Annotated in this window: 78 protein-coding genes and 2 pseudogenes; 57 read left to right on the top strand and 23 right to left on the bottom strand. The window is 58.2% G+C overall.

Going from position 1 to position 83,340, the window contains the following annotated elements:
* Nucleotides 1–533 precede the first annotated feature (533 nt).
* Both RT614_RS05290 and RT614_RS05285 read right to left on the bottom strand, forming a co-directional pair.
* Nucleotides 534–1,142: a hypothetical protein gene (locus tag RT614_RS05290; protein WP_313620808.1), complete on the bottom strand. Its 609-nt coding sequence runs from the start codon at nucleotides 1,140–1,142 to the stop codon at nucleotides 534–536.
* Nucleotides 1,143–1,666: 524 nt separating this feature from the next.
* Nucleotides 1,667–2,551, bottom strand: coding sequence for a hypothetical protein (locus RT614_RS05285; RefSeq protein ID WP_054470941.1), 885 nt, complete (start codon nucleotides 2,549–2,551; stop codon nucleotides 1,667–1,669).
* A gap of 453 nt (nucleotides 2,552–3,004) precedes the next feature.
* Between RT614_RS05285 and RT614_RS05280 the strand changes: the two genes are divergently transcribed.
* Both RT614_RS05280 and RT614_RS05275 read left to right on the top strand, forming a co-directional pair.
* The gene (locus RT614_RS05280; protein WP_054470942.1) at nucleotides 3,005–3,520 is read left to right on the top strand and encodes a hypothetical protein; all 516 of its coding nucleotides are present in this window, start codon (nucleotides 3,005–3,007) and stop codon (nucleotides 3,518–3,520) included.
* Between the two features lie 1,540 nt (nucleotides 3,521–5,060).
* On the top strand, nucleotides 5,061–7,604 hold the full coding sequence (locus RT614_RS05275; protein WP_313620806.1) for a UvrD-helicase domain-containing protein: 2,544 nt from the start codon (nucleotides 5,061–5,063) through the stop codon (nucleotides 7,602–7,604).
* Here the strand turns inward: RT614_RS05275 and RT614_RS05270 are convergent.
* Nucleotides 7,576–7,719, bottom strand: coding sequence for a hypothetical protein (locus RT614_RS05270; protein WP_313620805.1), 144 nt, complete (start codon nucleotides 7,717–7,719; stop codon nucleotides 7,576–7,578). The genes RT614_RS05275 and RT614_RS05270 overlap by 29 nt on opposite strands.
* 265 nt (nucleotides 7,720–7,984) lie before the next feature.
* On the opposite strand from RT614_RS05270, the gene RT614_RS05265 reads away from it, so the two are divergent.
* From RT614_RS05265 to RT614_RS05225, 9 genes are all read left to right on the top strand, one after another.
* Nucleotides 7,985–8,308 (top strand): hypothetical protein, encoded by a 324-nt coding sequence (locus tag RT614_RS05265; protein ID WP_313620804.1) that lies wholly within the window; start codon nucleotides 7,985–7,987, stop codon nucleotides 8,306–8,308.
* A complete protein-coding gene (locus tag RT614_RS05260; RefSeq protein ID WP_313620802.1) occupies nucleotides 8,283–8,585 on the top strand; it encodes a hypothetical protein in 303 nt (100 codons plus the stop codon). The genes RT614_RS05265 and RT614_RS05260 overlap by 26 nt, the downstream gene beginning before the upstream one ends.
* 161 nt (nucleotides 8,586–8,746) lie before the next feature.
* Complete coding sequence (locus RT614_RS05255) at nucleotides 8,747–9,790, top strand: hypothetical protein (RefSeq protein ID WP_313620801.1); 1,044 nt, start codon at nucleotides 8,747–8,749, stop codon at nucleotides 9,788–9,790.
* Between the two features lie 317 nt (nucleotides 9,791–10,107).
* Complete coding sequence (locus RT614_RS05250; RefSeq protein ID WP_313620799.1) at nucleotides 10,108–10,524, top strand: hypothetical protein; 417 nt, start codon at nucleotides 10,108–10,110, stop codon at nucleotides 10,522–10,524.
* Entirely contained in the window at nucleotides 10,524–10,838 is a 315-nt protein-coding gene (locus RT614_RS05245) for a hypothetical protein (RefSeq protein WP_313620797.1), read from the top strand. Before RT614_RS05250 ends, RT614_RS05245 begins: the two co-directional genes overlap by 1 nt.
* 487 nt (nucleotides 10,839–11,325) lie before the next feature.
* The gene (locus tag RT614_RS05240; protein ID WP_313620796.1) at nucleotides 11,326–11,730 is read left to right on the top strand and encodes a hypothetical protein; all 405 of its coding nucleotides are present in this window, start codon (nucleotides 11,326–11,328) and stop codon (nucleotides 11,728–11,730) included.
* A 10-nt stretch (nucleotides 11,731–11,740) separates the two neighbouring features.
* Nucleotides 11,741–12,658, top strand: a complete 918-nt coding sequence (locus RT614_RS05235) for a DNA cytosine methyltransferase (protein WP_313620794.1) — start codon at nucleotides 11,741–11,743, stop codon at nucleotides 12,656–12,658.
* Between the two features lie 700 nt (nucleotides 12,659–13,358).
* Nucleotides 13,359–14,267 carry a recombination-associated protein RdgC gene (locus tag RT614_RS05230; protein WP_313620792.1) on the top strand — a complete coding sequence of 303 codons (909 nt, stop codon included), beginning with the start codon at nucleotides 13,359–13,361 and terminating at the stop codon, nucleotides 14,265–14,267.
* A gap of 59 nt (nucleotides 14,268–14,326) precedes the next feature.
* Complete coding sequence (locus RT614_RS05225; RefSeq protein ID WP_076515777.1) at nucleotides 14,327–14,575, top strand: helix-turn-helix transcriptional regulator; 249 nt, start codon at nucleotides 14,327–14,329, stop codon at nucleotides 14,573–14,575.
* 207 nt (nucleotides 14,576–14,782) lie between these two features.
* On the opposite strand, the gene RT614_RS05220 is transcribed toward RT614_RS05225, so the two are convergent.
* Both RT614_RS05220 and RT614_RS05215 read right to left on the bottom strand, forming a co-directional pair.
* On the bottom strand, nucleotides 14,783–15,232 hold the full coding sequence (locus RT614_RS05220; protein WP_313620790.1) for a hypothetical protein: 450 nt from the start codon (nucleotides 15,230–15,232) through the stop codon (nucleotides 14,783–14,785).
* Between the two features lie 285 nt (nucleotides 15,233–15,517).
* Nucleotides 15,518–15,847, bottom strand: coding sequence for a hypothetical protein (locus RT614_RS05215; protein WP_313620789.1), 330 nt, complete (start codon nucleotides 15,845–15,847; stop codon nucleotides 15,518–15,520).
* 192 nt (nucleotides 15,848–16,039) lie between these two features.
* Here RT614_RS05215 and RT614_RS05210 point away from each other — a divergent pair, with 192 nt between their 5' ends.
* The 3 genes from RT614_RS05210 (at nucleotide 16,040) to RT614_RS05200 (ending at nucleotide 17,102) form a co-directional block, all read left to right on the top strand.
* Nucleotides 16,040–16,540, top strand: a complete 501-nt coding sequence (locus RT614_RS05210; RefSeq protein ID WP_313620788.1) for an antirestriction protein — start codon at nucleotides 16,040–16,042, stop codon at nucleotides 16,538–16,540.
* Nucleotides 16,541–16,627: 87 nt separating this feature from the next.
* Nucleotides 16,628–16,972: a hypothetical protein gene (locus tag RT614_RS05205; protein WP_054470961.1), complete on the top strand. Its 345-nt coding sequence runs from the start codon at nucleotides 16,628–16,630 to the stop codon at nucleotides 16,970–16,972.
* A gap of 1 nt (nucleotide 16,973) precedes the next feature.
* On the top strand, nucleotides 16,974–17,102 hold the full coding sequence (locus RT614_RS05200) for a hypothetical protein (protein ID WP_255376753.1): 129 nt from the start codon (nucleotides 16,974–16,976) through the stop codon (nucleotides 17,100–17,102).
* Nucleotides 17,103–17,240: 138 nt separating this feature from the next.
* Here the strand turns inward: RT614_RS05200 and RT614_RS05195 are convergent, their stop codons facing one another.
* Together RT614_RS05195 and RT614_RS05190 are read right to left on the bottom strand one after the other, a co-directional pair.
* Nucleotides 17,241–17,867, bottom strand: coding sequence for a hypothetical protein (locus tag RT614_RS05195; protein ID WP_076515757.1), 627 nt, complete (start codon nucleotides 17,865–17,867; stop codon nucleotides 17,241–17,243).
* 72 nt (nucleotides 17,868–17,939) lie between these two features.
* A complete protein-coding gene (locus tag RT614_RS05190) occupies nucleotides 17,940–18,755 on the bottom strand; it encodes a SprT-like domain-containing protein (protein WP_313620784.1) in 816 nt (271 codons plus the stop codon).
* A gap of 377 nt (nucleotides 18,756–19,132) precedes the next feature.
* Here RT614_RS05190 and RT614_RS05185 point away from each other — a divergent pair, with 377 nt between their 5' ends.
* The gene (locus RT614_RS05185; protein WP_313620783.1) at nucleotides 19,133–20,155 is read left to right on the top strand and encodes a hypothetical protein; all 1,023 of its coding nucleotides are present in this window, start codon (nucleotides 19,133–19,135) and stop codon (nucleotides 20,153–20,155) included.
* Between the two features lie 76 nt (nucleotides 20,156–20,231).
* Here RT614_RS05185 and RT614_RS05180 read toward each other — a convergent pair whose 3' ends face one another.
* Nucleotides 20,232–20,873 carry a hypothetical protein gene (locus tag RT614_RS05180; protein WP_313620781.1) on the bottom strand — a complete coding sequence of 214 codons (642 nt, stop codon included), beginning with the start codon at nucleotides 20,871–20,873 and terminating at the stop codon, nucleotides 20,232–20,234.
* 193 nt (nucleotides 20,874–21,066) lie between these two features.
* Between RT614_RS05180 and RT614_RS05175 the strand changes: the two genes are divergently transcribed.
* From RT614_RS05175 to ssb, 3 genes are all read left to right on the top strand, one after another.
* Nucleotides 21,067–21,954, top strand: a complete 888-nt coding sequence (locus tag RT614_RS05175; protein ID WP_313620780.1) for a hypothetical protein — start codon at nucleotides 21,067–21,069, stop codon at nucleotides 21,952–21,954.
* On the top strand, nucleotides 21,951–23,231 hold the full coding sequence (locus tag RT614_RS05170) for a hypothetical protein (RefSeq protein WP_313620778.1): 1,281 nt from the start codon (nucleotides 21,951–21,953) through the stop codon (nucleotides 23,229–23,231). The genes RT614_RS05175 and RT614_RS05170 overlap by 4 nt, the downstream gene beginning before the upstream one ends.
* A 112-nt stretch (nucleotides 23,232–23,343) precedes the next feature.
* Nucleotides 23,344–23,811, top strand: a complete 468-nt coding sequence (gene ssb, locus RT614_RS05165; RefSeq protein ID WP_313620776.1) for a single-stranded DNA-binding protein — start codon at nucleotides 23,344–23,346, stop codon at nucleotides 23,809–23,811.
* A 110-nt stretch (nucleotides 23,812–23,921) separates the two neighbouring features.
* On the opposite strand, the gene RT614_RS05160 is transcribed toward ssb, so the two are convergent.
* A complete protein-coding gene (locus RT614_RS05160; RefSeq protein WP_313620775.1) occupies nucleotides 23,922–24,404 on the bottom strand; it encodes a hypothetical protein in 483 nt (160 codons plus the stop codon).
* Nucleotides 24,405–24,666: 262 nt separating this feature from the next.
* Between RT614_RS05160 and RT614_RS05155 the strand changes: the two genes are divergently transcribed.
* The 4 genes from RT614_RS05155 to RT614_RS05140 all read left to right on the top strand — a co-directional run bounded on the left by RT614_RS05155 (nucleotide 24,667) and on the right by RT614_RS05140 (nucleotide 29,114).
* Nucleotides 24,667–25,206: a hypothetical protein gene (locus RT614_RS05155; RefSeq protein WP_313620773.1), complete on the top strand. Its 540-nt coding sequence runs from the start codon at nucleotides 24,667–24,669 to the stop codon at nucleotides 25,204–25,206.
* Nucleotides 25,207–25,411: 205 nt separating this feature from the next.
* The gene (locus RT614_RS05150; protein WP_313620771.1) at nucleotides 25,412–26,005 is read left to right on the top strand and encodes a hypothetical protein; all 594 of its coding nucleotides are present in this window, start codon (nucleotides 25,412–25,414) and stop codon (nucleotides 26,003–26,005) included.
* Nucleotides 26,006–26,183: 178 nt separating this feature from the next.
* Nucleotides 26,184–28,325: a KAP family NTPase gene (locus RT614_RS05145; RefSeq protein ID WP_313620770.1), complete on the top strand. Its 2,142-nt coding sequence runs from the start codon at nucleotides 26,184–26,186 to the stop codon at nucleotides 28,323–28,325.
* A 36-nt stretch (nucleotides 28,326–28,361) separates the two neighbouring features.
* A complete protein-coding gene (locus tag RT614_RS05140; protein WP_313620769.1) occupies nucleotides 28,362–29,114 on the top strand; it encodes a hypothetical protein in 753 nt (250 codons plus the stop codon).
* Here RT614_RS05140 and RT614_RS05135 read toward each other — a convergent pair.
* The gene (locus RT614_RS05135) at nucleotides 29,111–30,103 is read right to left on the bottom strand and encodes a helix-turn-helix transcriptional regulator (protein ID WP_313620768.1); all 993 of its coding nucleotides are present in this window, start codon (nucleotides 30,101–30,103) and stop codon (nucleotides 29,111–29,113) included. The genes RT614_RS05140 and RT614_RS05135 overlap by 4 nt on opposite strands.
* A 163-nt stretch (nucleotides 30,104–30,266) precedes the next feature.
* Here RT614_RS05135 and RT614_RS05130 point away from each other — a divergent pair, with 163 nt between their 5' ends.
* Genes RT614_RS05130 through RT614_RS05115 form a run of 4 tightly spaced genes read left to right on the top strand, consistent with a single transcriptional unit; the run spans nucleotide 30,267 to nucleotide 35,530 of the window.
* On the top strand, nucleotides 30,267–31,160 hold the full coding sequence (locus RT614_RS05130) for a hypothetical protein (protein ID WP_313620766.1): 894 nt from the start codon (nucleotides 30,267–30,269) through the stop codon (nucleotides 31,158–31,160).
* Nucleotides 31,161–31,164: 4 nt separating this feature from the next.
* Nucleotides 31,165–33,078, top strand: coding sequence for a hypothetical protein (locus RT614_RS05125; protein ID WP_313620764.1), 1,914 nt, complete (start codon nucleotides 31,165–31,167; stop codon nucleotides 33,076–33,078).
* Complete coding sequence (locus tag RT614_RS05120) at nucleotides 33,075–35,045, top strand: DEAD/DEAH box helicase (RefSeq protein ID WP_092578925.1); 1,971 nt, start codon at nucleotides 33,075–33,077, stop codon at nucleotides 35,043–35,045. The genes RT614_RS05125 and RT614_RS05120 overlap by 4 nt, the downstream gene beginning before the upstream one ends.
* The gene (locus RT614_RS05115) at nucleotides 35,042–35,530 is read left to right on the top strand and encodes a hypothetical protein (RefSeq protein ID WP_279968384.1); all 489 of its coding nucleotides are present in this window, start codon (nucleotides 35,042–35,044) and stop codon (nucleotides 35,528–35,530) included. Before RT614_RS05120 ends, RT614_RS05115 begins: the two co-directional genes overlap by 4 nt.
* A gap of 597 nt (nucleotides 35,531–36,127) precedes the next feature.
* Here RT614_RS05115 and RT614_RS05110 read toward each other — a convergent pair.
* Nucleotides 36,128–37,261: a toprim domain-containing protein gene (locus tag RT614_RS05110; protein ID WP_076515734.1), complete on the bottom strand. Its 1,134-nt coding sequence runs from the start codon at nucleotides 37,259–37,261 to the stop codon at nucleotides 36,128–36,130.
* Between the two features lie 161 nt (nucleotides 37,262–37,422).
* Here RT614_RS05110 and RT614_RS05105 point away from each other — a divergent pair, with 161 nt between their 5' ends.
* The 6 genes from RT614_RS05105 (at nucleotide 37,423) to RT614_RS05090 (ending at nucleotide 41,401) form a co-directional block, all read left to right on the top strand.
* Complete coding sequence (locus RT614_RS05105) at nucleotides 37,423–38,172, top strand: DsbC family protein (RefSeq protein ID WP_076515731.1); 750 nt, start codon at nucleotides 37,423–37,425, stop codon at nucleotides 38,170–38,172.
* Nucleotides 38,173–38,247: 75 nt separating this feature from the next.
* Nucleotides 38,248–38,475 carry a hypothetical protein gene (locus RT614_RS05100; protein WP_279968386.1) on the top strand — a complete coding sequence of 76 codons (228 nt, stop codon included), beginning with the start codon at nucleotides 38,248–38,250 and terminating at the stop codon, nucleotides 38,473–38,475.
* Between the two features lie 1,238 nt (nucleotides 38,476–39,713).
* Nucleotides 39,714–40,145, top strand: a complete 432-nt coding sequence (locus RT614_RS05095) for a hypothetical protein (RefSeq protein ID WP_313620760.1) — start codon at nucleotides 39,714–39,716, stop codon at nucleotides 40,143–40,145.
* A complete protein-coding gene (locus RT614_RS29065) occupies nucleotides 40,109–40,396 on the top strand; it encodes a DUF3717 domain-containing protein (RefSeq protein ID WP_083714140.1) in 288 nt (95 codons plus the stop codon). The genes RT614_RS05095 and RT614_RS29065 overlap by 37 nt, the downstream gene beginning before the upstream one ends.
* Nucleotides 40,389–40,922: an NERD domain-containing protein gene (locus RT614_RS29060; protein WP_092579119.1), complete on the top strand. Its 534-nt coding sequence runs from the start codon at nucleotides 40,389–40,391 to the stop codon at nucleotides 40,920–40,922. Before RT614_RS29065 ends, RT614_RS29060 begins: the two co-directional genes overlap by 8 nt.
* Nucleotides 40,904–41,401 carry a phage antirepressor KilAC domain-containing protein gene (locus RT614_RS05090; RefSeq protein WP_241137963.1) on the top strand — a complete coding sequence of 166 codons (498 nt, stop codon included), beginning with the start codon at nucleotides 40,904–40,906 and terminating at the stop codon, nucleotides 41,399–41,401. The genes RT614_RS29060 and RT614_RS05090 overlap by 19 nt, the downstream gene beginning before the upstream one ends.
* A 1,251-nt stretch (nucleotides 41,402–42,652) precedes the next feature.
* Here RT614_RS05090 and RT614_RS05085 read toward each other — a convergent pair.
* Nucleotides 42,653–43,174 (bottom strand): hypothetical protein, encoded by a 522-nt coding sequence (locus RT614_RS05085; RefSeq protein ID WP_092578943.1) that lies wholly within the window; start codon nucleotides 43,172–43,174, stop codon nucleotides 42,653–42,655.
* A 174-nt stretch (nucleotides 43,175–43,348) separates the two neighbouring features.
* Between RT614_RS05085 and traW the strand changes: the two genes are divergently transcribed.
* The 6 genes from traW (at nucleotide 43,349) to RT614_RS05055 (ending at nucleotide 50,015) form a co-directional block, all read left to right on the top strand.
* Nucleotides 43,349–44,089 carry a type-F conjugative transfer system protein TraW gene (traW, locus tag RT614_RS05080; protein WP_313620755.1) on the top strand — a complete coding sequence of 247 codons (741 nt, stop codon included), beginning with the start codon at nucleotides 43,349–43,351 and terminating at the stop codon, nucleotides 44,087–44,089.
* 62 nt (nucleotides 44,090–44,151) lie between these two features.
* Complete coding sequence (locus RT614_RS05075) at nucleotides 44,152–45,138, top strand: TraU family protein (protein WP_313620753.1); 987 nt, start codon at nucleotides 44,152–44,154, stop codon at nucleotides 45,136–45,138.
* Between the two features lie 152 nt (nucleotides 45,139–45,290).
* On the top strand, nucleotides 45,291–46,043 hold the full coding sequence (gene trbC / locus RT614_RS05070; RefSeq protein WP_082370912.1) for a type-F conjugative transfer system pilin assembly protein TrbC: 753 nt from the start codon (nucleotides 45,291–45,293) through the stop codon (nucleotides 46,041–46,043).
* Nucleotides 46,044–46,461: 418 nt separating this feature from the next.
* Nucleotides 46,462–47,595: a hypothetical protein gene (locus RT614_RS05065; RefSeq protein ID WP_313620752.1), complete on the top strand. Its 1,134-nt coding sequence runs from the start codon at nucleotides 46,462–46,464 to the stop codon at nucleotides 47,593–47,595.
* 7 nt (nucleotides 47,596–47,602) lie between these two features.
* Entirely contained in the window at nucleotides 47,603–49,345 is a 1,743-nt protein-coding gene (gene traN, locus RT614_RS05060; protein WP_279968394.1) for a conjugal transfer protein TraN, read from the top strand.
* A gap of 85 nt (nucleotides 49,346–49,430) precedes the next feature.
* Complete coding sequence (locus tag RT614_RS05055; RefSeq protein ID WP_054470992.1) at nucleotides 49,431–50,015, top strand: hypothetical protein; 585 nt, start codon at nucleotides 49,431–49,433, stop codon at nucleotides 50,013–50,015.
* A gap of 87 nt (nucleotides 50,016–50,102) precedes the next feature.
* Here the strand turns inward: RT614_RS05055 and RT614_RS05050 are convergent, their stop codons facing one another.
* Complete coding sequence (locus RT614_RS05050; RefSeq protein ID WP_175154773.1) at nucleotides 50,103–50,888, bottom strand: DUF4942 domain-containing protein; 786 nt, start codon at nucleotides 50,886–50,888, stop codon at nucleotides 50,103–50,105.
* A gap of 286 nt (nucleotides 50,889–51,174) precedes the next feature.
* On the opposite strand from RT614_RS05050, the gene RT614_RS05045 reads away from it, so the two are divergent.
* The 4 genes from RT614_RS05045 to RT614_RS05030 all read left to right on the top strand — a co-directional run bounded on the left by RT614_RS05045 (nucleotide 51,175) and on the right by RT614_RS05030 (nucleotide 54,725).
* Nucleotides 51,175–52,191 (top strand): ParM/StbA family protein, encoded by a 1,017-nt coding sequence (locus RT614_RS05045; protein ID WP_279968398.1) that lies wholly within the window; start codon nucleotides 51,175–51,177, stop codon nucleotides 52,189–52,191.
* Between the two features lie 2 nt (nucleotides 52,192–52,193).
* Nucleotides 52,194–52,796, top strand: a complete 603-nt coding sequence (locus RT614_RS05040) for a hypothetical protein (RefSeq protein ID WP_279972515.1) — start codon at nucleotides 52,194–52,196, stop codon at nucleotides 52,794–52,796.
* 448 nt (nucleotides 52,797–53,244) lie between these two features.
* Complete coding sequence (locus RT614_RS05035) at nucleotides 53,245–53,535, top strand: hypothetical protein (RefSeq protein WP_313620746.1); 291 nt, start codon at nucleotides 53,245–53,247, stop codon at nucleotides 53,533–53,535.
* Complete coding sequence (locus tag RT614_RS05030; RefSeq protein ID WP_313620745.1) at nucleotides 53,532–54,725, top strand: tyrosine-type recombinase/integrase; 1,194 nt, start codon at nucleotides 53,532–53,534, stop codon at nucleotides 54,723–54,725. The genes RT614_RS05035 and RT614_RS05030 overlap by 4 nt, the downstream gene beginning before the upstream one ends.
* Nucleotides 54,726–54,761: 36 nt before the next feature.
* On the opposite strand, the gene RT614_RS05025 is transcribed toward RT614_RS05030, so the two are convergent.
* The gene (locus RT614_RS05025) at nucleotides 54,762–55,481 is read right to left on the bottom strand and encodes a class I SAM-dependent methyltransferase (RefSeq protein WP_279968405.1); all 720 of its coding nucleotides are present in this window, start codon (nucleotides 55,479–55,481) and stop codon (nucleotides 54,762–54,764) included.
* Nucleotides 55,482–55,590: 109 nt separating this feature from the next.
* Nucleotides 55,591–55,926, bottom strand: a complete 336-nt coding sequence (locus RT614_RS05020; protein WP_313620744.1) for a hypothetical protein — start codon at nucleotides 55,924–55,926, stop codon at nucleotides 55,591–55,593.
* 406 nt (nucleotides 55,927–56,332) lie between these two features.
* On the opposite strand from RT614_RS05020, the pseudogene RT614_RS05015 reads away from it, so the two are divergent.
* Nucleotides 56,333–56,980, top strand: a pseudogene (locus RT614_RS05015) (DDE-type integrase/transposase/recombinase); the annotation flags it as partial.
* 194 nt (nucleotides 56,981–57,174) lie between these two features.
* Here RT614_RS05015 and RT614_RS05010 read toward each other — a convergent pair.
* Nucleotides 57,175–59,127: a heavy metal translocating P-type ATPase gene (locus tag RT614_RS05010; protein WP_313620742.1), complete on the bottom strand. Its 1,953-nt coding sequence runs from the start codon at nucleotides 59,125–59,127 to the stop codon at nucleotides 57,175–57,177.
* A gap of 322 nt (nucleotides 59,128–59,449) precedes the next feature.
* Between RT614_RS05010 and RT614_RS05005 the strand changes: the two genes are divergently transcribed.
* Nucleotides 59,450–59,785, top strand: a complete 336-nt coding sequence (locus tag RT614_RS05005) for a DUF4148 domain-containing protein (protein ID WP_157672730.1) — start codon at nucleotides 59,450–59,452, stop codon at nucleotides 59,783–59,785.
* Between the two features lie 69 nt (nucleotides 59,786–59,854).
* A complete protein-coding gene (locus RT614_RS29055; protein ID WP_152553249.1) occupies nucleotides 59,855–60,169 on the top strand; it encodes a DUF4148 domain-containing protein in 315 nt (104 codons plus the stop codon).
* A 338-nt stretch (nucleotides 60,170–60,507) separates the two neighbouring features.
* On the opposite strand, the gene RT614_RS05000 is transcribed toward RT614_RS29055, so the two are convergent.
* Nucleotides 60,508–60,819, bottom strand: a complete 312-nt coding sequence (locus RT614_RS05000) for a DUF4148 domain-containing protein (protein WP_232481940.1) — start codon at nucleotides 60,817–60,819, stop codon at nucleotides 60,508–60,510.
* Between the two features lie 495 nt (nucleotides 60,820–61,314).
* On the opposite strand from RT614_RS05000, the gene RT614_RS04995 reads away from it, so the two are divergent.
* Nucleotides 61,315–62,472, top strand: coding sequence for a porin (locus RT614_RS04995; RefSeq protein ID WP_033470832.1), 1,158 nt, complete (start codon nucleotides 61,315–61,317; stop codon nucleotides 62,470–62,472).
* A gap of 118 nt (nucleotides 62,473–62,590) precedes the next feature.
* Here the strand turns inward: RT614_RS04995 and RT614_RS04990 are convergent, their stop codons facing one another.
* The 3 genes from RT614_RS04990 to RT614_RS04980 form a co-directional block, all read right to left on the bottom strand.
* Complete coding sequence (locus RT614_RS04990; protein ID WP_033470834.1) at nucleotides 62,591–63,283, bottom strand: heavy metal response regulator transcription factor; 693 nt, start codon at nucleotides 63,281–63,283, stop codon at nucleotides 62,591–62,593.
* Between the two features lie 372 nt (nucleotides 63,284–63,655).
* Entirely contained in the window at nucleotides 63,656–65,002 is a 1,347-nt protein-coding gene (locus RT614_RS04985; RefSeq protein WP_033470837.1) for a heavy metal sensor histidine kinase, read from the bottom strand.
* Entirely contained in the window at nucleotides 65,002–65,691 is a 690-nt protein-coding gene (locus RT614_RS04980) for a heavy metal response regulator transcription factor (RefSeq protein WP_033470924.1), read from the bottom strand. Before RT614_RS04980 ends, RT614_RS04985 begins: the two co-directional genes overlap by 1 nt.
* A gap of 360 nt (nucleotides 65,692–66,051) precedes the next feature.
* On the opposite strand from RT614_RS04980, the gene RT614_RS04975 reads away from it, so the two are divergent.
* From RT614_RS04975 to RT614_RS04950, 6 genes are all read left to right on the top strand, one after another.
* Nucleotides 66,052–67,311 carry a TolC family protein gene (locus tag RT614_RS04975; protein ID WP_080703442.1) on the top strand — a complete coding sequence of 420 codons (1,260 nt, stop codon included), beginning with the start codon at nucleotides 66,052–66,054 and terminating at the stop codon, nucleotides 67,309–67,311.
* A 12-nt stretch (nucleotides 67,312–67,323) separates the two neighbouring features.
* On the top strand, nucleotides 67,324–68,796 hold the full coding sequence (locus tag RT614_RS04970; RefSeq protein ID WP_313620737.1) for an efflux RND transporter periplasmic adaptor subunit: 1,473 nt from the start codon (nucleotides 67,324–67,326) through the stop codon (nucleotides 68,794–68,796).
* A 12-nt stretch (nucleotides 68,797–68,808) separates the two neighbouring features.
* A complete protein-coding gene (locus RT614_RS04965; RefSeq protein ID WP_033470842.1) occupies nucleotides 68,809–71,958 on the top strand; it encodes a CusA/CzcA family heavy metal efflux RND transporter in 3,150 nt (1,049 codons plus the stop codon).
* Between the two features lie 99 nt (nucleotides 71,959–72,057).
* Complete coding sequence (locus tag RT614_RS04960) at nucleotides 72,058–73,125, top strand: glycosyltransferase family 2 protein (RefSeq protein WP_232481942.1); 1,068 nt, start codon at nucleotides 72,058–72,060, stop codon at nucleotides 73,123–73,125.
* Nucleotides 73,109–74,554 (top strand): ArnT family glycosyltransferase, encoded by a 1,446-nt coding sequence (locus RT614_RS04955; protein WP_033470845.1) that lies wholly within the window; start codon nucleotides 73,109–73,111, stop codon nucleotides 74,552–74,554. Before RT614_RS04960 ends, RT614_RS04955 begins: the two co-directional genes overlap by 17 nt.
* Nucleotides 74,555–74,651: 97 nt before the next feature.
* Complete coding sequence (locus RT614_RS04950; protein WP_313620736.1) at nucleotides 74,652–75,749, top strand: glycosyltransferase family 4 protein; 1,098 nt, start codon at nucleotides 74,652–74,654, stop codon at nucleotides 75,747–75,749.
* Nucleotides 75,750–76,470: 721 nt separating this feature from the next.
* Here the strand turns inward: RT614_RS04950 and RT614_RS04945 are convergent.
* From RT614_RS04945 to RT614_RS04935, 3 genes are all read right to left on the bottom strand, one after another.
* Nucleotides 76,471–76,929: a DUF305 domain-containing protein gene (locus tag RT614_RS04945; RefSeq protein ID WP_312437060.1), complete on the bottom strand. Its 459-nt coding sequence runs from the start codon at nucleotides 76,927–76,929 to the stop codon at nucleotides 76,471–76,473.
* A gap of 557 nt (nucleotides 76,930–77,486) precedes the next feature.
* The gene (locus RT614_RS04940) at nucleotides 77,487–77,876 is read right to left on the bottom strand and encodes a DUF4148 domain-containing protein (protein ID WP_076515694.1); all 390 of its coding nucleotides are present in this window, start codon (nucleotides 77,874–77,876) and stop codon (nucleotides 77,487–77,489) included.
* A 200-nt stretch (nucleotides 77,877–78,076) separates the two neighbouring features.
* Complete coding sequence (locus tag RT614_RS04935; protein ID WP_076515692.1) at nucleotides 78,077–78,430, bottom strand: DUF4148 domain-containing protein; 354 nt, start codon at nucleotides 78,428–78,430, stop codon at nucleotides 78,077–78,079.
* Between the two features lie 120 nt (nucleotides 78,431–78,550).
* Between RT614_RS04935 and RT614_RS04930 the strand changes: the two genes are divergently transcribed.
* The 5 genes and pseudogenes from RT614_RS04930 to RT614_RS04910 form a co-directional block, all read left to right on the top strand.
* Nucleotides 78,551–79,225 carry a heavy metal response regulator transcription factor gene (locus RT614_RS04930; RefSeq protein ID WP_076515690.1) on the top strand — a complete coding sequence of 225 codons (675 nt, stop codon included), beginning with the start codon at nucleotides 78,551–78,553 and terminating at the stop codon, nucleotides 79,223–79,225.
* Nucleotides 79,222–80,604 carry a heavy metal sensor histidine kinase gene (locus RT614_RS04925; RefSeq protein ID WP_076515688.1) on the top strand — a complete coding sequence of 461 codons (1,383 nt, stop codon included), beginning with the start codon at nucleotides 79,222–79,224 and terminating at the stop codon, nucleotides 80,602–80,604. Before RT614_RS04930 ends, RT614_RS04925 begins: the two co-directional genes overlap by 4 nt.
* Nucleotides 80,605–80,683: 79 nt before the next feature.
* Complete coding sequence (locus tag RT614_RS04920) at nucleotides 80,684–81,175, top strand: plastocyanin/azurin family copper-binding protein (protein WP_076515686.1); 492 nt, start codon at nucleotides 80,684–80,686, stop codon at nucleotides 81,173–81,175.
* Between the two features lie 42 nt (nucleotides 81,176–81,217).
* Entirely contained in the window at nucleotides 81,218–83,080 is a 1,863-nt protein-coding gene (locus RT614_RS04915) for a copper resistance system multicopper oxidase (RefSeq protein ID WP_076515684.1), read from the top strand.
* 7 nt (nucleotides 83,081–83,087) lie between these two features.
* A pseudogene (locus RT614_RS04910) lies at nucleotides 83,088–83,340 on the top strand (copper resistance protein CopB); the annotation flags it as partial.

Raw genomic sequence — 83,340 nt, 5'->3', positions numbered from 1 at the left:
ATCGCGGGTGATCGTCAGAATGGTCCGTCCAGCGCCAGTCCCGTACAGACGCCGGTAGCGGCGCCGGTGTTCGATGGGCAGCTCCGTGGGGACGCTGCGCCTATCGCGGGTGATCGTCCGACTGCTCCAGCCAGCGCCACTCCCATTCAGACGACGACAATGGGACCATCGTCGGCCTCCGAAGGGGGGGGAAGCCAAGTGCCCATGGCACGTAATCTCACCGCCGGAACAGAAATCGGTGGTGGGCTGGGCGCTGGCGCGGCCGCTGCGGCGCCTCGATCGTTCGAAAGAAGCGAGGTTGTCTGGTCCTCTGATCCGCAGGATGCCGAAGGTAGCTCGCCCAGTAGACAGGATGCGCCTGGAGGCCGGCTGTTTGACGGTCAGCAAGGTCGTAATGTTCGGCCCAAACGCGACTGACTCACCGCGGCAAGCATGCCCCGCAAACTGCGGGGCTTTTTTTTGCCTCCGTTGCGTTCACTTCGAGAGCGTGGGTAAAAAAAAACCGACATCCAGGGGATGTCGGTATGTGCTGCTTATTGCTTCATGCGTTTAGCAAGATCCTCTTGAAATGCCTTTCGGCTGTCTTGCGCGTCGCTTCGAAACTGACCAGTCTTGGCTGCGATATCTTTGTCGCGGCCAAGCGCGGTGGTGACGAGAATGACAAGAAAAACTGCGACAAGCACGAGTCCTACTACCATGCCAAACTTCTTTTGCAAGGTATCGACCTTCGTGTTCGCGGTCTCTGCATGTAACCGCTGTGCATCAGCGTGCAGCCTTTGGGTCTCCGCGGCGATGCGCGGAACTTCTGCTACAAGACGAGATGCGTCTGCGCGGTGCTTCTGGCCTTCCTCGACCAGTTTGTTCGCCTCGGCGGTGTACTTCTTAGCAAGGGACGACCTGGCTTCGTCGACGAGGTCTTCTCGGGCGCGGGCCCGAGCGAGTGCGCTCTCGTCATCCTCCGGTTCTTTTGACGCCCGCGTTGATGCACGCGCCTTGCCGCCAAACGCAGACTCCGCGCCCACTTCAGTCACTGAACCGTGATGGAATCCCTCGGCTTCGGACGAAGCGAAGGATCCGTCCAAGGCAAACTCCCGCTGGGGGTCGATCTCTCGCTCTATGCTCACGTCCTTTGTCGCGCTCATTGGGCTCTCCTGTATTGTCGAATGTTACATCGGCGATATCCTAGTGGTCCTATGTGATCGGCATCTGAAGGTGGCAGCGGGGTTACAGTTGTTGGTGTGCCCAGCTGCCAGCAAGGTCTACAATCGGTGAAAATTCTGTTAGGAGGCCCATGTGGCTACCGTGCTGAAGTACGTCGTGCGGAACGGTGCGACGTCGGAGGGTGTCGCGCGCGAGGTGCACCGATTGGTGGCTGACCTTGAAAGCCGGCACGCGACTGTATCGGTCGTCCCCCTTCCGAACAGTGACCTGGGAACTGGCGAAGTAGGCTACCTCATCATTGGAGCAGGGGATGCCGCAGCTCGTGCGCCTGAGTCTGATCGAGCGGAGGGGCTTCTTCCTCCTGACTTGCGTCACATGACGGGCGACAAGCTCGTTGACGACCTTATCGCTGCCGATATTTTCAGGTAAGTTTGCTCGTAGTTCCTTTGTGGTCCGGTACGAACAAAAAAATGCCTACTGACAAGTGTCAGTAGGCATTTGCCATTTAGGCGAGCTGATATACGCCGAGGGAGACGCGGACGAAAAACCGTTCGTCCTGGAGAACTTGGCGCACCTTCGCCTTCCAGTGGACATTCTCGCGGGACATCGCATAGGGCTCCATGGCCGCGTAGATCTGATCCAGTGGGACGGGCGAGCGACCGTGGAGCGCGCGCCGGACCGCGGATCGCCACGTCGCAGCAACGATGTTGTCGACCCGTCGTTGAATGCGGACGAGCATACTGAACGCACGGCCGCCGGCTTTCCTAAACACCAACAGTTTTTCGTGGCCGATCCGCACGAAGGAATTCGCGTAGTGTTTTCGGTCGCTGCTGCATTGGTGCTGGAGCTTAATGATCTCGTCCACTAGCCGGCCTGGTGCGATGCGTTCAACGAGCGAGGATAGGTTGTAGTAGCGTCCCTCTCGCCGTAGATTTCCCATCAGCACGCCGTAGTGTCCATTTGGAGCGCATGCGTCGTGGATGTTCATCAACGATACCGCCAGGGCTTCGGTGAAATCCGGCAAAGTCATTCGGCTCATATCGCTCGGGTGTGGGACATTTCCCCACTGCGAGCCGCTGTAGTGGATCATGTCCCAGTACGGAGGATGCCACCACACTGCTGCCGCATCTTCGCCCAGAAAGGCGCGGAAGTCGTCCCGGAGCAGATCAAAGCCTTGATGCAGGTCGGTGCCCTTGAAGCGCACGCGCAACTCGGCAGCCACGTGCGCGCTCGTGCCGCTGCCGATGCTCGGATCGGCAAACAGCCCGTCCAGCCTTGGAAGGTAAGTTTCAACGAAATCCTTGATGACGTGTCCTGAGCAGTTTCCGCGATAACGGCTATTGCCGTAGCTTCCTCTGTCCGGATAAGAGCAAACGGACGTTTTGAACATGAGTGATACCTCGACAAAATGGGTTGGGTTGGAATCCGATCCCAGCCAAGTCGAAGACATCTCGCGGTGGAGCGTCTGAGTTCCCTAGAGCGCCGCTCTCGGGCGCCAAGCGCAGTGGCCCGAGAGCGGGAGTTTCGGGCGTAATCATGGCGTCGTTGACCCCGGGGGGGGACCCCGTCCCGCCGGTGAAGCAGGAGGGGGTGACACCCCTTTGGCGGTGTTGACCGTCGGGTTCTGCTGAGGCCGAGTCATGAGGTGACGATCACATTGGCCAATGGTCATTAGTCATACTGCAATGGGAATTTCCTGCGGCAAATTCGCGGCCGGAATTTCGGGTCCGGGGGTTCCCAACACCCCGGTGAGGATGGCTAAATATTGCTTGGGAAAGGTCCTATTACGGGAACGAGGGGGTCACAGTTTGCTTAACCTAGTAGGGACCCGAGGGTCCGTCAGATGAATACGTACCGAACAGCCGCCGACAACGCTGCGCAGCGGGTCGAAGACATGAGACAAGTGATCGTCCGCATAGATGATGCCCTGCGCAGGCTGGACCAACTGCTGGACGCCTTGCAGCCGGCGTTGCCCGGGAAGCTTCGCGTCGAATGGCGACTCGTGGGTGTCAGGGGGGAGGGCGAGGATAGAAGGACGTTGACGCCCCAGGTTGTTAAATGGCTGCGCAAGAACAACGAGAGCGTTTGGTGGTCGGTCGCGTTGCGGAAAGGGACTGCTTCCCGAAGCCGGCGCCGGTCCAAGGACTTCGAGGCCAATTCAGAAGCGGTGTCCAAGGTATGTCAGGAGGTCGATCGATTACTCGACAAGCGCGCGAGGATAGGAACATTGCTGCAACGCTTCTCCTCTGGGGTTGGCGGGTTGTTGCCAGCCACATTGCATTGGCTCGACGAAATGGAGTCCATGCTGGATAAGATCCAGCGTCCCGCAGCAAATCCCCAGTCAAAGGGCGAGGTCTGAGGCGATGCCAACGGTGCATCAGTAGCCGGTCGGGCCTGCCCTCGTCGTGCTGGTCAACGGCGCCTGAGTTCTCTCCAGCTTTCACCACTTCAAATCCCCTAGCAAATTCCCTGGCAAATGCCCGCCTCTGCGAGGCGGTCAAAGGGCCTTGGCTCTTATGGGCGATTCTTCAGTGGTCTCTGCCGCGGAGAGCATGCGCACGTACGGATGCCTGGCTACGCTGACTCCCAACTACGCGACGTCCATACACACAGCGCAGGCATTCTCTACCCATATGCTGATCGCTAGAGCTACCCATACCCCCACACAAAGGCACCACTCAGCGGCGCAGCGCTTTGATGGGGGTAGGCAGGTGCAGGCGGACACCGCTGCTTGGCCACAGCCTACTGTCACGGCTCTACTGGCCTAGCCAAGGGCCTTGGCTTCCCCTTCAGCTTGGCGGCCCTATACGTTATGCTGTGCCAGCAGTCATCTGGCTATCCACCATTGATCACTGTCGTCTGTTAACGGCTTTCAGGCGGCTATGCGTCACAGTGGCATCCCAGGGCATGCGTCCCGCTGCACGTGGGATACGCTGTTGCTGGATTGGATCGTGCCTCGGCAGTGGCGATACCTTCCGCCCCTTGCTCCTCTCCCGTCTTCCCTAGAAGTTCCCATTTTGGATTGCACATTCCAAAAGCTGGTTCTTGTCTGCTCGTCTTGGTCTCATAGGGATAATAGGTTATACCTACCCCGGGCCAACCTACCTCATTGTGCAAATGCGCTTCTTGGCGTCCTGTAGTCAGGTTTCCCTTGCCCGGCAAGGGGAAAAGATTTCTCTCGGCCCTGGACCTGCTTTTTTTGCCCGGTGCTCCCTGTTTTGCACTTGCGCGGGTTGGCGACAATTGTTTGTGCATCGAAATCGATTTAAGGCGTCGTCGGGGAAGGGGGTATGCAACCCCTTGGGCGTGCGCGGAACGCCCCACCAAGCTTGCGATATCCGCTTTGGCGGGCGTTTGAGCGGAGGGGGCTCGGGGTTTGGCGGTCCACCAGCATCACGGGCAGGTCGACGGCGCGAAGCGGCGTTGACACTGGCGTAGCCAGTCAAGATATGGGATTGGGATTGGTAATGGGATTGGGAGCTTTGCCTCGGGTTCGAGCTCGGATTTCAGCAAAAACCGGGATTGAACCTGCCGCTATCCCAGGACAAACCGGCTGGGTTTTTGCTGGGTTTTTGATCGGGTATTTGAAGCGGGAAGAGGCATGGATGAGGGCGCTTGATTGGCCTCTGGCGCATTCGTGAAAGCCGCTGGGATAGTTTTCGAAACCCACTGGGTTTTTTACGCAAGGCTGGAGGAGGTAGTGATTGGAATGCGGGAAGCCGGTGTTCCTGCGGGTTTGGAGTAGGTATCCAGACGGATACCCGGGTGAAACCCAAACAAAACCCACCGGGTTTTTTACGAGGGGGCGCGCGTAGCGCCTGAAGGATCGGACGTGGGCGAGGCGGCCCATTTGGACATCAAAACAACCCAGCAATAACCCGCCGGGTTTACAGGAGGCAATGTTGATTTGGTTGGAACTCAGCGCAGCTGCGCTTGCCCTTGTGGCTATTTGCGCCGGGGGCGCGTACTTCTGGAAGGATCGCACCCGGAAAGCGCCTCAGCGGGTCGAAAAGCGAACTGCGCCGCGAGCGCAACCTTTGGCGGGGAGTTTGGGAGGGGAGCGGGGCGCACAGTCGCCTACGCCGATCGTCGCTCCTGTGGTGCCTCCTCCTCCTCCTCCTCCGCCACCCCCGAGCTTGTTGGCAGCCGAAAGGCAGCGCGAAATACGGGCTGAACTCAGTCACCGACTCGAACGAGCAGGCCGAGCCCTCCCCTCGGATGAGCAATGGAAGATGATCCTTACGCCATCGACATGCGTGCGCGTGGCGGCCGGGGCTGGCTCTGGGAAGTCGACGACGCTTGCGCTACGCGTCATCGTGCTTCGCTATTACCTGGGGGCGGCCTGGGACGAGATCACGGTCGTCACGTTCACGAACAAGTCGCGAGACGATTTCATCAAAAAGCTGCTTTCTAATGCCCAGCTTTTTGAGCCAACCATCAGCAAGCGGCTGATCGAAGCGAGGGTACGCACCTTTCACTCGCTCGCGTTCCGCCAGGCGCGGGCGGCTGGGCTGAACGTCAACACCGCGGACCGGATACCGAAAAAATCCCCTGTCAAAGACCCGCACATGCTGGACGACGCCGGTGAACCGGGAGCTCCAGCTGATGATGAGGACGAGGACTCGCCAGATACGCCGTTCGCGCCCATCGCCAAGCTCGATGAACTGCCGGTTTTGCCCGAGATTTTGCGTGAGGTGGGCGGCAAGTTGCTGGATGCTGACCCGGCCTTCAAACAGGCGGTCATCGGGCTTGAAAGGGCCTTTCTGTTCGCACAGCCCAGAGCCGGGGAGGCTGAAAAGCGGGTGCCGCGTGTCAAGCTAAACCAAGCGCGGGATGAGGCTCGGACGCAAGAGATTTACGATTTGTGGTGCGAGAAGTACCGCTCCGAGCTCGACGCAAGCGGAATTGCGTTTAAGGTCGAACCGCTTTACTTGGGTAGCAATCCAGCATATGCCCGAGCTAATCCGGCCGCCGGCCCATGGTATTCCAACGCGACTGTGCCCAGCCTGGCGGCCCCGGGCCAGCCGGCCCCCCGCGTAATCCTCGGGATACCCCGGGAAGTGGCGGATCTAAAGACGCCCCGATGGTTCTCAACCGGGGGCGACACGATGATCATGGCTGTGACGTCCGCCTTTAAGGTAGGGTATCTGCAAGATATCCCGGCGACGATGCCGATTATCTGGATCTCAGAACCCGCTCAGCTGGCGCACCTTGCCGAGCAAGTCCGATACTCACTGGGGGCTTTCCACGGCTTCCCGCAGTTCCAGGTGCAGCTTGAAGGCGAATTCCAGCCCCGCTGGGTGTTTGAGGCATTCTGGGCAGAGGCTCAGTTCATTCAATGCCTCGGGCTCGATGTCGCGAAGGCCTGCGTCAAAATTGCGCCCGAGCTCAAAGGCGTGGACAGGCTCTTCGTGGAGGGGTTGGCCCGTTTCTGGCCCGCATTGATGGAGGAAATCCAGGCCAACGGCATGACAACGACCGGCGAGGTATTTGCGCAGCTCGGGGGCGCCGCAGGCATGGCGCGGCTGCCAGCGGACGCCTTGCGTAACTCCCGTCATCTTTTGATCGACGAGTTCCAGGACATCTCCTTGAATTTCGTGAAGTGGATCCGCGCTCTCCGTGATCGACAGCTGGCGGCCGACCGGAGTTCGAATCCGAAGCTGCCCAGCTCGTTTATGGTCGTGGGCGACGATTACCAATCGATATATGGCTGGCGCGGAGCGTCGCCCAACTTCTTCATCGACTTCGCAAAGTACTTCTCTCCAGGGTTCGAGCCGAGCCAGCTTGTGTTGTTGGCGAACTATCGTTCATCCTCGGAAATCGTTCAGACTGCCGAGATGATGCTTGATCGCGTTGCTTACAAACTGAGCAAGCCGCCGGCGGTCGCCAAAGGCCCGGCCAAAGACTTTGGCATGCCCGTGAGCATGACGAAGGTCGACGATGCCGCGGATTATCGTGCTCTCGCTGGGCTGGGTGCGGACGGTATGGTGATGGCGAGAACCAACACGGTTCTCAAGGAAGTCAAGCCACAGAGCGCACGTTGCCAGTACCTGACCATTCATGGCGCGAAGGGCCTGGAGGCCGAGCATGCCGCGATACTGGGCGACGTTTCCGCTCCTGCTCCGCATCCCATTCGCACCCAGTTGTACAAGCTGGCGGGATTGGGCGACTACGATCAATCGCAGAGAGACGAAGCGCGTAGGCTGGTCTACGTTGCCATCACGCGTGCCATGCACACTGTGAACTGGGCGGTCGCTAATCCTCGCCCAGGCAGCTTGTTTGAAGAGCTAGACGGCCTTCTTCAAACCCGTTCCAAAGCCTCGATCAAACCCTCTGGTTCAAACCCCGAGCAAACGCTCGATCAAATGCGCGCGAACCTGGCACGGGCTGACGTCCACCTCAAACGCGCAGGCATTACCGCTGGAAAAGGAGGCCGTCGATGAGCAGAGCGACAGCGTGCGAGAACGAGGAAGGCTTTGTGCGCATCAAGTACCAGCGCACGGCCGCGGTGGTCGCGGGGAGCGGCAGCACCGGCACCAGGCCGAGCTTTGTGTCCATGGACAAACTGCTTTTCGAAGTGCTCGTGCGTTTGGTTGGCTCGGAGGCCGCAGCGAGAGCAAAGGTTAAGACCTGGGCAAAAGAAGAGTCCGGTCGATTCTCGCCGGGGGGCGCTTCGGTGTCGAGGATGGTCCAGCAGAGGGTATACGCCCTCACGCTAACGCGTCTCCCCGCGCGAGGCGGATAGTTACAAGCGCTGGCGGACAATGGCCATGATGATCCTCATAATAGGCAATAGTTGCCTATATGTAGCGAGGATGTTCTCATGGCCAATATCAAGTATTTCAGCGACCAAGGCGCGGATACGGTCGCGTTGCAAGGACGCGGAATGTTCGGCATGCCCAATGCCGAGTTCGCAGCCAGGTTTCCGGGCGTCAAAGGGATCCGCTATGACGGCTTCTCGATGCGGGTTGCATATCCCATCGCCGGGGGCGGTGATCCCCTGCCGGTAACCCGCATGATCGAATACAAGGCTTTCCCGTCGCGCCATGAGTGCGATGCGCGGTGCATGACCGCCCGAGGAAAGGTCATGCGTTGCGAATGTTCATGCGGTGGAAAGAATCATGGCAAAGGCATGTTCACTCGCTGACGCGCGGGCGGAGGCCCTGCGCGTGCGCCTCCACATCCTCAGTTCAGGGACTCAACTGGCCTACATCGTGCAATGCGGCGGGCGCTCTTATGCGTTCGACGTGACCGATGAATGCATCTGCCGACCACGCGAGGTGTTGCCTCCTTATGCAACCCGGTTTGCGCGGGATATGGCGAAAGCGATCGCGGCTCGCATGAATGACGGGCGAGTCCATCGCGGTATGGCCGTCAACGCGGTGCAGGCGCTGGATGCGTTCCTATCCCGACTCAGTGCATAGCGGCGGACCTGTTCATAGTGCAAACAGCAATGCGCTTTGCGCTATGCACATTGGCCGAGCCGCACCGAAACAAACGAGTATCCAGGTAGGCAACTATTGCCTATATCATTTCACTGTACCGGCGAGCTACGCCGAACAGATGCAACTCACCTGGAGGTCATATGTCGCAATTGGGTTTTGATCTTGGAGCCGCCGAGGAAGTCTTTCGCGCAGCCGCTCCCGGAACGTGGCTGGGGGAAGTTCTGCCCCTGGAAGACGCGATTGTCCGGCTGGAGCAGGTCGTCGCGCGGGGGTTCGATGACATTCCGCTGGCGGTGCGCGCGATGTACGCAGAAGGGGCGGAGTGCCTGCTAAGCGAGCTTCGCCGCGAAGACGCTGTGTTCGGCCTCCTGTGCCGTGATCGCTCGCCCGCAATCCCCCTGGACGCGACAGAAGATGCGATAGCCATCTTCGAAGAGCATTGTCGCGCGGTGATGGAGCAGCCGGGGGCGCACCCCCACCAGTGCGCGAAAAGCCGCTTTGCAAGGCACTACAGCACCACGGCGCTGCATTGCGACGGAGTTGGCAGCCTTGTGCTAACCCGCTGGAGCGAGACTCGCCACGAACTGGTGTTCCACATGGGACGCGCTTTGGTCTTCCTTGATAGCTACCGCGACCACATGCAACGCCACAAAGTGCCCATGCAAATATGGGCCCCCGCGTACAGCGCGGACAAAATCGCCTACAGCCCTAAGGGGCCGGCGGGCGTGGCGACCTTCAATTACGGCGGGCGAGGGTACGTCAACGACGGGATGTTCCATTGCGGGGAATACAGCGAATGCGAGGGATGGTCCTTTGTGCCGCTCGCGCAATGGCAAGGCGAGACCTTCACCTATGAGGAGCAATGCCGTGCCTGGGATTCGGGGGCGCTGGAACGGGGAGACCGGCGCGGCCTTGTCGTCAGCGTAAGGGGCGTCAAATGCGTTCTCGACGGAGCTTTGGTCTTCTTTGACGACTCCGGATCCTACAGCCTTGCGCGTGCGATCGCCGAGGGCGCATCCGACGAGGACGACGATGAGGACTATCCGGACGACGACGAAGAGGGTGACTTCGACGAGGAAGAAGAGGATTCGCCGCGCCCGGCAGAGGATGTTACGCGCGAGGCTTGCCCAGCACCGCGTAAGGTCGAAGAGCAGAACTCTGACCTTTTGCTCTGCTTGATGTGATGGCGCCGGGGGGGGCGGACGTGCCCCCCGACAGAGCCTGCCGCCGTCGACCCCTTTCCCTTTTGCCCGGTGGGTACGTGCGCGGCTTGACGTGCCCGCGAGCGAATGCGCCCCATTGTCGCCACGGGTTAGTGCAAAAGGAAAGGCAGCGGCCAGCTGCGACCGCGTGCCCAGGCGAGTAACACTTTGCGGTCATGGTAGGCAATAGATGCCTATATAATATTTGTATGGTTTAAATAAACCTTCTGCAAATGTTAATTTGTCGCTGGGTTGCCTATGTGCCGCCCGCTGGAATCCCCCCCATAGGAGTCTCCGCCATGATCCTTATCTCGACGCTTCGCAAGATGCGGAACAAGCCCGTGTTTGTGGTGACCGTCCCGGCGCATACCCGCCAGGTCGGCAGCCTCCCGCCTGTCAATGTTGCGAAGGTCAGCGATGGTTTCGCTACGAAAAGCCAAGCCGAAAAGTTCGCTTCCGACAACGATCCGCGCCAGTGGGGCGCGGCTGAATTTCCGGTGGTCGCGCGAGTGCCGGCACATGAATACGCTGCCAGCTGCGGCTTGCCGCTCGCCGGTACCACCATGGGCGGCTGCTTGGACGCCGCGCTGGCCGAGCTGATCGAGCGTGTGGCGACCGGCGAAGAGTTTCCGGACGCATGCGGTCGTGCCGCGTCTCGCTTCGCTGTTTGCTACGACGCGCTGCGCGCAGCCTACGACGACCGAGAGCAAGCCTGATGGACCGGAACGCAGAAGTCCAGAAGATGGCGTCGCAGTTTGGCCTCGATGCGAACGCTCTGCATCACCTTGTGGCATTCCTCTGCGCAAATCACGCTCGCCATACGGAAAGCGGAAGGATCCCCGACGCGATGAGCGCTGCGGAACAAGAGGAGTACATCCGCGCGGGCGTGGTCGCGTGGCGAGATCACACCAGCGCGTTTTTAGAGGAACTGCGCGACGGCCAGAGCGATCGCGCCAAGGCCTTCCGCGCAGAGCTCGTTGTCGGGGTCTATGACTCCATTCGCGGCAACATCCGAACGCCACAGGGCTGACTATGAGCTCAGATAAAGCCGAAGGCCGCGCCATCGCGGCGCGCAAGACTGGAGTACGTCATAGCTTCGGAAGGTGATGGAGGGCGGCATGGATGACCGCAAGTCGGGTCCGGCTCACTTCGCGGGGGCGCTCATCAATGGATGGCTGCGCCACACCTGCCGGTTCAAGGTCGTCGACCTTGGTACGGGTGGTTCCCAGACGAAGTGGTCTACAGGGCCGATTTTCTTGAATAGGCTCAGGAGGCGTATATCGGGGCCTGCGAGGCGGCTGGGATTGTGCATGGCACCTTGCGCATCTTCCGGTGTGCTGATTGGGCCGCATACGCGTAGGCGAATTCGGTACACAGTCCTCGCAATGATGCTATTGCCGCGCAATGCCTGTTACAGGATATGGTTTTAATAGGCAATCATTGCCTATATAATTCTAGGGTGATTTAAATAAAGGCACGAAGAATGTAAAGTCTGTGCCGCGACCCTGGAGAGAGTAATGCTTGAATCAGCAACGACCATCCCTGCTTGCCTAGATTCCCTGTTGAACGTGCAGCGTCAATGGGTGAACGATCAACTCTGCAATAACGACGTTTCGAGCGACGAGGAGATGTCGCAGTTCTTGCAGGCCGAGGTGGGCTTGAACACGGACCAAGTGAAGTCTGTCATGGGCTATCGCGGCAGTGCCTTGGCAGATCCCTTTTTCCAGCTGTTTCCGTTCGAGAAGGTGACCGAGTTCGCGGGTTGTGCGGCGCGAATTTGCGAGCCGGATTCCAAGGGACTCTTTCGGGTGGAGGTCGGTCATCGCATCTGGGTCGACGCGGCCGCTGAGGATGCTGAACGAGCTCGCGAAGTGGTCCAGGCTGCGGGCTATGCCGTGCGTTCCGTGCGTGTCGCTGTTTGAGGTGACGACCATGGAGACCGCGATCGACTGCTTCGCAGGAATGGGGGGAAACACAGAGGGGGCGCGCATGGCTGGCATCAAGGTCACTTGGTGCGCCAACCACTGGCGTTCCGCTGTGGATACTCATGCAGCCAATCACCCGGAAGCAGCGCATATCTGCCAGGACGTTCACCAGGCCGACTGGACCAAGGCTCCGGCGCACGACCTTTTCATGGCCTCGCCTGCGTGTACGGGGCACACACCAGCACGGGGTAAGGACAAGCCGCATCACGACGCAGCGCGAGCCACGGCATGGGCCGTAGTGTCGGCCGTCGAATGCCATCGGCCGCCTTTCGTTCTGGTGGAGAACGTACCTGCCTTCGCACAATGGGCTCTGTATCCCGCGTGGTGCGCCGCCATGGCCGCACTGGGCTATACGTTGTCACCGATGATTTGGGACGCCGCGGACTGTGGTGTGCCGCAGCATCGAAAGCGTCTGCTGATCGTGGGGACGCGCAGTCGACATCCCATCAAGCTGGAGTCCCCGAAACGCGAGCATCGTGCGATCGGCGAGGTGATTGACTTCGAAGCGGGAAGCTGGTCGCTCATCCAGCGTCCTGGGCGGTCAGAAAAAACTCTCGACCGAGTTCGTAACGCAAGACACGCTTTCGGCGAGCGATTCGTGATGCCCTACTACGGATCCGGGTCGGGATTGACCGGGCGCTCGCTCGATCGCCCCTTGGGCACTGTCACCACTCGCGCACGTTGGGCGGTAGTGGACGGGGATAGGATGCGCATGCTCACGATTGCTGAGAACAGAGCGGCCATGGGCTTCAGGAAGAGCTACATCCTTCCAGCGAATCAAGCGGTGGCTCTGCACATGCTTGGAAATGCGAATCCGCCGCCTATGGCGTTCGAGGCGATATCCGCGCTGCGGAGGGCTGCCTGAGTAAATACCCGGGGGCGCTAGTTGAAGGCTGGCCTCCCCGGGCCTGGGCCGCTTCAGTGGCCAGAAACACTCTTTCTTTGCTCGGTTTCGCCTGATTGAGGGGCGACGTGCCGCAGTCGCGGTGAAACCGGTGGATCTTTGTGCGTGGAGGAAAAAACGTGAAACTCACCAAAGCAAGTTGGACCTCCTTCGATTTCATTCACGGGGTGGAGTTGATTGGCCTAGGCCAGTCGCAGATTCTGACGTCGATAAAGCGCTTGTCGCGCATCGAGGGCTTCGCTCTGATGTGGAGTTTGCGATTGATATACCGTGATTGCGATGCTGCGTCGATCGGACGGCTTCGTGGCGTGCTTCACGTTCCGCTGGACCATTGCATGAGCGAGGTTGGAGCGCGTCATTTCCGCTTCGTTGCGCCATCGACCTACGTCTATTTGTCGGGGCTGTTGGCGGCGTGGAGGCGCGCGGGAGTGGAGTCGATGTACGTGGCATACCGGGAGCACGACGGACGCGGGCGCATGCTTGAATTGATGGCGAGGTTGGCAGAGCTCCACGGCGTCGGGGTATGTGCGGCTGAATCGAGGCAGCGCACTCTAGCCACCAGGACAGCATGGCGGCGCGGGCATTGGCTCTTCTGGTACGTGCGCGCAGTGTGGAGCGAAGCGCGGTCGACTCAGCGAGTATCGCAACCTGGACGCGTTCGATGAACCATATCTTCTTCAAGAATGCCCATCTTTACAGAGCGCAGGAAGACATCGCCAGCTCCACCGAAGTACTGGAGGAGCAGCTCGGCCGGCAGGCCTTCGCGATGCCTGAAAGCGGGCGTGAAGGGCGAGGTTGGCTTCGCGCTGGAGCGGGCAAAAGTAGGGCCCGTGTCGTGGGGGGCAACTGGCTTATACGTATGAGGACGGCTAAACGAATCCTACCTCCCGCTGTGGTGAAGCAGCGTGTTAAGGAGGTCTCGGCATTGATCGAGCATCGCCAAGGGTACAAGCCTGGGCGGAGACAGTTGAAGGACATCAAGGACCGTGTGCTGGAGGAGCTTCTTCCGAAGGCGTTTCTTCAAATGCGCGATGCCGATGTATGGATCGATCGCCGTAATGGTTGGCTGGTTGTCGATACTGCTTCTTCGAAGCGCGCGGATGAGGTGTTGTCGCTTCTCAGCAAGACTGTCGACCCGTTTGCTGTCGAGCCGTTGCAAGTCCAGACCGCGCCAGGTCTGGCAATGACAGAGTGGGTTCTCGAAGGCGAGGCACCCCATGGGTTCTCGATTGATCAGGATGCAGAGCTGCGATCGCGGGGGCGCGGCCAGGGCGCAATTCGATGGGTGCGGCATTCAATCGAGACCGTCGACGCCAGAAGGCACATCGAGCAAGGCAAGCAATGCACGCAGCTGGCGATGACGTGGGCCGATAAAATCTCGTTCATGTTGACCGAGGATCTGACTTTGCGCCGCCTGCGGGCCCTGGATGTTCTTAAGAAGGATCTGCCCTCTGATGGGCGGGACGATGAAGAGATGTTCGACGCGAGCTTTGCTTTAATGGCGGGCGAGTTAGCAGGATTGCTCGCCGCATTGACGAATTGTTTGGACGGCTGCGACTTCGAAGACTGAAGCTGGAGCGGCCTACAAAAGTCTGGTCATCTCGGCCCCGGATATCGCGAGGAAAGTACATGAAGCAGGATAATGATGCAGTGCTGGTTTCCAGTCCCAACGTGGAGCGCCACAATCCAGATCCCAACTATCTGCGGCGGTTATTGGACGAGGCAGGTTTGAGCCAACAAGAGGCCGCGCGACGTCTCGGGGTGTCGGTGCGGATGATGCGCTACTACTTGGCAGAGGACGAAGGGAAGCCGGCGCCTTATCTCGTCCAATTTGGACTTGAAGCGCTCGCGGCGACAGGACGTAAATCACATTCCTAAGCGTCGCCTTGGCTCCGGCAACGGTGCACCGCCGGGTAGGTGCGTATTCCGGTTGAACTGACCACCTGTGCCGATTGCGGCTGACCAAGCTTCTGGTCGTGACCGGCTGAGTTCGGCCATTAGCGGAGCACCCAAGAAATGACCAACAGACAGTGAGCGGGCGATAGTCCGCCAATGGGACGTCGGTGTCGATTGTGGTGTTAGCTCTCACCGTACCCTCACCACCGTGCTCTGACGTCCGAGTGATGGCGTTCCCTTGAAGGGAGGGCAATGCTGGTGCAGGAGGGCCTCAAAGCGTTGGTATTCCGAAACTAAAACGGCGCCGAACACTAGGCGTGCGCCCCTCAGTTCAGCGATGTTCGGCAGGCCGATATTACCGTTCCTGTGCCCTTGAACGTGGGCCTTGATTCGGCTAACTGGTGAGATGTCTTTGCCCCAGTAAACAGGGTACCAGTCGGGAAAGCCCGGCACTTGGGCTAGCCCGGTCATGGGGGCTGCGGGCATGTGAGCCCAGATCCCGTACACGGCGGCAGCGGATTGCTGAATCGGAAACTCGCCTCCAATTTCAATAGCGCCGTAGAGACAGTCGTGAACTTTGAGCCCGTGCTCTGCGGCGAATGATTTCAAGAACTTTGGAACGAGCGCGACTTCTGGCATGTGAAACCTAGTCTTGAGTGACGGGCGGCCTTTGACGAGCTGAAGATACAGTCACTACAGCCGCTTTGGTATGGTCGGAATCGTACCCCCACTTGATGGTAATGCTGGTAGGGTGATCACAAGGCGCACCGCAGGGAGTCTGGTTTCGCCGTCGGCTGCACTCGGCCGTTAGGAGCCCATCCTGACCGGCTGCTATGGGTCGCATGCTGCCGCTGGTCAGCTCAAGCATGCCGGTCAGCTCCGAGCGGAATGGAGGTCAACGATGGCCAGCACCAGCAGTAGGCGTCAGACACGGTCTGGGCGCTGATCCAGATCTCTGACCGGGTAGTACCTCGTGAACGGCTTGTCCCGGTCCTTCCATTGCTCATCAAGACGGGCCTGCACGCAGGGTTCCCGTAGCAGCGCTGATTTGTGTTCCATCAGTAGCAGGGAGCCGGGCATCACCTTCATCTGTTCGCCGTTGCGCACGGCCTCTTGCCACATTTCCTGGCAGTACTCATAGACCCGAAAGGCCGCAAGGAGATGGGCGTGAAGCCGCGCAATCTCCCAACAGTATGCGCGGGCGGCATCCGTTGGATCAGCGTCGAAAAGTGCCCTGATCTGGGCGAACGTCAAGGGGGGGCGGATGTTTGTCGTGGGGCATACCAGAGTCTCCGTTACTGTATAAATATACAGTAGTCTGCCATTCCGTCCATTCCAGGCGCTTTTTTTCGGGGGTAGGGCGTGCCAAGGCATCCACCGAGGAATGCAGACCACATACCTTCAATCGGCAACCCGGCATTCCGCCGGACCTTTTGGAGAGAGAGTATGAATGCAGCAGTTGAAGAGGGTACGGACGTCATTCAGGCGACTAAGGTGTCTGGGGATCGACGACTGTCGATCCTTCCCAAGTACTTTGGGCCTGGCCTCCGGTACCTCATGATCGGCGAGGCGCAGGTGTACAACCACATGGAAATGCTGTGCAGCGAATACCGCGGCGGCTATTGGGAGTTTTTCGAGCTGTCGAATGGGGGCTTCTTCATGGTGCCCTCCATGCAGAAGGAGCGCGTTCGCGTCGTGCAGGCGATGAACGGCTATAGCGGCGAGGTATCGGTGGAGGCGGCGGGCATCATTGCGTGCCTTTTTGGCTTCTACGCGCTTGCGTGCCAAAGCCAACAGAAAACCATCTCGACCTGTACATGGCTCTGCGAGATTTCGCGTGCGGCCATGCTGAGGCGCGCGAGATCCTCCAGGCCATTGACTGACCCCAACCCGGTTCCATTCTGGAACCGGGTTTTTTATTGGCGGGAGCCAGCCACCGGGGCATGAAGACGACCTAGGGCTACTGAGAGAGATTCCGGCACCGCACGGGCCTCGTGCGTGCGCGGATGTTACTATCTGTATCTAGGAGGGGTGATGCTTATTGCGTTCTTGATTCTCAGCCCCCTGGCCCTAATGTGGCTAGTGGCGGAGTTCTACCACCCGCCCACGCGGGAGATGTTCGGCAACCTGAAAAGGAACCTGTTTGGGCCTCTTTGGCGCTCGTTGACCTACCCCGTAGGCAAGCAAAGAGAGGCCTTCGGCCAGTTCTTTGTGGGTGTTGCGATCGCCAGTTGTGTCGGGGCCGCTACTGTGGCGTTTGAAACAAACTGGGGTGCGGCAACGTGGGTGTTGTACGTAAAGTTGGTTGGGCTGTCCCTTGGGATGGTGCTATCATTGGCTCTGGCCAGTTTGTTCTACGGCACGAAGCAAGGAGACTGATATGGATCTCGGAACCGCTGTAATGCTTGGCGTCCTTGCGGCCGTCGTTGGTTTCGGCCTGTTCGTCGCCAACAACGTCGTGAAGACTGACCGTGAGAAACAGCGCGAGTCGGGTCACCATCCAGCGTGACACGTCGCCCGGAAAACCCTCGATTCGTTCGAGGGTTTTTTTTTGCCCTCGACAGGGGGCGGTCAGTTCTCCACGAAGGCACTCCTGCCGGGGCAGGCGTGCATGTGCCAGCGTGGGCGAGCCCGGCGAGGATGCCGCTCAATTGTCGTAGCCGTGTGAAGCGAGCACCTGGGCCATGTTTGAGCCTTCCCAGGAACCGGGCCGGCTCCCGACCATGCCGAGGTCTTCCGCAAGCATTTCCAGCGCACCCGCAACGGTTAGCAGGCCATGTGTGCAGCCTTGCTCTATCTTGACCTGGTGCGAGCCGTTGAGCTGGCGCAACAACTGTCGGATGGTGGTGTGAAGCTCTCGCGAGAGTCGCACGTCCACGATAACGGTGTTGGCGTCGGCGGTCGCTGGCTCCGGCTCCAACGCGGGATCGTCGAGCTCGATGGCACGCTTGCGGTCTCGGTACAGCTTTTCGACGTCGTCCCGGGGAATGGCGATGGACACTGCATTAGGCTTTACGCCCGGACGGGGGGCGCCGTCGTCGCCGAAAAAGTGCTCATAGGGCATGTCTTTCCCGGTCCTGTAGAAGGCCTCGACATGCGGCACGAAGCCGTACGCATCGCTCACTAGATCAGGATCGTCAACAATTTGTTTATCGCTCACGTCGATGAAGCCCGGCAGAGTCAAATCCACGATCGCGTCTGGATCGCAATCGGTGAGGATGGTTTGCAGCTCGCGCACGGTTAGGCGCTTCTGGGTAGCGGGTTCGGTGCTCATGATGGAGTCGTCTGGGAGGTTTCCCGTTGGGTGTCAGTAAGGCGCTTTGAGTGATGGGAATGGCGTTATGTGCTATGGGCATTGCGTAATTGCTCCGCACTCCTCGAAGGGGGCGTTGCGGCACATCGGGATACCGCACCTAAGCTTCAGATTGGGCTTTCCCCAAACCTGAGTGAGGCAAGTCGCGCATCGGTATTTGACGCGGTTGGACCGATTGACCGGATCGCCCGAGGGAAGCGCAAGTACGGATTCGGCCCGACCTAGCCCTAGGTATGCCGTCGATGTGATTCCGGGTGTCGTCGTCAGCGCGTCTGACGTGGCCGGCGGAATGGTCGTGGCAACCGGCGTAGGACCGACAGGAAGCCGCTCGGCAGGAAAACGATCGAGCCAGGAAAGCGTGAATTCGCGGGTGAGCAGCGAGTCGCAAGCCAAGTCGAAGGCGCCGCCGGCCTCGATGTAATGATCCATCTGCTGACCCGTCTTGCGCCCGCCTGGCTTGCCCGTGTGGGACGGGATTAGTCCGATGGATTCCATTTTGTCCGCCCATTCCTTGTTGTGGTACCCGCGCCGGCTGAAGCTCCCGAAATGGCGCTGCCATTGGTGGACTTGTTCGTGAACCAGGGTGGAGAGCGTGTTCTTGATCGTCTGACTTGCGAAGTAGGCCGGGTTCAAAGCAATTTCGTCGACCATGTCGCCCGTGCCTCGTCGTACGAAGCGGCCCTTCGAGAAGTAGCCATAGGTGCCTTTGCGCCGTTGCAGCGTTATGAGGCACGGTGGGAGCTGCGCGTCGAACATGGTCCGGTTGAAATGCTCGAACGCCACGTACAGTTCGCCGTACGCCTCAGCAGTTGGGCCATTCGCGGACGGTTCGATAAATTCGGTTGGCATGGTCATGTCGCAAAATTTGGCGTGCTTGCCCCTTACGGAGCAAATTTAGCTATGCTTTAATTCCACTCGATGCATCGCTCGTTGTGCATCGTCAACGACTCTCTCCAAGTCGCTTCATCCGACGAGACTAGCGCCCCGGCCGTTCCACGGTTTGGGGCGTTTTTCATTGGCAGAACCAAATTCAACGAGGCATGGATACATCTTTTGGTCAGGCTAATATTAATTGATGCTTTACGTTGAATAAAGCGCCAATTTATAATTCTTCAAAAGTAGCTTTGCTCGGCCCTTATGGGCGCATCGCCCAACCATCCGCAGCGAGCCCATTCAGTTATCGAGGCCGTCTGCGTCAGCGCCTTACAAAGGCCAAGGAGAACGCCATGAATGACCAAGTGCTCGATGACCAACTTCCGCCGACGACCGTCGATCGCGAACTCGTGCGAGGCAATGTGAAAGCGAGCATGGACGCCGCGGGCGCGAAGAGCTCGGACCTCTGGAATGTGCCGTATGAGCAGATCCGCCTGATTCCTGGATGGCAGCCCCGCATCAACAACGAAAAATGGCGGAAGCGGGTCGCGTACATCGGTGGCCTGATCCTCGCCAACGGCTATGCGCCGGACAAGCCCGTCCAGGGCTATGTTGCGCGCGAAGGCGGCCTGGACGTGCTCTACCTGACCGAGGGGCATACCCGATATCATGCGACTGGATGGGCGCGGGAGCACGGAGCGAAGATCGAGCGTATTCCCATGATCGTGCTGCCCAAGGGCACGACCATGGTTGACCTCACCGTGGCTCAAGCTAATGCCCAAGAGGGCACACCGCTCGCACCCTACGAGCTGGGCATTTTGATGAAGCGGATGATCGGATATCAGGTGTCGGTATCCGAAATTGCCCGTCGTTTTGGCTACAGCGAGCAGTACGTCAACGATTTGCTCTCGCTGATGGGCGCCCCGAGCCGAATCCGACAGATGGTGATCGAGGACAAGGTGTCGGCCGCCGTGGCGGTCCAATTCCTCAAGTCACATGGCGACAAAGCGGAGGAGCGCCTCCTGGAGGGGCTCAAGATCGCGGATTCCATGGGTCAAGCGAGGGTGACCCGCAAGGTTCTTTCGACCGGGCCCAAGGTCCCTCCGCGATACGTGCCGAACCTCTACGACGCAATGACGAAGGTCGCGCCGTATCTTCAAGGGTTCCTGCAGGGCGAGACCGCCGAAATTCCGGGTCTGGAAGATGAAGCCGACCTGGTCACGGTGAAAATCAGCAAATCGGCGCTTGAAGCATTCCGCGAGACGCACTTGCAAGTCACGGAAGCCATGGAGAAGCGTTCGCGCAAACAGCCGACTGCGGGGGCGGAAAACGCCGGCGACGTTGGCGCTCAAGGGGAGCAACAATCGCTAGCATGAGCTTGACGTCAGCGTTCGCCGCAGGAGGAGGGCGGGGCGGTCCCGACGTCTCCTCCTACAGCCTTTCGCGCGGGGCTCACAGTTCCTGGACAACGGGCTCGCGGTCGGACTTGCCTTGCCTTGTCTTTGCCGGGTGGGCGGTCGCTACACCTGCGTCTGCCATCAGGAGTTTGCGCTCCATCGTGCATCCCCACTCGTACAGCTCCACCACCAAGAGACGTTGAGCGAGCGGGAGCGAATCCCAGTACTGTTTAGACGGGGGCGCGTATCCCACCCATTTCGGGTCGGCCTGTAGTTTCTGGGCGGTGAGCCACAGCTGCTCATCCAACCCGATCTGACACCGCAATTCTGAATGGTCGATGTCGCCTGCGAGCACACGCAGCCAGAACTGAGGGATGCCAAGCCACGCTGCCAGCCAGGCGCCCCGTTCCTTATCGCGGACGAGAGAAAGGGTCGCGCGCTGGCCGGTAAGAATCGCAGTCAGAGCGCCTTGTGTGAGGCCCAGTCGAGTAGCGAGGGTGGTGAGATTGAGTTCGCAACGTGGATCTGCGAGCTTTTCGCGGATCCGCTGTACGAGAGGTACCCCTGGCCAATTGTCCGGTCCCGTGGACCGCGGAGGATCGTCGGCGGAAGAGCGCCGGGGGCGGCCACGCTGCGGCCTTTTAGTGCCAGAAGAGGCGGGTAGTTCGAATTGGGCATTTTGGTCCTTGCGTGCCATGCGCAGTCTCCGATCGATGAAATAAATATCATCAGGCTAATTGACACGCATTGTGCATCAGTCAAGCGTCTAAACCAAATTTTTGGGCCCTAAAAGTCGTTTTTGTTCGTTCCTCATTGTATGAAATAAAAACAGCGCGTATTGTGGCACCGCGCAATGTCTACCTTGGAACCGAGCAAAGAAAGGAGCCCACATGCTTTCTGCCGAAGCCGCAGTATCTCCGCGCTCGTTCGCGTACACGAACGGGATGATGAACGCAGTCTGGTTGGTCGGAGAGCTTTTCTCCGCCGACCGTGAGGCGGGCCGATGCGAGATCCTTATCTCCAACAAGAGCCCGCACTACCGCGTCTCGTTCGAATTCGACGTGAGCAAGGGCGTGGGTCTGCCGAAGTACTTCAAGCCCGGCGACGTGATCGCCGTCACAGCGTTGGTACGCTCCGACCTCATTGATGGCGATTACAACCTCACCTTGAAGGCTCTGCACTTCCAGGCGCCGAGCGTCCGCGACTTGCGTGGGGATGACCTGCGCGACTATGCGAAGCGGATGAACGGCGCCATCCTGAACGCGGCCGGTGCCGAACCCGGCCGACAGGACGCATTCACGTACAAAATCGATCGCGCCCAGCGTAAGCGATCGAACGTCATCCGGCTGGCGGGCTTCGTGCACGCGATGGAGTTCGAACGCGGCGAGCCCCACCCGGAAACCCAGGAGCCTACCGGCGACAAGCTCGTGCTGCTGCTGCGGCAATTCGAAAATGCCGACAAGTGCATCCCGATACGCATCTATGGCCGCCAAGCGGGGCCGTTTTACACGGCCATTCGTAAGGCCAAGCGCAACGGACCCCTGGCCATTCATGCCATGGGTGAACTGTACGTGAAGGTGAAGACGACACCGTCGCCGGACGCAGACGCAGAACCGGACGTGCGCCGTGTGCCTATCATCAAGGCGATCGGAGACATCGAGCGCCTTGACTTCGACTCTGGCCTGATCGGTGAGCCCGGACTATATCCCTGGCTCACGGAGTACCTGCCGAGAGAACTCGTGTCGACGATGCCTGAAGCGCCCGAGCAACAAGCATGAGCGGCCGCAAGGGACCCGCCGACTTCAGTCGTCGACGCGCTATGGGCAAGATGCTCGGCGCTTCACTAGTCGCGGGGCTTCCTGCGTTCAGCAGAGCCAATACGGCGCAGATTGCGCCCCACGTCGCGGATGGATTGCCGCATGGGCGCATCTGTGTCCTTTCCTACAGCACCGCGCCGCTTCCGCCCCTCGCCGTCGGCGGCGCGAGTGGCGCGATCGCGGTGCTCGGTGTGAACGGGGAAGCCCCCGTGTATGTTCCGTCCGACTCTCCGAACCTCCATGACCTGGTTGTGCCGGCGAGCAATCCCGAGGGGACCATTCTGGCGATCGGTCATGAGTCCCGGGAGTTGGTCGAGATCTTCTCGAACGACTTCACGAGCCGGGAGTCGCGACGATATGCTGGTGTGACGTTCCGCGGCCATGGATTGGCCTACGGCGCGGGGGCGCTTATCGCAGCTGAATCCACGACGGCCCCGCTCGAAGGGGGGTGGCTGTTGTATGTGGACGCCAGAGGGAAGGAAATTACGCGCGTTGCCTCGGGCGGTATACGCCCGCATGACGTGGTCGATTGCGGTGACTGGATCGCCGTTGCCCACTATGGTGACCGACCGCGTGTGACGAATGCCGATCTCGCGAGCAGCGCGTGCAATCTCCTGTTCGATGTGGCGGCGCCTAGCGTGGCGTTCCTCAACAAACACACGTTGGCGGTCGAAAGCAACTGGGCGCTTCCTACGGACGGCGTAGCCACGCACCTTTGCCCCGATGGAGAGGGAGCGGTGCTGGTCATGCAGATGCAAGCTCAGCGGCTCTCGTGCTTTCAGGCTGACCAAGTAACGCCCGCGCTGGCGCAGGTCCGTGAGAGTGCCTCGCTCCTGCCGGTAGAGATCGAAAGCGGACTCTTCGAGTTACCGCTGCCCGTGCACCGCGTCGATCGCTTGAAGGGGGTAGGGACCAAGTTCGAAACCTCGGCAACGACGCAGCGACGTGGCCAAAGCTTTGCGAGGAGCGATTCGCTCGGCCTATCGGTCGCGACATTCGCCGCATCGCAGACCTTGTGGATGAAGTGGGATGGCTGGGACAGGCCGGAGATTCGGTCATCCCTTCGTTTCGGCGTGCCGGATCCCCGGGGATGCGCATTCCTTGGGGGAGGCGCGTTGCTGGCGGTCAGCGGCAACGACAACAACGTTGCCATCATTGAGCCGAAGTCGGCCCGCCTGTTGACCATCATTCCAGCGGTGCTGGGGCGGCATTCGCATATCCGCCACCTTGCCACTTAGTCCGCTACCTGCCACCGGTGGATGTCGTCTACCTACCGTTGATCGGATAAGACAAGGCTCTTCCGCCCTGCCGATCTAGCGAAATCTGTCATTTCCCGAAGGAGAAATCAAAATGGCATCGGTCAACAAAGTGATTTTGGTTGGGAACTTGGGACGAGATCCCGAGGTGCGCTACTCGCCGGACGGCGCCGCAATCTGCAATCTGTCTATCGCCACGACGTCGCAGTGGAAAGACAAGTCCTCCGGGGAACGCCGCGAGGAGACGGAGTGGCATCGAGTCGTTCTGTACAACCGCCTCGCTGAGGTCGCAGGCGAGTATCTCAAGAAGGGCCGTCAGGTCTACATTGAGGGCCGACTCAAGACGCGGAAATGGCAGGACAAGGACACGGGGGCGGACAGGTACAGCACTGAGGTCGTCGGAGACCAGATGCAGATGCTGGGCGGACGTGGGGGTGGCGAAAGCGGGGGCGACGAGCAACCCAGCCCCGCACCGGCGCAACAACGCAATGCGCGCCCCGCCACGCAGCAACAGGCCGCCGGCTCCTCGCTCGCAGATATGGATGATGACATTCCGTTCTAAAACCTACTAAGCCAACTTTTTGTTGGTTAAAGCCCGCCTTTCTTTTGGAAGGGCGGGCTTTTTTTCTTCCCTACGTGGAGGGCCGGCTCGTCGCGAAATGACTTGGGCATTCAGCCCATCGCATCTTGGATGCACTTTCCATCGAGTCTTCCTGCTTCCAACAATCCCGGCACGAGAGTTTGAATCGCGCTCTTGTACGTCCCCACTATCCGCATCACTGCTGTGGCGTGATTCATAAATATTTCATCTTCCTCGCGGGTGAATTGTTCATCAGGCTGAAGTTCCCGGCGCCAGTACATTTCGCGGTCTTTGGTCGCGTTCTTAAATATGATCTGAGCGATTTCCTTCTCCGAAATCGACGGCAAAAATTGATTTCGAAGCAAGAATAATTCCGCGGCGAAACCGCCACAGAGGACGTGAGAACGAATTTCTTCGTTCGTATTGCACCTGGCGCGTGCCATGCCCTGGGCGTGGGGCTGGTCGTTCAGAAATTCGACCAGATCAACGGTTCCTCCCAGGTGTATGCAGACCACGGCGTGCCCTAACTCGTGCCAGCATTGATACTCTCGACTGTTGATGTCGATCTTGCGCATGAAAATTCCCCTACCTCTCTCTAAATGTCTTGTGACACGGGGTGGATTCTATAAGGAGTCTGGTTTGACACAGAAACCGGGCCAGCCAAGATCCTCCAGGTGGCAACAATTTACGGCGCGCATAAGTGTGGAATTTTCCCTCACGTGGACTTCACTTTTGCGGGTGGGCATCCGGTTATCATCCCCGATCATCTCGTGTCCCATGACGGCGCGCTGATGTCGTCCATCTCGAGCGCAATTACCCATAAAAAGGATAGAAAACATGATGTCGTCCGAAGAGTTCATGGCCTTGGCGAAGTCCGAACAAGACCAGTGGATAAATCCCGTGGGGCGCCTGATCCTGGCAGCCGCAAGCATCGAGAGGTCTGTTAACGAGCTTTTGGCAGTTTTGGCACCCGAAGACATCGAGATTTGGCGCAAGGAGGAGTTTTCTCTACGCGTTGGGCGAATATCTGAGATATCAAAAAACCACCTATCTGACACTCTTTCTAAGGGCCTGAAAGAGCAGAAGCGAAAGTACTGGCCCGTTATGAGCAATCGAAACGCAATTGCGCACAATCCCCTTTTTATACAAGCATTTGGACACGGACCGGATGCCTACGTTAGCTCGACGATTCTTCACCAGCAGAAAGATACGGCATACGAGCTGAAGGATGTTCAGAAATTTGCAGACGAGGCAGATGCTGTTTCCGCAGAACTCATGAGGTTCGCCGCAAACTTCCCGAAGGCCCTGCAAGATGAGGTTGACTATGTGAAATGCCTTGTCACTGGGATGCACCTGGAGTTCCCGGACCCGGACTAAACGGAGCGGTTATGGGTAGCTGCTGAACCGGGCGTTTAAACGAAGAGCCCCAGCATTGTTACGGTCTTGTTAAGAGTGATTGACTTGCAAGGCGGAGAGTTCGTAGTCCCTACGGAAGACAAGACCAATGCCCAAGCGGGCAGTGATGAATTGTATCAACTTGATATTTTTTGTATTCTAGTATCCCGATATATCAGAGTTCGACATGCAAAAACCAGAATCCGTACAACGCAGCCCGAGGGAACTCTCCGCCCTTAATGTTCGGCGGGCGAGAGACTTGTTCCTAATGGAGCGGCCGTCTTCGGTCGGCCCAATTCTACTGGCGCACCTTTTCATTGAAAGTCTGATGGCGCACGCGCTGTTGAGGAAGGTGCACCAAAGGAAGCTCTATCGCAAGGGTTTTAGCGACAAGCTTGACATGCTAGTCAAACAATTCTGTTTCCGACGGAATGCATATCCTTGGTCGGCGCTGCGCACCCTGAACGATTGCCGCAACCAGATCGCGCATACCTATGGTGTGGAGGCGCCCCGTCAGCTATCTCGTCTGCTGGAGGTCGTTGGAAGCCGGGGGAAGGTCGACGCGGGAGACATGGAGAAGAGGATCCGCGCGTTCGTTGTGAGTAACAAAGACACCCCGTTTGCAGAGCTCGATGTGGAAGTGATGGAGGGCAAGGTGGAGCGCGGTACAGCCTTTCACCATGCCATCGTTCAGCTGTATGTGGATGTTGCTTCGGCCCTGGGTGAATCTTTGCCCGCGATAAGTGGCACGAGGCTCGATCCGCATGCTTGCGCAGCTTAGCGCGGTGCCGAACGTCGACGTCGACTAAACATGCCCGCGGCCGGAGAGCGTCGGGCAACTGGAGCTCGCTATGGGTTGGTTTAAAAACTGTTTTAGACGAAAAGCAGCGTCCCCGCCCAGTCGGAACGACGCTACTTCGACGCAGCGAACGGTTGAGGAGCAAACCGGAAGTCTATATGTGTCCGACGATCCCATAGCGACGAAGACGCAGGATCGGTTTGGGCGCGCGACATTCGCTGCCAGAATCGCAGACACCATAGCGAAACGGGAAGATCCCTCAAGCGTAGTTATAGGTCTCTACGGGCCATGGGGAGACGGTAAAACATCGGTCCTCAAAATGATGGAGGAGTCGCTTGGTCTTCATGAGAACTCCATAGCAGTACGATTCAACCCATGGCACTTTCCGTCCGAGGATGCGCTCCTGCGTGGTTTCTTCGCGACCCTGGCCAAAGGGCTGGGCAAGGAGCCCGCATTCAGAAAGCGGGCGGCTGCGCTATTGGGAAAGTACGGCGGACTTCTGTCGGTGGTATCGGTAGCGGTGCCGGGCGTGGAGATCAACCCTGGAGAAGCTGCTAAGAATCTCGGAGAGGCCTTATCGAAGGATGGCCTTGATGAGGTAAAGGACGAGATCGATGAGTTGCTACTCCAAAGCGGCAAAAGGCTCGTCATTCTCATTGATGACATCGATCGCCTGGACAGGAACGAGACACACGCGATCTTCAAGCTGGTCAAGTTGTCGGCTAGCTTTAAGTACACATGTTACGTGCTGGCGTTTGATGACGAGGTGGTTTCCGCTGCGCTCGGTGAACGGTATGGAGCGGGGGGCGCCGAGGCAGGTCGTGCATTCCTTGAGAAGATCATTCAAGTACCTCTGCACTTGCCGCCGGCCGACCGCCTAAGTCTTCGAAAGATAACCCTCGAAGGGGTGGACCGCGCTTTACAGCAAGCCGACATATCAATCGACCAGGCGCAAGTTGACAAGTTCATGCGCCCGTTTGTGGACGGTCTGGAGCCGAAACTAGAAACGCCGCGGCTTGCAAAACAGTACATCAACGCTCTCATGTTTTCGCTGCCCCTTGTAAAGGGCGAGGTGAACATTGCCGAGTTCATGTTGATTGAAGGACTACGCCTACTGTATCCCCGGCTATACATTGCAATACGGGACGAGCCAGATATGTTCCTACAAGGCGAGCCCCGCGACGGTGTGCGTAACCCACTGCAAGCCCAGCCGTCGCCCTTAGACGAGGTCCTGGCAGCTGCTATGCCACTCTCTACGGCAAAGGAGCGCGACATTGTTAGGCGACGGCTGTTGGTACCGCTTTTCCCGCGTGTCGACACAATGACGTACGGCCCGGAATGGGATAAGCAGTGGACGGCAGAGCAACGCTTGTGTTCGAGCCGCTATTTCAAACGCTACTTTGTTTACGGGGTACCGGAAGGCGACATTGCCGATAGCGGAATTGCCGATCTAATCGCTTCGTTAGCGGCGGGTGATCCAGAGGCGCAACGTGCGATCTTGAGCAAATACTCCGATCGGGCGATGCCGCGATTGATTGAGAGGCTTCGGGACCGGGCCGAGGACGTCGACGAAATCGCAGCACTTCCTTTGGCGCTCGCGATAGTTCGGAACGGCGAGATGCTTCCGCGAGAGCGTGGGCCCTATGTCATGGGGGGCACCTTCCTGCAAGCGGCTATCCTCGTATCTCAACTAATGAGGCAGATCGCGATGGCGCACCGGCTCGATGCGGTGAAGGCGGTCGTCGAAGCTGCGCAGCCGTTGGCTTTGGGCAGCGAGTGCGTTAGATGGCTCACTCACTATCCGGACAAGCCGGAGGCGCATCGCGTCTTGCCAGACGACGCAAACGATGCCATCTACGAGTTATTCGCCGGCAGAGTTCGAGACGCAAGCGCTGAAGGTCCGCTTTTCCTAACGACGCCAATGGACGCCCCAGGGCTCTATTGGGATTGGCAGAAGGGGCGCGGTAAAGATGAGGTCGAGGCGTACCTACGAGGGATCTTCGAGCACGACCCAGTTAGCATAGATGTGTTCCTCGACACCTATGTCGGGGAAGGGTGGGAGATGGCAAGTGGAATGCCAGTCCGGTCATTTTTGCAACGAGGTAACTATGATTCCATCGCATCCTGTATCTCACCCGACTTCGTCATGGAGAACCTGCGGGAGCGTTACGGTGCAGAGCTAGACACGCCGGAGTATCACTCTGACGGTAGTTCGGCGAGAAAGGTCGCGCACCAATTTGCATCCATTCACAAAGCTGTACTTGAGCAAGCAGCCAAGTCTGCTCCAGGGGCAGACGCGTAGAGCGGCGCAACGATCTCAAGTCCGAAGGAGCGAGTTGTGGCAATACCTAAAACGTCCCACGGCGGCGCGGCTACCCGCGCTGCCGCACCCGTACGACCGGCTGTCGAGAGCAATGTCGCTGACTACCTTGGCGCAGCGATATCGGATACGCTCGCGGCGCTATGTATTCCGGGGGCGGCGGTCCTTAGCGCCACGGCAAAGGCCGCGCTTCAGACTCACTACGCCCGCAAGGCGCAGGAAGCCCGGGAAATCATGCTTGGGGAGCTAAGGGCGGGGCGGGCGACGCCGGAAAATGTTGAGCTGGAAGAGTTCGCGGCAATCACGGTGCGCTACGCGCGGGCAGTGCGTGAGGGGGTCGGACGAATCAATCTGCGCATGCTGGCGGCCATTCTCGCTGGCCAACTTGCACACGACGCGGTATATGCCGACGAGTTCTACCGTTGGGCAGATATCCTGGCCGGATTGACTTCAGACGAGATTGTCGTTTTGGCCGGATATCTGCGCCATGCGCCTGCCGACTTGCGCACGGCCCGACTGGTGGAGTTGGCATCGGCGGTGTATCAAGGCATTTATGGGCCCGACACCGCTCGATGGGGCGACTTTGAAGCGGTCAGAGGGGCTTTGCTCCGCACCGGTCTCCTCTCGATCTCTGCAACCGGAGGGGCAATCGGGGGGGGGTCAAGCGTTGTGTTCGCCCCGACATCCAAGCTTCAAGAGTTGGGACGGCTGGTCGAGATGGAGGGGGTGTTGGAGCGCAGCGGCCTGTCTGGGGGCGGGCCGCACCCCTAGGTCTTCGAGGCGCTGCCGCCGGCGGCGTCGACAAGCCCGTCGTACTTGCGCATACGGTGGGGCGGGGGAATGTTGAGGTCTTGGCTCCAGCGCGTGATGGTGGTTTCAGACACGTCGAGTATCTGGGCGAGCTCACGGTTCGTCCGGACGCCTGCGCGCTCCTTCCATTCGGCGATCATCTTCGCCATGCTGCCGCTCTTGCCCGCGATTTGCTTCCACCGGTCGTTTTGCCGCTTGACTTGGTCGAACTTTGCGCGGAACACCAAGCGCGCCCGTTCCAGCACTTCATCCGGTAGGGGGGCGATGCCCTTCATGTAGGCGCTGAGCGTGTTCGGATTGCTCCCCAGCGCCGAGGCCAGTTCGGGAATTGTCATCTGGAGCTTGGACTTGATCTCGCGCAGCTCAAGCTGCCCTGCGGATGCGATTTTCGCTGTCCGGGGGGCGCGTGTCGGCTTCGCCGGCAGCGAGGATAGCTCGGCCAGGGGGATGGGCGCCCCGGGTAGTTGGCCGTCCAACGGGGGAATCGGCACCGGGATCCAATCTTCGCGCGCTGGGGGCGCGGCCAGGGCTGCGGCGAGTTGTGCGTGGGCTTTCTTGGCCATCATGGTCGTATCGAGGCGGAGAGTATCCGATTCTACAGGTACAAGCGCGGCCCCGACCTTGGGGTCGTCCAGGTCCGCCGTGAAGGGCAGCTCGGAATCGTACGGATTGCGCGTGTAGTCAAGGACGAGGTTGCGTGCGCAGCCCTTGAGCGCGCCCCATATGGCATCGGGATCCCGCATTCGCGGTAGAAGCCGGATGACGACGACCGCCGCGAGTTCGCTCAACAGCTCTTCCAGTCGATCGCTTCCCAGATGCCCGTAGCGCCGGAGGGCGCTCCAGGCGATCGCCCGGATGTCTGGGTTGGTCAGAACGAGCCGCGCGATTTGGTCAGAAAGCTGCTTTTCTTGCTCGGTTCCCCGATGTTGGACGTACAGGCGGCAGAGCATCCGGAGGTCTTCCCCGCGACCAATCGGGCTGAGATCTGATCGATTTTTTATCATAAGATTTATATAAATCAGATGGTTGACACCTCTAAATGTTAACATCGCCAGGGTCAAAATCGTCTGCGTGAGAGCCTGAATGTCGTGCCGAAAAGAGAAATTCGCTGCAATGGCCCTGGTGACGGTCTGCTTGTCGGCACCTGCGTCAGTTCATGCCTCCAGTGGGGTGATGGAGGCGCTGACGGACGGAGTGAAAAGCGCGTTTCGCATAGGCAATGACGGACTTGGGGCGAGGGGAGATGCGGCCAAGCTTTGGTCGGCACACATGTCGGGCGATCGGGAGGCGTTGGACCGCCTTGGCCTTATGGCTCGGCGTGGCAATCCGGAGGCCAAGGCAATCCTAGGATACGCCTTCGACAACGGTATTGGCGTGCCGCGTGACAGCGCACGTGCGGCCTCCTATTTCTCGGAAGCCAAGAAGAAGGTGCCGCTTGCGGCCTACAACCTCGGTGTCCTGCTCAAGGAAGGGCGCGGCGTGCCGGCGGATCCGCGCGAAGCGCTGACGGCCTATCAACAAGCTGATGGGATCGGCCCCGCGGCCGCGATGGCTGCGAGTCTGTTGTTCTCGCAAGGGCGCACGGCCGAGGCACTGGAATGGTCGGAGCGCGCGGCGAAATGGAAGAGCCCGTACGGGACATACCTGCATGCTCGTCTGCTTCTGGACACTGGCCGTGAGAAACAGGGCTTCATTGCGATGCGGAAGGCTGCCTCGATGAACTATCCGGATGCGATTGATGCGCTTGTGTACCTGTACCAGAGAGGCGTTGGCACGAAGCCTGATAACGCTATGGCGGCCGGGTACTGGATCATTGGACAAGTCGGTAAAGGGATCGCCAATGAGGACCAGGCCAGCGAGTTGGCGAAGCAATTTGGGCTGCCAGATCATGAGCATTTCAAGGCGGTCAGATTCGCGCGCAGATGGCTACTGGGCAGGGCGAAGTACACGCCGTTTGACTTCTCCCGCACATTGGAACCCGGGGACCTGAGCAAAAAGGGGAGTTGAGGCTATGGCCCTTGGCGCAAATAACAAACTCCCTTTACGCATTGCGCGCGTAACGCTGTTCTGGTGGGTCCTGCTCACCATCGTCGAGTTCGGAGACAACCCCCTGGGAGTGCTTTCCTACCTCGCCACAGAGGATTTTGAATGGCGCACTTCGCTGCTCGTCATTCTCGCGTCGTCGGCGACTGTCGCGGCCGTAATTCTCGTCCGGCGGGAGCTGGCCCGGTCTCGTATCCAGCCCACGGCACTATTGGGAATTGAGTGCTCGATCGGTGAAGTCCCAACCTCTTTCAATGCCCTACCGAGAATCCGAGACCCGCAAAAAGAACGGCTAGCGCTGCCACCGGCGCTGGATATGTGGATGGCGCAGGCGAAAGCCACCTGGCCGGCACACCATAACCTCCTTTTGGCGGTATGGGACACATACTGCGCTCACAAGCATTACCCAGCATCGCATCGACGTGGCGGACATGCATCCCGGCTGCTGCACGAGCATTGCGCGGCAGTAGCCGTCAAGGCGTTGGAACTCGCGCCAGGCTTCGAGTATTCCGGCGTGTACGTAAAAGCGCGTCGTCGTAAGACGTTCAAAGTCTTGGATAAGAAAGACCCCGGCTACAAGCTCTTGCCGCAAGACCCGCTCATTGCTGTTATAGGAATGGCGCATGACATCGGCAAGCTTCTCGTGTATCGAGTCTCTGCGAAAGGCGATATCGTGGCCAACGCGGAGGAAGCTGGAAACACCAGCCATGATGATGACAAAGGCGTGGTGCATGACGTGCTTGCACCGCGCTTACTATCCAGGATGCCGGAGTACTGGGAACTGCCGGACCACGATCGCGAAGCGCTGAGCGTTGCGCTGGCTCACTACCATCATCCGAGTGACTTTCCTATCGACAAGTACGGCCTTCCGGTCGATGACCGTGCTGCCGCGCTAATGGGAATTCTGGTAGCTGCCGATCGGGCCGTGGGCGTCGAAGAGACCGGCGTCAGCGCAAGCCAAGATCAGGAGGTCGACGATTATGACGCGGACCAAGTATGGGAGGCGCTAGTCTCGGTTCTTTGCGAGCCAGGTCGAATCAACGGCACGGGAGACCCGGAGAAGGATGCATCCGTACGGATTGGCCAGAAACACGAGGGAAAGATCTTCATCCGCGAACATGACTTGCGGAATCTGGTTCTCAAAAAGCTTGGTGAGACCATCTCTAGCGGGCCTGATCGGTACAAAATCACGTGCGCGATCCTAGCCGCCCTCTATGACCGTGGCCTTTTGTATGCCGAGCATCGGAGCGCGTCCTTCTCGCCGCACCTCCCAATGTATAGCGTTGGGCTCTACCACGGGAAGACAACAAAGCACATTACAGATTTCGCGCCGGCCATTGTCATGCATTCGCCGCCACCGACGATGGCCGAGCTGGGACGATTGACCTACTTAGCCGACCACGTCGCCACAGCTGTGATAAAGGCCGCGTCGTTCTACCACCTGCCTGTGCCGCCATCGGAATCCTGGATCCAGGAGAAGAACGCCGCTGCGTTCGGGGCTCCGACTGGCCTGAGCGCTGACTGCCCGGCAGAGGATGGCGCACCTGACCAATTGACACCGCCGCAGGAGTCCGAATCCGGGAACGCGCGGCCAAGTGATCGCGACGCGCAGCGAGCGCTCGCCGATGCCATGGCCGACCTCGAAGAGGAGGCGGAGGAAGAGGCGTTGCTCCAGTTTGTCGCCGAAGAAGAGGCGTCAGGGAAGCCCAAGAAAGGTGGCGCATCTAAGCCTGGGCGTCGCCCGCTTGGCCTGGCCGCGCTTGATCCGACAGCGTCGGCGGAGATGAGCCGAGTCGTGATGCAGGCCCTGGAAGCCCAGCAGCATCGCAAAAAGGCGGCCGTCGAAGCGGGCAAACGCTCAACCACACAGGAGGCCGAATGAACGCGACTGCGGTTAATCACATTGACGCTCTCTGGAAGTCTTTGGCCAAAGCCGGGGTCGATTCCCGAGAAGCAGCATTGCTCATCGCGCCGGCGGGATATCACGACTACAGGCAGCCATCCACCATCTTGCCCGTGGCAAACCAAGGCAGCGAGTCATATGTCTTGGTGGCCTGCATTTCCATTGTCTTCATGACCCAGAGCGGGCGGCCGGTCGACCGGGAAAGCATGGAAGCTGGGCGAGTGTTCGTAAGGGCTTCGGACTCGGCCGGTAGCGAGGCAGATTTCCACTGCTACGGTGATATGGCGAATTGGCGGACAGTGATGCCGGGCGACGATATCTTCGTTGCAGGTGTACTGAGGTCGTCGCACGGGCGCGCTTCCATGGTCAATCCGTCTTTTATCGCTGCGGACGCAAGAGGGGGCGTACGGCCGTTCTATCGAGGAAAGCAGGGGGTGTTAGGAGGTGACAAGATCCGGTTAGCGGTGCATAGCGTTGGCCCAGACGGGATCCCGGGGGCGGTCGCCCTTCTGTCGCAGCGAACAGGCATGGATGCCGACGCCATACGGGCGACGATTGACATGCCTGCGGAGAGTCTGATCAGGCAACTACACTGGCCCGATTCCCTCGCCGACGCCACCCAATCGTTGGCCGCAGCCCGTGCCTTATCGCTCGCCGCGATTGCCTGGAAGGTTGGCGCGAACCGTGAACGCACCAATCAGCCGAAATCTCGAATTGTCTTGACTGTGGAAAGACTGGCCGAGTTGATAAAGATGGTGCCCTATCCTATGACGAAGGACCAGCGGCGGGCGGTAAAGCACATCATGGACGATTTGAGTTCGAACCTGGCCATGGCACGGCTGCTGTCGGGTGATGTTGGGACAGGCAAGACTGCGGTGTATCTGGTTATCGCCGCAGCTGCCAGCGAGGTTGGCGCCCGCGTGGCAATAGTGTGTCCGAGTCGCCCTTTGGCCGCCCAGGTCCACTCCGAGTGCGTTGCATTCTTTCCGCACATTAAGGCGGTGTGCATGATCGCTGGCGCCAAGCCCAAGGACGTAGATGACGCGTTGGTGATTGGGACGACCGCGATCATCTCGTGGGCAAAAAAGGGCGGCAGAGCGTTCGACCTCGTGATTGTTGACGAACAGCAGAAGTTCTCGACGGCTCAGCGTGCAGCCTTGGTCGGTCCGTCCACGAATCTACTGGAAGTCACTGCGACGGCGATTCCTCGCACCGTGGCGCTGGTAGGGTTGGCCGGGATGGACGTGTCGGAGTTGCGAGAGGTTCCAGTCACCAAGCTTGTCCGGACGCGATTGGTGGATAGGGAAAAGGCCCAACAGCTATCAGCGTTTGTGAAGGACTTGATTGCGAAAGGCGGCCAGGCTGCGTTGATCTACCCATTGGTGGACGGAGACGACGACCAGGCAAGCGGCACCTCGGCGTTTCGTCGGTTTCCCGCACATTTCAGCGACCGCGTTGGATTCGTGCACGGGAGAATGAAGGACGAGGAGAAAGATGAGGTTCTCAAACGGATGAGAGAGAAAGAGATCGATCTGCTCGTCAGTACAACGCTAATTGAAGTCGGGGTGACGCTGCCGTCGCTGGTTTGTATGGTCGTGGTTCATCCCGAACGATTCGGCGTCACACAGCTGCACCAGTTGCGGGGGCGTCTCGCTCGCACGGGCGGAAAGGGCTATTTTTTCATGCTTCTGGACGGCGAGATTAAACAGGCGAGCCTTGACCGGCTCCGCCTGCTTGAAGAGTGCGCCGACGGGTTTAGTCTAGCGGTTCGCGATGCTGCGATGCGCGGGCCTGGGGATGTATTTCATGACCTGGGGGCGCAGAGCGGCGCGACTCGATCGCTCTTTATGGGGATAGAGCTCACGTACTCAGACCTGGAGCATGCCGCTCTGCGGGCCCTTGCTTTCGAGGCGGAAAGTCGAATTGCCGGTCAGGGGGCGCAATGACGGACATGGTCAACTTCGACGTCGCGACATGGGAGGCGCGTTGTGAATCACTCCAGGCGATGGCCCATGCCGGATGCGGACTGAGCTATGACCTGTACCAGCAACGATTCAGTGCCGCCGTCGAAGAGCACATTGTTGGGCTTCCTGGCGAGATGAAGTCGCTCGCGATTTCTGTTGCCGTGCCTTTCGGCTACCTCGCGGCGGGGGAGTTGGCACAGGTTCAAATTGAACTGGCTGAGTGTGGCTATTGCACACACGGAATTGATCCGAACTGCTGCCCGTTGGGATGTGGTGATATCGACCACGACGACCATGAAGAGCCTTGGCAGGAACCGCATCCGGAGGTCGACGAGTTTGGCCTGCTACTGGAAGAGGTCCTCTGCGAGCTCCGCCTTGGCGCCGAACGGTTCGATCGGAAGCTGGCGGATGCGTTGGCACCGCTAAAAGGACGAGGTATCGCCTCTTCTGATCTTCCCGCGCGGTGAGTGGGTAGGCCCGGGTAAAAAAAACCCTATTCCAAAAGGAATAGGGTTTGCTGGCTTATACGCGATACAGCACCGGTCTCGGAACTACGGAGGATCGGGGCTTATCTGCCGGCCAAAGCTTGTGCGCGATGGTCACGTCGTCGATCTTTACCCTCCCGTCAGTACTTACACGCCTCCGTACTGGGGGCGCAGTGTACATGCCAGGAACAGGCACCCAAGGATGTGTGCCTCGTTTGCCTGGGCGTTTGATCAGCGGTCGAAGCCACAAAAGCGACTTTCCCGATATGGACACTACCTGGTAGTAATCCACGTCTGTCGTCGATCTTCCCCAAACAGCCTGGTAGATGTCTCCGACTTGGTTCGAAGTCGCATGCTCCAGCTTTGCGGCGGCAACCTTTGCCTTGCGTTCCATTTCCTCGACATAGGCGTCGACGTCAAGACGCATTGCTTCGGCGCTTTGGTACGCGCGGTGAAATTCAGGCTTTCTCTTTCGCCCTGAGAAGGCGATTGCGGCCTGATGGTCTTTCCGCACGTAGACCGCATAGCCAACCCTAACGTCAAATCGGAATTTGGCATAGTCGGCTGGCATGTTGCTCACTATCGGGTACTGGGTTCGCCGCATGATGAGTTCCTTTGCTGCTGTTGCAGCTGAGACAACTTCCATTGGAGAAAGCCATTTACATCCCAGTCTTCTTCCGGTGTGACCGACGTGAACGGTTCGGGATAAGTGAGCACGCTCACGTTGGCCCCGACGTCGGTCATGACCTTCAGAAGGCCGTTGGCCTTATGCACAGCACGCTGGCCAGCTTCATCACCGTCGACAGCCAGAAGGACTGACTTCCCCGAAAGGTTCTTGAACCACTCAGGACGCCAACGACCCGCGCCAGGAACGCCGATTACGTTCTTCTTCGTGCCCAAAACAATCGACGACAGCAAGTCGATTGGACCCTCAACGATGGTGTAGTCGTTCGAGCCTTCGTTCGCCCAAAAGTAGGGAAACATGGGGCCGTAGAAAAGCAGCTTCACCTCCTCTGCGCTCTGGGGCTTCCGAATCAATCGGAACTCAGCGGAACGCGCGTTATGGGTGAAGCAGGCCAGCGGCCGATAGCAGATTGCTGGGACCTTGGAATCAGGTCTCAACATTCCGCTCTTGACCAGGAGTTCGTGCCCGACAACGTCGAACAGCCATTCCTTTGCACGTGCCGGATTACCCGGCAACGTGGCCAGCACACCTCGCTTGATCGCTTCCTTTGCTACATCAGCGGTGATGCCGCGGCCGGCAAGGTACTCCATCACTCGACCGTCCGGAGGCAACTTGCTCCCCCGAATATGCGCGAATACCTCGCGCAAGGCGGCTTCATCGCGTGGAGTCTCCTTGGATTTGGCCTCGGTTGCGCGGATGTGCCACTTTCGAATGGTGCTACCCATCGAAGGTAGTCCACCCGCGAGTCGCCGCGCCGCTTCGGGCACCTCAAGCTGCCAATAGAAGGCCGCGGCGTCGATGACGTCGCCGCCCTCTTCACAGCGAAAGCAATGCCAACGGGTTTTTCCACCGGTTGTTTTGACACTCGTCCTCACCGACTCTGGAGGTCCCAGACCGCAAGCAGGGCACCCGGAGAACCTAATGGAGTCCGAGTGCATCGCTTTCGCCTTCAGTCCCATTACCTGTTCAAAGAACGCGGCAACAGGGAGCTTTTGCTTAAGTCCGTCGAAATCGACTGTTTCACTCATGATTCCCACTCCTATGTGCTCGCCGTGGCGAGTAATGACCTATTGCGGCGAGGTGACGCACATCGTCCGGTGGCATGCAAAAATTAACATCGTGGGGTATGGATAAAATGCGCTCATCGCAATAATATTGCTAAATGTCTATTACTCCATAGGAACAGGACGTGGGAAAACGATTTGGACTTCGCGCGAGCATCACGCTCGTTGCTTCTCTACTCGGGGGCGCCGCAGCTGCGTCGCCCGCCGCTGACCAGGTGCGCGCGACGCTGGAAGCCAAGTACCCGGGTTCCCCGCTCGGCACTGTGACGGAATCACCCGTGCCCGGAATATTCGAGGTCGTGTGGGGCAAGAATCTCGTGTACGTGGAGCAGACCGGCCGCTACTTCCTTTTCGGGAATCTCTACGACATGGTGGGCCGTGCAGATCTCACGTCGCCCCGTCGGGCTGAGCTGACGAAGGTGGCGATGGATACGCTGCCGATGCAGGATGCGTTCGCTCGCGTGATCGGGAAGGGCGAGAGAAAGGTCGCACTGTTCACCGATCCGGATTGCCCGTACTGCCAGCGCCTGGAACAGGCGTTCGCCCAGGTTGGAAACGTCACCATCTACACCTTCCTGTTTCCCCTGGACTCCCTTCACCCCAATGCGAACCTCGTGGCCCGGAAGATCTGGTGTGCTGGAGAGTCCGAGCGCGGGGCGGCCTATGACGCCTACATGGCTCGTGGCGCTCAGCCTGACAACGCCGGTCAGTGCGACAACCCCGTGGCGCGCAACGTGGAACTGGGGCGCAAGCTGAACATCCAGGGCACCCCGTATCTCATCGGAATGGACGGATCCACGAAGCCAGGCGCCTTGGCTCCGGCCGACCTCGACGCGTGGCTAAACGCGAGCAACCGGGTGAAGGCCGCACAGTAAAGCTGCTTTTTTCGTGCCGTCGCCCGCGGCTGCGGCACCGGAAAAGCAGTTTTTTTGTCAGCACTGGAGAGAGCTATGAACGCTGAATTGCCCATCACATTGCCTTCGGGACGCCGTGCCGTGTTCGTGGGTTACGGAACTCAGGCCACCCAACCGGACAATTGCCATCTCCGCCGGGAGGCCGTCGCAGTGTTCCACGGGGAAACGGGCCGCGAAGGCAAGCATGAGCGCCTGACGTTCACCAAGCGTTTCGCCGACGCGCATATCCTCAGCGCCGCGGTAGTGACCTGCTCGGGCCAATAGCGGTAAAGGACGCTCATATGACCATGGAAAGCCAACGCACAACATGCGGGCGGGCGGGAGGGCAGCAGACCTCCGATTGCGAGGTGTTGGCGGCACTCGCCTTTCTTGCCGGGTTCCAGGGTGGGGTCACTCTGGCGCCTATGGAGAGCGGAGAGTGGGAGGTTCGGCCGGTCAATCTGGCTGGAGACAACAACCAATATCCCGCGTACGGGAAGGGGGGGACGGTTGAAGTGGCCATTTTGCGTGCTCACGCTGCTCAAGCCGAAGCGGCTGGGTTCTGCGTTCCGATTGGGGAGCTCGGAAGTGCTTAGCCCTCGCCGAGCGCTTACCCCGAGGGCTTCGAAAGCAGAGACCAACCTCGTTTGTCACTTGCTTGGAATGTCGGTTGAGCGTGCACTTGAGCTTGCCGAGCAACTTCCTCCCGTCGGTGGCGGGACTGACGCACTCGGCGGCGGAGGTGAAAAGTACCGCGCCCTTTCGATACTAGCCCGGGAGGTTCGGGCGCTCGAAAACTCCCCGGTGGCTGCGAACATCCAGAAAGGTACTTTCGCGTCGAGAGAAGTCGCGATGGCCGAGTTTGCCGCCGATGAACTGGTGGCAACCACTTTCTTGGTTCCCCAGTCGGTGCCAGATAAGTACGCGGCTCTTGCGGTGCTGAGCTCGGAGCTTCGTCGCTTGCGGGCACTGACTGGAGGCTCCGGACAATGAGACTCATGGCTCGAAGCGGCTCGCTGCTCCCAATCGTCTCCCGTGACCTTCTTCGCAGGCTCTGGCCTGCATGCAGTGAACAGCTGCTACCCATCACGAGTGATGATGCAGCGCAGGCCATCGTGCTCGCAAATGCGGAGGGCTTCTGTTGGCACGTGGACGATCAGGATCTTAGTGCCACTGCATCCCGACAGCTTGGCCTTTACCCGTTGCAGACTGCCGCGAGCCGGTTGGACCGGGGGGCGCTCGGTCGGGAGGGGCTAGTCGTGGATTGGTTGGGCGGCGCAGAGAAAAGCCTTGGCTGGTGGAAGTTCACGGTAACTGGCGAGTCGTGCTGACGGACAGAAGGAGAATAGGATGCCTGATCAAAAAGAGGGAGCTCAGCTTGTCGTGACTCCTGGGCGGCTCATCGAGCCGTCGACGCGGCCTTTGCAACTTACCGCGCAGGTGAGGTATGCGGCAGAGCGAGCGCGTGAAGTGCTTCTTCATCCCTCTCTTGCATGTCGTATTCGGGCTGGGAAAGCCGAAAAATGAGCAAGACTGGCATATGTGCGAAAGCGGTGATGGGACCACCCGAGGCCGACCTCGCTACCGCGCTTCGACGCGTCAAAGATGCTTTCTATCCAATCGCGCAGGAACCCTTGGGGGCGACCTGCAAAGCTGCGATCTCACTTGCCTTGTCGTGGCTGAACGCCTACGAAGCTCAGGCGGAGCAGGGAAAGGAGGAGAACGTGCATGGGGTGATTTGCTCGACATATCAGTTGGAGGGTTACACCGACGCGCTAGAAAAGGCCGGGCTGCTTTCGCGCGAAGCGTTGTTTCGGCTGCGTGCAAGAGTATTTGCAGGCCACCAAGCTGCGATAGACGCCATTGCGGAAAAGTACCAGCTTCAGGAGGTGGAAGTTAAGACGATCTTTTCCCCTTCATGGGAACGAATTACAAGTGGGTCCAAGCTCCACTAGCAGAGGCGATGATGCGCTCGATTGGAATCAGTGAACTGGAAGCGGTGATCAATGCGTGGCGGGAAGCCGGCGAATCGGACGGCGTTACGCTTTCGGCTGAAGTTCGGGCTTTGGCTGACATCTACGGGGCAGCCATATTCAATAGAGCGACCGTGATCGACCCCACCAGGTTGAGCGCTTCGGTCCGATCAGCAATGCGGGGCCCGATAGCGGCTGGAGGTCTGCGGAATATGGCGGAACACGATGACTGAGCTCCTGCCGGCGGGCCCCTGGGCTGCTCTCGCGGCTTTTGCCGCTCTGGTCTGCTGCTATGTCGTCATCGTACGCGCGGTGCGACGTAGGTACTACAGCTGGCGAGGCCGCAGAATCGAACGGGCAGCCGCGCGCAGGCTCACCATCAGGTTGCCACTTGGCTGGACGCTGACAAAGAACGTCCCCGTCCCGGGCCACGGCGATGCAGATATTCTTCTTACCGATGCGCATGGCCAACGGTGGGTCGTGGAAGTGAAGTCATACGAGAGCATTCGGCGCACGTCATGGTTGCTACGCATTTTCGGTAGGCCTGAGGTGCGTCGCGCGTCGGGCAGGTTTTTTGAGCGAAATCCTATCGCGCAGGTTGTCGGGGTCGCGGACGCATGTCATGCGCGTCCGGTTCTCTGGTTGCCTTACGCGAAAGGACGCACATTCATCACGCGAAGTGGTGTGATCGTGGTACAGGGCTCCTCGCGCCAACTTATGCGCGCGGTTGGCGGTTGCGCATGGTGGCAGTTCTCCTGAGGGTGATTCAGATGGAGCGTCTACTTTCAAAACAAGAAGTCTGCGAGGCGACAGGTCTCCAAGCCAAAGAGCTTGGAGACGCACTTCGGGACGAAACTTTTCCGGCGCCGACGCATCAAGCAAAGGGAACGCGCTACTGGACCGAATCAGCCGTCGCAGAATGGAAGCGACGGCGAGATCGCACACCAAAAGAGCAGCGGGATTGCTTTACCGTGGCGGAAGTGGCGGCGGAGCTTCAGATGAAGCAACTTGAGTTGTTTGCAACGCTAAGAGCGCACGGCCTTCTCATGGAATCCGCCGATCCATACCGTCACAACAGGCCTACCGAGGAGGGCTTTCACCGGGGATGGTTCTGGCGCGTGGAGCGTTACTTGCAGTCCGAACGGAAAATGGTTTTTCAGACCATGATTACGTCTGTCGGAAGACGTGAGATGGTGACCCTGGGACAGAAGTTGCTGCATGGCCTACCCACTGTCTGAAGACCGTGCTGTTTTCCTGTACTCGGCGTGGCTGATCAAGAGCACGCGTCATTCTGAGGACATTATCGCCCGGCTCCGAAGGGTTCACTCGGAGAAAGCAATGCGGCTGATCCTGGCGTACGCACAGATCATGGGTGAGCTGTGTCGACCAGTGACGCGGAACGAGGCGATGCGGATTGCCGACCTGCGCGTGTGTGTCCAGTTGGCTTGGCCTACGTTAGACACGCTGGGATGGCCTGATGGGTCTCTGCCAGACGAAGTGGTGCCGACGAGACGCGCTAACTGATTCAAAACAGGTCCGAACGGAATCGATCCGAATTCAAGATGACAGAAGAATGTGAACTGCTACTAAGCGGGGACCCGCCGCTCGCAAAATTGACGATCGCACAAACGCAGGCAATAGCGGAGTGGCGGCGCACGTGCAGAGTTGCGGTAAATCCGATATCGACTCCAGGGCAAGGATTTGGTTTCTATGCGCATAGGGTAAGGGACAGTGGTAGCCTCGGGCTGGCTATTACCGGCCCGTGCGCGACCGAAAACGGCGCATGGGTCCTGGCCGCTTTTCGACTAGCACGCATAAAGCTAGGAGGTCTGGTCCTCACTTCTCGTGAGTTCGGATCAAGATGGCAGGCGAACACGCTTCGCTTGGACGGTTCGCTCGGCGTCCTAGAATGGCGGTCGAGGCTGGAGATTCGATGGCTAGGCAATGCCTACATCGTTGTATCTGTGGATCGCCGGTACTTGGAGGGAGAAGTGCCGCGGGATGTGGAGCAACGTGTCGTGGCGACAAAGCTGTCCACGGTTTCCTCCGCTGCCGAGTTCGTGGTCCGATACATTGCGGATTTCGAGGGTGCGGCGGCCGATGATCGAGACGCCGCACTGGAGTCTCAATCGAGTTAATGATTGTCGGGCTCTACAGTCGTCAGCCTGCCGGCAAAAAAAAAGAGGCCTCTTCGTAATGAAGAGGCCTCAACTAGCGGGATCAATGGAGATCCAACTCGTACTGCGTCGCGGGGCACTGGGCGGTGCCCGAAGATGCAGAGTTTCGTGCGATTGAAGCACTCTCGCGAATGAGCCGTGCGAGGCTGTCGATGTAATTCGCGTCGTCCTCGGAGTGCATAACGTGTACCCAATCTGGACGCTCTCGGGCGACAAGACGCCGAGTGCGGCTGATCGGAAGAACAAAGCCGCGATCGTCGATGATCACCTCGCGAGGACGATTGGTGGGGCGATGGAATAGATCTATCGCTCTCATTGCAAGGTCTCTGCTTTGGCCACAAGATGGCTCTTGTACGTGTCCACCACCAGGTCGAGATAGGGCGACAGTGGAGCAAGCAAAAGCTGGAGGCGTCCTTCAGAGTAAGAAAGAAGCAGGTTCTTCGCCCTGTTTAGCCAAACCCCCAGGTGCGGTTGAAGCGGAATTCCTTCAACCGCCTCCCAGTCCCCCTGCGCGTGTACCAGGCGACCCTGGAAAGAAAGAGCATCTCCGAACCGGAGCAGGTTGACGTGGAGATCGAGGACGCGCATAGCGTCTTCATCCCGGTACTCCGCAGCAATGCGGTGATACACGTCGGACGGTTCGACCTCCGTCATGACGTATGCCGTCGCGTAAGTGAACACAGACACCATGTCCACATAACCGAGCTGCATTAAAGCGAGCTCGATCGCGTCGTCCATCAAATGCGGGTCGCTGCTGGCCTGTTGAACCAAGCCGGGCAGCGCCTGCGTGAACAGACCTTTTACCGCGTTGTGAACCAATTTCGATTGTGACATGCCGACTCTCCCGTACTGGGTGGGCGAGGTACGCCCTATACGACCCAGTAGTGACAGGTGGCATTCATTCAGCGGTGTCACTCTTCAAAACGCAGCGCGACCAAAAATCAACATGGATCGGTGCAATAAAAACGCACAGAATGGTATAACGCAGAGCTGTGGACCGCCTTCAAGATGAAGCGCGACAACACCTTTAACAGGCAGCTGACCGTTATGGATCACAAAAGCGCAGCACTAAGCGGAATCGGGACGCCGGGACGGCGTTCACCAGCGCTAAATGCAATTGCGGCTCTTCTCACGCTATCGATGGCTTGCAGTGCATTTGCCGACGACCTCGGAAACTACGGCAGATCATGGGAAATCGAGGAGCAGGACGGGGTCGAGCAGATGAAAGACAAGCTCCGCGAAATGGAAAGGACTGGCGAGTTGAAGCGGCGCCAAGAGCAGTATCGAGACGAGTACATCGATAGCATCGAGAACCCGGCTCCAATCCCGGGCATCTCCACGGCGGCCGAAGATCGAGTGCGCACATTCGATCCGACGAAGACATTCACCGAAACCGTCTACGACGAGAACGGGGCCATCATGGTGCCGGCAGGCGTCTCGGTGAATCCGCTGGATTTCGCGACGTGGTCCAAGCGGCTTCTTTTCATAGACGCACGGGACGATCGGCAAGTGGAGCTCGCGCGTATTCACCGCGATGCCGCGCCCGCTGACAAGGTGATTCTTGTGGGGGGCTCGTACATGGAGCTGATGCGCAAATGGGGTACGCGCGTCTACTTCGATTTGGGCGGCGCTGTCACGACGCGGTTTGGAATCGACCGCGTTCCCGCATTGGTGTCGCAGCAAGGAAAGGTGCTGGAGATTCGCGAAATCGGGATGCCACCCGACGAGGCCGATGAGGTGGGCAAATGAGTAGCCAATTCCGAAGGGCGTTCAGGCGAGCCGTTTTCGCGGTAGCCCTCGCTTGTAGCGCCTTGTCCGCCAACGCGGACTCTCTGACCTGCGAAGGGGAGTTTCCAAATCCGATCACCGCCTACTGCTGGTCGTGCGTGTACCCGATTCGGCTCTTTGGGCAGGACCTTCTCAAGCGCGGCGGTGAGGATTTCGACACGGGCTTCAACAACGCATTCTGCTTCTGCAAGAGTCCGCCTCAGGTGGGAGTTCCCACGTCGTTCTGGGAGATGGTCTACATGACCGACGTCACCACCGTTCCTTGGTGTTTTCCTCTGCTCGGAGGGGTAAGACTGAACGCGGGCATCAACGACAACAAAGTTGGTATGACCAGCCACAAGGAGACCGCGGGAATCGGCCCCTTGTCGCGCTCGACGTTCCGTTGGGTGCATGGCTACACCAACCCGCTAATGTACGTGCTCGATGTCCTACTTGACGCGGGGTGCCTCACCAAAGGAAGCATCAGCCCGGCGTGGCCGGCAGAAGTGGACCCAGCCTATGACGACTGGGAGCTTTCGACCACGATGAATCCGATCTCCTTCGCTGTAGCGAATATGGCGGGTATAGCCGCTGGCACAGTTGATGCGGTCGCCGCACTGGTGGACTTTCCGAGACCGGAGCTTTTCTGGACTGCTGGCGCATGGGGCAGCATATATCCCTATACCGGCTGGGTCTATCCGCACGTCAGCAACGACGCGACGTCGCGGCTGTTGAGCACCCGAATGCTGGCATGGCAGCACGAGTTCAAATCCATGGCCGCGCACTATGGCGAGGACGCTTCCTGCTCGCAGACCGGGTACTGGCAGCCAATCATGGATAAGCGCCAATACAAGTTCCAGAGACTATGGCCTGTGCCGCAAACGAAAAAGATCGATGGCACTTGCTGCGGCCCCATCGGGCGATCCACGCTCCTCGCCGAGGAGGGGGTTGAAGTGCCCAGCGGGAAGTACCGAGATTTCGGTTATGGAATTTTTCGAAAACGGGACTGCTGCTCGGGTGCCTGGCCGTGATGCGCAGGGCTGATCCGCCATACCTATTCGATTTTTCTTGAGCGAGTCAAAAAGTGATTGGACACAAATTCGCGCCGCGTGCCGGCCTGGCTATAGCCCTATCGCTGCACGTAGGTGCAGGAGCGCAGGTTCTGGGCTCGGTTCCAGAGGATATGCCGGCGATTCAACTTGAAATGCCGGGTGCGGCAGATATGAATGCCACAACAGAGAGCTTCCGTCGCGCTACGCAAGAAGCACTTCGACAGGAAGGGACCAAGCTCGCACCATCTTTGAAGAATTTCGATGCTCCTGCGTCGGCAGCTGAACGTCAGCGTTACCGATCCGATGTGGAGGAGGCGCGGGCGCGAGTGCAGGGCCTCGACAAAGCTATCGCAGATTTCGAACGGGCCCAAGGCAGGGCGATGGGAATGGCACAAGGTGAAGGCGGCCATGGTGCTGTGCCCGAGAATGCCCTCATTGTCTTTGTGTCGTTCTCGATGCCCGAAAGCGTTTTGGAGAATCTCGCTGCCCAGGCAAAGGAAGCGGGAGCGACACTCGTGCTGCGGGGCATGAAGGAAAGCCGACTCTCCGCGACGCAGACAGCGGCGGCCAGCGTGAATCCCGCGGGCGCCACATGGGAGATCAATCCCAATCTGTTTTCTATGTTTAATGTGACTGCCGTGCCGACTGTCGTGCTCACTGGGGCAGCCTCCGCACTGGAGGAGGGCTGCCCTGAAGGCGCTTCGTCCTCCTGCTCACCTCGCAGCCTGTACGGTAAGGTGGAAGGCGATCTGTCCATCGTCGCAGCGCTCGACGTCATGCAACGGCGTAGCTCATCGCCGGCAGTGGCGGACGCGGCCAGGACGTGGCGCTCGGCGATCTTGAAGCAGAGGGAAGCCGCGGCACCGCCGGGAGGTCAGCGATGAAGACTTGTGCGCGAGCCTTCGTGTTGTCCGCGTTCGTCGCTGTACACGCGCCCGTGTTGAGTCAGCAGGTATTGCCGGGCCTCGATACCGAACTATTGATTTCCGCTTTGAAGGCGCCAAGCGGTGAGGTGCTTGGCGAACTGGGCGGCCCGCACGCTGCTGCCATCAAGGCGGCGACACGTTCAACGCAGCCGGTCAATGTGCAAGTCCGGGTAGTCCGTCCGTTGGCGCAGGAGGGGTGTGCACGGCTCCAGGTAGACATTCGGCAAGGTGGCGTCCCGACCTTGGCCGGGACTCTCGTCGATGTGCAATTACCGAGTATTCAACTGAACATATGCGCTGACGGCGAGCCTCCCCTCAATGGGCCCAGGGGTATGGAGAGCGGCCCGTTCATGAGCTCGTCGATCGGGGGGAAGTGATGGAAGCAAAGGCCGTTATGCGAAAGGTTTTGCTGGGTGCGTGCTTGGTCGCGGCCAGCTGCGGTGCGCATGCTCAGATCGGACAAGCCGCTCATGACGCAGGTGTTGCGTTCGGAAAAGCGCAACGGCAACAGGAGGGAACGTCGTCGATCAGCGAGGAAACCGCTTCGCAGCTGCCATTCACGAAGAAGGACGTCAAGCAGCAGAGCGACTACCAGGGAGGCTATGGCGACATGATGAACATTGGCGTCGGGCGCATCACCCAGAGCAAGACGTATTCGGGGGGGACATGTGACCGAGAAGGGTTCGATCCAGTGGAGAGTGCCAAGGCATATCTTGCTCCGGGCCAATGGGATCGAATGAGTGCTGAGCAACGACAGAAAGCTGTATCCGATCAAGTGAAAGTGTTTGACCAAGAGTGCGAGGGAATCAACTTTCTCGCCGGCGAGTATCGCGGACGCGTAACTGTCGAGCCTTGCAATGATCCATTAGATCCGGTGTGCAACTTCGGGCCGCCTCCCATCTCGGACGACTCGACTGGAAAGGGTTGCGAAACGCGCGTGGTGACGGAGCCCGACGAATACGCGACAGAGAATTGCACAGAAGCCAACTTGATCGCGGAGAAGTCATGCACCGAGGAACCCACGGTCCAGATCTACTATGACCAGGTCCTGCCGGATGCGGAGTATGTCCGAGTGGTGGCAAATTCGAAGGCCCCCGATTGGACGATAACCGTCAATCCGAAGCAGGGTTGGGCTGATGTGACGGGCTACCACGTTCCGATCGGGACGCACTGGGAGACGTGCAACAGCGGCGGAGATGCCGGCATGGACTATCCGTGCGAAGTCACCGACTTCGGGACGAAGACCGAGCGCATCTCGATTTACGGCGCTCAGACGGCGATGACGCAGGGGTATCGGTGCGGTGCAAACGGCAATTGCGGCGAGTGGTTTGTCGTTTATTCACAGGTCATTGACCAGTGCACATTCCGCTTCAACAACTATCACATCAGGGGCGGCGCGGGGTATCCCGACATCCATGATTACTCTCAGTACAACTTCTGCGTGCCGGAGCGCCGAGTTTCCGTCCAGTGGAACAACAACTGCTCGGCCCTTGCCGCAGCAGTGAAGTGAGGCTTCTATGCGTCTGATTTCGACCGTATGGATTGCCGTGGCATGCATGGTGCTGTTGCCGGCGGCCGCGACGGCCGCCAAACATCCCTTCGATCACCCGACGGTCCCGTTGAGATGCGAGGTCGGTGAAGTCTGGGAGTCGCGGTGTCAAGCAACGACGACCAACGAGCAGGGCCAGACGGTTTGTACCGCCGATGGAATGGTGGAGGCATGTTATCCGATGGCCATGCGGGCGAAGGCGACTGCCATGGCTGCGTCGGCGGCCGCCAGTCCTCCCATTTCTTCTTGCCCCGGTAACACCATCCCAGAGCGGCAGTGCGTCAGCTACATGACCAAGGACGGCGTATCGGTATGCAGCCCCGACGGTTGGATCGACGCTTGTGTCGATCCAAGCAAAGAAGCGGGCCAGACAGGCGTGAAGAGCTGCGAGCTCAACCGTCGAGTGTGCGTGGACACTTCGCCCTCCAAGGTGATCAACAGCTATGAGGTGACTTTAGCCGAGGTCGGTGGATGCTGGAAATGGCAGCGGGACTACACGTGCATCACCGACAACATTGCCGATACGTGCCAACCATTGCGCGACAGGTCTGAGTGCACAGCATACACGCGTCAGTGCATCACGGACTTGCCAGGCATCGGATGCGTGGAATACGAGATGGAGTATCGGTGCTTGGTCAAGCGGGGTCAGCAGCGCGAGTACGAATACTGCGGCGATAACACGATCTGCATTGGCGGCATCTGCTTCGAGTCGGGGTGGGAGCCGGACGGCGATTTCGCACAAGTCGTAGCTGACATGGAAATCGCGCGCCAAATTGGTGTCTATAACCCCGACGGCCTTGATATCTTCGGCGGCGTGGGCGAGTCGTGTCGCTCAGCGCGAGGGTTCGGTCTCAAGAACTGTTGTACGAAGAAGGGCGGCGCAAAGTCGAACAACGCTTTCGCCACTGAACTGTTCTCCGCCGCCGGTGGCGCTGCGCTTCGATCGGGCTCGAAGTATGTTTTCGACATGCTGTATGGCTCATCGGACGCGGTAGGCTGGCTCTCAAGCGGTATGGGCTCGATGGTCACCAATACGAGCCAGGCCGCATCTGAGGGCATTGCCAACTGGCTAGGCAGTGGCCCCAGCTTTGGGATGTACGGGGTCTCCATCGGAGGTACAGGAGCGTTCTTGGGCACTCAGGGCTATCTGCTCGCCGGCGGCGCCGGCACGGGTTTCCCGGCGTTGTATTTCAACCCCTATGCGCTTGCATTCGCCATCGCCATGCAGTTCGTCATGGAAGTCATGAGCTGCGATCAGAAGGAAATGGAACTGGCGTTGAAACGCGACGCGGGGCTTTGTACTGACCGAATTGGTTCTTGGTGCTCCAAAAAGGTGCTGGGCGCCTGCGCGACGCGCAAGCAGTCTTACTGCTGCTACAACTCCAAACTTGCTCGGATCATCAATGAACAGGGGCGGGCGCAGCTTGGGAAAGGCTGGGGCGACGAAAAGGATCCGACCTGCGATGGGTTCACGCCGGCCGAGCTGGAGAAAATCGACTTTTCTCAGATCGACCTGTCCGAGTTCTTGGTAGACGTCATGGCCGCTGTGGAAACGCAATACGCCCAGTTCGACCTGAACAAGGCGAAGTCCGGGACCTGGACGGAAGATGCGGTCGCCGCCGGTTGCCGTAAAGCGCTGGAGGCGGTCGGCGGAGATTGGACCCGTATGCCAGACGGCGACTGCAAGAAGGCCCTGGGTGTTGCTCCCTAAGCCACCATCAAATGTAAACGACCGTATGTCAATCGGTTGCTGTACTGAAAAGTTTGATACGATTTGACATACTTTCGGAGGAGCTATGAAGCGGTTTATTTTCTCGTTTTTCCTGGGGTTGACACTCGTCGGATGCGCCAACACCAGTGTGCAGGTGAAGGACGGCAAGGAGTATGTCGCCGGGGCGCCTGTGGTTGCTAAGGGAACCATGGTCGACATTCGCGTGACCGAGAAGGATGGCACTGTGACCAGCCTTGCGAGAGCTGCTGGTGATATGGTCGGTGACGCCGGTATTGGAGCAGCTGCGACCGCCTATGCTGGAATGTCGGTGGGCCAGGGCTCGCTGGCCCTGGGGGCAGTAGGCATCATCGCCGATCTGATCACCGCAAGCACACGTGGAGCGCCGCCCGTGATTGTGGTGGCCGATGCTGGCAAGACGGTTGCTGAGGTACCGGTCCCGGGAGAGTATTTGGAAATGATGCTGCGCATTAACTGCATCGATGTCGGCGACCAGGTTGTAGTGGCAAAAATGCCGGCGGGAGTGTTTGGCCAGGCGCCGTACCAGGTGTATAACGCCGACCCCGACTTGCATCGTGGTAGTGATCTGCGGCCATCGTGCAGCACGCTGAAGGAACGAAAGCGCTCGGCCGCGGCTAACGGCGCGGGATAGCCGGAGGCAAGCCTAAAACGCCCGAACCATTCGGTTCGGGTTTTTTTTGCCGAAAAAAAACCCACGGCGAGGCCGTGGGTTGGTGTGTCAGCGCGTGTCGGACGCCAAGGCGTTCGGATAGCGCGCCGCAAGAATTGAATTCAGCTTGCCAATCAAGTCTGGTCGCTTGAAAGTGACATGAGCCGATCCTTTCTTGTACCAGCGAAGTGCGAAGTAGTCGGTTTCCGCACTCCATTCCTTTCCGTAGATCTTGCTTCGAACGATAGTGCCGATCGACTGCCGGTGGTCGGGCTCTGGCTTGCCGTCCAAAACATAGAGCGCACGTTCCAGGTCATCGAGCTGATCGCAGTTCCGAGGATATGCGCCACCCCAACGATCAGACTGAAGGATGTAGCTTAAGACGATTCGTCGCCCAAACTTGAATGGCTCGTTGGTCTTGTAGTTCCAGCTCAGCCGCCGGAATATCTCGACCACGCCATTCTCGAACATCTGTTGCCGATTGTCGTACAGCTGCCCGAAGGTGGAGGCGATGACATCCACGGTGAGAGGAGGGATCTCCTCTTTGTTCATCGCCTCGGCCCACCGCTGGCGGGTTGCGGAGTCCATAAAAGTGCGGATTCCGCTTTCCGCCATCAGGTACTCCCACCCTGCCTTATCGATCCATCGTTCAACATTCCCGAAGTCACCCGTTAGGAAATTGCCCGCGAAACCATAGCGGCCTGGCGAGAACATGTCCTCGACGCAGCCTAGATGCGCAGCGCTCGCGATCTTGCGTGCCTCTTCGATCAGATCGCGAGCTGAGCGCAGACGTTGCAGAACTGCCTCTCGCTGGTTCAATAGATTGCCAATGCTGACGCTTTTCACCAAGTCCATAACTCTCTCCAAAGTAGGTTTTGTCGCAATGCGACGGCTTCCAAGTGGAGAAAGGGTGGTAATCATGAGGCGGTGGAGGACTCAATTCGCAATTTCATCGGTGCCGACGCGAGTCGCTGCTTGCCATCGCGAGGCGGCAATCGTTTTGGATTGTGCAATCCATTCCGATGCTCAAATCGCTTTTTTGGCGCGCGCTCTTGTAGCCGCTTGCATCGATGCCTAGGATTCGCTCATTGGTGCAGTGTGTACTGCCCATTGATCAATGCCACCTGAGGGATTTTTGCGCATGAACCGTACTTGCATTGGATTGGACATCGGCCGCAGCGCGGTCAAAGTTGTTTCTCACGCCTCCGGCCTGTTTGATCGGTTCCTCTTCCCGTCTGATGTGTGCGAAGCATTCCACATCGCCGACGAGGCTACGGCTGCCGAAGCCGCGAATGAGACGGTCGCTGTCGAAGGGCGGAGCTACTTCACTGGCGAGACTGCTCGTCTTCAAGGCGGCCGCGGAACGAACATCGGAATGGACGACGATTGGATCGAGAAGCCTGGCTACAAGGCACTTGTAGCCTCCGCCCTGGCCCGGCTGAAGGCCAGAGGCGTGAAGGGTCTTGAGGACGCGTACATCGTGATCGGATCCCCCTCCAACGTGTTTGACCATCAGAAGGACAAGCTGGCCGAGATCACTAAATCGGTCGCTGGCACCGACGTCAAAGTAATCCCCCAGCCCGCCGGCGCCTATTTCCAACATGTCCTCAATCAGAGCGGCGTCCCTGTGAAGGAACGCTTCTCGGGTGACGACGGTCAGCCGCTGTCCTGGGCCGTCATCGAGATCGGACATTTCACGACGGACTTTTTGCTCGTTCGAAATGGCCGCCATATCGCGGGAGCTTTCGGCAGCTGCGATGGCATGGGATCGTCGGTCAAGCGGCTGGCGGCAATACTGGCCGACCGGGGAATTCGCGTTGGTGATCGGGAATGCCATGCTGCGTTGATCGCCGGCTCCGTGAAACACTTCGGACAGAAGGTCGACGTCACGAAGGATGTGGCTGAGGCGGTCCGTCCTGTTGCGCAGCTTATCCTTGCAGAAGCGGATACGCTCCTGTCGCGCGAGGTATCCACGCTGGACGGGGTGTTGCTGGCGGGGGGCGGCGCCGTATTCCTGGCGGAAACGCTGAGCGAGAAATGGCCGCACACGATCCTGTTGGAGGAGCCTCGCATGGCTGTTGCCAACGGCTTCTGCCGATTTGCTGTCGGTCAGCTGAAGCAGCAAAGCGCGGCTCGGACGTCTGTCAAGGCGGCTTGACTATGCCGCGTCACCAGAAGATCTACGATCCGGACGAGACTGAGCGGCGCATGCCGCTTATCGTGAGGGAAACGCAATGCCCGGGCATGCTGCGGTTTCTGGCGGCGTTGCCCTACCGGCAGGAGACGCCGCTCATTCGAGGGGTGTTGTATCAATGGTTCCTGCACCATCTCGAACAAGGTACGCTGGATGCCGCCGTGCAGGCTGCCCTAAGCGGGCCTGGCGGTCTGCAAGCTGAGACGCGACGGCCGGCACCCCGACCGCCGCAGGCGCTGGGAACGCCGGCGTTTGACATCGAGGCGCTTCGGTCGGGCACGGAAGTCGGTGCCGCTTTTCCGCCGGCGGAGAAGGGGGCGGCGACAGGTTCTTTCTCCGCTGGCGAGACGCAACCGCCCGCTAGGCCGACGCCAGCGGTGCCGGAGTCTCGCTCCATCGCTGCCCCCCCAGTATCCGTCGCACCGGAGGCGGCGGTGCCTGCGAAGGACTCGGTGGGCTCGGAACAAGGAGGCGCTGGCGAGTCCGAGCGCATAGACCCGAACGAAGGCGACGTGCTGTCCGACGCCGAGCGTGCGGCGCTAGCGCAAATGGGCAACATGTTTGGCTAGAAAAATGTCCGGTCGGAGAGAGTCGCTGCTTTCAGATGAACAGGTTCGCGCCATTACCTCGGGCCTCGGGCTACTGCCTGATGCGCAGGTGCAGGGAAACGAGGCCTACCTGGTCGCATTCATAAGATTGGCCTACAGCGCCACTGGCCGCCTGCATGGCGCTGGCACTTACCGATCAATGCTAAAGGCATTCGGTGCCCCGTTTTCTCCCTCGCAGTCGACGGTACACGCAGCCAAGCTGAAGGTGGAAAGCGAGATCGCAAGTGGATACTCAGGCCTTGTTGCCACTGAGGGCCAAGCCGATGCGCGGCCCTCTGCCGCTCATGTTGTACGTCACGATACGGGCGAAGCACGAGATCCGGCTATATCCGCGCTCGCGGTGCAACTGTCTCACCAACGAGCGCGTATACAGCACTTGGAGGCGGACTGCGCACGGATGAGGTCAGAGTTGGCGATCGCAGTCCAGGAGCGACGCGCAGCCGAGGCAGCGCTGCTCGCGGTCAGGGAAATTGCCGATCAGCTGCTCATGAGGAACGGCGAGCTTGGGGCGGCATTGGCTCAGAATGCGCGATTCTCAGAAGGGAACAGGTTGTTCGCGCTCTACGCAATTGAGCAGTCCAGAGGAGAGGCTCGCCTGCTGAAGGAAACACTGGAGTCAGTGCACGCCAAAAGAGTGAAGGAGCGCGAAATGCTTGAAGCCTATCGTCGTTCGGCCACCAGTGGGAGGGCTGCCGAATGAGCGCAGATATTGTTGTTGGGGGCTCGGATGGTCGCTCTGTCCTGGGTCTGGTGACCGACGACTGGGCGGCAGCTGAGGTCTGGATCGCGACTCTGAAAGCGCGCAACCCGCCAGTGAGTCCCCGTACGTTGAGCTCCTATCGTTCCGAGATGGATCGGCTGAAATGGTACTGCGAGAAGTTCAGGGTGGTTCAGCCCAGCCACTGGACGCTTCAGGATGTGCTGGCATACCTCGATTTCCTCCGGACTCGTGCATCCCAGCACATCTCCCGTCGCCGTTTGCCTCAGCACGACAGTGCATGGACGCCCTTTCGAAAGCCTTTAGGGCCGACGTCGGTGTCGCATGCGCAGAAGGTGTTGCATGCGCTCTTCGTGTTCTGGTTCCAGACCGGTCATGTGAAGCAGAATCCGATGGCTGGACTGGGCGGCGGTGCACAGCGTGCAGCCCCGACACGCCACGCGGTTCCGCCTGACCTAATAGACACAGTCATCGGGCTCATGGATAAGCGGGATTATGTAACCCTCGTGGCACGACTAACGTATGCCAGAAACCGATTTTTGATCCAGCTTATCGAAGGGGTCGGCTTGCGTGCCTCGGAGGTCGTGCTGGCGAATATGGGTGACTTCGAGCTCATGTCCGATCCTCGATCCATGAAAACGTACTGGTCGCTTCTTGTGCGTCATGGCAAAGGAGGATACGTCGACCGCGTGCCGGTGCCCTATGCTCTCATCGAGCAGCTTGGAGCGTATAGGCAAGCCTTCGGACTGCCGCCCGCACCGCAACCTGGCGAGGCGACAGCGCTCGTGTTGTCTGGGCGAACGCGCCGGTCGGACAATGGCGTTCGACCATCGGTCCGAGGGCGTCGAGGTGCGCTTCAGTGGGGCGAGGTACGGCGTCGAGCGACGCTCTGGGACATCGTGAAGAAGGAGTTCGCCGAGTGTGCAGAGTATCTTGATGGATTAGGAAATACTGCCGACGCCGAGTTGTTGCGGCGGGCGTCCACTCATTGGCTACGCCATACATTCGGGAAGACGCAACTGCTGGCGGGTCGAGACGTGAGATTTGTGCAGAAGCTGCTCCGCCAGCGTGATATCAGGTCCACAATGATTTACACGGAGCTCGACTTCTTCGATATGGCTCGCGGCTTGGAGCCGGGAACAGTCGAGGTTCCGGAGCGCTCGGCTTCGTAGAGGCGGGCTGGGCCCGCTGCTGTCCAGCCACGGTTGTCATCGTTGCGCGGTGACAACCAGCCAGCGTCCATAGAGCGATTGCTTGCTGCCAGCCTGAGTCCAGAAATCGCGCTCCTCCGCGGTATCGGCTGCCGCCGCCTTTCGTCGGCAATACACTTCGCCTGGCCATCCTAGCAGCCGTTCGAGCGGTCGTTTCGGCTTTGGCTCGTCCACGTCATGCAGTTGTACATTTCGGAAGCCGCTTTGAGTCAGGATCAAGTGCAGCTGTGGGAACGAGAAGGGGAAATAGGTGATGTATTCGCCGCGCCTTTTTCCGTACATGGGGCTAAAGCCTGAATGGAACCCCCGCAGAAAAAATTGGCCTCGCGATCGGGCGTGCCAAGTGTTGGGCGTGGTGATGACAAGGGTACCGCCGGGCCGCAACGCTGCCCTAAAGCCGGCCAGGGCCGTACCGGGGCTCTTCAGCAGGTGTATTGCTTCGCCGCAGACTACGGCGTCATACCCCTGGAGCGCAGCCGGCAGCGGCTCATCCAGGTCGTGCTCTTGGACGCACCTGTAGGCGGGCACAGCGTCCGGATACTCCCAAAGGCCAAGACCGTCGATAAGCGCGGCCGGTTCAACACGAGGTAGTTCGTTGCCCAGCCAGCCGTGGCCGCACGGTGCGTCAAGCACGACCCGCGCCGACCGCTTCTTCAGGATATTGATCACCACGGGGTGATATGGCTTCCTTTTGGTATGGGGAAGGAGCTGGGTCACGGTTGTCGTCCTCGCATGATGTCTATGAAGACGAAACCCTAGCACGAACTCATTTTAGGGTGGGTGCAAATAAACCTTATATATGCCACCTTATTTTGCAAGGTCGTCGTCATTCCTGCTTATCGTGCCGGCGCTTCTGCGTCCGCAGCGCCGTGGATATGGCGCAAGCAGAAACGTCGCCGCGGAAAGCCGGTGGCGGCATGCCGACCGGGAAGAAGTTTTCTGCCGCCGCCGAGCGCTCTGGATTCACGTGCGGGGAGGTACGGCCGTACCGCTCGAAATCGCGTACCGTACATTCCTTCATGTAGGTACGGTACGGAGGGATCACAGCTTGCGATGACAACAGTCCGCGTATGTAGGTGATTTTCTGGGAGAATTTCGGAACTTCAGGCGGGTGAGCGTACGTAAAACCGGCCTCGATCCGCTGTTTGGTGACTTGCGTCATTCCCCGCGTGGCCTATCGCAGGCGTTCTGCCTGTGGAGGTTTGATTTTGTGTCTCAACCCCAAAAGGGGCCGCGATTTGTTCGGCATGGAGCCCTTGCTCGTGGCAGGCGACCTGAGCTTGTCCGGCACACTGCTGGCGTGGTCTGGTATCGGCCATGCGGCCACGCCCAATACGCTTGGCTGCATGGCCTCCCCGGGCTTGGACTGCGTTGGCGACAGGCCGATTTCGACCCACAAGAGACATTCACTAAGCGGTCACGTTGCACGTCGTTCTGAGTAGTTTCCGCCTTCCGTCTAGCGGTAATCTCGACGCAGTCATTTGCCTGTCAACGAGCAAGGCTCGGCTTGCGGCGATTAGCCCGGAAGCGGAGGCTAGGTTCTACGCGCTCTCCATTCACAACCGCCACTAAACCGCGAAGGCGTGAGGGTTGACCGTTGCACGGTCGAACGCTTGATGCGCGCCCCGGGGCCTGCAAGGCATGCGGCGCGCCAAGCGGTTGCACCACCGTCCCCGACGATGCTGCCGTGTAGCCGCTGGTTCGCGTCAACCGGCAGTACCGGACGGAGAGGCCAAGCCAGCTCTGGGTCTCGGACTACACCTAGGTCTCCGCCTGGCGGGGCTGTATGTATGTGGCCTTCTTCATCGAAGTCTACGCCCGACGCATCATCGGCTGGCGCGTAAGCAAGTCCATGACGACAGCCTTCGTGCTGGATGCGTTGGAGCAGGCGTTATACGCGCCATCCCAGCAATGACGACTCTGACCCATCAGTTCGATAGGGGATCGCAATACGTGAGCATCCGATACAGCGAACCGCAGGCCGTGGCCAGCATCGAGTCGCCTGTCGGCAGCCGTGGCGACAACTACGACAACGCCTTGGCCGAGACGACCGACGGTCTGTACAAGGCCGAACTAATCAACCGTCGTGCGCCCTGGAAGAGCCCGGAGTCCGTCGCGTAGGCCACCTTGGAGGGGCGCCTAGTTCAACCCTAAACGCCATGCACTCGTGGATCGGCTCTATTCCGCGCGCCGAGGCTGAGGCAGATTACACTTAACTCGCAGAGCCGCCGACGAAGCCGTTTTAATTTAACCAATTAGCCTCCGCGATACCCGAGGCGGTTCAATGAGACATGACGAATGTCTATAGAATGATGCTTCTGAGTATTCCGTACGGGTTCGCTCCCTGTCACTATTGGCGCGTCTCGAACTGCCCGGCGGGCGCCATTCGCAAAGCTCGTTTCGGAACCAGCTAGTCCTTTCGGTAGGCCAGCAATCTCAGAGCGTTAAACACTACGAGCAGCGTCGATCCTTCATGGACGGCCACCGCGGCACCCATGCTCAGCCCCATGATCGTCGCAGGCACTAAGACAGCGACGATACCGAGACTAACGTACAAATTCTGACGAATGATGCGTCGAGTCTGGCGACTCAGCCCGACCGCAAAAGGCAGGTGACTCAGGTCATCCGCCATTAAGGCGACATCGGCCGTCTCGAGCGCCACGTCTGATCCGGCGGCACCCATCGCAATACCCACAGTCGCATTTGCCATGGCGGGAGCATCGTTCACACCGTCTCCAATCATCGCGATTTGAGCCTCAGCCCTAAGATCGCGGATCACTTGAACCTTGTCCTCCGGCATTAGATTGCCCCGCGCGTCCTCAATGCCCACTTCGCTTGCGATGGCGCGGGCGACGTTCTCATGGTCGCCAGAGATCATCACCATGTGAGAAATCCCGAGCTGTCGCAGATCATCTATCGTATCGGCAGCTCCCTGCCGTGGGGTGTCCATTAGCCCAATGGCACCGAGATCACGGTCTCCCAGTCGCACGACCGTCGTTGTTCGGCCATCTTCTCGCAACTTGTTGGCGACGGCCGTCGTCGAGCTTTCGAGCTGGGGGATGCCAGACGCGCCGAACATCTCGACCTTTCCGATCCATACGCTTTGAGAGTTCACTTTGGCTGAGAGTCCCTGGCCGACGAGATTCTCCACCTGGTAAGCCTCTGGGATCGGATACGTTCCGAGAATTTTTCGACCATCTCGCACAATGGCAGCGGCTAGGGGATGATCACTTAGTAACTCTACCGCCACCGCAACCGCGACTAGCTCCTGTTCGGAGACTCCAGGTGCCGGCGAGATGTCGGTGATTCGAGGGCGGCCTTCGGTTAAGGTACCGGTTTTGTCAAAAGCTAGTGCTTTCAGGCTTCCCAATTCCTCCAGCGGCGCGCCGCCCTTGATGAGTACGCCGCCCCGTGCCGCGCGAGCGATACCTGAAAGAACTGCGCTCGGCGTCGCGATGGCAAGCGCACAGGGGCTGGCTGCGACAAGCACCGCCATAGCCCGGTAGAAGCTATCGCGAAATGGCTCATCAACAATGACCCAAGCGAAAAGTAATAGGATCGCGATGCTTAGGACGGTCGGCACAAAGATTCGCTCGAATCTGTCTGTGAAGCGCTGAGTTGGTGACCTTCTGATGTCAGCCTGCTCGACCAGAGCTACGACGCGGGCAAGGGCGGAGTCGCGCGACTTACGAGTGACCTCGACCTCCATCAAACCTGACCCGTTAATCGTGCCGGCGAACACTTGAGATCTGGGCTCGATGCCAGCCGGACGGCTGCGCGCAATGGCAGCGTCTAGCACTGGGGCCTTGTCCACGGGGATGCTCTCGCCCGTTATGGGTGATTGATCGACACTCGATGTTCCCTTGATGACAAAGCCGTCAGCGGGAAGACGCGTGTTCGGCTTGACGAGTACCTCGTCGCCCACCTCAATTTCTTCGATCGCAATTTCGAAAAGTTCACCGTTGCGGCGAACCGTAGCCGTCTTTGGCGCAAGCTCTCCCAGGGCTTCGATTGCCCGCTTCGCCCGGCCCATCGCGAAATGCTCCAGCGCGTGCCCGAGGCTGAACAAGAAGAGGAGGAGAGCGCCTTCGGCCCATGCGCCGAGCGCTGCAGCACCAGCGGCGGCAATGAGCATCAAACTGTCGATTTCCAGACGCCGCTCCTTCCAGCTATTGACGGCGTCTCGCACGGTGAAGATTCCTCCAAACGCGTACGCAAAAACGTACATGGCGAGAGGGATCCATGCCGGGATAGACGGCCACCAGCGTTGAATCGCGGCCCCGGTGCCCAGCAGCGCGCCGCATGCTAAAGCAAAATAAATCTCCGCTGAGAGCGCTTTAGTCGCCGTGGTGAAACTATTCATTTTTTTCCTTGCTTTGGATAGGAATGCAATTCATGCGAACAGTCACGCTTAATTCTTCCCAGTCAGAAGGCAAGACATAGGCCCATCTGGTGTTTTATGGGAGGCGGGTCGTGCAGGTGCTATCCGGTACGCGTTAAGATGTCTATGATGCGCGGCAATGTCTCGCGACCCGGCATAATCGAAAGTCTAAAGCAGAACAGTCGAAGTGTCGCAGGATTACAGATTTGTAATCGCAATGACGGCAATCTGTCGGAACGGGATCCTTACATTATTAATTCAGTCGCATCTGCGCGACGACCTAACCAATGTGAGGATCACTGATATGAAAGCAACTATTTCTAGCGCCGCCGTCGCCATCGCCCTGACTGTTCTGGGTTCGTCTGCTCAAGCCGACACATTTCACAATGCCAACACTGAGATTGGCTACGAAGTGCACGTTGGCGACAGCCAAAGTGGAAAGACCTCCGAGCAAGTTAGGCAGGAGCTGGTTGCCGCAAAATCCAACAAAAGGGAATGGTTCTTCACGAACCTCAATGCGGCGAAACCCGGATGGATGGTTCCTACTGAAAAAACCCGCGAGCAAGTTGCAAAAGAACGCGATTCAATCACCCCCGAAGAGCGTGCGCGCATAGACGAAATCTACAACACCGGTGCATAAATGCCGCCGCTTTTTGGCAGGAGGTAGCGCTCATTCGTCGGGAGGTTTTACGCGTTTGGGTGCTCCTCCATGCATTGGCGAAACTACCTTCGAAGGTTATGTATGAGGATTCGTCTCGCAATTGCGATGTCGGTGGTGTTGCTTTCTGGCTGCGCGATAACCAGCAGCCCTGTGCCATTGCCCGAAGGTGGGAAGACACGCGCAGAAGTGCGGGCTGACTTGGCCATGTGGAAGCTAGCGGGAATGGACAAATTCTATAAAGGTAGGCGCACGCCCAATGTCTACAGTGCGTCCTATCGTAAGAGCTATTCCAACTATTTGGAGCTCCGAAACGGTGGGGAATATCAGGAGGAACTTGCTCGTCTCACGAACGAAGAGCAGTAATGCTGCGTTCCCCCATACTGTGCACGCGGCTCTGGCTGTGAGGGTGGCGGGACTGTCGCCTGTAATTTTCGCACCGTCCAGAAATACCGAAGAAAATCGTTGGCAACCCACCTTGGATGCGACGCTCGAGGCCATATTGGCGGTATGCGAGCGTCGCTCTCGCCGTTTGAACAGCCTATTCTCTCCAACCGCTATGAGCCGACCGGGCGATGAGGAAAAGGCGGGGTCTTGATCTGAGAATGTCATAAAAAAAGGTGCACATTTCAATAGAATGTGCACCAAAAAAGGCCTCTTCCCTTCGCGGTGGAGGAGGCCGCTCGCCGCCGGTGGAGATCGCCTTAGCGTTTGAGGCGTTCCAACTCTTGTTGATACTCGGCGCCGCTGCGAAGGCGAACATATTCCGCATAAGCCATTTTGTATTCGCGGCTATAAATGTCGGGCGTTTCGCTCTGATTCCAGAAGCGATCCACTCCTGCTCGTTTCCACATGGCCAGGTCTGCTCGTACTTCCGCTCGAGTGAGTCCCCGTTCAACTCCGCTAGAGTACGTCGAGGCTGCAGTGTTCGCCGATACAGCAGTCTGCGCCCCGGCGTACGCCATGGGTGTTGCGACCAATACGATGGCCGAAAGCATCTTGAGGGAAATTTTCATCGCCAACTCCATTTGATTACCGGCGGTACGCATTAACGCCGGTCTTAATAAATCATCATCACTTAACGCGTATAGCAATTGTATCGAAGCCATCCGATCCAAACCGCGACCACAAAATTACGTTTTTGTCCGGATTTGGAAATGTGAGATCCGCGAGATTTCTACTCCAATGTCGGCAGGGATGTTGTGATCGTGCAACGATACTTCGAGTCCGTATCAGGATTGGCGGCGTGCGTTCACCGGTCTGAATTCTCCTTTGCTACAGCAAAATCGAGAGGAAACATGGAGTTGCGTCCAAACGCAGCTATTCGGGGAAATTAATGACCGTACGCAGACATATATGTAATCGAATCGTTGGTTTTTTGTCGATGAACACTCTCCACACTTGCTTGGCACTTGCCGGATAGACACTGCGAAACGAGAAATGCGAAACGGACTTCGCATTTCTTCTATCGGCGAGGCCATCCAGTCCGCCTCTGTGATAAGGAGCAATTTGTGAAGAAATCTCTATTGCTGGCAATTTCTGCGGCAACACTTTCCACGGCTGCGTATGCCGAGACGTCGGTCACGCTGTATGGAATTATTGATACCGGGATTGGCTACGCCAAGGTCGATGGGTCCTATATCGATCCTCAAACGGGCGTAAAGTCCGACTTCAAGGGAAGCCGCGTGGCGATGACCACTGGCCAAACTGCCGGCTCGCGGTGGGGCTTGCGCGGAAAGGAGGATTTGGGTGATGGCCTGTACGCGACCTTCCGCCTCGAGTCCGGCTACGATTCCGCTGACGGCTCGTCTCTCCAAAACAATCGTTTGTTCGGACGTGAAGCTACCATCGGGCTTGGCAGCGACCAATGGGGTGAATTTCGTCTTGGGCGCCAGTACAACGTAGCGTCGCGTCTTATGGCTTCGATGTATGGCTCCGGATTCGGCGGCGGCTTCACACAGCTCAATACGGGCGGAGGCCTTGGCTTCAGCGGCTCGTATTTCGTGCGCTATGACAACCTGGCGCTATATGAAAGCCCTTCAATGGGCGGCTTCCGCGTGTCGGCTGGGTATGCGTTTAATGCTGACGACCGCAACGCGGCCCAGACGGGCTTCCGGACGGCCGATAACACTCGAGCAATTACGACTGGCGTTAGCTACGCAAATGGTCCGCTCATGGCATTCTTCGCCTATGAGCAATTGAATGCGTCGAACAAACTATCCTCAGCCCAAACTGCGGCGACTCCTCGCTCATTCACGCTGGGTGGCTCGTACGACTTTGAAGTCTTCAAACTGGCGCTAGCGTACGAACGAGCCACGGATGGCTGGTTCGCTGGCAAGGGGCTCCCCTCGAGCGCCTCGATTGGAACCTTCCGCGGTACGCCGTCCAACACGTTCGTCGATGGTTTTAGCTCGAATTCCTACGTGATTGCTGCATCGGTCCCCCTGGGTGGCGCAAGCAGCATGTTTGGTTCGTGGCAACGAGTCGACCCGAACAACAGCGATCTGACGGGTGGTGACTCGACCAGCAACACGTTTGCGTTGGGTTACTCGTATACGCTGTCGAAGCGCACGACAATGTACGCGGCTGCCACGTATACGAATAACTTTGCATTCCAAGATGATGCTAAAGCCACGGAAGCAGTGATCGGCTTGCGCCACGCATTCTGACGCGTAGTGCGCATTTAACGAGTGGAGGACATAGGGGGGTACCCATCACCCGCTATGTCCTCTATTTTTTGCGTGGATAGCCAGTAGGGCCACTATCGGCAGATCGGCAGTGGCAAACCTACCCGGGCTCACGATACTCGATGGTATAGCCCATTCCTCTGACGGTGTGCAGCAATTTTGTTTCGAACGGATCGTCGACCTTGGCGCGAAGGCGGCGGATCGCGACCTCCACCACGTTCGTATTACTGTTGAAGTTTATGTCCCAAACTTGTTCCGCAAGGACCAGGCGCGACAATACTTCGCCTTGGCGCCGCATCAGGAACGTCAGCAGCCCAAATTCCTTGGCTGTGAGGTCTATGCGAGCAGTGCCTCGCGCCACTCGTCGGCGAAGAAGGTCCAGTTCGAGGTCAGCTACGCGAAGAATATTTCCGCTGGATATGGTGTCGCCGGATGCCGTCCGGCGCCGTTTAAGCGCGAGCACTCTTGCCTGAAGCTCGGAGAGCGCAAACGGCTTGACTAAATAATCATCGGCCCCCTGCTCTAAACCGCGAACTCTGTCCTCAAGACTTGATCGAGAGGTCAACATCATGACAGGTACATTGTCGTTTTTACGAATGCGCTGTAAAACCTCAAAACCATCTAAGCCGGGCAGACCGATGTCAAGAATGATCAGGTCGTATTGCGTCTCATAGGTAAGGTGCAGACCGCTGACGCCGTCCATTGCGATATCAACGATATAGCTGTTATCCGTAAGGCTGCGGCGCAACATTTCGGCCAGTTTTTGCTCGTCTTCAATAACTAAAATTTTCATTTGTGGTTTGAATACGTCATTGAAAATGACGTTGAAAAGAGCGAGTGGGATCGGTGATCGCTCCGCCGTTGCAGCCTGGTCAACGTAACACTACATTGCTCGCCTTCCGGCTCCTGGCATCGCTTTACATGTAAAGCTACTGTAGCGGCCAGGCTTCGTCAGAACCCAAACTCGTCAATTACGAATCTGCAAACAAAAAGGCGGAAATCTGTAATTTCCCTGTCGCTCTTTCCGGCGAGCACCTCTTTAGAAGCATCGCTGCCCAAGGTGATTCGCTAGATGTCAAATGGTCCGCGACACCGTACTGCTCCACAAACGACTTTGGCGCCCACTGCATAATCATGCAGGAGCGCCAAAATCTCTAGCCTGGTTCTAGTTGGATGGATCGAAGTCTGCAGCTATGCTGAAGCCGATGGTCGTGCCTGACGAGTCCGATCTTACTAAGGGAGTGCCGCCGTGCATCCGTGCAATTGCGGCAACGATGGCCAGGCCGAGGCCGTGATGGTTCGCGTCGCTCGCACGAGCAGAGTCGGACCGGTAGAACCGGTAAAAGAGGCGCGGTAGGTGTTGCGGTTCGATTTGCTCACCGAGATTGTGTACCGTGACGTGTATCTTCCCGTCGTTGGCCCTGGACAGACTAACCGTCACACTTGAGTTTGGCTTGCTGTAGCGAATGGCATTCGAAACCAAATTAGATATCGCACGTTGATAGAGCGAGCGGTCCACATCCCCAGCCTGATCACCCAAGACGGTTAAGTTAACCATCGCGTCGAGTGCTTCCGCCTCGTGGTATTCAAGAACTTCCGTGGTAATCGCGCGTAGGCTCTCAACATGCTCGGCCCGCGCCCTTGCCCCGCGGTCAGCCTGTGAGAGAAAGAGCATGTCGTTGACAATGGCGGTCATACGCTGGAGCTCTTCCAGATTTGACCCGAGCACGTCTCGCAAATCAACTGGTGATCGATGTGCTGCGAGGGCGAATTCTGTTTCTCCTATGAGCGTCGCGAGAGGCGTACGTAGTTCATGTGCGACGTCTGCGTTGAAGCCTTCCATTTGGACATAGGCGCGCTCTAGCCGTTGTAGCAGCGCATTGAACTGCAGGACCAAAGGTTTGATCTCTTGCGCCAACCCCGTTTCCTTCAGTCGTTCTCCGATGCGATCAGGCGATATCAACGCGGCCTGGCGAGCCACTTCGTGGAGAGGAAGCAGTGCGCGTCGGACCAGGACGTTGGCTATAACGGAAACAACTATCGCACCGATCACTGCACAAGCAAACAGCGTCCATGCCAGCATCACTCGAAGCCGCACATCCGGTGTGGTGTCCAGAAACAGCTCAGCAGTCATCCTTCTGTCTGGCCGGCTGGGCGCAGGCAGAGAAAAGGTCGTCTGTATTCGATTTGCGTCCGTCGCCGCTACGGCAGGCTCACCATAAACGCTGATTTTCTGATTGATGACAAGTCGCAAGGAAAACTCAGACTTTCCATAAAAGAAGTCATTCAGCTTATGTTCGAGTGCGGATAAGTCGCCTTTAGAGGCGAATTCATCAGCGAGATGCTCGATGACTTCGCGCTTCTGTTCTAGTAGGGCCTGCTGGCGGTAGGATAGATTCATATTTGTCGCCCAGTACACGACAAGACAGACAACTCCCAGTGCGACAAATGTCTGGAGCGCGAGCCAGCGAGACAGCCATTGGCGCAGAGAACTGATCTCGCGAAATCCCATTACTCCTCCCTCAGCTCGAGCACGTAACCCATCCCGCGCACGGTATGAAGGATCTTGGTTTCAAATGGATCATCCACTTTTCCCCGAAGGCGCCGTACAGCAACCTCCACCACATTGGTATTGCTGTTGAAGTTGATGTCCCATACTTGTTCGGCAAGATCCAGGCGAGACAGAACTTCCCCCTGCTTTCGCATCAGAAGGGCGAGAAGCGTAAATTCTTTGGCTGTCAAATCGAGGCGCGTGCCGGCCCGACTAGCCTTGCGCCGAAGGAGATCAAGTTCGAGATCTCCAACTTTCAAGACATTCTGTCTACTGGTCTCGGCGACAACATGCCCCCTCCGGCGGCCCAATGCGAGGACGCGCGCTAGCAATTCAGATAGCGCGAACGGCTTGACCAAGTAGTCGTCGGCGCCGTCCTGCAGCCCCCGAACTCGATCCTCGACCTTGTCCCGCGCCGTGAGCATAAGGACGGGCACGCGATCGGACTTGCGCAGTTCGTGCAGCACGGCAAAGCCATCCATCCCCGGAAGCATCACGTCCAGAAGAATGAGGTCGTACTGAGTCTCTCGGGCAAGGTGCAGCCCGCTGACGCCGTCCGATGCAACATCGACCACATAGTTGTGTTCTGAAAGTGCACGCTTTAGATATTCGGCGAGCTTGCGCTCGTCTTCAACGACCAGAATCTTCATGTTCCGCAACCGTTCGAATCGTAATTGGCACCCTTGAGTGTTGAAGCCGGCGCCAAACGGGATTTGGTGGGCGAGCTTGTGCTCGCATGGCCACTAACGTTGCGTGTTCAGAAACGCGCACGTCTTGCACTTGAATGGAAGCACGCATTCTAGGGCAGGCTAGCCGTCAGTCTACCTTCACCGAGATTACGAATCTGTAATGCACGGCAACCTTACAAAATTGTCATCTGGGGGTCCGGATTCTGACGAAGGCGCTTGGATACAGTACGGGCGGTCATCCCTCTTGGCCGTTCCTATTGTGTCTCACGTGCGATAGCCCGGCTCAGGAAACAACATCTCCTCAGACACTAGCAAGGTTGAATGATGCGCCTCAAGTCGCTTCCATTGTTCCTGATGGTCGCCGCGCTGTGCGGCCCGCAGGCTCGGGCACAGGCTACGCCAGAAAAGTACACCCGGGAAGACGCATCGATTGCGTCGGCAAACGTCCTCACGCTGTCCGAGGCCCTGAAGGCCGCGTACTCGTTGAATCCCCAATTGTCGGCAGCCAAGAATAATTTCGGGGCGTCCAAGGGACTGGTGGAGCAGGCAAGCCTGCTGCCCAATCCTTCCCTCGACGTCAGCATCGACGACCAACAGCGTTCGACGCGGACGACCACAGCAATGCTCAGCATGCCCATTGAGTTGGGCGGAAAGCGGCGAGCACGCACAGAAGCCGCTCAACTGAACAGTAATTTGGCCGGCCGTGACTATGAGATTGCGAGAGCGGAGATAAAGACGTCCGTCATGTCTCGATTTTTTGCAGTCGCAATCGCTCAGGAAACGGTACGCGTCAATCGCGACATGGCCGAGGTAGCGGCTGGGGCATTGCGCGTGGCCCAAAAGCGAGTGGACTCAGGAAAGGCCGCGCCTTTGGAAAGAAACAAAGCAGACATCGAGCTTACCAAGGCGCAGATTGAAGTGCGTCAAGCAGAAAACGAACTCACCGTTGCCCGCAGGGAACTGTCATTACTGTGGAACGAGCCAGCTCCGAAATTCGCGACAGTGCGTGCGGAGATTGAGGATCTTCCGCCACGTCAAACGCTGGATGAGCTGCGAGGCGCTCTGTTGGCCTCTCCGAGATTGGCTGCCGGACGTCTCGCGTTGGAAGTGAGCAAAGCCGAATTGAATGTCGAGAAGAGTAAGCGGTATCCCGATATCACCGTAAGTGGTGGGCTGGCTCGCGACAATGAAATGGGGCGCAACAAGGCTCAACTTGGGGTCTCCTTGCCATTGCCGATTTTTGACAGAAATCAGGGGAATGTCTATGCCGCCACCATGCAAACGTACAAGGCGCAAGACACTTACCGAGAGCTCGAGGCACGACTGAGTGCTGACTTGGTGACCGCCGCCTCTACGTACGATCTTGCATTGTCTTCCGCGAGCGACTATCGCCAGTCCGTTATCCCTACGTCGCAGAAAGCATACGACGCCGCGCGTAAGGGCTTTGAGGCAGGCAAGGTCGGCTATCTGGAAGTCCTAGACGCGCAGCGGACTTTGTCGCAGGGGAACATTTCCTACCTGACGACGTTGTCGCGCGCGGCTTCGGCCCGCGCCGAAATCGATCGCATCCTTGGTCAATAAATAGAGATGAACATGAGCCCGTATTTCACGCTAGTTCGGCGTCGCACCGTCATTGCCGTCGCGCTTTCCCTCCAATTTTTAATCCCAGCTCCGAGTCTCGCCGGGCCATCTGACGACGCAGGGGAAAGTCATTCCGAAGCGGCAGTGGGCCCGAATAAGGGTGAAGTAACCACTAACGGAAACAACACGATTGAGGTGGGTCTGGTTGAGGAAGGCGAGGCGGCGCGGCTAAAGGTCTGGATAGCGGAGGCAGGCAAGCCAATGAGTGCACGAGACCTGACGGCAACCGCGACTCTGAAAAGGCCGAATGGGGAGGAGAAGGTGCTTAAGCTCACCCCCGCCGCTGAAGGATTTGTCAGCGATCAGCTTATTGCCGAGCCGCACTTCTTCGAAGTGGAAATTAGCGTCTCCTTGCCAGGAAGGCCAGACCCTATCCGCGCTGAGTTGCACAAAGAGGAGGGGTTGCTGGCGCTCACGCCTGAACAAATCTCCGCGGCAGGAATTGGCACAAGTGAAGCCAAGGCTCAGAGCCTTGAGTCGAGCACGAGATTCCCCGGGGAGATCCGATTTAATGCAGATCGCACTGCGCATGTCGTGCCGAAGGCCGCAGGAACCGTTCAACAGGTCTCGGCCGATCTGGGACAAGAGGTGAAAAAAGGACAGCTCTTGGCGGTCATATCAAGTGCATCGCTCTCCGAGCTCAGAAGCGAGTGGCTTGCTGCGACGAAGCGCCGGGCATTGGCTGCCGCCACGCACGCTCGAGAGCTGAAGTTGTGGCGCGAGCAAGTGTCGGCCCAACAGGACTATCAACAGGCGCAGACTGCGCTTCAAGAGGCGGATATCGCCGTGCAAAATGCGGCTCAGAAGCTCAGGGCAATTGGCGCGGAACCGTCCGCAAAAGACTTGAATCTTCTTGAGATTCGTGCGCCCTTTGATGGTGTCATTGTCGAGAAGCACATTGCTTTGGGCGAGGCGCTGTCCGACACGTCAAGCATCTTCACAATCTCGGATCTGAGCACGGTATGGGCAGAATTCGTAATCGCGCCCAAAGATCTGCGGGATGTCCGGGTTGGTGAAGATGCAAAGGTCACCTCGACCGCCTTTTCGGAGGAGGCGGTCGGCACAGTGTCCTATATAGGTGCATTGCTTGGACAGCAAACCCGCACGGCAACTGCGAGGGTGACGCTGAAGAATCCCAACATGGCGTGGCGGCCTGGGCTGTTCGTCTCCGTCAATGTCGTGGTGGAGCGAAATGATGTTGGAGTAGCCGTGGAGAGCGACGCCATCCAGGATGTAAACGGACAACCTACGGTGTTCATCGAAGTTCCCGGGGGATTCCTCCCCCAGCCCGTCAAGTTAGGCGCGACGACAGATAAGAGTGCGGAGATTGTGTCAGGCCTCAGTGCCGGAACACGCTACGTCAGCTCCAATGCTTTCGTGCTGAAGTCCGAGTTGGGCAAGGCAACGGCAGACCACGCGCATTGAGTCGGAGCCCACATGTTTGAACGTCTAATTCGCTTTGCCATTGAACAGCGTTGGCTTGTCTTGTTCATCGCTTTCGGAATGGCCGCCGTTGGGGTGTACAACTATTCGCGACTGGCCATTGACGCGGTTCCGGACATCACCAACGTCCAGGTCCAGATCAACGCGAGCGCCCCTGGATACTCTCCTTTGGAGACGGAGCAGCGCGTCACGTATCCGATCGAGACCGTGATGGCTGGTCTGCCGGGGCTGCAGCAAACTCGCTCGTTGTCTCGTTATGGCCTTTCTCAGACGACGGTGATTTTCGAAGATGGGACAGACATCTACTTCGCCCGTCAGCTCGTCAATCAGCGTCTCCAGGAAGCCAAGGAAAGCCTGCCGGAGGGGATCACCCCTGTTATGGGGCCGATATCTACCGGATTGGGAGAGATCTTCCTGTGGACCGTCGAAGCAAAGCCCGATGCAAAGAAGGCAGACGGTTCGCCATATACGGCCACGGACCTGCGCGAGATTCAAGATTGGGTCATCAAGCCGCAACTGCGCAACGTCAAAGGCGTGACCGAGGTCAATTCAATCGGAGGCTACGCAAAGGAGTACCAGGTAGCGCCAGATACCGAGCGCTTGGCATCCTATGGACTCTCGCTCACCGACATCATCACCGCTCTAGAGCGAAACAACGCGAATGTTGGAGCCGGGTATATTGAAAGAAAGGGCGAGCAGTACTTGATTCGTGCTCCGGGCCAGGTTCGGTCGATAGCCGATATTCAGGATATTGTCCTGACCGCGAGAGATGGGCAAGCCATACGCGTTCGTGACGTTGCGGATGTTTCAATCGGGAAAGAGCTTCGCACGGGCGCCGCGACAGACAATGGCAAGGAGGTGGTCCTCGGTACCGTCTTCATGTTGATTGGCGAGAACAGCCGGGCTGTTTCGCAGGCTGTGTCGAAAAAGCTCGAAGAGATAAACAAGAATTTGCCCGACGGGGTAGAAGCGATCACCGTCTATGACCGCACCAATCTCGTAGACAAAGCTATCGCCACGGTAAAGAAGAATCTTCTTGAAGGCGCGATCTTGGTGATCGTGATCCTGTTCGTTTTTCTCGGAAACATTCGTGCTGCGATCATCACGGCGATGGTGATCCCGCTATCCATGCTGTTCACGTTTACGGGAATGGTGACCTACAAGGTCAGCGCCAACCTGATGAGTCTTGGGGCGCTTGATTTCGGGATCATTGTCGACGGGGCGGTAGTGATTGTGGAGAACTGCGTCAGACGGCTGAGTCATGCACAGCTGCATCACGGTCGTCCCCTCACTCGCTCCGAACGCTTCCACGAAGTATTCGCGGCCGCTCGCGAGGCGCGACGTCCGCTGCTGTACGGTCAGCTGATCATCATGGTTGTTTACCTTCCAATATTCGCGCTCAGCGGGGTGGAAGGGCGCATGTTCCACCCGATGGCTCTCACCGTGGTGATGGCATTGCTTGGCGCCATGATTTTGTCGGTCACGTTCGTGCCGGCGGCTGTGGCTATGTTCATCGGGAAGAAGGTGTCAGAGAAGGAAATTCGGGTAATGGCGTGGGCACGTCGACGCTACGAACCTCTGCTCGACCTGGCACTTCGCCGCACTCCTCTCATGCTCGGGGGGGCACTAGGGTTCTTGCTCGTGTGCGGTTTTATCGCCACTCGTTTGGGAAGCGAGTTTATTCCGAATCTCAACGAAGGAGACATGGCGATCCAAGCATTGCGCATTCCGGGCACAAGTTTGACGCAATCAGTCGCCATGCAGGTTCAGCTGGAAACCCGCTTGAAGGAGAAGTTCCCCGAGATCGAGCGTGTGTTCGCGCGGACCGGCACTGCCGAGATCGCATCGGACGCTATGCCCCCCAATATCTCCGATGGCTACATCATGCTTAAGCCCGAAAAGGACTGGCCGACCCCGAAGAAGTCCCATGCCGATCTGCGTGAGGCGATTCAGCGTGAAGCACAGAACATTCCGGGGAACAACTACGAGTTCTCGCAGCCGATTCAGCTACGGTTCAACGAACTGATTTCTGGCGTTCGCAGCGATGTCGCGGTGAAGATATTCGGTGATGACAACGATGTGTTGAACAAAACTGCGGCTGAGGTGGCTGAAGTTCTCCAGAAGATTCCTGGCGCCTCGGAAGTCAAAGTGGAACAAACCACGGGTCTTCCCATGCTGAGCGTGTCGATCGATCGAGCTAAAGCAGCGCGCTATGGCCTTAGCCTGTCGGATATCCAGGACACTCTGACGATTGCCGCGGGGGGGCGTGAGGCAGGCACGTTCTTCCAGGGCGACCGCAGATTCGATATCGTCGTTCGACTTCCAGAAAAGGTCCGCGAGAACATCACTGCACTCAAAAATCTCCCGATTGCGCTGCCGAGAGGTGAGGGGCAGGTTCAGACCGCCTACATACCACTATCTGAAGTTGCGACATTTGATTTGGCGCCTGGTCCCAACCAGGTCTCCCGCGAGGATGGAAAGCGGAGGGTTGTGGTCAGCGCCAACGTTCGCGGCAGAGACCTTGGATCATTCGTCGGCGAGGCGGAAGCGGCAATCGCTGAACAGGTCAAGGTCCCGACCGGTTACTGGACAGCATTCGGGGGCACTTTCGAACAACTTGAATCGGCTACCAAGCGATTGCAGATTGTGGTCCCCGTCGCCCTGCTTTTGGTGTTCGTCTTGTTGTTCGCGATGTTTGGAAACGTTAGGGATGGCCTACTCGTCTTTACCGGTATTCCCTTCGCGTTGACGGGTGGAATTCTTGCGCTATGGATGAGGGGAATTCCGTTGTCAATTACCGCTGCGGTGGGATTCATTGCATTGTGTGGTGTGGCTGTTCTCAATGGTTTGGTTCTGTTGTCCTTTATTCGCTCCTTGAGAGATGAAGGGAGGCCGTTGTACACCGCGGTGCGAGAAGGAGCATTGACCCGATTGCGTCCCGTGCTGATGACTGCCCTCGTGGCTTCGCTTGGATTCGTACCTATGGCTATTGCTACGGGAACAGGTGCGGAGGTGCAGCGGCCGTTGGCCACGGTGGTTATTGGGGGCATCATCTCATCCACCATATTGACGCTTCTGATTCTGCCCGCGCTCTACTACTTGGTGCATCATGACGACGCCGAGGAGGAGGAGCTAACCGGCTAGTAAGCCTGAACTTTCGCAAGCCTGGCGGGACCTGATGTCCTCCAAGCTTGCGGAAATGTAATTACAAGGTTCGATAATTGTCGAGCGGACTTACGTAAATTGGCAGCCTTCGATACCCAGTGGTTAGATCCCATGTTTACATTGCCACCAGGCCCCGCTGAAGCCGATATAAGAGCGGAGAACGCGATTCAGATCTCGATTGTGATTCCGTTCTTGAATGAGCAAGATGTCTTGCCAATCTGTCACGCGAAGCTGAAAGAGATTCTCGGCAAGCTAGCTCTACCCTACGAGATTGTCTTCGTGGACGACGGAAGCACGGATAAAAGCGTGTTGCTCTTGACTGCGCTGATTCAGCTAGATCCTGGAGTTAGAGTGGTTCGCCTGAGTAGAAATTTCGGGAAAGAGGCAGCGATGAGTGCTGGTCTGGCGCATGCGCGGGGTGAGGCAGTGATCATGTTGGATGCCGACCTGCAGGACCCTCCGGAACTGATTCCCGAAATGGTCAAGGCATGGCAGGAGGGATTCGATGTCGTATCGATGCGCAGGCGCAAGCGTGAGGGTGAAGGTTTCGCGAAGCGCTTGTCTGCTTATGCGTTCTACCGAATCATGAGTCGCTTGAGCCGGTCGAGGATTCCCGCAGACACCGGCGATTTCAGACTTATGAGTCGTAGGGCCGTAGAGGCCTTGCTCCAGATGCCGGAGCGGTGCCGCTACATGAAAGGTCTCTATGCTTGGATCGGGTTCCCGACCAAAGTGATCGATTATGACCGCGCGCCCAGGGCCGCTGGCAAGACCAAATGGAACTACTTTGCGCTGTTCGGTCTCGCCCTTGAGGGCATTACCTCATTCTCAACTGCTCCGCTGCGCTGGGCCACTGGCGTAGGAGCGGTTGTCGCGTTGACAGGTGGCACGTTTGGCCTCTGGATAATTTTAAAAACTATCGTATTCGGTCACGACGTGCCTGGCTATCCATCACTAACAGCCATGATCACCCTCCTAAGTGGAATACAGCTTCTGACGATTGGGCTGTTGGGCGAATACGTTGGAAAAGGATACATGGAGACGAAGCAGCGTCCGATCTTCATAGTGCGCGATGTGCTCGAAAAAGCCACGCAGATGGCCTCACATCACGCCGGGATTCAAACGAAAAATGCAGTTGAAGGCTAAGTGGTTCTTTTGGGGGCTGGCAGGCATCGCTATTGCTCGGCTTTTTTCAATGGCTGCGATGCCACTGATCGATACCTCGGAGCCGAGATATGCTGAGATAGCGAGACTGATGGTGGAAACCGGAGATTGGATCACTCCTTGGTTCGAACCTGGAGTTCCTTTTTGGGGAAAGCCTCCGCTCTCATTCTGGAGCCAAGCGATGGGGATAAGGATCCTTGGCGGATCCGAATTCGCGGTCAGATTCCCCTCATTCCTGGCGATGGTTGCGCTCGCAGCAGTCCTCTACCGAGCGACCGCTATCTTGGTTGATCGACAGGCTGCTCGATGGACCACGATCATACTGTCTTCCATGCTGCTACCGCTCGCCGCGGCCGGCGCTGTGCTCACGGATTCCTTTTTTGCGCTAGGGATCACCTATTCAATGTTGGCGTTCCTTATCGCGCCGACAGCGCCGACACCATTCTGGCGTTATGGGCTCTTTGTGGGCATGGCAATTGGCCTGTTGTCGAAAGGGCCCCTCGCATTCGTCCTCGTGGCGATAGTCCTCGTTCCTTGGCTTGCGCTTCGCCGAGATCGTATGGTGCACCTGACCAATCTTCCTTGGTTAACAGGCACGTTGGTGATGCTCGCTCTGACCGTTCCCTGGTACATCTGCGCTGAGCTAAAGACCCCCGGATTCGTCCAGTACTTTTTAGTGGGTGAGCACTTCCTGCGGTTCGTAGACGCGGGTTGGCAGGGAGATCTGTATGGTACTGCGCACGAGCGACCCTTTGGCAGCATTTGGATTGAGTGGCTACTGGCTTCGTTCCCATGGGGATGGGCCGGGATTCTGCTAGGGGTTTGGGTAGTGGCTAATGCCTCTCGCAGGGCACGGGCTCGTCAGGCGTGTCGGTCGCCAGTCGTCGGTTACTTGGCGCTGTGGGCCGTTGCCGCTCCGACCTTCTTCACCTTCTCTGGAAACATACTCTGGACGTACGTGTTGCCCAGTCTGCCAGCTTTTGCGCTGCTTCTTGCAATGCTCGCCAAAGAACTATCGCCTGCAGAAGCGGTGCCGCGTCTAGCCCGGATCTTGGTAATCACGGGAGCACTAGTGCCAACAGCGGCAATTAGTCTCGGGCTGGTCTCGCTTACGGCGCCCACAAAGCTCAAAACAGAGAAGCAATTAGTGGCCGTCGCCAAATCTCAGATGAGTGAAGGTCAGAAGCTTTACTTTGTGTATAGCCGGCCTTTCTCGGCGCGATTCTATTCGGGCGGCACGGCTGAGCTAATTGTTCCGAGCGAGTTGGAAAAGCTGTCTTTGGAGAAGGGTGAAGCTGCATTTGTAGCACTTCCAAACGGAAAGGAGTTCTTAATCGACGAAAGCGTGAGAGAGCGGTTGGTGCCGATCTCTAAAAGTCGTCGCTATACGCTTTACAAAATAAATGGCTAAGGTTTTGTCAGCGCTAATGAAGTATCAACGTACCTTCGCGTTTCTTGGTCGCGCGCCCGCCGGGCCCCGTTCGCGGTCTCGCCTGAGGGTTCTGCACGTGAGCCTGTCCAGCGGCTTCGGTGGCAAAGAGTTGCGTATCCTCAATGAGATGCTCGCCATGCGTGAACGCGGCCATATGCTCGAGGTTGTTTGCGCAGCAAGGTCTGAGCTAGGGCGGCGATCGCAAAATCACGGCTTTACAACGCACTACATTGAGGTGGATGGGCAGATCGCTTCTGCCGTGAGTCCGTTTCGCATCGGCGGAATAGTGTGTGGAGGAGACTATGACGTCGTCAACACTCATTCAGTGGCAGATGATCTGCGCGCCGCGCTGTTCGCGCGTTTAGCGCGAACACGTCTGGTCGTGAGAACACATCATAGGGAAAGTCGGAAGCACGTGCCGCGACTCCGCAACTTGGTAAGCGATCATGTGATTACCGTAAGTACTTACCAGCGCCAGCGATACCTCGACCGAGGGTATCTCGAGCAGCGTGTACGGACTATTCCTACAGGCCTGGATGTCCAGTGTCTGAGGCCAGTGGCGAGTTCGACGCGCCAAGAACTCGGGATTCCTGAAGATGCAATTGTCATTGGAAACGTTGCCGACGATCGGGATGCGCACGGCCTTCGAATCCTGGTCGAGGCGATGTATCCATTGATGGAGGTCCACCCAGAAGTTCACCTAGTGCTTGGTGGCCTGCACGAGCCCCGACTCGACCAACTAAGGAGACGTGCGCTCGAAATTGGGTTGATAGGAAGAATCCACTTTCCAGATTTCCGCGTATGCGTTCGTGATCTGTTATGCACGGTTGATATTTACGCAATGGTACCGGAGTATGAGGTATTGGGATCCACGTTTGTCGAAGCATTGGCTTGCGGTGTACCAGTTGTTGCCACGGCAGTTGGTTGTATACCGGAGGTCGTCGAGAACGGTGTTTCGGGATATGTGGTGCTCCCTTTCGATCGGTTGATACTCCGTTCGGTGATCGGTAAGCTGATTGTAGACAGCAGACTGCGCAACCAGTTTGGCGAAGCTGGCCGAGCGAACTTTGTGCTCAGGGAAAGGTTCAGTGTGGCGGCAATGGCTAAAGCTATGGAGAGTGCCTATCTTGAGTGGCTTAATCTGGAGCCGGATCAAGCTGGTGTTGGACTGTAAAGTTGAATTTTGGGGCTTCTCGAATAGCTCCGCACTGACTCTAGTCCTGGAGAGTGGCAAGTTGGATGCGCTAGTGATGCTTATGGGCGTCGTGGCGAAGGACGCATTCGCACGAAATGGCAAGTCTCTATCGACCGTTTCTGGCCGGTTGCAGCCCCTCGTGGCGGTCCGCTTCCGACCCATTGCTGCCGTTCGCCTCTCAATGGCGCGTTTCAGCATTGCTGCGACTGAAGGGCGTGCATGCGGGAACCGATCGTGTCCCCACGGCGCATCAACGAGCGGACGCCGGCTCCGACCCCGCTTTCATTATTCATGCTGGTATTCACCAACGCACAGCCTGCGCCGCGCACGGCCTGCGTCACGTCATAACGGGCAGAAGGGCTGTCCAAGTTCATCGGGTTTGATATTCGGTTTATCGAACTGACTATGAACCCTTCGCACAACTCTTGAGAACGCCCGATCGTGACTTGCGCCGGCGCCGGGCGAACCGCGGGCGGCGAATTCTGCGCGATGGCTGCAGGGGGCAACGGCGACTGATTCGAGGTGCGTCTAAATTGGTCGCCTCGCTGGCCTCGCGCCCGGCGCCGCCCGGCGATGGCCGAGGCCCGTAGAAGACGCTTCAACCTCTGCAAGCGCACTCGCCCCGGTGACAGCTGAGCTGGGGCGGCTTTCGAGACAAAGTTGAAAATTATCGACGTTACATCGAACCTGCGCACGAAATCTACTTCGCGCGCCCCTTGTGTGCTGCCAACCAGGCGTCAAATTTTGCGATTTCGCTTTTCTGCGCCGTGATGATCTCCTTTGCCATTTGTCTCATCTCTGGATCTTTTCCATGCTTGAGTTCGAATTCGGCCATGTCCACGGCTCCCATATGATGCATGCGCATCATGGCTGCAAAGTCTCGATCTGGATCGCCCGAGGCTTCAAATGCGTTCATGCGCTTTTGCATATTCATCATTGAATCCCGCATATCGGCGGGAGTATCGGCCTTTGAGGGGTTTGACCCCATTGTCGGTCGATTCTCTGGGCTAGCTGCCGTTTGAGCTGGGGCGGCGAAAGGAATGGTGGCTATGCTAGCTCCCAGTAGTAGGGCGACCAAGCGGCAGACCACTCCGGTGCGCGCATAGAGTGAAATTTTAAAATGGTCCATGATTTTTCCAAGAAAGTTGGTGCTGTCCATATCGTGGGCAGCGGACCTTGCGCAGCAAATCTCATACCACCACCGCGCGAATCGGGGGCCGACGACCACCTTTGCCACCTAGCGCGGCTCCGTAGCCCTATCGAGGTGGGCAGTGAAGCGAACGAGTCTCTCGCCACATCCTTTGATGGTTGGCCCAATCGCGCCGCTGCGGGTGCGCTTTTCTCATCGGCTAGGCACTAGGAACGAGGCTGTGCTCGTCCCACCCAAATGGTCGCTCACGATCTGGCGACGGCTGCGCGGGGCTTTGCCCGGCGGCCGAGTACGAATTAGGTGATTGTTGAAGAGCACAAAGCCGAAGCAACTTCGACCTTCTCCCGCTTTTGGCCAAAGAGATGCGCGTGGATACGAAATGAGCCGAAGTTGATGATGCTGCCACAGAGCGATGGGTGCAAGTCGGGAGTTCGTCCACGCTCCATTCCACTAGCAAGTCGCGGAGGCTTGCCATGAGTTCAGCCCCTGTGTGCACCGAACCAGTTAAACCCAACAAACGCACCCTCGCCGTGCTCCGCACGCTGTGCGAGCCAAGAGCCAAGTAGTTACCCGTTAGTGTCCGGAGGATAGTCCAGTTCACCGAAAGAGATCTGGCCGGCGGCCTTGGCGGCATCCAGTTCCGCGCGAATTTCCCCGCGAGGTTTGGACTGGGACGACGTCTCGAGAAGCGCCGGCGGATAGGCTTGTTCCGCGTTGTTCACAAGCCCAGCAGCTTTCGCCTCGCGCAATTCCTCACCGACCCGGGCGCGCGTCTTCGTACTCAGTTGCGAAAAGGCGGGCGGATAAGCCTGCTCGCCATACGTAATCAGCCCGGCCGCCCGAGCCTGTTGCAATTCTTGCAGGACCTGCTCTCGGGTCTTCGACTGTGCGTATGCAGTGGACGCCATGCCGACCGAAAGCACAGAGACGAGAAGGGAAAGAGTGAAGCGATTCATAAGATTTCTCATAGTGAATAGACGTCCGCTGGCCGGCGAAAACGAGCTTTCCATCGCACAGCGCCGGACCTCCAGTGAACGGTCTACGGTTGATCCAGGCTCTTCCTTTGGCTTCGCTTCGAGGATGCCGCTGGAGAACTCCGCAGAGATGGACCGCGGTGCGATCACAATTCTGAGTGCGATGGAGGAAGCGTCGTGCCTCAAGTTCCGAGGGCATTGACCCAACCGGCTTCACCGTCCACAGCTTGCCAGTGTGGATGGGACGTCCGCGACAGAATGCTGTGTCGGTCACCCGGTGCCTTGCCTCTTCCGAAGGCGGCGGTCCACCCCTCCTCGCCGTCGGTCAATGTCCATCCATCGGCCGCAAAGGGGCGCTTCTTCCAAGCTGCCAGGTCTTGAGCGACCTGCTCTCGTGTGACAGCAGAGGGCGCATAATGTGTCGCAACGCCGATTTCGTCGTTGGTAACTTCGAAGGTAGTGGATGCGCCGGCGATGGCCGGCCCGAGCGCTGCCGCGGTCACAATAAGTGAAGTGATTGATTTACGAGTGCGCATAAATAGTCCTTGGGTTCTGAGTTCAACGGCGTGGTCGTCTTACAAGCTGGACTCTACGCGGGCTGTCCTGACATGACCCGGACTGCCTGATTACATTTATGCAATGAATTGGGGTGGACTATGCGTATTCTGGTCATCGAAGATGAGCGCAAGCTCGCGCACTATCTTCAGAAGGGATTGAGGGAACACAACTACGTCGTCGACGTTTCACTGGACGGGACAGACGGCAGGCATGCTGCACTGGAGAACAGCTACGACCTGATAGTGCTGGATGTCATGCTTCCCGGTATCGACGGGTTCGGTATCTTGAGCGACCTGCGCCGGGTTAAGGACACGCCTGTGCTCATGTTGACGGCGCGCGATAAGGTGGAAGACCGCGTTCGAGGTTTGGAGGGTGGAGCGGACGACTACCTTGTAAAGCCATTCGCGTTTTCGGAGCTCCTTGCTCGGATACAAGCATTGCTGCGCCGCGGCCGAGGGCAAGAATCCACGCTTTTGCGACTGGACGACTTAGAGTTGGATCTAGCCCGTCGCAAGGCTCACCGTGCGGGAGTCAGACTTGATTTGACCGCGAAAGAATTTTCCTTGCTCGCGCTGATGTTGCGCCGTCAGGGTGAGGTGCTGTCCAGGACAATGCTCGCGGAGCAGGTGTGGGATATGAATTTCGATGGCGACACAAACGTCATTGAAGTGGCGGTGCGCCGACTCCGCGCGAAGATTGATGACCCTTTCGAAAGAAAACTCCTTCACACCGTTCGTGGGATGGGCTACGTGCTAGAGGCGAGAGCATCGTGAGAGGCTGGCGCATACCGTCAATTGAAATCCGCCTCACGGTCCTGCTGGGCGTGATCGCTTTCGTCGTATCCTGCATCGCCGGCTATACCCTGTTCTGGGCACTTAAGCGGGAAGTGCAGCGCCAGGAGATGACTGAGGTGGCGGGAAAGTTGGAGCTAATAGACCATCTAATTGACATGCTCGATACGCCTCCGGACATGGAGCAATTTCGAGAGACTCTCGGCAATATCCTCGTCGGCCATGTCAATCTGAGGGTGTGGATCTTGGGCCGTGATGGAAAAGTTCTCTATGGCACCGACGCGCCTCCCGCGCTGCGGCAAGTGGGCGAGGACGAAGTGTGGCTAAAGACTCAGGACGGATGGGACATGCGAGGTTTGAGTCTGAAGATTGACAGTCCGGTTCTCAAAGACGCCAACCTGATCGTCGCGGTGAATATTCGGCCAAGCATGCAGTTCCTGTATGCGTTTGCAACTGCACTGATTCTCATCTGCGCACTGTGGGTCGGCGCTACGGTGGTGTTATCCGCCTGGGCGGTTCGGCGTTCGTTAGCGCCCATACGCCGGCTATCCGTCCAGGCCTCACGTATCCAGCCCGAGAACTTGGCGGTACGGCTTCCAGAGCGCGGGATCGACCGGGAGCTACGCGAATTCACGCACACGTTCAATAACACGCTGGATCGTTTGCAAGCCGCGTATCAGCAGATGGAGGGCTTCAACGCAGATGTAGCGCATGAGCTGCGTACTCCATTGGCGACGTTAATCAACGGTACCGAGGTTACACTTTCCTCGGCTCACTCCGTTGATGAGCTGAAGGATCTGCTCGCCTCAAACTTGGAAGAACTGCAGAGCCTGACGGCCCTTGTCAATGATATGTTGTTCCTTGCTCGTGCAGACGGCGGGGAGCTCGCTCAGGATCCGCAACAAGTCCAGCTGCTTGATGTAGCAACGCACGTCGTCGAGTACTACGAAGCGGCATTGGAGGAGGCCGGACTGTCGGTCACGATTCACGGTGGAGGGATGGTTCGAGCAAATCCGCGTTTGCTGCGCCGGGCCTTGGCGAACCTGTTAAGCAACGCCATAAAGGCGAGCCCAAGAGGTCTCAACATTGATATTTTCTGCCGCGGCAGTGGCAGCGAAGGCGAAATCAAGGTCCGCAACATGGGAACCCCCATCGAACCAGAGGCATTGCCGCGAATTTTTGATCGTTTCTTTCGGGCTGACAGCGCCCGCAGCGGGAGAGCGGAGGGACATGGGCTAGGTCTCGCGATCGTTGATGCAATAGCACGCATGCATGGTGGTACTGCGTTTGCGGCATCTAATCGAGGCGGCACAGAAGTGGGCATATCGATCGGCCATACAGCTAACATTACAAAAAAGTAATCTTTCTGACAGCTTGGGGTTGGGCGCGGCTATCTATAGTGCCAAATACTACCTTCCCATCTAAGCTCAGAGGATTGCGATGGCTAAGAAAAAGATATTGGCTAAAGCGGCCACAGCCGCAGCGGCGTTGATGATTTCCCTGGGTGCGGCGGCCTCTGGCGACCACGCCGGGGGGCATCGCGACGGCCATGACACGGCCGCGGTGATCGGCAAACCTGGTTCGTCCGACAAGGTGTCTCGAACGATCGACGTCAACATGACAGACGCCATGCGGTTCATGCCAAGCGACGTTGAGGTCAAGGCCGGCGAGACGGTTCGGTTCAACGTGACCAATTCGGGGAAGATTCGTCACGAAATGGTGTTGGGCACAGAAGCCAATCTCGATGCCCACTATCAGATGATGGTGAGCGATCCCCGTATGCGCCATGAGGAACCCAACTCAATTTCATTACCGTCCGGAAAGACGGGCGAAATCGTGTGGCAGTTCGACAAGGCAGGGCGAGTCGCGTTCGCATGCCTGGAGCCGGGCCACTATCCCGCAGGCATGAAAGGCGCAGTGTCGATCAAGTAACCAAGACCGGGGGCCTGGTTGGCCGCCCCGGGGAGATAGCGAATGACAAGTGCAGTTTCAAACCCACGCCGCCGCTTCGTTCAGGGCTTGGCTGCCGGAGGCACGTTGGCCAGCCTCGGTCTTTGGCGCACGCCCGTCTGGGCAGCCACCAACGCGTCGCAGAATACAGTTCTGTCTGGCACCGATTTTAAGTTGGAAATCGCGCAGACTCCAGCGAACCTCACGGGTGCGCCACGTATGGCCACAACGGTCAACGGGACACTGCCTGCTCCGACATTGCGCTGGCGTGAGGGCGATACTGTCACGCTACGCGTGACTAATCGCCTGAAAGAGGATACCTCGATTCACTGGCATGGAATCCTTCTTCCCACGGGCATGGATGGCGTGCCGGGGCTCAGCTTTCCTGGTATTCGTCCGGGGGAGACGTTTGACTACCAATTTCAAGTGCGCCAAAGCGGCACATATTGGTATCACAGCCATTCGGGCTTCCAAGAGCAAACCGGGCTGTACGGCGCGATCGTCATCGATCCTGAACGTCCCGACCCGGTAAGCGCAGATCGGGATCACGTCGTACTGCTTTCGGACTGGACCGACGAAGATCCGATGAGTGTCTTCCGCAAGCTGAAGGTGATGCCCGATTATTACAACTACATCCAACCATCGGTCGAGAGTCTCCGAGAGGACGCGAAGAGGGTCGGATGGAAGCAGGCATTGAATGAGCGTCTGATGTGGCAGCAGATGCGCATGAACAATACGGACCTCGCCGATGTGTCCGGCGCCACATATACCTTTCTGACGAATGGGAAATCGCCCGCTGGGAACTGGACTGGACTCTTCAGGCCAGGAGAGAAAGTGCGCCTCCGCTTTATTAACGGTTCGGCAATGACCTATTTTGATGTCCGGATCCCCGGTCTGAAAATGACGGTGGTGGCCGCTGACGGGCAGCCCGTCAGGCCGGTGGAGGTGGATGAGTTCCGGATCGCTGTCGCAGAGACCTTCGACGTTATTGTCGAACCGTCTGAAGACCGTGCCTACACCATCTTTTCGCAAGCTATGGATCGGTCTGGCTATGCGCGCGCGACGCTCGCCCCGCGCGAGGGAATGCAGGCGGAAGTTCCCGCATTAGACCGCGTGCAAGTCTTGACTATGATGGATATGGGCATGGCTCACGATATGCCTGGGATGGAGATGGGCAGCTCGAGTGGAGCCGCGATGGAGGGAATGGATCATTCCTCCATGGGAAGCACACCATCGTCAGGGCCGGGCGCTGTGGATCATGGTTCGATGCAGGGCATGGATCACACCGGCATGAGCGGCATGGGCGCAATGTCGGGAATGGCAGGAATGAACCATGGCGACAAGGGAAATGAAGGAGGTATGGTCGAGATCAAGCACCCCTATCCGGGAGAGCGCAGTCCAGCCAATACGATGCCCCCCGACGTCGTCTCGACGAGATTGGACGACCCGGGCCCTGGCTTGCGCGATAACGGCCGCAGGGTTCTGACATATGCCGATCTCCATTCCGTGATGGAGCCGGCGGACAATCGAAATCCCACGCGGGAGATCGAGCTCCATCTGACGGGCAACATGGAGCGCTACATGTGGTCATTCAACGGTCTTAAGTTCACTGAGACAAAGCCCATTGTGCTGAAGTTTGGAGAGCGGGTCCGCTTTGTTTTGGTCAATGACACCATGATGACTCATCCCATTCATCTGCACGGATTGTGGAGCGACATGGAGTCCCCAGATGGGAAGTTCCAAGTCCGCAAGCACACAATAAGCTTGAATCCTGCGCAGCGGATCACCTACCGAGTGAGTGCCGACGCCCGAGGAAACTGGGCATATCACTGTCATCTTCTCTTTCATATGGAAGCTGGCATGTTCCGTGCAGTGGTCGTGGAGTGAAGGCAAAATGACAAACCATAGACGTACGAAAAATTGGCTCGCGGCGATTGCGGGAGGGGCAGTTCTGGCGGTCACTGGTGGGTTAGCTATTGCTCAAACGAATCCCGGTGCGATGCCTGGTATGGACCACGGTTCGATGGATGGCATGAACCACGGTTCGGCGGAAGGCTCTAGCCAGGATTCGGTGAAAGGCATGGACCATGGCTCGATGAAGGACATGAGCCAGGATTCGATGAAAGGCATGGATCATGGCTCGATGA

The organism is Achromobacter sp. (assembly GCF_032102605.1).
Classification (GTDB): domain Bacteria; phylum Pseudomonadota; class Gammaproteobacteria; order Burkholderiales; family Burkholderiaceae_B; genus Achromobacter.
This window is presented reverse-complemented; position numbering and strand designations above follow the sequence as displayed.

What these genes read in the sequence shown, in the direction of transcription:
- trbC (WP_082370912.1), top strand. Translation starts at nt 45,291, where the DNA reads ATGCCGGCGATTCAACTTGAAATGCCGGGTGCGGCAGATATGAATGCC.
- RT614_RS04955 (WP_033470845.1), top strand. Translation starts at nt 73,109, where the DNA reads ATGCAGTTGAAGGCTAAGTGGTTCTTTTGGGGGCTGGCAGGCATCGCT.
- RT614_RS05155 (WP_313620773.1), top strand. Translation starts at nt 24,667, where the DNA reads ATGATGTCGTCCGAAGAGTTCATGGCCTTGGCGAAGTCCGAACAAGAC.
- RT614_RS05085 (WP_092578943.1), bottom strand. Translation starts at nt 43,174, where the DNA reads ATGTCACAATCGAAATTGGTTCACAACGCGGTAAAAGGTCTGTTCACG.
- traW (WP_313620755.1), top strand. Translation starts at nt 43,349, where the DNA reads ATGAAGCGCGACAACACCTTTAACAGGCAGCTGACCGTTATGGATCAC.
- RT614_RS05200 (WP_255376753.1), top strand. Translation starts at nt 16,974, where the DNA reads ATGGATCTCGGAACCGCTGTAATGCTTGGCGTCCTTGCGGCCGTCGTT.
- RT614_RS05030 (WP_313620745.1), top strand. Translation starts at nt 53,532, where the DNA reads ATGAGCGCAGATATTGTTGTTGGGGGCTCGGATGGTCGCTCTGTCCTG.
- RT614_RS05265 (WP_313620804.1), top strand. Translation starts at nt 7,985, where the DNA reads ATGGCCAATATCAAGTATTTCAGCGACCAAGGCGCGGATACGGTCGCG.
- RT614_RS05240 (WP_313620796.1), top strand. Translation starts at nt 11,326, where the DNA reads ATGCTTGAATCAGCAACGACCATCCCTGCTTGCCTAGATTCCCTGTTG.
- RT614_RS04930 (WP_076515690.1), top strand. Translation starts at nt 78,551, where the DNA reads ATGCGTATTCTGGTCATCGAAGATGAGCGCAAGCTCGCGCACTATCTT.
- RT614_RS05100 (WP_279968386.1), top strand. Translation starts at nt 38,248, where the DNA reads ATGAACGCTGAATTGCCCATCACATTGCCTTCGGGACGCCGTGCCGTG.
- RT614_RS05285 (WP_054470941.1), bottom strand. Translation starts at nt 2,551, where the DNA reads ATGTTCAAAACGTCCGTTTGCTCTTATCCGGACAGAGGAAGCTACGGC.
- RT614_RS05210 (WP_313620788.1), top strand. Translation starts at nt 16,040, where the DNA reads ATGAATGCAGCAGTTGAAGAGGGTACGGACGTCATTCAGGCGACTAAG.
- RT614_RS05170 (WP_313620778.1), top strand. Translation starts at nt 21,951, where the DNA reads ATGAGCGGCCGCAAGGGACCCGCCGACTTCAGTCGTCGACGCGCTATG.
- RT614_RS04945 (WP_312437060.1), bottom strand. Translation starts at nt 76,929, where the DNA reads ATGGACAGCACCAACTTTCTTGGAAAAATCATGGACCATTTTAAAATT.
- RT614_RS05175 (WP_313620780.1), top strand. Translation starts at nt 21,067, where the DNA reads ATGCTTTCTGCCGAAGCCGCAGTATCTCCGCGCTCGTTCGCGTACACG.
- RT614_RS04935 (WP_076515692.1), bottom strand. Translation starts at nt 78,430, where the DNA reads ATGCGCACTCGTAAATCAATCACTTCACTTATTGTGACCGCGGCAGCG.
- traN (WP_279968394.1), top strand. Translation starts at nt 47,603, where the DNA reads ATGCGTCTGATTTCGACCGTATGGATTGCCGTGGCATGCATGGTGCTG.
- RT614_RS05160 (WP_313620775.1), bottom strand. Translation starts at nt 24,404, where the DNA reads ATGCGCAAGATCGACATCAACAGTCGAGAGTATCAATGCTGGCACGAG.
- RT614_RS05225 (WP_076515777.1), top strand. Translation starts at nt 14,327, where the DNA reads ATGAAGCAGGATAATGATGCAGTGCTGGTTTCCAGTCCCAACGTGGAG.
- RT614_RS05255 (WP_313620801.1), top strand. Translation starts at nt 8,747, where the DNA reads ATGTCGCAATTGGGTTTTGATCTTGGAGCCGCCGAGGAAGTCTTTCGC.
- RT614_RS04965 (WP_033470842.1), top strand. Translation starts at nt 68,809, where the DNA reads ATGTTTGAACGTCTAATTCGCTTTGCCATTGAACAGCGTTGGCTTGTC.
- RT614_RS05260 (WP_313620802.1), top strand. Translation starts at nt 8,283, where the DNA reads ATGGCAAAGGCATGTTCACTCGCTGACGCGCGGGCGGAGGCCCTGCGC.
- RT614_RS05235 (WP_313620794.1), top strand. Translation starts at nt 11,741, where the DNA reads ATGGAGACCGCGATCGACTGCTTCGCAGGAATGGGGGGAAACACAGAG.
- RT614_RS05130 (WP_313620766.1), top strand. Translation starts at nt 30,267, where the DNA reads ATGGCCCTGGTGACGGTCTGCTTGTCGGCACCTGCGTCAGTTCATGCC.
- RT614_RS29060 (WP_092579119.1), top strand. Translation starts at nt 40,389, where the DNA reads ATGACTGAGCTCCTGCCGGCGGGCCCCTGGGCTGCTCTCGCGGCTTTT.
- RT614_RS05135 (WP_313620768.1), bottom strand. Translation starts at nt 30,103, where the DNA reads ATGCTCTGCCGCCTGTACGTCCAACATCGGGGAACCGAGCAAGAAAAG.
- RT614_RS05220 (WP_313620790.1), bottom strand. Translation starts at nt 15,232, where the DNA reads ATGCCAGAAGTCGCGCTCGTTCCAAAGTTCTTGAAATCATTCGCCGCA.
- RT614_RS04920 (WP_076515686.1), top strand. Translation starts at nt 80,684, where the DNA reads ATGGCTAAGAAAAAGATATTGGCTAAAGCGGCCACAGCCGCAGCGGCG.
- ssb (WP_313620776.1), top strand. Translation starts at nt 23,344, where the DNA reads ATGGCATCGGTCAACAAAGTGATTTTGGTTGGGAACTTGGGACGAGAT.
- RT614_RS04985 (WP_033470837.1), bottom strand. Translation starts at nt 65,002, where the DNA reads ATGGGATTTCGCGAGATCAGTTCTCTGCGCCAATGGCTGTCTCGCTGG.
- RT614_RS05190 (WP_313620784.1), bottom strand. Translation starts at nt 18,755, where the DNA reads ATGCCAACCGAATTTATCGAACCGTCCGCGAATGGCCCAACTGCTGAG.
- RT614_RS04970 (WP_313620737.1), top strand. Translation starts at nt 67,324, where the DNA reads ATGAGCCCGTATTTCACGCTAGTTCGGCGTCGCACCGTCATTGCCGTC.
- RT614_RS05020 (WP_313620744.1), bottom strand. Translation starts at nt 55,926, where the DNA reads ATGACGCAAGTCACCAAACAGCGGATCGAGGCCGGTTTTACGTACGCT.
- RT614_RS05115 (WP_279968384.1), top strand. Translation starts at nt 35,042, where the DNA reads ATGACGGACATGGTCAACTTCGACGTCGCGACATGGGAGGCGCGTTGT.
- RT614_RS05185 (WP_313620783.1), top strand. Translation starts at nt 19,133, where the DNA reads ATGAATGACCAAGTGCTCGATGACCAACTTCCGCCGACGACCGTCGAT.
- RT614_RS05205 (WP_054470961.1), top strand. Translation starts at nt 16,628, where the DNA reads ATGCTTATTGCGTTCTTGATTCTCAGCCCCCTGGCCCTAATGTGGCTA.
- RT614_RS05040 (WP_279972515.1), top strand. Translation starts at nt 52,194, where the DNA reads ATGCCGCGTCACCAGAAGATCTACGATCCGGACGAGACTGAGCGGCGC.
- RT614_RS05010 (WP_313620742.1), bottom strand. Translation starts at nt 59,127, where the DNA reads ATGAATAGTTTCACCACGGCGACTAAAGCGCTCTCAGCGGAGATTTAT.
- RT614_RS05195 (WP_076515757.1), bottom strand. Translation starts at nt 17,867, where the DNA reads ATGAGCACCGAACCCGCTACCCAGAAGCGCCTAACCGTGCGCGAGCTG.
- RT614_RS05290 (WP_313620808.1), bottom strand. Translation starts at nt 1,142, where the DNA reads ATGAGCGCGACAAAGGACGTGAGCATAGAGCGAGAGATCGACCCCCAG.
- RT614_RS05045 (WP_279968398.1), top strand. Translation starts at nt 51,175, where the DNA reads ATGAACCGTACTTGCATTGGATTGGACATCGGCCGCAGCGCGGTCAAA.
- RT614_RS05065 (WP_313620752.1), top strand. Translation starts at nt 46,462, where the DNA reads ATGGAAGCAAAGGCCGTTATGCGAAAGGTTTTGCTGGGTGCGTGCTTG.
- RT614_RS05275 (WP_313620806.1), top strand. Translation starts at nt 5,061, where the DNA reads ATGTTGATTTGGTTGGAACTCAGCGCAGCTGCGCTTGCCCTTGTGGCT.
- RT614_RS05095 (WP_313620760.1), top strand. Translation starts at nt 39,714, where the DNA reads ATGAGCAAGACTGGCATATGTGCGAAAGCGGTGATGGGACCACCCGAG.
- RT614_RS05230 (WP_313620792.1), top strand. Translation starts at nt 13,359, where the DNA reads ATGAACCATATCTTCTTCAAGAATGCCCATCTTTACAGAGCGCAGGAA.
- RT614_RS04990 (WP_033470834.1), bottom strand. Translation starts at nt 63,283, where the DNA reads ATGAAAATTTTAGTTATTGAAGACGAGCAAAAACTGGCCGAAATGTTG.
- RT614_RS05005 (WP_157672730.1), top strand. Translation starts at nt 59,450, where the DNA reads ATGAAAGCAACTATTTCTAGCGCCGCCGTCGCCATCGCCCTGACTGTT.
- RT614_RS05000 (WP_232481940.1), bottom strand. Translation starts at nt 60,819, where the DNA reads ATGAAAATTTCCCTCAAGATGCTTTCGGCCATCGTATTGGTCGCAACA.
- RT614_RS05055 (WP_054470992.1), top strand. Translation starts at nt 49,431, where the DNA reads ATGAAGCGGTTTATTTTCTCGTTTTTCCTGGGGTTGACACTCGTCGGA.
- RT614_RS05180 (WP_313620781.1), bottom strand. Translation starts at nt 20,873, where the DNA reads ATGGCACGCAAGGACCAAAATGCCCAATTCGAACTACCCGCCTCTTCT.
- RT614_RS05120 (WP_092578925.1), top strand. Translation starts at nt 33,075, where the DNA reads ATGAACGCGACTGCGGTTAATCACATTGACGCTCTCTGGAAGTCTTTG.
- RT614_RS05150 (WP_313620771.1), top strand. Translation starts at nt 25,412, where the DNA reads ATGCAAAAACCAGAATCCGTACAACGCAGCCCGAGGGAACTCTCCGCC.
- RT614_RS29055 (WP_152553249.1), top strand. Translation starts at nt 59,855, where the DNA reads ATGCATTGGCGAAACTACCTTCGAAGGTTATGTATGAGGATTCGTCTC.
- RT614_RS05270 (WP_313620805.1), bottom strand. Translation starts at nt 7,719, where the DNA reads ATGGACACAAAGCTCGGCCTGGTGCCGGTGCTGCCGCTCCCCGCGACC.
- RT614_RS05245 (WP_313620797.1), top strand. Translation starts at nt 10,524, where the DNA reads ATGGACCGGAACGCAGAAGTCCAGAAGATGGCGTCGCAGTTTGGCCTC.
- RT614_RS05125 (WP_313620764.1), top strand. Translation starts at nt 31,165, where the DNA reads ATGGCCCTTGGCGCAAATAACAAACTCCCTTTACGCATTGCGCGCGTA.
- RT614_RS04940 (WP_076515694.1), bottom strand. Translation starts at nt 77,876, where the DNA reads ATGAATCGCTTCACTCTTTCCCTTCTCGTCTCTGTGCTTTCGGTCGGC.
- RT614_RS04975 (WP_080703442.1), top strand. Translation starts at nt 66,052, where the DNA reads ATGATGCGCCTCAAGTCGCTTCCATTGTTCCTGATGGTCGCCGCGCTG.
- RT614_RS05280 (WP_054470942.1), top strand. Translation starts at nt 3,005, where the DNA reads ATGAATACGTACCGAACAGCCGCCGACAACGCTGCGCAGCGGGTCGAA.
- RT614_RS04915 (WP_076515684.1), top strand. Translation starts at nt 81,218, where the DNA reads ATGACAAGTGCAGTTTCAAACCCACGCCGCCGCTTCGTTCAGGGCTTG.
- RT614_RS29065 (WP_083714140.1), top strand. Translation starts at nt 40,109, where the DNA reads ATGGGAACGAATTACAAGTGGGTCCAAGCTCCACTAGCAGAGGCGATG.
- RT614_RS04980 (WP_033470924.1), bottom strand. Translation starts at nt 65,691, where the DNA reads ATGAAGATTCTGGTCGTTGAAGACGAGCGCAAGCTCGCCGAATATCTA.
- RT614_RS05050 (WP_175154773.1), bottom strand. Translation starts at nt 50,888, where the DNA reads ATGGACTTGGTGAAAAGCGTCAGCATTGGCAATCTATTGAACCAGCGA.
- RT614_RS05110 (WP_076515734.1), bottom strand. Translation starts at nt 37,261, where the DNA reads ATGAGTGAAACAGTCGATTTCGACGGACTTAAGCAAAAGCTCCCTGTT.
- RT614_RS05090 (WP_241137963.1), top strand. Translation starts at nt 40,904, where the DNA reads ATGGTGGCAGTTCTCCTGAGGGTGATTCAGATGGAGCGTCTACTTTCA.
- RT614_RS05250 (WP_313620799.1), top strand. Translation starts at nt 10,108, where the DNA reads ATGATCCTTATCTCGACGCTTCGCAAGATGCGGAACAAGCCCGTGTTT.